Source organism: Natronincola peptidivorans (assembly GCF_900111615.1).
GTDB classification, from domain to species: Bacteria; Bacillota; Clostridia; order Peptostreptococcales; family Natronincolaceae; genus Natronincola_A; species Natronincola_A peptidivorans.
On sequence record NZ_FOHU01000008.1, the window covers coordinates 1 to 115,343 of the forward strand.

Genomic DNA, 115,343 nt, shown 5'->3' on the forward strand with positions numbered 1-115,343 from the left:
CACAAGCTTCATGAGTGGAAGCGTCCTTTAAACGAAGTCGATATGCTGACAAATGCCGATAATATGCCGGGCAAATGGCAGCTACTGATCTACTTAGGGCAACAAACCATCCTCTCACAACAAAACCAACCTTCCCCTTAAATGTGCCTTTGCACTTTTGCTAAACTTCATCGTTTCACCATCAATGCTGTGGGTTCCAGAGCATTATTTGTGGTATCATCAATCTATTTTTTTGATGTTTTCTTCTTTTAAGAAGGTACTCCCCCCACAAATCATGTTGTAAAATTTTGTTTCTTAGTTTTCATAACCTACTTTACACTATCATAGTTTATAGTAATAATATTCTTTTCATAGAGATAATTTGTATTGTATACTACTATAAATATTTCATAAAATAGAAATAGTGCTTTTATCGCAAAAAAATAAGGTAGATTTCTCTACCTGAGATTGTTAGAATCATTACGAAAATCCATTTCAATTCTATTTTTTCTTATACTTATGAACTAAATCTTTTTTACCCATATCAATTAACTGAGTTGTCATGATTCCACCTATAGCTCCACCATAATATCCGGCTATAGGAGATGGTATATCAGACCTATCAATTCCTAATTCCTTTGCAATTTCATAGTTTTCATCAATAATTTTCTTTTCATCTATTTCTGTTTTTTTTCTTTTTTTATGCATAATGAAATCACCTCGTTAATATTGTATGTAAAAAACATCTCTTGATACCAGTTAATATACGAGGATAAATTTACATGACTTTTTAATCTATATATATATATGCTATAATCTCTATAGAGAAGTAAATTTTTGCAAAAATGAAAAAGACTTTTCCCGTCTGCTAAATAAATAGATATATAGATATTGAAAAAAATGTATTATGTATAGGAGGAATCAAAATGAGTGAAGTGCAAATCATTACAGATAGCACTGGTGACCTTTCTTCGGAAATACTAATCAAAAAAAATATTGCTGTTATACCATTGTATGTAGTTTTTGAAGAGAATACCTATAGAGATGGTGTAGACATAAACCCAAAAGAATTATTTAAAAAGGTTGATGAAACCAAAGAGTTGCCCAAAACCTCAGCACCAACGCCAGCTGATTTTCATAACATATTTAGACCCTACATTGAAACAGAAAAAAGTATTGTCTATATTGGATTGTCTTCAAATTTGTCTTCAACAATACAAAATGCCAAAATTGCAGCTGCAGAATTTCCTAAGGATAGAATACATATTGTAGATTCCCTTAACCTATCAGCTGGTATTGGCTTACTAGCTTTACAGGCTGTTGATTATGCGGCGAAGGGGCTTAGTGCTAAGGAAATTGCTGTGGAAATAAAAGAAACAATTCCAAAAATGAAATCCTGGTTTATGATTGATACCATGGATTATTTGAAAAAAGGCGGAAGATGCTCATCTATCCAAAGCTTCATAGGCAATATACTGAAAATTAGACCTTTGTTAAAGGTGATAGATGGAAAAATAATTCTCCATCAAAAAATAAGGGGTAAAAAAGAAAAAACCTTGAAAGCTTTTTGTGAGGAAGTATTATGCCATAAAGATAAGATGAACTTAAATAGAGTCGTTGTTATTCATGCTCTCGCAGAGGAGGATGCACTCTATTTAAAGAATAGTTTGCAGCAAGCACTAGCTATTAAGGAGATTGTCTTTCTAGAGGCTGGATGTGTTATATCCAGCCATTGTGGCCCTAAAACCGTTGGGATTATGTATGCCTTAAAATAATAATTTTGTTTATTGGCTACCATGAATGTCTTTTATCACACTATTTGCATCTAAGAGGATTTCTTGCCCGTAGGCAGCTTTAGAAAACAGTTTTTCTGCTTCTTCTAAAGTTAAGCCCTTTATGGTCATTTTTTTTGGATCTGCTTCTCCTGCTCCTTCTTTATACAATCGATAGATATATTGTACAGCCTGAGGTAAAAAGCCCAATAACCTAGCGCCTACTGCATCAGCAGCTACTGGATCTGTCGCTGCTATAATTAAGCCTTCAGTATTTACCGCTTTACCATCGCTAGGGCCTGTGCCAATCATGGTTTTGTCTAAGCTTATAATAGCTAAATCTATGGGAATCTTTTTGGCCATAGCAACAATAAATCCATGTAAATCCTCATGAATTCCTGTTTTCTTTTTAGGGAATCCATGGACTTCTGCAGGAGGCCACCCTAGTGCTATATTTTTTATGGAGGCACTTACAGTAGCCTCTTCATGCTGCTTCAATTGTGTAAAGCTTATGAGGACATCAGTTTCTTCCAGCAATCTATTTATCTTTGTTTTTCTTATAATCTTATCCTCTAATTCCATCTCTATATAGGGTCCATAATTTAAATCGATAAATTCTACCTTTTCATCCTCTATAATTTTATTATAGCCTACTGTTTGAAATACCTTTTGAGTATCATCTCCACCGGACCCAGTGGCTATAACCACTTTTTGTGGCTTCTTATTTTTTACATATTGTATTAATTTCTTCAGAGTTTCAGGTCCAACAACAGTAGCGGTATAAGGGGGCTTTGCCTTTACCCAGTTGGGGGTTATCACTACCCTGTCTCCCTCTTTTATTATTTCATCAATTGGCAATAGATTGATGGCTTCTATTATTGACTGCTGTTCAGACTGGTTATGGGTTATGGACACAATAGGTTCTTCAATTTTTCTTCTCCTCATCTTTATTACCTCCACCCTGTTTTTCCTTTATTTGTCCCCATTCATTATAATCTTATACACAGGTAAAGATGAATAAACAAAAAAACGTAGCTCCTTAAGCGCTACGTTTTTTTGTTCAATTATAATTATTTAGAGATTACTATCTCTTGTCCTGGTAATATTAAGTTTGGATTACTGATATTGTTTAGTTCTTGTAATACTTCCCATGTTGTGTCATATTTCATTGCAATTGTTGATAACCAATCTCCTGCTTGAACAACATAGATGATTGTTGTTACTTCTTCCACTGGTACTTCAACAACTGGCTCTTCCACTACCTCTTCAACCTCTACTACTTCTTCTACCACTTCTTCTTCAACTATTTCTTCTGCTACTTCTTCAGCTATTTCTTCCTCTTGGATTTCTATAGCAGTGATACGACCTTCTACTACTGGTTCAATTACACCTTTTTCTTGGATGTAGCTAATTAAAGCCTCATCCATTGCCATTAATGTTCTAATTGATGGGGTAGCTTGAATCATGGTATATCCATCACCACCAGCGGCAATAAAGTCATTGGTAGCTAAAGTATATTCTTTATCCATTTCTAATGGCGCGCCATTAATCATAATATCAACAATACGGTCACCTACAGATTTGTTTAAATCTATTTTATAGCTCATACCTGCTACATGAGGGAAAGCTCCCTTTAATTCAGGATAAGCATCAGTGCCCATTTCTAACGCCTCTTTAATAACTGCTCCCGTTACCTCTTTTACTTCTAGAGAATTACCAAATGGGAAAACTGTTATAATATCTTTTCGAGTTATTTCTCCTGCTTCAATGGATGTACGGATTCCTCCACCATTGGTTAGAGCTACATCAGCTCCAGTAGCATGAATAAATACATCAGTAATCAGGTTTCCTAGGTTGGTTTCTCCAGCTCTTACTTGTTCTCTTTCACCGTCAAGAGTGACAACAGTCTCACCAACTACTTCGCTCATTACGGCTTCATTGATTTCATCAATTTCATTAATGATCTCCATAATTGCTGCATCTTCTTCTGTTTCTTCCACTGCATCTTTTGAAATCAAGCTAGCATTTATAGATGCCACACTGCCATTTTCTATAACTAGTTCAACAACCCCTAGATACTTTCCGTATTCTCCAGCACTTACTAATAATGTATCTCCTAGGATGAGTCCTTCTTCAAATAAAGTATGGCTATGTCCATCTACAAATAAATCAATTCCTTGAACTTCTTCTATAACCTTTATGCTGGTATCCACACTTTCTTCATCTATGCCTAAATGTCCAAGGGCAACGATAATGTCTACTTTCTCCTGTAATTCCTCCACCATTTCTGCTGCAGCTTCTACAGGATCACCAAAGGTTAACCCCTCTACCCCTTTAGGGTGTGATTTAAATAGGGTTTCTGGTGTAGCTAAGCCAAATATTCCTATCTTTACTCCATCAATTTCTTTAACTACATAGGCATCCAATAGATTAGTACCATCAGCTTTCTTTACATTGGCTGCAAGGATAGGAAATTCTGCCATCCCGTCTAATTCAACCAATCTTTCCTGTCCATAGTTAAAATCATGATTTCCTGCCGCCATTGCATCATAACCAATGGCATTCATAATAGTTACTATGCTTTCTCCCTCTACACTAGTAGCGATTGGTAATCCATGCAAGGTATCTCCAGCATCTAACAACAATGTGTTAGGATTTGCCTCCCTCATCTCATTTACCAGTGTGGCAATTTTGCCAAAGCCCATACCATCATAGGCACCTTCCAGTACTCTACCATGGATGTCATTCGTATGTAGAATAGTAATGACAACTTCCTCTGTCTCGTTAGCAAAGGCAAATACCATGGAAGATAGCACCATAGCAGTGACTAGTAGACCAACCAATAGTCTGCTAAAAAAAACATTGTTATTTCTTTTCATATAAATCCTCCTTTCTATATTTAAATCACTTCTCTTATGGAAATGATTTATCAGATATATATTTCAATATAATGAAAGATTTTCCTGCTTTTTTGTTATATAAATGTAATGTTTTTTAATAACACTTTAGATATCCGACCTTAATTTCTAATATGCTAAGGGTTACATTTGCAGCCCGCAGTTTTTAGCATCATAATAAATTATATCTAGTAAAATTTAGCCTTAGAAGCACATGTCTATAATTAAGCTACATTCTCATCAGTCGTCCTATGATCTTTGGCCTCTTAATCTTCACTGCTTTTTTAGGACATAGCTCATGACAGCAAAAACACCGGATACATTTTTCTAAATCTGCATACGGCTTTTTCTCCTTCATGGTAATAGCCTTCGGTGGACAGCATATTTCGCAATCCTTGCAGCCTACACAATCATTATGATCAAAGATTGGCTTTGGCTGACAAAGTGATGTTAAGTAATTCTCTAAGAAAACCGGCACTCTACCTTTAAAGAAATTAATACTGGCTATATTGGGAGATTTAAATTTTTCTACTCGACAAGCTTCAATTGTCTCCCCCTTTAATAAATAATCATCAAAAGTATTTTTGACAAGTCCTCTCTCTACACACCTCTTTACAGTAGGAATATCTGAAGGATTGATTCCAATTAACTGAGCTGCAACCACATCTAAATGGTAGGGACTATTGGATGCTATCACTACCCCTACATTTCTTGGTTCCCCAGCTGATGGTCCTTCTCCTTCCATCCCAACAATACCATCCATGATAGATAATACTGGCTTTGCATATAAGCAAACATCCACCAGCATATTTGAAAAATCTTTGATATCCGGCATCTTAAAATGATATTCCACCTTTAGCATCCCAGGGATAATACCAAATAGATTTTTTACAGCTCCCGTAAACAAAGCCATGCCATGAGTCTTCAGCTTAGATACAGATATGACCGCATCAACCTCCTGTAGCACCTTGATGGCATTTATTCTTTTTAACAGCATCCCTTCAGGATGATTGTCTTCATACTCATCTGTGTTGTAATTCAATATAAATCCACTTTCCTCGGCGATTTTTTCTATGCCACAGGCCTTATAAATCCCCTTTAAGGCTCTGGTTGTGAAGGGTCCTCCTGGACTATCACCGATGATTACCTTACAGCCATACTCCATTAATATATCTCCTAAAGCCTTAACAAAAATGGGGTGGGTTGTAACAGCTTCTTCAGGTCTTTTTTTCATCAACAGGTTAAGCTTTAGTAAAACTGTTTGGCCTTTTTCTATGTATTTCTCTAGTCCACCTAAATGCTGAATTCCCACCTCTATTGTTTTTTTCGTTTTATAATAATCATAATCCTTACATTTTGTTAAAGATACAGCATTCATATCATCCTATGCCTCCTGAAATACAATCCTTTTAATACCTTCTGCTACGCCGTCCTCATCATTAGCAGCTGTAATATAATCTGACTGCTGTAGTACATAATCCTCCCCATTGCCCATGGCTACAAAGGTTTCCACATAGTCCTTCATTGATAAGTCGTTATAATTATCTCCAAAGGCAATTATTTCATTTTTCTTTATGCCCAATTTTTTTGCTAAAGCTTCGATGGCCTTACCTTTTGAAACATCTTTATTCATAATTTCTATATTGTTATGCCAAGACTTATCGATTTGTATAGAGTTCATCTGGGCTATGATTTTTTTCACTCTTTCAAGCTTATTTGAATCTTCATCAATTATCAATACTTTCAAAACATCTATATCAGTATTTTTCAAAAATCTTATAGCATCCTGGAGATGTACAATATTGATCCTATCTTCTTCTTTTTGTAATAAATTCCATTGATGATATCTTAATGAACTATGCTTTAATTCCTCTATGTAGAAAACCTCTTGGTCATAAAAATGAAAATATATATCATGAGCTTTACATATTTCTGCTATTGCGATGACATCTTCTTTTGTCATTGGATTATGATAGATGATTTCATTGGTATATAGATCTCTTATTAGGCCGCCATTGCATGCAATTATTGGGGTAGCTATTCCTAATAATTTCCCATAGAATCTTGCAGAGGTATAAATTCTCCCGGTGGCAATGGCGATATAAATGCCTTTATCAATTGCTTCCTTCAAGGTTTTTTTATTTTCCAAGCTTATTTCATGCTTGCTGTTTAATAATGTCCCATCCATATCTACTACAATAAGCTTATACTCCATTTTGAACCCTCCTCTTTTTTTAACTAGGTTCCCGTTGTATCCTTTTTAGTATACTATCTTTTCAAAGAAATTAAAAATCCAGGATATAGTACTTAGTCTCTCCCTTATATAAAACCTTTCATTACAACCACTACATATAGGCCAAATAATATTTTAAATATTTCCTCAAATTAAAGCTAGATTGAATTGACAAAATATTAACACTGGCCTATAATGGAGATATACTACTAAATAATAATATTTTTATATTAAAGGGGGATTGAAGGGTGGACACATTAATAAAGTTATTAAGAGAGAAAAATTGTAAAATCACACCACAAAGGATAGCTATTTATCATGCATTAAATGATTCAAAGGAACATCCTAATGCTGAAGCTATTTATAAGAAATTGGCTCCTGCTTATCCAACCATAAGTTTAGCAACTGTATATAAGTCATTAGAGCTTTTTTCAGAACTAGGATTAGTGCAAGTCATCAATATTGGCGAGAACAGCTTTCGATATGATTCAAATACTACTAGTCATCCCCACGTAGTTTGCAATATATGCCAAAGAGTTGAGGATCTAGATAACGAATTTTTTCAACATCTATCTGAGAGAGTTGAAAGCTTGTGTGATTATAAGATTAAAAATCAACAGCTTTGCTTTTATGGTACCTGTGCCAATTGTATCGTCTAAATCCTTATTGTTTAATCACTTATTTCATTCAATATTTTTTTTAGTGCCTTTAGGAAAACGTTGTTTTGTTCCGGAATCTTAATAGCTACTCTAAAGAATTTATCGTCTAGATTTGTGAAATTACTACAGTCTCTTATTAAAATCTTTTGTTGTAGTAATTTTTCTTTTAGATGATGTGCATTGCTATCTGTTTTTAGTATTTTTATCAAAATAAAATTCACTGAAGGTGGAAAAGCTTTTATCCCTTCTATATTTTGTAACGCTTTAAAAAAACGTCTTTTTTCCTTTCTAAGCCATTGGTGGGTTGCTTCTACATAATTATCTTCTGCTAACAATACCTCTCCAAAATAACCAGCAAATGTATTTAAACACCATGGTAAAGTGTTTTTGTTGATCTCTTCAATCATGGTTTTATCACTACATACACCAAATCCCAATCTTAATCCCGGTACACCATAAAACTTTGTAAAGGCTCTAACAATTACTATGTTCTTGTGCTTTTTATAGTACGGTAGCATACTATATAAGGGCTGGTCCTCGACAAAATCCATAAAAGCTTCGTCAATCATTAAATATACTTGATGCTGTTGGCATTTCAGTAATATCTTTTCTATTTTTTGCATTTCAATCAATCGACTGGTGGGATTGTTAGGATTGCATAAAACAACTAGGTCAATGGTATCATCTATTTTTTCTATCAATGCATCTATATTTAAATCAAAATTATCTTCCTCCTGTAAAGGAACCTCAACAATCGTACTTTCACAGGATTTCAGTGCCTTTTCATATTCGCTAAAGGTTGGAGCTAAAATAATACTTTTTTGAGGCTTAATCCTATGGATTGTATCAAAAATCACTTGAGCAGCACCATTTCCTACAAAAATATCTTCCTTAATTAGAGAATAGTACTGAGAGATGGCTGCCTTTAAATCCTCATAATAAATATCTGGGTAGTATTGAAGATCCTCCATTCTATCCTGTATAATTCTTTTTAGTGATTTAGGAAGCCCTAATGGATTTATATTAGCACTATAATCTAAAAGAGTCTTTCTATCTAGCTTTTCTTTTCTTTCAATTTCAAATATATTACCTCCATGTGTCATTTTAACATTCCACCCATCACTAAATTCAATGCCGAAAAACATATAACAGCTATCGCTGATGACCAATACATTAAATCAATGGTCATAATAATATTTTTTTTGCTCAGTTTTTCAAGGGACTTCCCAATAGTAGGTTTAAAAACCTCTTTACCAAAGTACTTGTTGATGCCTCCCAATTGTATCCTTAATGCACCTGCTACAGCAGCTTCAGGATACCCTGCATTTGGGCTGCTGTGATTCCGTCCATCTGAAATAACAGTTTTTATAGATCCCATATAATCCCTTTTTCTAAAAAAGGCAGCTATAACAATAAAGATAGCTGTTAATCTTGCAGGGATATAGTTAACAATATCATCTAACTTCGCTGAAAATCTGCCAAAGTATAGGTATTTATCATTTTTATATCCTACCATGGAATCCAAGGTGTTTATTGCCTTATAAGCCATGGCTAATGGAACACCTCCAATCACTAAATATAACATTGGAGCAATGACTCCATCAGAAATGTTCTCACCTATTGTTTCAACAGTGGCCCTTACGATTTCCTTTTCCTCCAAGTCCTTGGTTTCCCTGCCTACAATATAGGATAAAGCTGTCCTTGCCTCCTCTATTGTAGATGTTTCTAGCTTTTCATAAACTTTTCTCGTTTCTTTATCTAAACTTTTTGTCGCCAAAACTGTATAACCTAAGATAATAGATAAAGATATTCCTAAATAGTTATTTAGAAAAAATGCACCTTTAATAAGGCTAAGAGTAATCAGGTAGGTTGAAGCTACAACAATAACTGTCAACAGGCCTCCCATAAAAAACTGATGCTTTTTGCTTCTCTCTAAATCTAAAAGCCTTTTCTCTAGACTTATAATTAAGTTCCCTATCCATCTGACGGGATGAGGAAAGCCCTGAGGATCTCCCAGCAGCAAATCTAAAAAATATGCGCCTATTAAGATCTTCAACCTTATCCCTCCAATATTTCATATATTTTTTGCAGGTCTATGTTTTCCCTCACGAGATTTGCAAGCTTTTGGTATTCGTTATCCTTATACTGCTCAAGTGATATTTGCTGTTGTGTAGAGGGTGCTAATCCTTTCTTCTTCAGTATATTTCCAATGATTTTTTCAGTAAAGCTTATTTCATCAAATATACCATGGATGTAGGTTCCAAAAACTCGCCCCTCCCTGTCTACAGCTCCATCCGTATATTCTGTTTCTTTCCCTAGCTTTTCTGTGATTTTAAGAAGGGGTTCTGCATCTTTTCCCAGCTTTGTTCTCCCCATATGTATTTCATAGCCTTTAATGGTACTATTTTTACAGCGGTTTAATATCCCCTTATTCTCAAAGATTACTTCTGCTTGTACCTGGGTTGTAACCTTTTCTCCTTCAAAGATGGTTTCCACATCCAGAAGACCTAGTCCCCTTATCTGTGGCATACTGCTCTCTACTCCTTGGGGGTCTAGTACTTTTCTTCCTAGCATTTGATAACCGCCGCAAATACCAATAATATAGCTTCCATTTTTGTAAGCTTTTATTATCTCCTTTTCTAAACCACTTTCTCTTAAATACTTTAAATCAGAAATTGTATTTTTAGAGCCTGGAATAATAACAATATCAGGATAATCTATAGAATCTCTCTCTGTTATATAGCGAATGTTTACATCCGGTAAAATCTCAAAAACATGGAAATCTGTAAAGTTGGAGATATGAGGCAGTCTAATGACTTCAACAGTAACCTTTCCTTCTTGATTTATATTTTTTTGAAATCGCTGGGTTACACTATCTTCATCTTCTATATTAAAATTGCCGTAGGGTATTACCCCTAATACTGGAATGCCGGTTAAATCCTCTAGCATCTTCAAGCCCGGTGCTAAAATACTTTTATCTCCACGAAATTTATTGATCAGTATTCCTTTTACTCGTTTTCTTTCTTCTTCTCTTAGTAACATAATGGTACCATATAGGGATGCAAAAACTCCACCTCTATCAATATCGCCAATTAATAACACTGGGCTATCAGCTATTTCTGCCATTCCCATATTTACAATGTCCTTATCTCTTAAGTTTATTTCTGCTGGACTCCCTGCTCCTTCAATTACTACAATATCATTGTTGCTGCTTAATTCTTGGTATATTTCTTGGATCATATTCTTTAGCTGTGGTTTAAAGTCATGGTATTCTACTGCCGTCATGTTGTTGTATACCTTACCCTTTATGATTACTTGAGCAAAAGCATCCCCAGTTGGCTTCAGTAGGATTGGGTTCATAGATGCTGAGGGCTTCACCTTTGCAGCTTCTGCTTGAAACACTTGGGCTCTTCCCATCTCTAAGCCTTCTTCAGTAATAAAAGAGTTTAATGCCATATTTTGAGATTTGAAGGGAACTACCTTATACCCGTCCTGCTGAAAGATTCTACAGAATGCCGCTGTTAATAAGCTTTTTCCTACTGACGATGCTGTCCCTTGCAACATAATATTTTTCCCTTTTTTCATTCCCTCACTCCTTATTTTTTTACAGAGATAGGCGTTACCTGTAGATAGCCTGTGTGTATATTTCTATCTACAATCATTTCCATGTTATAGGCTTTTTTTAGGTGATTCACTGTAATAACCTCTTCTGTAGACCCCATGGTAATCATATTTCCTTCATATAATAGCAATACCTCTTTACTATACCTAGCAGCCAGATTCAAATCATGCAATACTGCTACAATAGTAACATCTTTTTCTTGATTTAGCCTTCTTAATAAGTCTAGTATTTCAATTTGGTGATGAATATCTAGGGCTGAAGTGGGTTCATCTAGTAATATTACTTTGGGCTCTTGAGCTAAAGCTCTAGCTATAATGACTCTTTGTCTTTCCCCACCGCTTATTTCATTGATGGGCCTTTCTTTAAGATGCCAAGTATTTGTCAGCTTCATTACTTCCTTGACTATTGCAATGTCTTTAGATCCTTCCCTCTGGAATCGATGCAAGTGTGGATGTCTACCCATCAATACAATATCCTCTACAGTGAAGTTGTAAGCTACTTCCGTTCCTTGATGGACCACTGCCATTTGTTGAGCTAATCCTTTGGCTGTATACTCTCTTAAATCCCTTTCACCTAATATTATATTGCCTTTACATGGTTCTAGATTTCTTGCTATCATTTTTAACAAAGTTGACTTCCCCGAACCATTAGGACCAATAATACTAATAAAGGTTTTTTCCTGAATTTTAAAACCTAATCGCTTCAATATAATTTCTTCACTATACTGAAAGGTTACATCCTTAACTATAATTGATTTTCCCATATGATCACCTTGTCTATAATATCTTTTTAGTTGTTCTTAATAAATAAATAAAAAAAGGCCCTCCTGCTAAAGCAGTAATAATCCCTACAGGTACCTCTGTAGGAGCAATAATCGTTCTTGCAAAGGTATCTACAATAATTAGAAAAATACCCCCAAGGAATCCACTGGCTGGCATTAAGATTCTATGATCTGGTGACACTATCATTCTAGTAATATGTGGGATGATTAATCCTACAAAGCCTATAATCCCACTAACAGAGACAGCAAAAGCAGTAATAAATGCACTGGTTATGAGAATAATTTTTTTTGTTTTTTCTACCTCTACTCCCATGTTTTCAGCAGATTCTTCCCCCATCAGTAAAAGGTTTAAATCCTTTGCAAAAATAAATAAAACAATGCTTCCCAGAATAATTGGAAAAAAAGCTATTTGTACATGTGTCCATCCCCTTGAGGCAAAGCTCCCCATTGTCCAAAATACAATACTGGTAATATCCTTTGAGGAAATCACCATGATAAAGGACATAATAGCAGTGAAAAACTGTCCTGTAGCAATTCCAGCCAGTAATAAAGTGGTAACCGGAACCTTTGTCTTAATTCTTGCTAGGTTATATACAAGGAAGGTAGCCATCAATGCTCCAGTAAATGCAAATATAGCTACAAAGCCGATGCCTAAAAAGGCAGTGTTGAGTTTTAATAAGATAGCAATAGCTGCACCTAATGCAGCTCCTGATGATGTGCCAATAATAAAGGGGTCCGCCATTGGATTTTTCAGCATTCCCTGAAAGGCAGTACCCACAACTGATAACCCATAGCCCACTAAAAATGATAATAGTATTCTTGGTAATCTTATATTAGAAATAATAGTAACATGGCCATCCGGTATCTCCGTTAAATCGATTTTATTTCCTATAAAGGGTATATGGGATAAAATGATTTTAAAGCTGTCCATAACGCTGATGCTGGCAGCTCCTAATACTGAAGCCATCAGCATAACAAATATCAGTAGAACAAACAATCCTAAAAACATATATCGTTTTTTTAGCCTTTTTTTCATGTTCTCCTCCACAAAATCTTTCCCGCCCTATGGGCGGGAACATAGTCATTTACTAAAAAAGCTCTGGATGGATAGCTCTAGCCACTGACTCTAATGCCTCTATAATTCTAACTCCTGGTCTAGAAACAATATTGGGCTCTAATAGTTCAATCCGGTTATTTTTAACAGCAGATATTTCTGTATATCCTGGGCGAATTGTGACTTGATTAATTTTTTCAAGCTTTTCTTCTTCTGTCATATTATAAAAATCTACTACATGATCTGCCGGCATCAAATATACCTCTGGATTTCTTTCTACTAATGCCTCAATACTAAAGATAGGATAGGCGCCTTCAGCATCACCAGCAATGTTTTCTCCCCCTGCTAGAAGGATTAATTCATCCATGAAAGAGCCTGGCCCTGCTGCCATTAAGGGTTCATGCCAAATCTCATAAAAAACCTTAACAGTATCCACAGTCTTTACCTTGGCTAATACTTCATCTCTTCTTTCAGTTAATTCATTTACAATGGCCTTTGCTTCCATTTCCATGCCAGTAATTTCTCCAATGGAAAGGATTGCTTCTAATATATCTTCAATAGATTCAGGCTCATATCTTGCTATAGTAATACCAGAAGCCTTTATTTGTGCTATGGCTTCTTCATCTCCATTACCATAAACCAAAATGATATCAGGAGATAGCTCAATAATTTTTTCAATATTTAAGGTTTTGTATCCACCTATTTCTTCTTTTTCTAAAGCTTCTATAGGGTAATCACAGAATTCTGATACACCAATAATTTTATCTTCTAATCCTAAGGCAAATAATATTTCTGTATGACTTGGTACAGCGGAAATAATTTTTTCGGGTTGTTTCTCTATGACTACCTTATTTCCTAAACCATCTGTTACTTCTCTGGGAAAATCATTTACACCGTCCTCTTGAACTGCAACAGGTTCTTCAACGACAGGGTTCTCTACTGCACATCCAGTCACCATAAAAGTCAATAATAATACCAATGCAATGATTACCTGTATTTTATGCTTCATCTTTGTTGCCCTCCTTAACTTGTACTCGATCCTTTAAATGACAGCTATCATTTAATTTTGTTAACACAGCAAAATTTTCATGTATTTCCAGAACAGTGATACTGCAATGATCTATTTTAAAATTCCAATGATGCTTTATATCTCCTGTAATCAAATGTGCTATAATGCTGCGTATTACCCCAGAATGGGCCACTAAAACAATGTTATTTCCTAAGTTGTTTTGAATAATCCTATCCACAGCATTGGTTACCCTGCCATGCATCTCCTCTAGACTTTCCCCCTCAGGGAATCTAAGCTTTATATAATCCTTCTCCAGTCCTCGAAATACTTCAGGATAGTGTATTTTTATTTCTTGTAAGGTTAAGCCTTCCACCTTGCCAAAATTTAATTCCTTTAAGTCTTCAGTGGCATAGATTGGGACTTCATGATTTATCTTTATATATTCAGCGGTTTCCTTTGTGCGTTTTAAGCCGCTGGTATATATGATATCTATTGTAGTATTTTTTAATAACTGACCTAGTTTCTCTGCCTGCAGCCTTCCTTTTTGATTTAAGGAGACATTTTTCCAGCCACAGAATCTGCTATTTCGATTTTCTTCAGTTTCTCCGTGTCTGATTAAATACAACTTTGTCATAGTTCGCCCCCTGCCTTGATCTTTACATAGTTAGGTTTAATTTTCCTACTAGATATAACAAGTATAAAATCTCATTTAATTCACATAATGCGCCTAAGGTATCTCCTGTCATACCATGAATGATTTTTTTACTATGGCTTTTAAATAGATAAGAAAAAATCCATGCTATTGGTATAAATAGTAAAGTACCTCTATCTATTAACGTTATAGCTATCCCTAGGCCAGTAGCTATCATCAATTGATTGCTAGACACATTATTGATATATATATGTCCTAATCCTGTTTCTCGAGCATAGCTTATTCTGAAGCATCCATAGACAATTCCTAATCTTCCTAGCACTGGCATCAGGATTAATGCCAATAATGCCTTTTCATGAGGCAATGCTGCTAATACAAATACTTTAATAAGTATAGAAAACAAAACTGCTATAACACCATTGGTTCCTAAACGACTATCCTTCATGATTTCCAATATTCTTTCCTTACCTCGGCTACTGTAAAATCCATCAAAGGTATCCCCAAGACCATCTAAATGCAAGCCTCCTGTCAATGCTATATAGGAAGCTATTGTTATCATACTAGTAATGGTTGAATTAAAAAGATACGATAATCCCATATAAATAACGGCTAATATCAACCCTAATACTAAACCCACAAGGGGGAAAAAGATTATTCCTTTATTAAATTTCTCATCATAGGGCAGGTTTTTAGCCACAGTTACCCTTGTGAGAAACTGCAGGGTAAGTATGAATCGTTTCATTAGCTTTCAATACCTTTTCTAGCATAAATCCCTTCTTCAAAAGGATGCTTAATCATTTGCATCTCTGTAACATAATCTGCTAAATCTATTAGCTCCTTTGGAGCATCTCTTCCAGTCAGTATCATCTCAACATGGCTTGGCTTGCTTTTTAGGAGGGTCAAGACTTCATCTAAGTCAATGATTTTATTATATAAGACTGCCATTATTTCATCCATAACGATTAGATTATAGTTCTCCTCTATTAAATGTCTTTTAATGGTTTCTAAACCTTCTTTGATATTATTCTGTATTTCAATTTTTTCTTCTTCATTCAATTGAAAATAAAACTTTTTCATGGCACCAAATCTTATTAATTGTAGGTCAGGAGACATTTTTTCTATGCTATAAAGCTCTCCTGTATCATCTCCTTTTAGAAACTGTATAATCAAAACTTTAAACCCGCCCCCAGCTGTCCTAATGGCTTGCCCCAATGCTGCAGTTGTTTTTCCTTTTCCATCCCCTGTATATACATGTATTAAACCCTTTTCTAATTTATTTGTAATCATCTGTATTCCACCCTTCTATTTAATCTTATTTGGTATACCGCATACTACAAAGTATACACAATTTGCTTCTTTTGCTATATATTGATTTATTCTTCCTGCAATATCTCTAAAGATTCTTGTCATTTTATTTTCAGGAACAATTCCTAGTCCTACCTCATTGGTAATAAGGACAGATGGTATTTCCAAAGCTTTCAATCCTGCTATTAAATCTATCATTACTTCCGTTATCTTCCTTTCAAGACTGTCTATTTGTATTTGTGACGCATGATCCCAATCAATGGATTCCTCCAGCATCAAATTTGTTATCATAATGGTGATGCAATCTAAAAAAACTGCTGATATTTTCTCTTTACTAGATAAAATAACCTGAGGTATGTTTTTATATCCTTCAAGGGTAATCCAATTATCAGCCCTTCCTTTTCTATGCTTTTCTATCCGGTCCTTCATCTCATCGTCAAAAGCTTCAGCTGTTGCAACGTAAAGAACATTTCCTTTGATATCCTTTAAAAGTGATTCTCCGAAACTACTTTTGCCACTTCGAGCACCGCCAGTTACTAATGTTATATCAAAATCCCTCATAATTTCTAATCACCTCAATTGATGTAATAAAATCAAAAACCCCTACTGTTTGTGTAAGGGTTAAAAATCAGATATATATTGATTTAAACCTCCCTTCCCACCGAAGGTTTGTTCTCAGTAATTGGCAGGTCTCCTGACTCGTGATTCTCTTTACTGGCAGCACCTTCCCAGAATAATCCAGTGGTAATTGCTGTTTTCATCCTCACTTACAGTAGCGGGGGCTGTAATGGTTTTTCACCACTTTCCCTTTTAAGCCTATATAGCACCAAAACTTCTATTCATTTATCTTTATTATGTCTATCATATCAAATTGTTGTGAAAGTAGCAACACGCTATTATTCTACTATGTCAACGAAAATCATGCGGTTTGGTCATAAAAGTAGTTTGTAGTTGCTTCAAAATTAGTAGGGCGAATAAAACTTTTGTGTATAATAGGTATTATAGTTTCCGCCAAAATAAACACCAACCCCTAATCTTTCAAAGCTACCCAATATGTTTTCTCTATGGCCAATGGAATTCATCCAGTTCTGATGTGCAAATATTGCTGAGGTTTGACCAGCCGCAATGTTTTCACCTGATGTTCTCCAAGAAATCCCTTCTTTTTCTAATCTATCAGAGGGGCCTTCTCCATTGGGGTTTTTATGATCGAAAAAGTTTCTTTTCGCCATATCCTTGCTTTGTTTTCTAGCAGCCATCATAGCCTGTTGATCCCACTGAAACTGAGGTAAGTTAAAATGTACTCTGGTGGCATTAGCAAGATCAAACACTTGTTTTTCAAAGCTCTCCTTCAGTTCTTCTGTTGGTTTCCCATAAAATCCTTTTAAAGCTTCCTCTGTATTCTTCTCTATCAACTGTATCGCTATTACCTTATTGTTGTTATGAATATCAAAAAAAATGGTTGCATAATAATTGTAAATCAAATAGGTATAGTATTCCTCTGGACTACTTAAATAGTACATGGTATTATCCTTTTTAAGATACTCAAGGGGCTTACCTAATAGCTTCTCAACAGTTACTCGATCAGCTCCTATCTGAGTTTCTCCCTCAGTTTGCAATTGAGGTGAATTCGTATATATACCTACCACTTTATCTTCTTGAATACCTACTTGAAGATATTTAGAGTAGTCCCCATTGTATATATACCATTGAAAACCATATTGGCTCTCATCCTTGCGGTTAGGTTGTCCCAATGTGCTAATTACTTTTTCTACAGAATCACCGATAGCTATCTCCAGTAAAATCACATTTTTTTCTTTCTCTATTTCTTCTAGAGACCTAGAAGGGTTTCCCTTTAAAATATGATTATCTAATGATCCAAGTAAATACCTCATCTTTGACCTTATATTGGCCTCTGCATTTTTTAGTCTACTGTTATTCTCAGGCATTACTTGGAGGTTGTTATTATACCAATCTGTAAGTTTTGTGCTGCTAATCGTCATAATTATTGATTGACTTTTAGGTATGATAAGGGATGGATTTTTATAAACAGCAATTGTTAGTCCTATGACTAAAAACAATATAAGTCTTTTGAAAAGCCTCATATGAGAAACCTCCTCTGCTTATCTATTCTTTCTTTAGTTAATATTTTTCATTGGATTATTCCATAATATAATTAACATGTTTCTTTGGTGTATTATTACCCACTTCAGCGTAAATACATATTTTTTCATGTGTACTTTCAGCAGAAAAATTTTGCAGTTTAAAAATCTTTATCAGTTTTTTTCATTATATATTATTTTTATTACTAAAGATATAATAATTAAGAGAACTATTTTGTAGCTAGCGTCCTTTATTGTTATAAATCCAATCGTTTAGCATCTGTCAAAAATTGTAATTGACCTTTATCTTATGGGTTTAAACCTCTATTTATAAATTTTATCCCTCAATATTCTATAGTCTTGCCATAATATGGGTAAATGTGTACAATAAACAGTAGATTATTTTTTTATAGGAAAGTTGGTTAATATATGAATGATGAAAGTGTTCCTAGATTATATTTAGATGATAAAGAGATTATATTGATTGGTACAGCTCATGTATCAAAACAAAGTGTTGATGAGGTAAAAAATGTAATTGAAAAAGAAAAACCTGATACTGTTTGTGTTGAATTGGACCAACAAAGATATAACTCCATTGTTCATCAAAACCGATGGCAGCAGATGGATATTTTCAAAGTTATAAGAGAAAAGAAATCTACTTTTCTTTTAATAAATCTTATGGTCTCAGCTTTTCAGAAGCGAATTGCAAAACAATTTAATATTAAGCCAGGACAAGAAATGATCCAAGCTATTGAATCTGCTAAAAGCATTGACGCTACACTAATATTAGCTGATAGAAATATACAGGTAACATTTCTACGAATTTGGCATGGTATAGGATTAAAAGGAAAAGTGCAGCTGCTTACAAGTATTCTTTTTGGTTTTTTTGATGAGGAAGAAATAACTGAAGAAACACTAGAAAGCTTGAAAGCTAAAGATACTTTAACTTCTATGCTAGGAGAATTCACAGAAGCATTTCCTAGGTTGAAAGCTTTTTTAGTAGATGAAAGAGACTGTTATTTAGCCCAAAAAATAAAAGAAGCTCCCGGTAAGAAAATAGTGGCTGTCCTAGGTGCTGCTCATGTACCTGGGGTAACGAGAGAAATCTATAAAGAGCATGACTTAAATGCATTAACAAAGCTTCCTAAAAAATCCAATAAGCCCCGCTTTATTTCTTGGCTTATTCCTATCATTATTATTGGCATCATTGCTTCTACCTATTATTTTAGTCGCTCTGCTGCTAAGGACTTAACTTTAAGCTGGATATTGTGGAACAGTATTTTATCAGCTTTAGGAACCATTTTAGCTTTCGGTCATATTCTTACTATTATCACTTCTTTATTGATAGCACCCTTCACCTCTTTGAATCCTTTTTTTGGTGCTGGATGGGTAGCTGGCCTTGTAGAAGCCTTTATTAGACGTCCACATGTAAAGGATTTTGAAGATTTATCAGAGGATATTTTTACCTTAAAGGGATTTTGGAAAAATAAAGTAACCCGCATTCTTTTAGTGGTCATTTTCACGAATATAGGTAGTGTAGTAGGTAGTTTTATTGGTGGAGCAGATGTACTACGTATTTTTTTAAGAACCATCAAAGGGCCTTAGTACTGGCCCTTTCTTTATTAATTGCCATTAACCTCCTCCTGTCATTTGTTACCCTGGAGAAAGTAAAAAGTAGCGAAAGCATCTTTTGCCTAAATCACATTTTTAGTATGCTGAAGATAAAATCTTAAGTAGATTTCTATAAACAGTTTGTCAAAGTTAACCTCAGTACTATTTAATGTATCTTGAATTGGAAAGCATGATTATAGTTAAATGCCTTTATTTCCTGTTGATTATAGGGCTCCTTTAACCCTTCTGCCATTACTAATATCTGTATGTTTTCTGATTCTTCATTATCAACTTGAGCATAGTAAGTACCTTTTGAGATATCCTTTAATACTACCCATTTATATCCCTGTATATTGCCTTCATAAATATAAGGATAAGGTGTATTGATAGATCCTTCCTCTAGTTGTATCACTAGTCTTTCTTCATTTTGAATCTTTATCTTGGGGGCTCCTGAAAAAATAATATGTAAGGTATTGTCCTGCATTTTTGTCTTTTCCTTAGGTTTAACTGAAACCTCTGGAGTATAGATCTTTTTTATATAAGAAAAGCCTTCTTCTACTATATTCCGATGATTTGCTTCCATATAGTATTGTTTATCTGTTTGTATCCCTGCACTTTTCAATGTTACTGTCCCGTCTCCATCTAATGTCTCTACTGAATCTAAGATTACTTCCTCGTAATTATTTGTTAGCTTCTCTTTATCTATCATTAAATACTCTACTGTAGAAAAATTATATCCAACAATATTATAAAACTCCTTTACCCTATACTGCAATAAAGTATGATTTGCGTTTAATTCATCCAGAAAATAATTTCTATACTTCATATAGTATTGGGGGACTGTCTTCCACTTACCGTTGCCATCATCATAGCATAAAACATTTCCATAATCTGCACAAGGTATCAGTTCTCCGATGGAGGGGAGATTCTTATGGATTTCTTCAAGGTTTTCTATTCCGAAGGATAAATTTAATAATTTCAATAAAATCCATATATAGCCTCTATAAACCAAGTTGTAAAAATTACTTTTATTATTCTTTTTTAACAATGTTCCTGTAGACCACAGGTAATAAGCATCAACTGACCCTTTATTGGGGGTTCCTATCATGATTACTTTCTCAAAGTCATATTGATACTCCCTGCTCTGTATATAAGTCCTGGCAACAAGTCCTCCCATGCTATGACAAATGATATCTATTTTATCATGGGGATACTTTTTCTTTACTTCTGCAATCATAGGTTTTAAATATGTCTCAACAATAGTATGGTTCATTTGTCTCCAGTCATAATAGCAAATAAATAAATTATCATTTTCTGCGTAACCTAGTTCTTCTAGTTCTTCTATCAAAGGTTCATAAATCCAGCGGGCTATACCAAAACTCCAATTCCCTGTTCCAGGAATAATATCATTACTCATTGAACACATTAAGCCTGGAATCAATATAATAGGATTTCTATTTATTTTTTCCAAAAGAATCTCCTCCTACCTATAAATTAGTACTTAATACTATACTAATTTATGCTAAGTAGTTGGAGGAAAATACAAAAAAGTGGTAATTATCTATTTACCACTTTTTCTTTCTCTATTTTTATCCCTTCAAAGGCCAATAGTTTTTCTTTGATATCTATCCCACCATTATATCCTACTAGCTTCATGTTCATTCCAATAACTCGATGACAAGGAACAATGATAGGGATGGGATTCCTTTTATTCGCTAATCCTACAGCTCTTACTGCCTTAGGATTTCCGATTTTATTAGCAATGGTTTGGTAGCTAACAACTTCTCCAAAGGGGATCTCCAATAAAGTATTCCATACTTTTTTTTGAAACGGCGTACCTTTTAAATCTAAGGGAATCGTAAATTGCTTTCGAGCACCCTGAAAATACTCAGTTATTTGCTGAAGAAATTGGTGATTTTTGCTTTTATTATAAGTGATATTCTCTAAAGGAGAGAATTTCTTTATATCTTTTATAAAAGATTCTTCTGATTGATTAATACCTATAGCTACTAAACCTTTTTCATTTGAAGCTATATAAAGCTGAAGATCTAACATGTGAAGGCAGCTGAAGAAAATTTTAATCATCTCCCTCATCAGTTTTTATCACTTGATATTCTTCCCGTGCTAATCTCCATTGCTCTCTAGCCATTAATTGAATTTGTCTTTTCTTTTTAATATCAGGATGTTCTAGGGCTTTACTATACCATTTTATAGCTCCTTTTGGATCATGAAATCTTCTATGTAGTTCTCCTACTAAATAAGCTAAGGATACTTCATCTAATCCTGCAATAGGTAGAGGTTCTTGTTGATAGGCATTCTGAAAATGATTCAAAGCATATTTTAAGAACTCTGTTTCTCTTTGATCATTCACATCTCGATATAACCATCCTAGCTTTAAACATAATCCACCTATATATCCCTTAGATTTTTTTAATAGCTGTGCTACTAATAGGGCTAATTTATAGGTTGCTTCTGCTTCTTCATAGGTTCTAGGGCCACCATAATGTCTTTGGTTCCATTTTTTTGATATATTATCCATCAAAAGGCTTTTTTGTTCCTTTGTTAAATCTGTAAATTCGCTTTCTGTAGCACTAAAGCCACAGTTAGGACATACCCAAACATGATAATAAATGGGGTTAACATCTTTATATTTCACATAAAAATCCGTACCTCTCTCTACAACCTTCAGACTTCTAGTTCTTACCTTTTTTGTAGTAAAGCTATTTTTACAGCATGGACAATCCAGTCTTTTATCATATAGTAAATGTTCCATTGTCTACCTCCAAAGAAAATGTATTGTTGTCTTTCATTCTATGATATAACTTTTCTACACAAAATGGAAGAAAACCTCAAGAATTTTATTCTTGAGGCTGAAAAATAGGCTGATTTTCCTGAATTTCATTACTTTCTGTCTCTGGTGACAAGCTTTCTTCTTCTATAGCTCCCTCTACTGGCTCTTCTATTTTAGATACTGGTTTAGGCTTACTTCCCTCTAGGATAATAGCGTTTACTGGTTTATAATAATCTGTTGAGATTCGCTCTCTTTTAATTTCCCTACCCTTTTCATGATATATTTTATAGGTGTTTACTCTATACCCCTTTTTTGATTCCTGCTTTATTTCCTGTTCTCCAATAAACATATTATTATCTTTCTTTATTTCTACCTTTGGCTCAAAAACCTCTAGTACCTGTGAAACAAGGGTAATGACTATGTTATCTTCCTTGGAACCATATATTTTCACAAATACCCTATCCCCCGATACAAAGCTTTCAATGTATATGGGATTTTCATAATTATTGACAAACTTTAAGTCTATTAATGTGCCATATATCGTAGCATCATGTCCTAACGGCACATAAGGAACTGTCAAAGAGTGATTTCGCCTTTCGGTTATCTCTAGGTTTCCTCTAACAACTGCATTATACAAGGTAGTAGATACTTGACAAATACCGCCGCCAATCCCCGGTACTAGCTCACCGTTAACAATAACAGGAGCCTCTTGATACCCCTGTTCTACACCCCTAGGAATTGTTGCATCATTGAAGGAAAACTCTTCCTGAGGCATCATTAAGATGCCATTTATGCTTTTAGCTGCTAAGGCTATATTTGCATTTCTACCCCTCTGTTGAAGATTAAAGGCAGTACTAAATTCTCCAATCACTTCTTTTATGTTTAACAATTTTTCCGCTGTGATTTCGGGAGTAATGGTTTCTATAGGTATATTTATATCCTGCAGACTAAATGTTTGCATTCTCCCTGCAATCAGTTCCTTAAGACGATCTTCTTGCACCTGTAGACCTAATTCCTCTTTGGTGATATGAAATACACCACTTTGCCGTTTAATACTAGCCTCCTGTGCCTCTTTATTAATATCCTCTGCTATGGTTTTTATGAAAGCCTCTAAAGCTTCCTTATCATAGTGTGTAGCTAGTGGGATGGTGATTGGATTGTTTCTTAAATAGTAGATGTTTCTTATTCTGCTAAATGCATTTCCATCTCTGCCAAATCTGTAGGCCTGGTATATTGCATCATCATAGAGGTATGTATAACCTAAATCCTTATAGGCTAAACCTTTGCTATACTCTTCATATACTACATCCACCTTTAAGGATTCTAGCTCTTTTTCATAAATACCTCTAATTCTTTCCTCCGCCTGAAGCTTTGTAAGCCCACTGACTTCTATGGTTTCAATATATACTTTTGGATAGATAGTTTCTCTATTTAATAGTAGCAATGTCAATGTTAAAAAAGCTATTAACCCTGATGCCATAATCATGATAATAACCCATAGCATTATTTTTTTCTTACTTACTTTGAGGACAGTAGGCTCCATAACATCACTCCTTGATGTAATTATACTTTATAGTTAGATCCCACACAATCTAGTGATAAAATAATTTATAAAATCTTTAAAAATAAGTAATATATTTTAATCATATTGCTTTTTGAAGAAAATTATTCAAACTACTTAATCCCAGTAAACCCATACTTCATCTCCATCCTTTAAAGCATCCGTATAGTTTGCGGTGTTGCCATTATGTTTTATGACCAATCTCCCTTGTACCCTTGTCCTGTCAAAATCGATATAGTTAAATATATCTACAAAGATTAGATCTTTTTTTCCAGCGTTAATTTTCAATGGTTCACCATTATAAATAACTTCAATTCCAGGCTCTTCTAGTACAGGGGCTTCCTCTTTTATCTTTTTATCTATTATAATCTGTTTTATACCATCCAATTTAGTGTGTAGATTTCCTTTTTCTCCGTTTAGATAGATATCATGGTCCTGGAAGGAAATGTCTAAAGAATCGCATAGGTCTTGAAGGTTAGTTAATATTGTATACTCCACTTGATCTTCATGCTGCAGCTTATAGTTGGGATTTACCTGGTGTCCATTAACCTTGATATCCTTGTATCTATGAATTGTCTTATCATTTACAGATATTGTATTATTAAGTTCAATGATATCCTTCAAAGAAATATTGGGCTTTTTTCCTTCTGTGGCAGGATTTATTATAATGACATCATTATTTTCTAGCATGGTGTCTAAATGAGCCGTCTTTCCATTGACTAGGATTTTAGCTGGTTCTCCATATTCTCCAAAGAAAAGCTTTTCTTCGCCATTGATATGAACCTTTATTTTTTCGCCTTTTTTAGGTATCAAATCTCTAGGATTAAAGCCTATAGCTACCAATGAATCACTAACTTTAAGTCTTTTTGTTTTAAATATTTTGATTGTCTTTCTATTGACTTCAACTTCAATAAAATCAGTTTGCTTATTTTTAATAGCTTTAACCATAATACCAATTGGGGTAATCCCTTCTGGTCCATTGATGATAGCTGTATCCAACTGAAGGTTCTGAATAATTTCCATACTGCGAATAACTACTCTTTCCTTGGGCAACTGTAAGTAATCAGCTATTAGCTCACTTAATCGTGGACTTTGACTTCCACCTCCTATCAGAAAAACAACACTAGGCGATTTGCCATTTTGTTCAAGAATACTTTCTGCTATATCCTTTGCCACTACCTCTATTGCTGGTTGGATTTTATCTGCTATATCTTTTGATTTCACCTCATGGGAGATACCAACAATGTCGGTGAATTTTTGTTCTTCTTCGCTACAAAGAGTACATTTAATTTTTTCTGCACTATCAAAATCCAATAGATAGGTCTTTGCCAATGCTTCAGTAATTTCATCTCCAGCGGTAGACGTCATACCATAAGCTGTTACTGTGCCATCCCTTGTAATGGCTATATCTGAGGTTCCAGCCCCAATGTCTACTAATGCAATATTCAATAGCCTCATATTTTCTGGGACAGCTACTTCTATAGCAGCAATAGGCTCCAGTGTAAGATATCCTACCTCTAGAGCTGCCTTTTCCATAACAGTATATAGGCTGTCTATCACAATTCTTGGTAAAAATGTAGCCAAAATATCTATTTTAAATTTCCTACCTTTATGACCTATAGGATTTGTAATCAGGCCATCATTTAAATAATAATTTATTACTGTATGCCCTACACAGAAATAATTGGTTGCTTCCTCTTGATGCTTTTCTAGCTCCTTTTGCGCCTGCTGTATTCCTTCTATCTCAATACTACTTATAAAGTGTCTATCAATTTCTTTCAGTTCATCTAGTTCTCTCTCTAAGGAGGTTTGGTAGGTTTTTAAAGCTCTACCAGCGGCAGCAATGGACACTTCCTTTAAAGGAAAACCTATTTTTTCTTCCAGCTTTGCCTTAACTTTTTTAACGACCTCCACTACCCCTTCAATATCATGGATTTGCCCGTCATACATGACTCGCTTTGAATGAAACTCTATAGCTGCATGATGTATCATTATTTTCTCATTTTGTAATGTTCCTAATAATCCTGCAATACTTCTTGTACCAATATCCAAAACAAATATCATCCTATTACATCCTTTCTGCTAACGCTTTTCTTCTATAAGCTTTATTCTCCGTTTATATGACATTTTCCTTTTTAGATAAAAAGAAAGATGTCTAAATTTGTTTTTGACATCTTTCTTGAGCTACTATGATAGACTTTTATAGTACAAGCATATTTTTGTTAAAGGACATTTTTCGCAATGAGGACGCCTTGCCTTGCAGATTCTTCTACCATGAAATATCAGCCAGTGATGGGCCTCCGACCACTTTTTCTTAGGAATATTTTTCATCAACTGTTCTTCTGTTTTAGTAACGTCCTCAGCATTGGCAAGTCCAATTCTATTAGAAACACGAAACACATGAGTATCTACAGCAATGGCATCTTGACCAAAAACATTACTGATCACTACATTGGCTGTTTTTCTACCAACTCCCGGCAGTTTTATTAGCTCTTCACGGGTTTTTGGTACTTCTCCATTATATTTCTCTACAATTATCCTACATGTCTGTAAAATATTTTTACTTTTATTTCTATAAAAACCACAGCTCCTAATCCAAGGCTCTAATTCTTCCTCTGTAAGCTCAATATAATCCTCAGCTGATTTAAATTTTTTAAAGAGCTCTTTTGTAATTTCATTTACTCTTTTATCCGTGCATTGGGCAGCCAGGATAGTTGCAATCAGAAGCTCTAGAGGCGTATGAAAGTTCAGCTCTGTATCGGCATCTGGATAGGTAGCGGCTAAAATCCTTAATGCCTCCTTTACATCTTCCTTCGACAGCATTCTTTTTTTCATAGGATTTTCCTTTCTCTACAGTATTTCTATATGCCACTCTGTAATGTCTAATCTTCCGTCCTTTTCTATAAAATGAATAACATTATTAATCATCTCATCTGCATGTTTTTTGCTATTACTGACACAGCAGAATCCTATTTCTGCAATTTGCCACTTATCTTGATTTCCAACCTCAGCAATAGAAACATTGAACCTTGCCTTAATTCTTTCAATAACACTTTTTAATATTTGTCTCTTTCCCTTTAATGAGCTTACTTCGTACATGATTACTTTTACTGAACAAACTCCTACCAACATTTTTTTCACGTCCCCCATGATTAGTATGGTATTACTTATATATTTTTTTCATATAGATAGTAACTTTATCTATTGAGGCATAAATCAGTGGTAATACGATTAAGGTCAACGGTGTAGATAAGACTAAACCCCCGATAATTACAGTTGCCAATGGTACTTGCACCTCCGAGCCTTCATTAAGTCCTATTGCTAATGGTAACAAGCCTAGAATGGTAGTAAGGGTTGTCATCATAATTGGTCTTAACCTTGTAGCTCCTGCAATAACAATAGCTTCGTTAACATCTTTTTTATCTTCTTTCAAAGTGTTGATATAGTCAATCAAGACAATCCCATTATTTACAACAATACCTGATAGTACAATAGCTCCAATGATTGCAGGTACACTCAAGGGAATTCCTCTAGCCAGTAATCCCAGGGCACCTCCAGCAAAAGCAAGAGGCACAGCCAGCATAATGGTAAAAGGATATAATAAGGATTGGAATTGAGCAGCTAATATCATATATACCAATAATACTGCTAAAATAACAGCTAATAATAAACTGGTATAGGCTTCCTCCAACTGTTCTTTTTGACCTGTAAACTGATAATTATATCCTGCTGGCAGAGGATATGCCTTCAATTGGACTTCAATATCCTTTACGACACTATTCAAATCTCTACCGATAATTGCCGCCTTAACAGTGATAGCTCTCATTTGATCGGAGCGTCGTATTGCATTGGGTCCTTGTGAAAGCTTAAAGTCTGCTATTTGTTCTAAGGGTAAAGTGCCTCCTGCTATTGTAGGTATAGGTATTTGTGCAAAGTTCCCTACTCCTTGTTTTAAAAAGCCCTCTCCCATCAGCATTAAATCATATTCTTCTCCATCCATTCTGATTCTTGTTGCCGTTATTCCCTGAATTAAGTTTCTAACAGTGGTGGCAATCTGTATTGTTTGCAATCCATAGAAAGAAGTAATATCTCGATTCAAAAATAACTCTAATTGCGGTCTCCCTTCAATAAAATTCGATGCAACTTCCCTAGTTCCTTCTATAGATTCGATAATACTTATAAAATCCTGTGATACTTCTTTTAATAATTCTATGCTTTCTCCTTTGATTTGTACCTCAACTGCCTCTCCGGCAAACCCCATCCCCGCAAAAGATAGATTAGTTATGGCTATTTCTGCCCCTGGGATTCCTTGTAGATTTCTACGAAGTTTATCTATGATCTGTATAGTTTCGGATTCTCTTTGATTAAAGGGCTTCAATCTTACATCAATGGATGCGCGATTACTTCTCTTACCATATCCTCCAAAATAGTCTTCTCCTGCTCCTATACTTGTAAAAATGATCTCAACATCCTGATATTTCTTAATAATATTTTCTACTTCATTTACTATTGCTTCTGTCTCTGCTAATAGGCTGCCAGGTGGTAAAGAAATATTAACTGTAAAGGTTCCTTCATCAAATTCTGGAAAATACTCTGCTCCTACCCATAATACTGAAACAACAGATCCTAAGAAAATTGAAAATGTTATCACAAAAACCATTGCTTTATGGGCTAAACTCCATCTCAATAGATTTTTATAATTGTTATTTAATTTATGTAATAATCTTTCTGTTTTATTAAAATTTCTATTAGATTCATGCTGCCTGCCTTTTACTATTTTTGAAGCAAGCATCGGCACAAGGGTTAAAGAAACTCCTAGAGATGCTAGCAAGGAAAATGTTACTGTTAAGGCCAATTCCTTAAATATTTCTCCAGTCATTCCTTCGACAAAAACAATAGGCAAGAAGACTGCAACTGTTGTAAATGTAGATGCTGTCACTGCCGATGCCACTTCTTCAGCACCATGAATTGCCGCATTTATTGGAGAATATTCTTTTTCTCTAAAGCGATAAATATTTTCTAATACTACAATTCCATTGTCCACAAGCATCCCAATACCTAAAGCAAAACCACCTAATGACAATAGATTAAGGGTGATGCCAGTAAAATACATCAAAGTGAAAGTAGCAATTATGGAAATAGGAATTGATATGGCAATTACTAATGTATTCCTTAAATTCTTCATGAAAAAATATAGGATTAAGATTGCTAACAATCCTCCAAAGGCTGCAGTTTTCCCTACATTTTTAATAGCATTTCTGATAAATAATGACTGATCAATAACAGTTTCAATTTCGATGCTTTCCAATTCTTTTTGGATTTTATCTATTTCTTCATATATGGTATTTGTTATCTGAACAGTATTATAGGTAGGTTGTTTTTGGACAGTAATGCGCATACTAGGCGTCCCATTAATTTTGGCGATTTGTTGTATTTCTTCGTGAAAATATATTTCTCCTAGGTCTTCTAATTCTACTGTAGCTCCCGTAGGTAAAGCTACAGGTAAGTTTCTTAATTCTTCAATGCTTTGGAATTCTCCTACAGTACGTACCATTAAATGCTTTTCATCATCTATTATCTCTCCCACAGGGAGGTTGATGTTCTCTCCTCTTAGCAGGTTTGTCATCTGTTGTTGGCTGATACCTTGCATCTGAAGTCTATAGGGATCTATCTCAAAAATAATAGATCCTTGCTTCCCTCCCGTCACCCCTACAGACGCTATCCCCTCTAATCTTTCTAGTCTTGGTTTAATCCTATATTCTACTACTTCCTGCAAATTTCCTAAATCATCTCCAGTCACACCTAAAACTAGAATAGGAAGTGCAGCAGGGTCTATTTTTAGAACAATGGGCTGAAGAATATCTTCTGGAAGAAATCTCTTTATCACATCTATTTTTTCTCGTATCTCTAAAGTTGCAAAATCCATATCTGTTCCCTGATTAAATTCTATTACAACTACCGATACTCCCTCCATAGAGGTTGAGTTTATATGCTTCACATTATGTACAGCAGCCACGGCTTGCTCGATAGGCTTGGTAATCAAATTTTCTATCTCATAGGGTCCAGCACCATTATACTGGGTATTAACAACTGCAACTGGAATACTCATTTTAGGCAATAAGTCCATCGGTAATCTTAGTAAAGACACCCCTCCTAAAAGTAATATAGCAGTCATAAGCATTAGTACAGAAATAGGCTTTTTAACAGCCCAATTAGATATCTTCATCTTCTTCACCTCTCACTACCATGATCAAGGTGTTTTCATCGATATAATGTTGTCCTTTTATAATAATCGTTTCTTTTTCCATTAAACCATTTAGCACCTCAACGAATTCTCCTCCATCGATCCCTAGCTCTATAGGTCTTTTTACAGGTCGCTCCTGGTTTTCTACAAATACTGTTGGAGTATTGCCTTCATAAAAAACAGCACTTTTGGGAATAACCAATGTATTCTCCTTTTTTCCTCTTTCTATCATTATTGTGCAAAATGAACCCGCTAATAATTCTTCTTTTTCATTATCAACAGTAATTTGCACATTGTATAGGTTTGTCCTTAAGTCAGCTACATTGTTAATCATAGTTACTTTTCCTCTTTCTTCCACTCCTTCTGTATAAAATAGTAATTCATCACCTATATTCAGCGCTTTATATGTAGCTTTTGTTACATATAAATCCATTTTTAATTGCTTTATATCACTTATTACCAAAGCTGGTTGTGTATTCATTACCATCTGATTTTTTTGTAGATTATTTGTAGTGATTATTCCATCTATAGGTGCATAATACTCCATTTCATCCAATTGTTCTAGTGTATTGACATAGGTTAATCTTGCCTGATCCAATTGAGCCTCCGCCGTCAGTAATGAGGTATCCAGCATCTCTTTCGTCATAGACTGACTAGAACTTTGAAAGCCCATTCCTGTAGCCGCTATACTGACAGGTAAATTTCTTGCCCTTTCCGCCTGTTCTTGCTGTATTTGATAGTTTCTTTGGGCCTGATGATAGGTTTTTCTAGCTGCTTCTACCTGTCTTCTAATAAGCGTTTTGTCTAGTTCAAATAAAAAATCTCCCTTTTTTACTGCATCTCCAACATTTACAGCTAATTTTGTTACTTCCAAACCGGGAGTTTTAGGAATAATCATCATATTCTTTATAGGTTGCAGTTTTGATGTTATGGTTATTTCTTCCGAAATACTACTTTTCTTTACCTGAGCTATCTCCACAGCAACCCTTACTTCTTCTTCATTTTGTGTGTTATAGTTACATCCCCATATTCCTATGGAAAGCATCACCGCCAGAATAATCATCAATACTTTTCTTTTTTTCATAAAAAAACCTCCAAGCAAAATTGCACATCCATAGTACCAATTTAGGATGTGCAATTTCTTAGAGATTTAAACGAAAAATCATCTTTTAAATAGCGGTTTGATTCAATCATTGAATTTCATATATCAAGAAACTGAATTTAATATAGATTGTCTATAATACTTTCATTTCTTCTCCAACTTTTTTAAATACCTCAATTGCTCTATCTAACTGCTCTTTTGTATGAGCGGCTGTTACCATGCATCGTACTCTACCAGTACCCTTTGGTACGGTTGGAAATACAATTCCTGATACAAATACACCATTTTCTAATAGCTTTTTACTAAATTCCATGGTTTTTCCTTCTTCACCTATGATAACGGGTGTAATTGGTGTAGCACTATTTCCGATATTATAACCTAGCTGGCTGATTTTTTCTTTGAAATATTTAGCATTATTCCAAAGTCTATCGGTATATTCTGTCGTACTCATTAAAAGTTTTACGGCTTCAGTGATAGCACCAACAGCTGCTGGAGGCAGGTAGGTACTAAATAGCAGTGGTCGCCCACGATGACTTAGCCAATCCTTCATTGTATCACTTCCTGCTACATAGCCTCCGATAACGCCAATAGCTTTTGACAGGGTACCTATCGTGAAATCAACTCTTCCATGTAAGCCGAAATGGTCAACGGTTCCTCTGCCACTTTCTCCTAATACTCCAGAACCGTGAGCATCATCAACATAGGTCATGGCATTGTATTTTTCAGCTAAGGTTACAAGCTCTGGTAATGGAGCTATATCTCCATCCATACTAAAAACTCCATCTGTGATAATCAACATATTTCTATATTTATCTCTGTTTTCTTTTAAAACTTCCTCTAAATGATTCATATCTGAGTGCTTATATACTTTTTTATCAGCTCTACTTAATCGAGCACCATCAATAATACTGGCATGGTTTAATTCATCTGAAATGATTAAATCTCCTTTTTCTGTTACTGCCTGTATGGTTCCAGCATTACAGTTGAAACCTGACTGGAACACCATAACAGCTTCCTCTCTTTTAAATTCTGCCAATACCTGTTCCATCTCTTCATGAATATCCATATTTCCAATAATGGTTCTAACGGCTCCAGCACCTACACCATACTTTTCCACTGCTTCTATAGCAGCTTTTTTCAGTCTCGGATGATTTGCAAAGCCTAGATAGTTATTGGAAGAGAGGTTGATGACTTTTTTTCCATTTAAGGTAATCTCTGCTTCATTAGCGCCCTCTAGAATAGGAAGCTTTCTATATACCCCTTCATCCTTTAATGCTTGAATCTTTTCTTTAAGGAAATGTAGTTCATGTACATTGGACATTACCATGACCTCCTAATAATATATTTATCCATTTGTTAAGTACAACATTTTTGTTCCTTTTTCCTGCATAATAAAAAAAGTTATACTATTTACATTTTTCCCTACTTCTAAAGAATTAAAACAATAAAAGGCTGAAAAGATAGAGTATTTAAGGAGATTATATATCAACCTTTCTCTAGCACTTCACTATAATATTTTAGTTTTTTTCTGACTTCTTCATAGATCTTTCCACAGGATTCATCAGTCATTATTTCAAGACCTTCCTTCACATGCTTGATGGCATATATATGAAACTCTTTATTCTTTACTGCTTCTACTACTTCATCACATACCATTAAGTTTTCTATGTTTTGATAGGGAATAATTGCTCCTTGAGTCCCTGTGAAGCCTCTTTTTTTACATAAGCGATAGAATCCTTCTACTTTTTCAGTAATACCGCCCACTGGTTGAATATAGCCCCTTTGATTGACTGAGCCCGTAACTGCAATATATTGTTTTAATGGAATGCCGGATATGGAAGATAGCAAAGCATACAGCTCTGCACTGGAAGCGCTGTCACCTTCTACTCCGCTATAGGTTTGTTCAAAGCAAATACGAGCTGAAATACTTAGACTTGCATCCTGGGCAAAATTTTGCATGATAAACCCAGTTAAAATCATCACACCTTTATCATAAAGATCTCCGCTAAGGTTTGTTTCTCTTTCTATGTTGACAATTCCCTCTTTTCCTATGCTGCTGGTAACTGTAATAACACTGGGTTTACCAAAGCTGTATTCCCCTAGTCCAATTATTGATAAACCATTAATCACTCCTATTTTTTTACCTTCAACATCAATCAATATTTTGTGATTTTCAAACATTTCTTCTACTTTCTTTTGATACTTATTGAATCTATCCCATTTTTTGTGAATTGCTTTATCTACATGCTGACCTGTGACAACAGAGCTGTTACTTTTTTTCGCCCACTGATTGGCTTCTATTATAATTTCTATAACTTTATTAAATTTAGTTGTTAATTTATTTTGATTCCCCGTTAAACGACAGCTATATTCTATTAACCCTGCTACTGCTGTAGTATCTAAGTGTCTCATATTCTGGCATTTCACAAAGTAACTGATAAAAGCTGCCATTTGTTTCTCATTATCCTCTGTCCTTTGCATTTCTTCATCAAAATCAACTAAAACCTTGAAGTATTTTTCAAAATCTTCATCATATTGATATAGTAAATGGTATAGCTTCTCGCTACCTATCAATATAATTTTTAAATCTATAGGAATAGGCTCTAGCTTCAAAGAGCTGACATCCACTCCCCCCAGTTGAAGCCCCATGTTTTCCACTGTTATTTCTTTTGTGTTAAGAATTCTCTTTAAGGTTTCCCATACATGAATATTTTCTAGTAAGTGCTTTACTTCTAGGATTAAATAACCTCCATTTGCTAGATGGACTGCACCAGGTTTTATCTGTAGAAAATCTGTTCTTAGGACACCATTAACATTTTCGTATTCTATCTTTCCACTGAGTCTACTCAATGTAGGGTTAAATTCAGTGACAACAGGTGCTCCTTCTGTTTTACTATTGTTCACTAACAAATTTACTTTATATTTTTTAATAAAGTCTTCTTCCCTATTGTTCCCCTTATCTTCTATCACTTCTTCATGCTGAAGAAATTGATCAATATTTTCTATTAAATCTCTTTCTACTCTTTTTAAAAAATCCACTACTTTATCACATTCACTATATTTTAAAATTAATCCATGAATTAGAGGCTTTACAACAAATAATCCTACCTTCATTTCTAGCTGTACTAGCTTTTTTTTTGCAAGTCTTTCAAAACTTTTTATCTTTACTAATAAATCCATCGCCTTCTCTTGCAGCTTATCTAACTGTATTTCCAGTTTTTTTGCTTCTTCTTCATCCAACTGTTCTAATGCTTCTTCACTGATTTCCTCCCCGTTTTTCAATGGTACAAAAACAAATCCAGTACTAGTATTTTTTATGCTGATTTGCATTTCTTCAGCAAACTCTGTAAGATTGTGTAATAGTCTATTTTTTTGATCCTGATATTGCTTTATTATTTCATTCTTTCTTTTATCATAATCCTCACTGTTAAATGTTTGGGGTACCTGCACAAGTAAATCCTGTATCAATTCCTCCATGTCATTTTGCAGGGCTTTTCCCAGTCCCGCTGGAAGATTTAATGCCATAGCTTTTCCCTTGCCTTCGAGGCTATACACATAACACCAATCATCGGGGACCTTACGACTTTTAGCAACTCTTTCAACGATATCCTTTGTATAGGTAGTTCTCCCCGTTCCTTTGCTGCCACTTATATAAATATTGTAGCTGGGATTATCTATTTCCAACCCAAACTCCATGGCTTCTTCGCCCTTTTTTTGTCCCATGATTCCCCTTAAAGGCTGTATCTCTTCTGTAGTATTAAAGGAAAAATCTTGTCTATTACAGTATTTTTTTATAAGTTTATAGGATAGCCCAGGATATTTTTTCATAGAGAGTCCCTCCTTTACAGTAAATAAAATCTACTATTATACTATTCAGAGGGGACACTATATTCTACTACAATCATAAATTTATAAGCTTTATCCGTTTACTGTTCTTCATCCGTAAGTTTATCTAAATAATATTCTATTATCTTTAAAACCTCTTGATTTTTTTCTTTGGCCTTTGTTTTCATTAAAATTTTGCATGCTTCTTGTGGAGCTAACACAGAGATAGCCCACACAGCATATTTTCTAATCTCTGGTCTTATATCCTGTAGCAATGGTAATAAATGTGGGAGCGCCGTACTTTTTTGTTGATTTACTATAGCAATGATAGCATTTCTTTGTAATACTGTTTTTCCTCTCCAGCCTGCTGAGGTTTTACCATAGGTTTCCTTAAATTCTTTGTTGGATATATTGAGTAGTTCTATTAGATCTGGTTTACAGGAAACATCCTTTGGGTAAAAGTAATTTTCAGATATTCCTTCGATTTCTTTATTATGAGGACAAACACTTTGACAAATGTCACATCCATAAAGACGCTGTCCCAATATACTTCTATCCTCTTCTCCTATATCTCCTTTTTGTTGTAAAATATTTGAAAGACATTTCTGAGCATTAAATTTATAAGGTGCTTCTATAGCTCCCTTAGGACAATGCTTAATGCATAGGTTGCATTGATAACAGGTGGTACATATAGATTCTTTATCTGCTTCAAAAGCTATGTTATTTAACATATAGCCAATAAAAAACCATGAACCATATTTTTTGTTCATCAGAAGAGAGTTATATCCATACCACCCAAGGCCAGCTCTATAAGCAACATGTCTATCTACTAGAGGCCCTGTGTCAACAAAAATCTTGTATTGAAAATCTTTCTCCTCTTTTTTTATAAAGCTAGCAATATTTTCCATTTTTTCCTTTAACACCTGATGGTAGTCTTTACCCCATGCTGTTCGTGCTAGCTCTCCATAAAATTCAGGTAATTTTTCCTGATGCTGCATCTCATCCTTCACGTAGTAGGGAACCCCTATTACAAGAATAGATTTTGCTTCTGACATAGTTTTTTTTGGGTTGACTCTTAGTTCTATATCATTTTCCGCAAAGCCTGATAGATAGCCTGCTTTTTTTCTCATGTTTATTATATCTCTAAGATCTTCAAATGCTTCTGCGCTGGTAAAGCCCATCATATCTATCCCAATAGACCTTCCATAGTCTATAACCTTATTCTTCAGCATCATCATTGAACATCCTTTCCTGCTTATAAGCTCACGATTCTCTATTCAGTATATCTAGTATCCAAGAGATTGATTTTTTGCGCTACACTAGTTATCCCACAAATTAGGAGTTACTATTATTATCTCCTAATTTGTGGGATTCATAAAGACTTTTATTTCATTCAGCGGCCATATTCTTAATAGTACCTTGCCTATGATTTTATCCTTTTTTACACAACAAAATCTTCTGCTGTCGTTGCTATTGTTTCTGTTATCACCTAGTACAAAAACTGTACTCTTTCCTACTACACCTTCGGTATATGGATAATCTTTGCATAAATACTCTTCATCACAGACATAGCATTCTGTTACTTCTTTATTATTTATAAATAGAACACCCTCATCTATAAGGTATTGATCATCTTCTAGGGCAATTACTCTTTTTACAAAGAGTTCATCCCTATTAAGTTCTTCCGGTGCTTCAAAAATAATCATATCCCCTCTTTTGAGATTATTTTTGAAATAGGGCAGCTTAACAAATAGTAGCCTATTGGACGGATTTATTGTTGGATACATTGAATCTCCTTCAACGATAGCCACACTTAATACATAATAATCTACTATGAAAAACAATAGCAGGACAACTATGACGATTTTTAATAATCGATAGTAATTAGAATTAATATTCTTCATCCTATCACTTCCCAAAATGATTTAGGTAGACCAAACTATAATTTAACCTTCATTTTGTATATTCATAGATGTCTTTTTTTGCAGCTTATGCTCTTTAACTGCAGAAGTCATAAAAATATAGAGACCTATCAAGATTAACATGGCGCTAATGCTTTGCCAAAAGGTTGGTACTTCTTTTAAAAGAAGAATAGCTAATACTGTTGCTCCTACTGGTTCCCCCAACATAGCAGTAGATACCTTATTGGCTTCTATATACCGGAGACACCAGTTAAATATAGTATGACCTCCAACTGTGCATACCAGTGCCATAGCTGTAAAGAAAGCATAATCCTGTAAAGTATAACCAAAGAAAGGTGCATTAAGTAAAATGTTAATAATTATAAATAATAAAGCACAGCTACCGTAAACTACAAATCCGTAGGTTAATGTAGATACTCTTTTTCTAATACCTCTTCCCATGATGATGTACAATGCTCCAAAAAACCCACCTAATAATGCCAAGAAATCTCCATATAGATATCCTTCTCCAATTTGAAAATCAGATATCCCCATAATACTGCTTCCAAAAATAGCTATCAATAAACCTACCACGCTTACTTTGTTTAATTTTTCACTATATAAAACATACCCTATTATAGCAGTAAAAATTGGCTGTAATCCTACTAAAACAGTGGAAGAAGCAACAGAGGTATACTGCAGAGAAGTAATCCATGTAAGAAAATGTAAAGCTAAAAAGCCTCCACTTAAACAGCATAAAAAGATATCCTTGACTGTTAGCTTTTTTATTTCTGACTGTCCCTTTGTCAGTGCTACTGGCAAAAACACTAGAAAAGTGATAGCCATACGATACATAGCAATAATACTTGAAGGAGCTGAAGTATTTCTAACAAATATTGCCGAAAAGGAAACACTAATAATACCTATAAACAAGATAAAATACACTTTATTGATCTTTTGTTTTTCCTCCACCATCATGCCCTCCTAATATGTTAGATAGATAAAAATTCCAAGCATAATTCCTGTCATTGCAACTTTTACAATAAGACTAATAAGATACCCTACCACTCCAGCACTTCCAGTTTTTATTGCTTCTATTAATTCTTTTCCCATGAACAGTTCTCCAAGGATTAACCCTATTACCTGCCCTATTAATAGACCAATAATATTAAAAACCATTAGTCCCAAGAACCCTCCTATAATCATTCCTGCCATGCCCCATATAGATGCATTAAATTTCTTAGCGGTGATGAAGGAAGCTAGGTAGTCTACAGTTATTGTAATAAGGGTTAATATGGCAAATAATGTGAGCCAATAAGGAGTAATCACTATGAAATCGGTTCCATAGCTATATAAGGCTATCCCTATTAACACTAGCATCGGACCAGGTAAAATAGGAAAAAAGACACCTGCCACTCCTAAAAGAATCAAGGCAAAACTGATAACAATATATATGTTTTCCATCCATAACACCTACACTTATATATTTCTAAGTTTATCTTTAAAACCCTTTATTTATTATAACTATTTTAGCATTCTTTATTAAGTAAGTTACTTGGATTGATAGATTATTTATATTATAAATCATTCATAAATAGAAATGTAAATAAAATAAGATAGAGTGTTTATACCTCTATCTTATCCTTGGTTTTAATCAGCAGCATGATGAAAAGCGCTTCCCCCTATAAACTCTCTTAGTATAGAAGTTCTAGGAATATCTATTTCCTTTTCTAAAGCTACAAAATAGCTTAAGAATTTAAGCAGACGCTTTGCCTCAGAATAATATATGCTAGTATTATCTACCTGTCTTAGTAGCGGCTCCGCATATTTTTTCAATATACTTAGTTCATAAAATAAAGCTGAATTAAACATTGCATCGGCTTCTTCTTGGAACGGAAAAATATTTTTTTCTTCACCACGTCTTACAGAATACCACATTGCTAAAGTATCTTCAGCATTTTTTGAACGATATTTACTGTCTCTAACAATTCTTCTAATCAATCTACTGTCAGTCGTCGGTATTCTATTGTGTTCATCGATATTTAGCTGTGTTAATGCGCTGATATAAATCTTAAACTTTTTATTTTTAGGAATAGCAGCAGTTAACTCATCATTTAAAGCATGAATGCCTTCCAGTATGATGGGTTGATCAGGTTCTATTCGTATTTTCTTTCCATTATATTCTCTTCTACCCGTATGAAAGTTAAAGGTAGGTATTTCTACTTCCTCTCCTGCTGTAATCCTTTCCAGGTCTTTATTAAACAACTTCAAATCAATTGCATACAGAGATTCAAAATCATATTGTCCTTTTTCATCTAATGGTGTATCCTGCCTATTGACAAAATAATCGTCTAAAGAAATCGAAATAGGTTTAACCCCGTTTACCTTTAACTGAATCATTAATCTTTCTGCAAAGGTAGTTTTTCCTGAGGAGGATGGTCCCGCTATCAAAACCACTTGTTTTTCATCAAGATTTTCAGTGATACTATCTGCCAGCTCAGCTATTTTCTTTTCGTGTAATCCTTCTGCAATTCTTATAAATTCTGCTTCTTTTTGAGTAATAATGAGGTCATTTAATGCTGCTACGTAATCAATCTCTAATATTTCTCCCCATTTCTCAGATTCTCTAAAAACCTTAAAGAGCTTTGGATGTTCGTGAAATACTGGAAGCTTTCCTCCATCCTCTGCTCTAGGAAACTGTAGTACAATTCCTGGGGCATAAAATTGCAATTTAAAATCTTTTAAATATCCTGTAGAAGGTACCATATAACCATAAAAATAATTCTTTAGCCAACCACACTGATAGATGTTCACATAGGGTTTTTCTCTATATTTCAATAAACGAACCTTTCCGATTTGTCCATATTCCCGGAAAATATCCTTTGCTTCATCTACAGGAATTCTACTTTTCTCGAACTGGGTATCCTCAGTAATAATTTCCTGCATTCGTTTTTCAATTCTAGCTGTATCTTCTAATTCTATAGGCCTTTTATAATGGACCTCACAATATAATCCTTTACTAATAGAATGTTCTACCGAAACCTTGCATCCTGAAAAAAGCTCCATACATGCTCTAATAAATACAAAAGACAAGCTTCTTTGATAAATTCTTGATCCAATTGTCGTGCTTATATCTACAAATTTTATTTCGCAATCTTCGTTTAAAGGGTATTTTAACTCTTTTAATTGATTCTCTACAATAGCTGCAACAATAAGATAATTTTCTTTTTTTTGAAAATCCTTCGCTATCTCTTCTAATAAAATACCTTTTTCATACTTGAATGGTCCTTTATCGTTTATGGTAATAGCTATGTAGTTTTTTTCCTTATTATTTCCCATCGTAAAGTCCCCCTATAGATTTTTTCTAATTAGATAGTTTCTACTCCCTTATATTATATACTTTTTTTATAGATAATAACAAGCGAACTCATTTGAGTAAGCTAGAAGATTTACTAGCACATAGAGAATTTTTGAAATGTAAAGAATATTAATCCCTAGCACCTATATGCTAGGGATAAGTGTTTTTAAATGTATTTAACTACATCATTGGACGACTGGGTAAAGAGATATCACTTAAAGCTTTACCTGCATCATCTACATAAATATTTCTCACAGCCAAATCTCCAATGGAAACTACTCCAACTAACTTACCATTTTCGATCACCGGTAGCCTTCTTATCTGATTTTGTGCCATTATTCTTGCTGCTTCATGGACATGACTATCAGGTGAGATTGCAATTAGCTCCTTAGACATCACTTTATCTACCTGGTCAGATGCTTGAAAACCGTCTACTATACCTCTTACTACAATGTCCCTGTCCGTAACAATGCCTACTACATGATTTTGACTATCGCATATAGGGATAGAGCCTACATTTAGCTCCTTCATTTTTCTTGCTATTTCATCAATAGTAGAATTTGCATTGGCAGCTGATACATGGTTCGTCATAATCTCTCTTACTTTCATTATCATTACCTCCTAAATATATTCTCAGTATATGTTTTACTATTAAGGAGGTTTTTATGAGTGGAAAATATTAATTTAGTGCAGTTCTTTCATCAGCATTAACAGGTGAATACTTGGATAGGAAACCTAATCTATTGAGTGGGTACAAACGTAAAAAGGCTTTCCCAATAATGTCATCTTCATCTACTAATCCTAAGACATCATCTCTACTATCTAAACTATTCCTTCTATTATCTCCCATGGTAAATATTTTACCTTCAGGTATTACCATGTGAATATTGCCTTCTGTATAAGGATCTACTAAATAAGGTTCTTGTAGATAATCACCATTTATAAATACTTTTCCATCAGTAATAACGATTTCTTCTCCTGGTAAAGCAATGACTCTTTTTATTAGTAGTTTGTCTTTCCCATTTACGGTTTTAAGTGGAGATCTAAATACGATTATATCTCCTCTTTTGGGTGTTCCTTGCTTATACAGCAATCGATTTACAATTAAAAAATTATTTTCATCTAATGTTGGAATCATAGAATAATTTTTGACAATGGTTGGTTTAATAAAAGTAGTTATCACCAATGCAATTATCAAGGATAGAACTATTGTTTTAACCCATTCCATTATTTCTTTTTTCATCTTCTGTCCCCCAGTCTTTATTTCACAATAAAACGAGACTTATTATAGATAGGTAGCTATTCAAAATCTTTAGTTTTGAGATAGGCACTTATACAGAGTGCAGGTTTGCATTTTAACTTTTGTGGCAGTCATTTCATTTGTTTACCTAGAGGAATTTTTGATTCTACTAAATAGAGTTCATATTATTTCCACAATGTAATACTTGATCTGCCTTTTTTTAAATAAGTATTCATTCTAGTAGTGCATCAATTATAAATCTCTTTTACCATTTTATCACTGTAATATATGTAAAGCAACTATAAGTAACGATGGCTTAGATGAAGATAAACTCGTTGACTACTTCAGTTAAAATGTCGAAGGTAATATTGTTCTGTTGATCATCCCACACAACCTCTTCCTCCATTACCAGCATAAGTTGAGGTGTTTCGTGGTTGATTTCTAAAATTTCTACTATTTCCTCTGACACTTCTATATACTCTCTTACATCAACCATTGCAAACATTAAATCTTCTTGATTTTCATCTATGAACTGAATATATATATGATAGGCCTCTTCACTCTCAGCAATCGTAACGTCATGTTTAAAAATAAAAACGGGTTTCTTATTGGATTTCTTTATTATTTTGTCTAACTCATCTACTGTAGTAATTTTTTTTAATCCTTTAGCCATTTCATTCCCTCCCCTTTAAATCATTCTTTTAGAATTATATATTTATTCATTTTTATTACTTCTATATTATTGTTTTAGTCATATTATAACTGCTTGAATAAATAATATGTAATTTATTTGAATTAATTACAGTACTTTTTTTATAGTTATGTGTTAATATTTACATTCATAACTTTTATTGAAATAGTGATAGAACTTATGGTATGCTTAAGTATATATTAAGAATAAAAGGTGGTAAACAAATGGAAAAGATTAGAGATATACTGCATGACTTTAGCGATGTGTTTATAGCTATTATTATTACTGTTACTATGTTAGTGGTTGTAGCGTGGAATCTAGGTGATTGGTTTGATGATAATAATACAGCCTCTGCAATAGATACAGCATCAACGATTGAAGAAAGCAATAAAGAGATCCAGTCAAAGCTACCGGAGATTGATTCTGAAATAGACGAAGCACCGGAAGAAACGGTAGTGGAAGAAGTACCACCTGTAGAAGAGTCTCAAGAAGAATCAAGTACGCCTATAGAGATAACAGTTGTGGCAAGTAAGCAAATTACTATCCCTAATGGTACTCCCGGTGTAGGTGTTGCAAGAATACTTCAAGAAAATGGATTAATAGAAAATACACAAGACTTTATTAGAGTTGCAGAAGAACTAGATTTATCACTAAAATTAAAATCAGGAACTTTTCAAATACCAACGGATGCAACAATAGAGACGATGGTAAAAATAATTGCTAGATCCAATTAAGGATATAAAACTCCAGTTTCACTTATACTATAGAATGATAAGTGAAACTGGAGTTTTCTTTTATTCTTCATCCTTAATTATGCGATTATAGTTATCTCTACTATATTTGGTATACTTGTTTAATCGAATCAGATTGACTCTCCATAGGTAAATAACATAAGGAATAAATAAAAGCATTAGTAGTGGAATGCCTGCCATTAATATGAAATTAAATAATCCATGAAAAATAGCTGGAACCAAAAGCGATCTTGAAAAATATCTCCGTTTTTCCGCTGGATCTTCACTGAATTTTGCTAAAGAGAGATAATAACCCATAGTAACAGCAAATAGTATATGGGCTGGTACTGACAAAATTCCTCTCATAATACCTACATAATAATTGCTGCTAAATCTAAATACTACATACATAATGTTCTCAACGGTGGCAAATCCTAAAGCTGAAAAAGCACAATACACAATTCCATCTAACTTTTCGTTAAAATGTCGGCTATTATAGGCACTATATAAAACTACTGCTCTTTTGAAATACTCTTCTGTTACACCTGCTATGATAAAGGCTGTAAAAGCAGCTGCTAAGAGTCCAGTGAAAATATTCAATCTCAATAACAATCTTTGTACAATTAGTACAGGAATAACTGATAATGCACCTAACAGAAAAACCTTTGCTAATAAATGTAGCGGTTCTCTATCATATCTATCTGTAAGATAAATAGCCGTGGCAATAGCAATACTGGGTATAACTGCGATAACAAATAGTCTAATCCCCATAATTCTCTCCTTCCTCATTATAATTACGATTTGTTATTATTATTAAATATAATTTCTTATCTATCCAAATATTTTATTCCTTTAATAACAAAATAAGGATGCCAGTAATGGCATCCAGAGGTTGTTGAAAAAGTCAACAACCTCCAGACTGTTCAAAAATCTTCAGATTCAAGGCGCAAGAAAACCCAGCGACTGCAGCGTATACGTAATACGTAAAGGTGCTGGGTTTTTGAAGTAAAGCAGAAGATGGAGGTTTTTCAACAGTCTAAGGATGCCAGTAATGGCATCCAAACCAGTTTATACCCTATCTCTCTCATTTTTAGTCTAAAAGCATTTTAAATAATGTAAATTTTGTAGGCTTTGCAATCCATTTCGATGCCCTTTACAGCATTTTATCTGCTATTTTGCTCTAATGCTTCAGCTCTTTCATGTGCTTTCTTTATCAATGCATTTTGATTTACAATATGACGCTCGAGCTTTCCTGTTGCTATTTCACCTACTTCATCATAGCAAGTAATAGAGAAATGCAGCTTATTTCCTTCAATTTCCTCCAAAACTGCTTTTGCTGTTACCGCCATACCTTGTAAAGTTGGTTTTTGGTGTATTATGTTCATATTTCTTGATATAGTGATATAACCCTCTGGTATGTTTTTTCCCACTAAATTCACCGTTACTTCAATCATCATACCTACTAAAGAAGTAGTAGAAAATAAGGTTTCTATGCCGCTCCTACCAAAGCTCAAAGTTGTGTCTTCATAGGCTACAGTTTTTTGTATCATGTGGGTCATACCCTTCTGAAGTTTTATATCCTTCATCATAGAAATCCCTCCTTTATTAATATATACCTGTTTTTCGTCTCTTTAACACATTATTAAGAAAAAGATCAGGAAATTCTCCTGATCTTAATATACTTTTTTTGTATCCATGTATTCTTGAACAATTCTTAATGCTTCTCCAAACCTTTGGTAATGAACAACTTCTCTTTCTCTTAAAAATCTTAAGGTATCCTTTACTCCAGGGTCATCTGTAAGTTTTATTAAATGCTCATATACTGCCCTAGCTTTTTGTTCCGCCGCCATATCCTCATGTAAATCTGTGATAGGGTCTGCATGGGCCTGTATATAGGTTGCTGTCCACGGCACACCATTGGAATCAGAATAAAACAATGCTCCGTCTCTAATAGCATAGTAAGAACCCATATCTGCTGCTTTAAAGTCTTCAGCAGTTGCATCCTTTGTTAATTGGTAGATTAAAGTGGTGATTATCTCAACATGAGCTAGCTCTTCGGTTCCGATATCTGTTAATAAACCTTTTGCTTCATTGGTTGGTATAGTATATCTTTGATTAAGATATCTTAAAGCCGCTGATAGTTCTCCATCAGGGCCGCCATATTGCGTTAATAGATACTGTGCTAGCTTTAGATCGGTTCCACAGGTTACTCTAACAGGGTATTGTAACTTTTTTTCATAAATCCACATACTACTTTCCTCCTTCAATGCTTAAAATTGTTCTTCCCATGGCCATGGACTATCAAGCCATTTCCATGGATAAGGACTTGGTGAAAAACCGTAGCTTAGTAATGGTCCATAAGCCATCTCATAGCTTTGTTTTAACATTAGTAGCTGTTGACTATAGCAATTGAAATCCATCAATGCTTTTTGGTCAAACGGATGTGTATCCAAGTATAGCTGTAATTCAGTTAAAGCAAATTCTACATCTTGAATTTGTCGCATTAAAACCATTCTTTCCTTCATAATTATTTACCCTCCCAACGTCTATCTTCTTCAATATAGGGTTGATATAATTCGGGGAAAAGCGTCCCTTTCATCATAGCCTCAGTCAAAGGAAATGCTTCCATATAGGTCTGGTATGGCACATATGCATGTGCATATTTTACATACATCGGCATGAAGGGTATAGGGTATATGCCAGGATAAGGTGTATACATCATAATATCTCTCCTCCTCTTTTTTTTAACAAGGATTTTCCTGTAATAACATAATATTCTCATATAGATATTTTTGTGTTTTTATTATCATAAATTTGTTGTAGTGGGTATATATTATTAGTTAAACAAAAAAAACGGAGGCATAGAATTACCTCAGTTTTTTTCTTTGGGTGTAGTGCTAAACTTCCTACTCTTATTGATAACGGGTGACTTCAAAACGATAGATTTTTATTTTTTCTCCGTCCTGTATACCTGCCTTCTTCTTGGCGATGTTTATCTGTTCCTCTACAGTGTTGACACCCTCTAGATTTGGTAATAACAAACCTCTTTTGTAACCTGCTTCAACTATTACACCATATTTTTCTACATCCAGCTCTGCCAATGTATCTACGGTTTCTTTGTCATGAAGTATATCCACTTTTATCTCTAGTGCTTTTAGTTCTTCCTCTCTAATAGGACTAAATCTTGGATCGTCGACAGCTGCTTGAATAGCATTTCTGATAATCTCTTCAGCTATATTTTTTTCCGTAGCTTCAATAGTTCCAATACATCCCCTTAGTTCTCCATTTTTATGTATGGATACAAAAGCTCCAGCCCTCTTTTCTTCGACATCATGTTTCCAGGTACTATCCTCTATTTCTTTTTTATATTGATTAAAATTGAATTTTTTTCCTTTTTCTATCCAGTCCTCAATGGTATTTCTTGCTAAGGCTACATAAGGACTTTCCATCTTTCTTTTCTGATGATACTGTTCTTCAATTTTCTTTTTTTCTTTTTCTAATATACTCTCTCTTGTGTTTTCAGAGGCTTCTATAAAGGCTGTTAAATAGCCCACCCCAAAGGGACCTTCATAGGAAAAAACCTTGGGCTCAATCTCATACCCATCTAAAGCTCCTAAAGCCATCGTTATCGGTTTCAAACCACATTCTCCGGCTGGATCAGCTATACTATCAGACATATTTATAATAGCACCAATATCTCCAGCTTCAACTGCCTGTACTATTTTTTTATCAAAAACCTCTCCCATAGGATGGTATGGATAAGGGCCATCCTCAACTAAACAATGAGAAAGGTCGCCGCTGGCAATGATAATTGTATTATCATTAGTTTTTTCTACAGTATCTCTAATAATTTTTCCAATTTCATAGAGTTCAACTTGGCTTAATATCCCGATGGTTATATGTGCTATTTTATAATCCTTCCAATATCTATCTAAGTAGTACAAAGGAACAAATGCCCCATGATCTAATTCTACTTTTACATCATATTTTATTGCCAAGGATTTGTTTAGAAAAACACTTGGAGCTTGGTTTTTCTCAAATTCCGTTGCTAGAGCCTTGATGAAATCAATATTCATTGATTTTTCAAGTTTTAGGCTTGATACTCCAAATTTACTTAAATCACCTTTTAGTGTTTCTTCCGCAAGAACACTAACCCCATCTTGGAATACAGTGCCATGGGGTGTAATCAAGACAATCAACTCTGGCTGTTTCTCAGCAATGGTTTTTACCATCTTCGTCATACCATCAATTGTTTTCTGCGCTTCTCTTTCTCTTCCTCCTCCTACCTCAAGAATAATGATGGGAGGATGGGGAGAAATGGCAACACCTTGTAATTTCTTCATCTTCTCACCTCCAATTATCACCAACTTCTCATTTCATAGCTAAAAGCTTAGGCTGTTGAAAAAGTATCAGGTTCTTGTCATTCTGAATGTAACGAAGTGCAATGAAGAATCTTTTAAGCCTTTCAAGTGCTAAGATTCTTCGCTAAAACTCAGAATGACAATCTTGGTTTTGTCATGTATTATTTGACTTTTTCAACGGCTCAGCTAAAACTTCTTTTATTAAGCAGGGAATTTCCTTTATAATATCTCCTGCCATTAAGCTGTATTGACCCAGCTTTACAGATCCTCTGTCTCCTGCTTTGCCGTGTAAATATGCGGCTATTATCGTTGCTTTTATAGGGCTAATCCCTTGAGCTAAAAAGCCTGTAATCATACCAGTTAACACATCACCACTGCCTGCAGTGGCCATACCTGGATTTCCAGTTGTATTTATATAAACATTTCCCTCAGGGTCAGCTATTACTGTAGCTGCTCCCTTTAACAGGGTAATCACGCCCCATTTTTCTGAAAAATCCTTCGTGACTTTTATTCTCTCCTTATTGATGACTTCGATAGAAAGCCCAGTTAATCTTGCCATTTCTCCCGGATGAGGTGTAATGATACAAGGAGCCTTTGAATTTTTTAATATATTTAAATTTTTAGCCAATACATTCAATCCATCAGCATCTATCACTATGGGGACAGTTGTATTATTTATCACGGTTCCCAAAGTATCAAAAAATGCATCGCTTTGTCCACATCCAGGACCTATGGCTACTGTATCTTCTGTCTGCAACCTTTCTATAAATTCCTTCTTATTTCCTTGTAAATCCTCTAAAGAAACAGAAATTGCTTCTATCGATTTATTTTCTAAAATATCCATCTGAGCTTGGGGGACTGCCACCTTTACAATTCCCCCTCCGCATCGGAGTGCCGCCTTAGAAGCTAAAATGGCTGCACCTGTCATCCCTGGAGAACCCGCTATAATAAAAGCCTTACCATAGGTTCCTTTATGGGTATCTGGGCGACGTTGGGGAAGTATCCCTGTTATGTCATCCTCAGTAATAAGCTGGATTTTTGTCTGGACTGAGTTTATTGCCTCTTGAGGAATGCCAATATCCTTAATCATCAGTTCACCACAATAAGCTCTCCCAGGATAAAGGATGTTCCCTAGCTTCGGCAACTGAAAGGTTATCGTCTTAGCAGCTTGGATAGCTACCCCATTTATTTTCCCATCATTTCCGTTGACGCCAGATGGTATATCAATAGCGATTACCTCTTTTCCACTGTTGTTTGTAGTTATTATGACTTCTTTTATTATTCCTTCTACCTCTCTGTGCAGGCCAGTCCCGAAAATCCCATCTATAATGATGCTATCGTTTACTAATGCTTTTTCAAAAGCTGTGACATCCTTTTCCTCTTCTATATAAGTAATTGAAACTCCCAGCTTTAAAAGGATATCATAATTGGTCCTTGCATCTCCCTTGATCCTGGCAGGTTCTCCAAGAATAAATACATCTAAAGGAATACCCTTGTTCCGTAAATGCCTTGCTGCAACAAACCCGTCTCCGCCATTATTGCCTACACCGCATAATATGACCACTTTTTTGCTTGGTTTATTATTTAAAACTTTCATTGCCTGTTGGGCTACAGCTATACCAGCATTTTCCATCAGAATAATTCCAGGAATGCTATATACTTCTATTGCAATTCTATCTAGCTCTCTCATCTCTTTATTATTTAGAACCTTCATAGGATATTCCCCCTTCAGTAGTTTATTTCCTTACACATTTCCTAAGTATACATAGGATAAATATTTATCCGCCTCTTTTTTTGCCGCCTTCATAAATTCAATATCTGTAGCCGGTTGATTATATTGGTATCTAGGAAAGTATCTTGATAGATGTAAGGGTATGCTTTGATCCACTGAAGAAAGCCATTGAAATAACTCTTGCAATTGAGAAAGATCGTCATTCATTCCAGTTACCATTAATGTAGTTACCTCCACATGACAGACGGCGGCAGCAATCCTAATGGCATTTTTCACTGGTGTTACATCTCCATCACAAAATTCCTTGTATGTTTTCTTCTCATTGGTCTTTAGATCAATGTTCATGGCGTCAGTAAATTTTAGCAGATGCTTTAGCGGCTCTGTTTCAATAAATCCATTGGTTACGACAATGTTTTTTAATCCCTTTTCTTGTGCAAGCTGTGCTGTATCTATCATATATTCATAATAAATGGTAGGTTCATTGTAGGTGTAGGAAATAGAAGGAAGGTTATATTCTAATGCTAAGTTCACGATTTCTTCTGGTTTCTTATCTATGGTTTTAGGTGCTTCTTTAGAAATAGAATGGTTTTGACAAAAAGAACAACTGAGGTTGCATCCATAGCTTCCAATAGATAAAGTATTGGTATTTTGCATGAATTGATGGATAGGCTTCTTTTCTATGGGGTCCACATGTATGGCTGACAGCTTCCCATAGTTCATACTATAGAGTTTATGGTGGATGTTTTTTCTTACCCCGCACTTTCCGATTTCGTCATTAGAGATTCGGCAGTGATGAGGACATAGCATACAATGGACTTTATTATCTAGTACTTCGTAATACAATGCTTCTCTCATATCTTTCCCTCCATCCTAGGGTTATATGAATATTTTACCAAAGATAGTATCTATAAGCTAGGTTTCATCTTTAGAAAGCTGTTTATCAATAATGCCCCCACCTAAACAGACCTTATCATGATAAAAGACAACAGCTTGTCCTGGTGTCACAGCTTTTTGTGGATCTTCAAAGATCACCTTGCACTGGTTAGTCGCTGTCCTATAAACTTTTACCTTTTGATCCCTTTGTCGATATCGAAACTTTGCTGTAGCATTAAAAACAGCAGGTGGCTCTTTATCACTTACCCAGCTTAAATCACTAGCTACTAATCCATAGGAATATAGGGCAGGATGATTTTCTCCCTGTACTACATACAAAATATTTTTTTTCAAATCTTTACTAACTACAAACCATGGTTCACCAGTGCCACTACCTCCTATACCCAAGCCCTTCCTTTGCCCTAGAGTGTAATACATCAGTCCTTCATGTTTACCCTTTACTCTATCTTTTAAATCCCTTATTTCTCCTGGTTGTGCTGGTAAATATCTACTTAAAAACTCTTTAAAGTCTTTTTCTCCAATGAAACATATCCCAGTACTATCCTTCTTTTTTGCTGTTATTAGTCCTTCTTTTTCTGCTATCTCTCTAACTTCTGCTTTAGATAAATGACCAATAGGAAACATGGCTTTTGACAATTGATATTGTCCTAAGGTATTTAAAAAATAGGTCTGATCTTTATTATCATCAGCACCTCTTAACAATCGATATTCTTCATTGTAATAATCAATTTGTGCATAATGGCCGGTTGCTAGATAATCAGCCCCTAATTTTAAGGCATGCTCAAGAAAAGCTTTGAACTTTATTTCTTTGTTACACATGACATCAGGATTAGGGGTTCTGCCTTTTTTGTACTCCTCTAAAAAGTAGCTGAATACCTTGTCCCAGTATTCCTTTTCAAAGTTTACAGTATAATAAGGAATATCTATTTGATCACAGACTCTTCTTACATCTTCATAATCCTCTGCAGCAGTGCAGAACCCAAACTCATCAGTCTCGTCCCAATTTTTCATGAAAATTCCTATAACATTATAGCCCTCCTGTTTTAGCAATAGTGCTGCTACTGAAGAGTCTACACCTCCAGACATACCTATAACAACCTGTATATTGGCTTTTTCTTTTTCCATTTTTTTACCCACCTCTATTACTATATAATAATACTTATTATATCTATATCCATTATTAGTGTATCTATATACTTATTTAGTATACTTCCAGTCTTTTTAAAAGCCCAATAGAAAAACTGCTATCTTTTTCATTATAGCAGCCTACTATCTATCTTAAATAATGGCTTTCGCAGGGCCTTTCGTATCAAAGCAATCTTGTATCTCTGTGTAAGGAATCTCAAACTCAGGTATTCCAAAATCATAGGGTGTATACTCATAGATTTGGAAAAAAACCACCAAAGCCTCCTCCTTTAAATAGAAATCCTGTTTTTTATCGATGGTTTCAAATTCAATCAGTAGAGGAACCTTTCTTTTCATGATTTGATGATTAATTATTTCATTAATTGTACTTATATAGTTGCTATCTTTCATAAATAAATCCATCAATTGATAGCTCCGTCCAGTGCACAAATCAACATTGATGCCCTTTACAGCTGTTAACCCATGGGCTGCTCCTTTTGAATAGGAGTTGATATAAATAAGTATACTAAAGAGGTTGTTTTTATTGTATTTCACTTTGTAATCTCCCCAGATTTCTTTTGTGTAATCTTCTTCAAAGCCCTGCTCTATTATCATTCTGTATATTTCTTCTTGAATCAGCGCATTAATTTCTTTCTGTGCTTCTTTGTTTTCTAGACCGATAATATCCGGGTAGGTTACACCTATTCTCTGTTTTATTATTCGTCGTTTTATTATTTTGGCCTTGCCCTCTTCCCTAATCATCTAACCATCACCTCTTTAAATAATAGTCCCGACTTCACTAAATATCTCTATACTTAGTATACTATTCAGCCTTAAGGAAGAATGTTACGAAAAATAGCCTCTTGTCCTAAATTTTTTTATGTCATGATGATAAGATGAAGATAAGAAGGAATCTTGTCTCATTCATAGAATTACTATATTATTGTTCCTTTATAAAATATTAAGACGAGGTGATTAAATGTTTAAAAATAGAATGAAAACACTTCTGAAGGAAGGAGGAACTGCCTTTGGCACCTTTGTTACCTGCAACTCTCCTGATTTCATAGAAATCATTGGTTTATCTGGTTTTGATTTTGTGGTAATAGATACTGAGCATGGACCTTTATCCATAGAATCCACTGTTAGCCTAATAAGAGCTGCCGAGGTTAGAGGACTTACACCTATTACAAGAGTCACTAATTCTATGGAGTCAACCATCCTGCGTTCATTAGATGTGGGAGCGCATGGTATCCAGGTTCCTCAAGTAAATCATCCCGCTGCAGCAATGGAAATAGTAAAGGCTGCAAAATATTTCCCTATAGGGAATCGAGGATTAGCCATGCCTAGAAGCTCTAACTATGGAACTGTTCCTCCTTTAGAGTACTTTAAACACTCAAATAGAGAGACCATGATTATTGTTCATTGTGAAAATAAAGAGGGTCTTGATCATCTTGAAGAAATAGCACAGATTCCTGAGGTAGATGTTATTTTCCTTGGGCCCTTTGATATGTCTCAATCTATGGGGATACCTGGAGAGGTAAATCATCCTTTGATTAAAGAGGCTGCTGAAGAAGTAGTTAGGGTATGTAAAGCCTATAACAAGGCGGCAGGTATTTTTGTTACGGATGGCCAGCAGGCAAAAACAAAAATGCAAGAAGGTTTTCAATACATCACTATCGGTATGGATATTACCTTATTCTCTAAAATCTGCAAAAGTCAAATAGAAAAAGTTAAATAGTTAAAGAGAGAGCATCTCTTTTTTCATTGATGCTCTCTCTTCTATTTGACACTTTAACAAAGCTTATTTGTTTACAGCATAAAAACATCTTTTAGGGGAAATAATCTTATCTTCCTTTTTTAATTCCTTGATGGCTTTATCCACTTCTTTTTTGTCTATTCCAGCCAGTTCTGCTATTTCACCAGGCCTTAGTGGTTTGTCTGCATCATTTAAAGCCTTTAGTACTACTTCATTTGCATTCATTTTTCTTCCTCCTTTGTATGACATCAAATTGTTTGCTTCTGTTTACAATACATATATACCATCTACTATGGTACCAAAACATTTTTTCCATATCCAATAACTGCCGCCCCTATAGCGCCAATATACTGAGATAATGGAGAAGAGTGAATTGCAACATCTAGCTTTTTCTCTAAAAAAATCTTTAATAAGGGATTTTTCGATACCCCGCCTGAAAAAAAGACCTTATTTTCTACTCCTACTCTACTGGCCAGTGAATAGGTTTTGTTTGAAACAGATTGTAATAGTCCTGCTGCTATACTTTCCTTTGATGCCCCCTCTGCCATCAAGCTTACTACCTCAGATTCTGCAAAGACTGTACACATGCTATTAATCTTCTGAGGCTCTGCACCTTCAGCAATGGTTGAAAGTTCACTGATATCTATCTCTAAGACATGGGCCATCACCTGCAGAAATCTTCCTGTGCCGGCGGCACATTTATCATTCATTAAAAAGTCCAAGACATTTCCTTTTGCATCCAATTTTACAACTTTACTGTCCTGTCCTCCAATATCAATAACGGTTCTAACCTCATGATCAAAGTAGTGGGCACCAACACCATGACAGGTAATCTCAGTTACTTTTTTATCTAAAAAAGGTAAGGAGATTCGCCCATAGCCGGTACCAACAATGACTTTGATCTGTTGCCTCTCTATTTTTCCTTCCTGCAATAAAGTGGCTAATACCTTTTCACCTGTCTCTCTCGGACTCCACCCAGTAGGTAATATAACCTTGGAAATAATGTCTTCTCCGTTAAATACTACAGCCTTACTGGCTACTGATCCTATATCGATTCCTACGCTATACATTTTCTCACTTCCTTGTTGTTATTGATTGTTGTTTCTTCTCATAAATATATTAAAGGAAAAAAAGAGCTTCTGTAAAAAGAAACTCTTCATGATATTTTTCTATTTTACTGTTTCTAAGAAAGACTCCAGGAAGGCCTCTATCCTTACTTTAATTTGTCCTGCATCCGAATCAGAATAATCTGTTTCAATCTGTATGAAGGGAAGCTTAAGTTGATTCTTTACAAAGTTCTTTACAGTAAAGGATTCAATGTTATAGGTGTGACAGGCTTGCCATGTTAGGTCTACTACTGCATCCACCTGATATGCCTCAACAAGTCTCTGGATTAAATCTAGTCTTCCATTATTTGGTGACATGCATGAACATGGTGTAGATAGATATTTTTCAGCTAAAGCAGTAATGGGATCCTTGTCCTCATCTATCATGCTGTCTAGACCCTTGTAGCCTGTACAGTTTTCCAAAGCTACTACGCTGGCTCCAGATTCTTCAAGTATTTTTAATACTTTTTCAGAACCACTTCCAATAGGTACACCTGTTAATAATACTCTAGGAGCATTTTCATCAAAGGCAAATTTTCCTGCTGCCATTTGCTCCTCCGTTTCTTTAATTAAATCTTCGATTAATTGAATCCCAGCTTCCTTATTTACATTAAATCCTTTTAACCATTGAGCTAACATCATATCCATACCTGTCAATGGTGCTGGCTTATGGGCATTTAACTGATGCAGCTTTTTCATTGCTGCTCTTTCTCTATTTGCTAATTTGATAGCATCCCTTAGTTTTTCCTCAGTGATTTCCACACCAAATTCATTTTCTAAGAAGCCTTTGAACCGCTCCATCTGATGCTTCCAATAAGCCAAGGCTTCTTCTCCTTCACTCGTCTGAGGTAGATTCATAATATGCATCGGTTTGATTTTGCCCATTAACTCATACATTTTTTTCTTTCCATCACATGTGGTCTCTGCTAATAACACATCTGAGAAATAGAAATAAGGACATGTATCTGTGATAGCAAATCCATAGCTGGATTTAATCAATGGACATAGGTTCCTTGGTAACTCTTTTTCTGCCTCTTCAATAGGCTCCTGCTTTGTACCACATAGGGTTACAGGTATAGCACCTGCTGCCATAGCTATTTCCTGTGGTGAAAATACACAGTACATTCCCACAACCTTTTGTCCTGCTTCACTAGCTTCTTTGATTTTAACAGAATTAATCCCTCTCAAGCCTTCTACTTCTTCCATCAGTTTTGGTCTCAATGCTATTCCCCCTCTATTTGATTTATCGCCATACATTGCATTTCGTTAATTCATTCACTTTAAAGTTTATCATAGGGTCAATTCATCTACCAATCGTATTTTTCTATTCTGTTTTTAGTATCGATAAAAAAATCGAATAAAAAAACCGTCTAAAAAGACGGTTTAACCAAATTATTACTGCCTATTAATACTGCTGTTCAAGCAATAAAATATTATTTCCATCAAGATCCTTCAAGTTCATTTCTCTGCCACCCCAGTCAGCAATAATAGGTGGATCTAGCTCAACGCCTTTTGCTTTTAGTTCTTCATAGGTGGTGTCTAGATTATCACAGGAAAAAACAAAGTTTGCTTTTCCTACATGTCCTTTACCCCATTTTTTTTCATCCCAAATAACAATACCTGCTTCTGTCTTATTAAAACCAATTTTTGCTCCATCATAGTTGCCAAAACCTTCAAATACGATTGGAATACCCAGTTTGTCGTTATAAAACTCCACAAGTCTTTTGGTATTCTCCGTATAAATGTTAATACATTCAAATCTTTTAATCATTTGTTATCCCCCTCTTTTTTCTGTCCTTCCAGTTCCACCATTTTAAAAGCTCAGGATCATATTCTTGGTTTTCTGCATAGTATACTGCACATCGAAATACATAAAGAAGGCAAGGATCAAAATGAAATCTCTCCATGTGACATAGCCTCTCATAGAGTTCCTGTGGATCACGTCCCTTTAAATCGGTAACTTTGCTAATGCCCACCTGTTGGAAATAAGCTTCAATTTTTTTACCTACACCAGGTATTTCAATTAGCTGGTCTTTTGGCCTCATCCTATATCCCTCACTTTTTCTCAGTTTATCCCATGGTAGAAATACTGTATTGTAAAAATGCGACATTTTTCTATTTTGCATGTAATAGTGCCTCCAAAGGGCTTCTTCCGGCATATCTCTTGAAACTGTTAATCAAATGAGGCTGATCACTATATCCATATTTATAAACGATTTCTTGAAAATCTTTTTCCCTAGCATAATATAATTCCTGCCATACATTTTGAAATCTCACTAAATCCACTGTTTTTTTGGGGGTAACACCGATATGCTCCATAAAAATTCGCTCCAGCTGTCTTTGGCTTACAGCAGTTTTCCTACTTAAATCAGATATCTGTATTACTCCTTTTTCCTTCAATATGTAGTATATTGCATTCATAACATTATCATTTCTACTATGATTTTTATACAAACGTTCAATTAGATATTTTTCTACAATCATTATTCTTTCTTTAATGCTGGGCTTTTCTATAAGTATAGCCTCAAGCTTCTTTTTAAAATCATGAAAGTACTCTTCAGAGTCTGCACAGCAATTTAAAGCTCTTTTCATACCCATATCAGAAAAAAGAGCTACTGCCCAGAAGTTAAAACGTATACCAAAAGTTGATTTTAAAGTGGTTTTTGCAGATTCCCTGATATAAAATGCTTTATCATTGATACCATAAAAATTACAACTGATATTATTGTTTAAATAATCTACCTGAAAGATAATATCCATACAAGCGTCGGGGATGACTATACTTGATTGAGGAGAATTAGTATCTTCATTAAAGGTTGTTATAGGTTCAGGTGATCCCCAGAAGCATCTAATATATGGTTTTAGAATAGTACAAGGTGGTATTTCTACATAGCTTTCTGTATTTCCAGGCCTAGCAGTGATGGGTCTAAAGTGTTTTGCCATATTATACATTTAAGGATCACCTCCCTTAGTAGATATTTATTCTAACTCAATCTTAATACTTTCCTCTGCTATCCGATTTTCTCTATAGCCTCTGATGACTAAAGCACTGGGGACAATTTCATCTGGTCCTCTAACTTCTAGAGGTAAATTCTCTCTGCCAGGAGAATGCTTTAAAGTAATAAGGCTTTTTGTAGTATATATAGTTGGATTTTTCATATTCATTGTATAGTAAAAATAGTTATCCTGATTTCCCTCTACCTTTGCTCCATCACTATCAACAATATAGTATTCCTGCCAATCCTGTACTGGATAAACAAAGGCATTACCTTCTGTTCGAAAATCTATTTCTAATTCTTCGTAGTTTCTATCCTCCATAGACTCTTTAATGATAATTTCTGTTGTATCCTCTCCTATATTAATGCTTTCTATGATGATACTGCTGCCCATATATTCAAATTCCTGTGGAAAGCCTTGGTCCATATGGATGTCAAAGCTTTTGTAGGCATTGGCTTTAACATGCACGCCATAGCCTCCTACTTTTACTTCTATTTCTTCAGGCTTATCTAGATACATGGCATCAAACTCTCTAATAACCATTGTTCTTTGCTTTCTATTGTTTGCATATTGGCTTTGAGAGCTTCCCACACCTCCGAAGAATCTCTCTACATATTCCTTTCCATTGCTAAAAAGCTGTACATTATTAAAGTGCTCTAAGGTGTATTCCCAGGTTTGATTATGTTGAAAATTGTAGGTTAGTAGAGTGGATGTAGGACCTATGGTTAATGTCTCTAAGGTTAAGATATTGCCCTCTACCTCTAGTTCTTTATTGATATCATAGGTTGCTACATCATAGACTGAAACAGGTATTTCGAAGCTCCAGTTACCTTCCACTACTTTATCTGAGTCTACGAGATTGCTTTCCAATTCTTTGATGTTTAAAAACAAGGTTGATTCTTTTTCTGTTAATGGCTGTAGGTTGATAAGGAGCCTTCGTCGAAAAGGGTCCTCCGAATGCAGTGTTAATAGGGAGTAATTTGCACCATGGAGTTCCTCTGGTATATCTGCATCATACTCTAAACTCCCTTCAAACTCTATACCATCTCTGGTGGTACCATAAAGATCCTTTTGCTTCAAATCCTCTATCTCAAGTAGAATCACGGTTTTTATATCATCTGCCAATATGCTCTCTACTGTAATCTTTATATCCTCATCAATAGCTGTGAGATTTAACTTATCACCATACCCCTCCTCCAGCAACTCATAAACAGGGCGGCTCTCTCTGACACTTAATTCTTGCCACCAGCTGAAAACACCAAAGGCATCAGTAGCTACTACAGTTACTATAAATAACACCATGATGATGGTCATAATAGTTATAGTGCGCAGCTTTTTCTTATAAATCACTTCAAATAATTTCTTACTAATACTTTTAAAGTCCAAATTTCTTCACCGCCTTTTCATCCATTTGAATCATAAATAATAGCTCTTACTAGATTTAATCCTATCTTTTAATAAGAAAGACATCTAAAATACAGATGCCTATTCCTCATAAATCATTTTTTTCGTCATGCCGCCATCCACTACAAGATTTTCTCCATTGATGAAGTCATTTTCATCATCAGTTAAGAATAAACAAGCTCTAGCAATATCCTCTGGCTTTCCTACCCTTTGGGCTGGGTGCTGAGCATGGTCCACCTCTCTTAAGCCCTTATAGTCTCCAGTTTCTATCCAACCTGGACTAATGGCATTTACTTTTATATTGTCTTTGCTTAAGGATACCGCCAATGCATGGGTCAAGGATACAATGCCCCCCTTTGATGCTGCATAGGCTTCAGCATTGGGCTCTGACATTAGATGCCTAGTGGAGGCAATGTTAATGATTTTTCCTCCTCCTATGTCCTTCATATGCTTAGCAAATTCCTTGGCTGTAACAAAGTGGCTTCTTAAATTCACATTGATAATTTCATCCCATTCGTCTATCGTTAAATCATATAAGGATTTAAATTTACTAATGCCTGCGTTGTTTATTAATATATCCAGTCTACCGTAGTGATTGATAATGTAATCCATCATCTCTGTGATTTCTATTGTATTTGCCAGGTTTATTCTGTAAAATCTCGCATCATATTTCAGGCCTTGATATTGTTTCTCTAGATTTCGTCCGTTCTCCTCATCTATATCTGCCATCACTACCCTTGCCCCTGCTTTTCCATAGGCAGCGGCTATGATTTTACCAATACCATTGGCAGCCCCGGTTACTAATACTACCTTCTTTTCAAATCTCATAGTTTGTTATCCTCCTATAAGTCCATGTCGTTCAATAGGTCCCTTAACTTCTTCAATTCTTCCTTTGTTAAGGTAATACCTTTCCCCATTTTTGCATATTCTGGAGCCCAATCCCGGATATCATATTTAGCCTCTCTAGCGTTCCAGCTAATATAGTTCAATTCCTTCTTCCATCCTTTTGGGGATTCTGATAAAGCGCCAAAGTTTTTAATAATATCAAATTTTATCTCTGCCATTTCATTGTCCTCCTTTATTTTAATTCAATATATATCCTAATTACTTCTCTTGTGTTTCATTATATCATCTTCTTGAGAGGATATAAAATTATAAAGGCAACTAATGTATTTCCTAGGTAATAAAATAGCATGTAATATTAAAGGCCATGTAGATTTTTTTAATCTAATCCATGGCCCTTATAAAATATATTAAACATTCTTTCTAACCCTGCTATATTCTTCAAATGTCAAGGATTGATGGCCATCGCTTAAGGCACATGGGGGATCAGGATGGACCTCTATCATTAATCCATCTGCTCCACAGGCTAAGGCAGCTCTCGACATAGGGGCTACCAGCTCTTTGATACCTGTACCATGACTGGGGTCTACAATTACTGGCAGTCCTGTTTCCTTCTGCATGATAGGAACTGCAGCTAAATCTAAAGTGTTTCTAGTATAGTTATCAAAGCTTCTGATTCCTCTTTCACAAAGTATAATTCTTTTATTTCCATGAAGGGCCAGATATTCAGCCGCCATAATCCACTCCTGTATAGTGGCACACATTCCTCTTTTTAAAAGAATTGGTTTATTTAAACCTCCTAATGTTTTCAATAGGGAATAATTAAACATATTTCTTGAGCCAACTTGGATGATATCAGCATACTCCATCACTACATCCATATGCCCTTCATCCATCAGCTCAGTTACTATAGGTAGACCTGCCGCCTCCCCTGCTTCCTTTAGGTATTCAAGGGCTTGTATCCCCAGTCCTTGAAAAGCATAAGGACTGGTCCTGGGTTTAAAGGCCCCTCCCCTTAACACATCTACCCCTATCTCCTTTAGGGCAAAGGCTGCTTCCATGATTTGCTCTTTTGATTCTACTGAGCACGGTCCAGCTATATAAATAGGCGGATGATCTCCTCCTACCCTAATCTTTCCAATATTGACGCTGATTGTTTCCCCGGTTAAGATTCTTTTATCCTTCATTCTCTACCTTCCTAATTCCTTCAGTATCAAGGTTTTCTAATATATGCCTTATGTTTTTATCATGAATGATAATATCTTTTGCAAGCTCATATAATGGTACCATAACAAAAGCTCTTTCCACCATGCGGGGGTGAGGTATTGTTAATTTTTCATCCTCCGTGGTATAGTTTTCAAATAGTAAAATGTCTACATCAATAGTTCTAGGTCCCCACCTTATGATTCGCTTTCTTTTTAATGTTTCCTCAATATGATTACAATATGCCAATAAATTATAAGGCTCTAGGGTTGTAGTAATCTCCACCACTGCATTTAGAAAAATATCCTGGTGGATATACCCTACTGGATCCGTTTCATAATAGGAAGAGGTGTTTATTACGTTTATAGCTTCATGCTGCTGCAGCAGATCTATAGCATTATCAATGTGTTCCTTTTTATCATCTATATTGCTGCCTAAACCCAGGTATACTCTAGCCATTATTTTTTCTCCTTATTTCTATGGCAAAATAATCATAGATCCCGTTTACTGGAGCTTCTGGTTTCTTTATATTTACTACAATCTCTTTTACTATTGGGAAAGCTCCCAGGATTTTTTCGGCAATCTTCTCTGCCAGTGCCTCTATTAATTTAAAACGTTGATTTTCAACAATGTCCTTGACGATGCTATAAGCTTCTGCATAATTAACAGTATCTGTAACATGATCACTGCCTCCAGCAGTTTTTAAGTCCACATACAATTCTATATCCAAAAAAAATTTTTGCCCCAAAACATTTTCCTCTGGCAAAACACCATGGTATCCATAAAACCCTAAATTTTTCATCATAATTTTATCCATTATAACTCAACCTCACAATCGCATCCGTCACCTTAGCGGTTCTTAGGTTTTCTACAATATCATGTACCCGGAGTACATCAACCCCTTGTATTATTCCCATCACAGATGTGGCTAGAGTTCCTTCAACTCTTTCTTCCGGTGGTAAATCTAATATTTTTCCAATCATAGATTTCCTTGATGTTCCTAATAGGAGTGGATAACCTAGGGTATTGAGCTCACTCAATCTAGCCATCACCTTCATATTTTGCTCAGGATTTTTACCGAAGCCTATACCTGGATCTAGTATAATCTTGTCCTCATTTATCCCTGCCTTCAAGGCTATATCAATGGACTTCTCTAAAAAATCTTTTATAGTTTCTATAATATCCTTGTGGTACTCCGTACCTATTTGGTTGTGCATCATAACGATAGGTACATCATATTTAGCTATAACAGCTGCTAAATTTGGGTCCCTCTGTAGTCCCCAAACATCATTGATCATATGTGCCCCTGCATCTAAAACTTTTTCTGCTACTTCTGCCTTATATGTATCTACGGAGATGGGGATTTTTATTTCCTTTACCAATCTCTCAACCACTGGTAGCACTCTGGACATTTCTATCTCAGCTGTCACCTCTGCTGCCCCAGGTCTGGTGGATTCTCCACCTATATCGATGATGTCTGCTCCGTCCTCTACCATTTGTTTCCCATGAGCTACAGCCTTTTCTATATCTATATAGCTGCCTCCATCAGAAAAGGAATCAGGGGTAACATTTAGAATACCCATAATATATGTTCTTTTACCAAAGTATATGGTGTCTTCACCACATTTCATCTCTAGATTGCCTTTAGGATAATAATGAATATTGTTCATATGATCAACCCTCCGATTAACTGCCAAATTGTATTAAGGACATGGCCTCTGACCTAGCCTTTGCATCTTTTTGGAATATTCCCCTTACAACTGAGGTAACAGTCTTAGAACCAGGCTTTTTAACACCTCTCATGGTCATACACATATGCTCTGCCTCCACCACCACAATAACACCATGTGGCTGCAGCTTTTTAACCATTGTATCTGCTATGGTAGCTGTAAGGCGTTCTTGTAGCTGAGGTCGTCTAGCTACAGTATCTACTACCCTAGCTAACTTACTTAGGCCTGTTAGCTTTCCATTCTTAGGTATATAACCTACATGAACTTTTCCAAAAAAGGGTACTAGATGATGCTCGCACATAGAATGAAAAGAAATGTCCTTCACTAGTACTAATTCCTCATGCTTCTCTTCCTGAAAATATATATCAAGATGCTCCTCAGGGTCAACCTCTAAGCCTGAGAATATTTCTTCATACATTTTAGCAATCCTTTTAGGGGTGTCCTTTAAACCTTCTCTATCAGGATTTTCACCTACCGCCTCTAAAATATCTCGGACAGCTTTTTCTATTTTTTCTTTATCCATTTATATCCCTCTTCCTTTGCTATTGTATCCTAGCCTTATCATCACCATACTGCTTTATCAACTCTTGAGTAATAGTATTTGCATTTAAATCTAGTTTTTTACCATCTATTTCAGCAACTGGCATAATCTCCAGTAAAGAATTGGTTACAAAGACTTCCTCTGCCATCATTAGATCCTGCTTTGTGTATTCTCCAATCTCGATATTTAACTTTAATGCTTTGATCAACTCTATTATTCTTTGTCGCATAATTCCAGGTAATAACCCACAGCTGATAGAAGGTGTAAAAATAGTGTCTCCCTTTACAAAAAAGATATTGGATAGGCTTCCTTCACATAGTTTATCATAAATATTGACATATACTGCCTCTTGGTATCCTTGTGCCAAGGCCTGCTGCCGAACAAGATGGTTTTCCATATAATTATTGGATTTTATATAGGTTAATAATGCATAAGGATTTCGTTTAGCATCAGTAAAAGTAATTCTAAATCCTCTTTGGGAGTCTTCTTTTTTATAATGATTCTCCCTTGTGGAAACAATTAATCTAGTTTTTTCTTTCTCTTTAACACATGTTATCCTTAGCACACCGGAGGAAAGCTGATTTGCTTTAATTAACTCTTGACAATACTGCTCTACAACAGGATCCTCTATCTCTAAAGACATATTTATCTTTTTCAAAGATATCTTCATTCTTTCCAAATGCTCTTGAAAATAATGAATTCTATTTTCTTGGAATTTAATTGTCTCAAATAATCCATAACCATAGATGAAGCCTTCACTGTCAAGGTTTATAGAGGCTTGTTTTAACGGTATCAGCTGACCGTTGATGGAAATATACATATTTCATCACCTTCATTTTTATATAGTACCTACAAACTAACTGTTTAAGGCTTGTATTAATGCCCTGGCTTTGTGAAGTGTTTCCTCATATTCTTCCTCTGCATCAGAATCCCACACAATTCCTCCACCAACTTGAAAATAAGCCTGATTATTCTTACATAGAATGGTGCGTATAACGATATTTAAGTCCATATCTCCATTCAATCCTATATATCCAATAGAGCCCGTATAAACATTTCTTTGGGTAGGCTCTAACTCATCTATGATTTCCATTGCACGTATTTTAGGTGCTCCGGTTATAGACCCTCCAGGGAAAGTAGCTTTAATGGCATCTATCACATCGCAATCCTTTCGTAGCTCTCCCTCTATAGTAGCCACTAAATGATAGACCGTTGGATACTTTTCCAAATGAAAAAGCTCTGTCACCTTTACTGTACCCGTCTCTGCTACTCTGCCTAAATCATTCCTCTCTAAATCTACAATCATCAATAATTCTGCTTTATCCTTCTCACTGTTTAGCAGCTGATTTTTATTTGAATTATCCTCTTCAATGGTTTTTCCTCTAGGTCTAGTCCCTTTAATAGGTCGAGTTTCCATGATACCATCCTTTATTCGAATAAACCGTTCTGGCGAACTGCTAACAATATGACCTTCTCCAAAATTAATAAAACTGGCAAAGGGGGCAGGATTAATCCTCCTAAGCTTTCCATACAATTCATAGGGGGAATCCTTCATAGTACACTGAAACCTTTGGGTTAGGTTAGCTTGATAGATATCCCCTGCTTTTATATAGTTCTTTATCTTATTTACTGACTTTATATAAGCTTCCTTCGTGAAGTTTGATTTCATTTCTACTGATTTGTCTGATGCAAAATCTATATTTATGGACACACCTTTTTTCTCTTCTTCATCTATATGGCGGGCTATTCTATCAACGAGAGATTTAGCCTCCTCTCTTATGCCCAAAGCTACAACATAGGTGGTATCTTCTTTATGATCAATAACAACAATTCCATCATAGAGTCCCAAGAAGCTGTCAGGAATCTCTATATCATCAACAGCGGTTCTAGGAAGTTTTTCAATATGATGACATAAATCATAGCCAAGATATCCTACAAAACCACCAACAAAAGGAATGTCACTTTTATAATCTAGACTATATCTTGAATAAATCTTTCTGAGGATATCTAAAGGGTTACCAGAATAACTAGTTCTTTTGCCATTTTCTACAACCTGTATTTTATTATTTTTACTTTTAAAAACTACAGCAGGATCAAATCCGATAAAAGAATACCTTCCTAGTTTTTCATGATCCATACCGCTATCTAAAATAAAGCTATAAGGTTTTTCTTTAAAAATGGAAAATAGCTGAAAGCAGCTTAATCCTGTATTTATTTTTTGAATATACATATATTCCTCCACTTTTGCTATTTTTTAGCTGAAATTAGAAAATTGTTTAATAGCTCCATTCCCATCTCTGTAAGAATTGCTTCAGGATGGAACTGAACCCCTTCTAAATTATACGCTTTATGTTTTATACCCATAATTTCTCCCTGAAAAGTCTCTGCAGTAATCTCAAAGCACTCCGGCAGCGAAGCTTTATCTAACACTAAAGAATGGTATCTAGTAACCTTTAGTGGATTTCTCAAATCTTTGAAAATCCCTTCATTTGTATGCTTTATTGGATGAACCTTCCCATGAACAGGCTCTATGGCTTTGATTACTTTCCCTCCAAAGGCTTGTCCTATGGTTTGATGCCCTAAACAAATTCCAAGTATTGGTATTAACCCTTTAAACCTGTTCACTATATCTAAGCAAATACCTGCTTCATTTGGTGTGCAGGGGCCGGGAGATAATACAATCATCTGGGGATTTAAACTTTCTACTTCCTCCAGTGTAATACAATCATTTCTATAAACCAATACTTCTCCTTTTAGAGAAGCTAAGTATTGCGTCAAATTATAAGTAAAGGAATCGTAGTTATCAATCATTAATATCAAATGTCTCACTCCTTATGAAGACAAACATAGTTTCTATTCCAAGTAAATTATACACGTTAATAAGCTTTATCGTCAAACTTAAATCCTTTAGCTTTTTAATAGATTACTTCCAATAAAAAAACACCTCTTTGACAGAGGCTGAATCTGGTCAAGCAATAGAAGCATGTAGTATTTTTACTGCCTATCATTTTTATAGCTTATAAGATCACTCTATTTTATGTTCTTTAATCAATACTGAATTTGTGGTTTTTTACCTTCCTTATACTTTTTACAGTCTGAAAGCTTATGACACTTTACACATAAACGTGATTTTTTATCACCTTCATATAGGCTGATATCAAGTTCAGTTTCAAGATCTTTACCCTTGCGATGTTTTTTTATAGCATCTGAAATAGTTTTAGTTTCCTCTGGAGAAAAGCCGCATTCCTCTAGTAGATCCTCCGCTACCTTTGCACTTGCTATTGCATGATTTACTCCTTCTAAATATTGTTTCCATTTAGCTATATCATGCAGTAAAGCAGCTGCATAAATCATTTCCTTTGATACCTTATATCTTCTTTCCAGCGCTATGATATAACCTACCCGTGCTACAGCTAAAAAATGCTGTAAATCATGTCGACAGAAGCCTCTTTTTTCTTCGGCTCTACTATTGTTTTCAAGATGATGATTATATTCATCATGGTTTAGTATTCTTTTGATTCTCTCCATATTGCTACCTCCTGATTCTTCCCTTTATACTACTATATCATTATTGAATAGAGTTTTGAAAGTAATCTTTCAGCACATCCTGTAGACTGTTCAAAAATTTTCAGCTTGGAGACGCAAAAACCCCAGCGACTGTAGCGTATACGCAATACGTAAAGGCGCTGGGGTTTTGAAGCAACGAAAAAGATGGAGGCTTTTCAATAGTCTAAAGCCAGTCAAAATATGAACTGGCTTTAGTAAATGACTTTTTTCTTAAATATTGATACCATAGAATATCTCTGTCATCTCTTTATTTAATTTTTCAAAGATCTCTCTCTTTTCCTCTTCAGATAAATCTTCTTCTCTAATCTCAAAAAGATAATTATCAAGATCTATATCCTTTATCTTCATTTTAGTATGAAAAATATTTGATTGATAAATATTCATATCAATAAGGCTATACTTTTTTATTGTATTATCTTCAACAAAATCCTGTATAGAGCTGATTTCATGGTCAATAAAATATTTTTCTCCTTCAATATCTCGAGTATATCCCCTAACTCTATAATCTATCGTAATGATATCGGAATCAAAGCAGCTTATTAGATAGTTTAGGGCATTTAGTGGAGAAATAGTACCGCATGTGGAGACATCAATATCCACTCTGAAGGTACTTATATTATTTTCAGGATGACTTTCAGGATACGTATGCACAGTTACATGGCTCTTATCTAAATGTCCTACTATATTTTCTCGGGTAGGTGTTAGCTCGCCACGATTGCAGGATGGATCTAGCACATATACAGGGACCTCTTCTTCAGAAATTAATAGAGTTACACTTGCTCCCTGGGGGTCATAGTCCTGTTTTGCAATATTTAACACACTGGCTCCTATACCTTCTGTAACATCCTTCAAGATCTTTGTAAGCCTTTCAGAATTATATTGCTCATCAATATATTCAATATACTTTTTTCGATCTTCTTTTGTTTTGGTATAACAAATGTCGTAAATATTGAAACTTAAAGATTTAGTTAGATTATTGAACCCATAGAGTTTTAATTTGTTATTCGTTAATTTTGCCAACCGTATTCCCCATTTCTAACTATATTCTCTATGTATTATACATCTTCTATTTATAAAGTCAAGTCTTGTCATTATTTTTCCAATGATTATATTGATTTTTTATAGCCATCATTATTTATCCTTTGCAATTGTGAAATATCTATTCTATAAATATTGCTCTCCTTTTTTTATATGTATAATCTCTAATTTTACATTGTTATGCATTTTATAGCATAATATCTTATTTAACCTGATTTTCCTACATTTTTCTTTGACTTTTCTGTAAAATGATGATAGCACAGCAGGCTAAATGTAAATCTATTATTCAATTACTAGTTTTAGGAAAGGAGGTGAATAAGTATGATACATCAGACAAAAGACCATCGATTACCATTTGAAGAAATTGAAAAAACCCGTAGACAGCTCCATCGATTGATTCAAACAAAAAAAGGCAATTTGTTAGACCCAGAAGTAATCACTTTAAGTAAGCATCTAGATAGCTTACTAACTGTAGCCCATAGAAAGAAAAAATAGTAGTTAAATAATACCATTGTTTAGCCTGCTGTGCTTAATCATCTATAGGTCAAATCCATAAAAAAACAAGCAAAGCATCTGCTTTTTTAGCAGATGCTTTTAGACTGTTGAAAAACCTCCATCTTCTTCGTTGCTTCAAAAACCCAGCACCTTTACGTATTACGTATACGCTGCAGTCGCTGGGTTTTCTTGCGCCTTGAATCTGAAGATTTTTGAACAGTCTAGAGGTTGTTGACCTTTTCAACAACCTCAAAGCATCTGCTTTTTTAGCAGATGCTTTGAGGTTGTGTTGATTATTATTTTATTGTCTATAGAAATATCCTCATAATTAATTGTTCTATTTATTTAGAAAACCAAATTTTTATTTCTCTCTCAGCTGTATCTACAGCATCAGAAGCATGAATTATATTTTTTGTCATGGTATTGGCAAAATCACCTCTTATTGTTCCTGGCATGGCTTTTCTAGGGTCTTTATCTCCTACCATTAACCTGATTACTTCTATAACGTTTTCACCTTCTACTACCATAGCCATGACAGGCCCTTCTAAGATAAAATCTACTAACTCTTGAAAATAAGGTCTTCCTTTATGCTCTGCATAATGCTCTTCTACAGTAGCTCTACTAGGTGTAGCCAGCTTTGCTTCTAAAAGAATAAAGCCTTTTTTTTCAAATCTGCTGATGATTTCACCCACTAAACCTCGCTGAACTCCATCACTCTTAATCATTACAAAAGACTGTTGCATACATAATCTCCCCCTGTTTTGTTAAATTATAAACATTAAAATAATAACGAATATTATATCAAATTTGCTTGCAATTTACAAAACAAAGATGTTGATTCAATAAAAAAGAACCGGTTTCTAGTTTTTAAAAACCGATTCTTAGCATATAGTTTTTACATTTTATGCAGATGTTATTATATCCAACTGTCTATAGTCATTTATTACTCTAATATAGTTAACTTCCGGATCATCTGTCCCTTGGACATAGAGGCCAGCCTTTTTTAGAGTCTCTATATATTCTATGATTTCGTCTGTAATAATCTCCCCTGGACAAAGGACTGGAATCCCTGGAGGATATGCTAATAAAAATTCTCCACTGATTTCTCCTACACTATCTTCTAACAAGATGGAAACTGTGCCACCATTGAAGGCATCTCTTGGAGATAAGACTCTCAATGGAATCTTGGGAATATCTACAATCTCAAGTTTTGTTCTATCGCTATTGCTATAAATTTTGCTTATTTCCTTTAAGGCTGCTATTAAAGTATCTACTTTTTCTTTCGTATCTCCTATGGAAAACACACAAAGCACATTATATAAATCCGACATTTCAGGCTGAACAAAGTATTTTTCAGCAAGAATTTTTTCCATCTCATGTCCGGTAATTCCAAGCTCTTTACAAGTGATGGTTATCTTCGTTGGGTCAAAATCATAAGCCCCTTCTTTCCCTACAATCTCTTCCCCAAAACAAAACAGCCCATTAATACTGTTGATTTCAGTCCTTGCGTATTTGGCTAAGGCTATTGCTTCACTTAAAATCTCTTGTCCCTCCGTTGCCATTTGCATCCTTGCAGCATCTAAGGAGGCTAAGAGAATATAGGATGGACTTGTGGTTTGCAGGAGGTTCATCATGGTTTTTACTCGATTTACATCAATCAATCCCTCTTTTATCTGCAGCATAGAGCTCTGGGTAAGGGAACCAATAATCTTATGGGTGCTCTGGGCACACATATCTGCACCAGCCTCCATAGCTGATATAGGGAGCTTATCATGAAAATGCAAATGAGGTCCATGGGCTTCATCTACAATCAGAGGTATGCCATAGCTATGGACAATATCTGCGATTCTTTCGATATCTGTGGAAACTCCATAGTAGGTTGGATTTATTATCAAAACCGCCTTTGCATCACTGTTCTGTTCTAGTGTTGTCTTTACTGTTTCAGGAGTAACATTAAGGGCAACTCCTATATTGTTATCAATTTCAGGCTGCATATAAACTGGCATAGCACCACTAAGTATGATACCAGCAGTAACTGATTTATGCACATTTCTTGGGAGGATAATTTTATCTCCAGCACCCACTACACTCATGATCATGGCTTGAATGGCTCCTGAGGTGCCATGAACACAAAACAAGGTATGATCCGCATTATTGGCATCAGCTGCTAAGGTCTGGGCTTCTTTAATGACTCCAGTTGGCTTATGCAAGCTATCTACCTGCTGGAACACTGTAACATCAATAGCCATCACATTTGTTCCTATAAAATCCTTGAATTTACTTACCATTCCCTGCCCTTTTTTGTGACCAGGTACATGAAAGGGAACCGTATCATTTTTTACATAATCCAACAGAGCATCCAATAACGGGGTTTGTGTTTGATCAAGTTTGTACATAAATCGACACCAGCCTTTCCTCATTTTGTTCAAGAAAAAAAACCCTTACTTCGTTGCATTAGTTTTGGGCTTTTGCAGAGCGCTAGACAGGCTTTTTATTTTTTAAATTCCATAAACAATTATAAGACAAATCCATCTAAAATACAATGTTTTTTCAAAGGTTTTGCATGGTATTCATTTCCCAATCATTCTTTTTAGCTGCTGAATAACTTCAGTAGCATCTTTTTCTGATTCTATCAATGTCGATATCCAACGATCTGTGGCACTTACTATATCTTCTTCTAGATCTGGTGTGTTAATTATATCTTTGGGATTATCTTTATTTCCTTGATCGATATTCCTTAGCATTCGAAGTATTGACATCATACTATAGTTTGCATTTCTTAAAATAGCAATAATTTTTAATCGTTTCATTTCATTGATACCATAGATTCTATACCTATTTTTTATATTCCTTGGAATTTCAATCAAACCATTTCTTTCCCAATTTCTAAGGACATCTATAGAAACCCCTAACTGTTTGGCGGCATCTAATCTATTCATATATGTACATGAATCCTCATCAAGCTCACCCTGAATCCATTGATTCACCAGAGTCAGTGCCTCCTCAGCTTTTTCCCTTTCATTTTGGATATGAGATAAATATGCATATGCTTTATTTAAAGCTTTCTTCAAATCTCCTTTTACCGCAGTTTTAATTATAGCAGTAGCCTTTTCCCTTATTTGACCTTCAACAAATTCACATCTTAACGCAGTTCTTGCAAGCCGCATCTGTTCTAGGTGCTCTTTGTTATATAATCGATAGCCATTTTTATCTCTTGGAACTGGCTGTAACAGTCCCCATTCTTCATATAGCCTTACTGTATTTGGATGAACACCTACTGCCTTTGCGATTTCTGAGGTTTTATAATGTTTCACTGGCTTACCTCCTAATATATGCACGATCAATCTCTTATCTACATAAATATTTGTATATTTATTTCATCATAATTCTAGAATTTCCTGCTATTCTTTCCCAATTTTTTTGACTTTGTTACAATGTATTCCCCAAACGAAAAGTTCCCTCAAATTTTCTCTGAGGGAACATAAAATCTACTACTCTTCTTATTAATAACCCATTATATCTTGATACATTCAATAAGGCCCTTCGTATACACCTCTGGAGCTGTAAACAAGCCCTCGTGATCGCAGTCTACTTCTACGATAGGATAATCTCCTAAGGACTTAAACATTCCAACAAATGCACCCGGAGGTACAGATACATCCTTGGTACAATATAGTAGGACTTTCGGTATATCTAAAGCTTGAAAATCTTTGGCATCAATAGGTGTTTCCATGATCACTAAAGGCTGAGTAACCAGCATGGCCATTAAAGCTTTAAAGCTTTCTTCACTAGCTTCAGTGGCAAGCATCCCCCGCACAAAGTTAGGATCAATAGGTATAGCACCAGTACCACTTTTTTTAGCTTCCTCCCTCATGACTGCCTTGATTTCCTCTGGAACAAAATCAAATTGAGCTTTGCCATCAGGTAAAATCCAAGCATTGTTGAAAATAACTTTTTCAACTTTATCCTTAGCTTTTGGAATGGCCATCTGCATTACATGTCCAGCACTTGAATGAGCCACCACAATTACTTTTTCCTCCTGCTGATTTAAGGTTTTTACTACATACTCTACATAGTCTCCATAGGTTACATCCTTGCTGTCATTTTCTCCATTTCCTGGAAGTGTTAGAGCTTCTACCTCATACCCCTCTTTTTCAAGTAGCTGTGAAACCTGATCCCAGCACTTGCCATTATGCCAAGCTCCGTGAATTAATACAATTTTACTCATTTACATTCCTCCCTTAAATAAATTGATCATGAATAAATAGATATCCTTCCCTCATGAGATTGCACATGACAGCTGCACTTTTTTCTTTCTTATGAAAATATTTCTCTGCTAATGCTGCTGTTGTTTTGGCTAGGTTACGGATAAATTCTTTTTCATTAGCCTCTGAAACCCATAAGGTAATAATGATAAAATCAGTGTTTCTGCCTATAAATACATCCGTTTTCTCATAATAATCTACGATAACATTCATTCTTTCAATGGGAATATCCATCTTCTGAGATAGCTGATAAGAAAAATCTTCTATATTTACCCGATGTTCTACCTTCCCTGTTCGAATATGAATACAAGGCATAAAATCCCCTCCTACCTTTTATGAAAGCAAGTTTCTTGCCAACTTAATCTTTAAATACTGCTAGCATTATCAACTGTTTCAGCTATCCTTCAAAACAAAGAAAAAGGAAAGGCTGTAAGAATTATTTACAGCCTTTCCTTTTGTAAAATTTATTTACGATTCGATCCCTTAGATTTTTCAATTTTTTTATACAAAGTAGGACGAGATATTCCTAGCCTTGCTGCAGTGCTGGACATATTATAGCCTTCCTCCTTTAGCACCCTATCGATAATCACCTCTTCTGCTATTTGTAATATATTTTTCTCCTTTGGAAGTGCTTGATTAAAAACTTCATTTAAATCTTTTTTTAACTTGGCTATTGTATAAGATTCTTTAATGCTAGAGGATAAAACTGATTCATCCATCATGCCATCTTCTGATAGCACCAAGGATCGCTCAATAATATTTATCAGTTCTCTCACATTTCCTGGCCAATGGTAAGCTTGAAGGTACTTGTAAAACTCATCTTCTATCTTTCTCACTTTGATACTGTTTTTTTGAGAAAAGGTTTTTATATAATAATCTATTATTGCTTTAATATCTTGCTTTCTATCTCTTAGGGGGGGAATCTTTAATTGAATAACATTGATTCTATAATACAAATCCTCTCTAAAATAACCTTTCTTTATTTCTACCTCTAGGTCCTTTTTTGATGCTGAAATCAACCTTATATCTATAGGCATCGGCTGGAATCCTCCAATTCTTGTGATGGAGGATGAAGACAATGCTCTTAGAATTTTTACTTGAAGTGACAAAGGCATACTTTCAACTTCATCTAAAAATAATGTACCCCCTGAAGCATATTCTAATAGTCCTTGTTTTCCACTTTTTGCAGCCCCCGTAAATGCCCCTGTCTCATAACCAAACAACTCACTTTCAATTAAATCTGTAGGAATAGCGCCACAGTTAATAGCTACAAAGGTCTGGTTTTTTCTCCTGCTTTTACTATGAATTGCTTGTGCAAAGACCTCTTTCCCACTGCCACTTTCACCATAGATCAGCACAGAAGAATCCACTGTGGCTGCTCTTTCTGCCATTCTTATTGTATTTTGAATAGCTTCCGATTCTCCTATAATATCACTGAAGGTAAAATAGATATCTTTTGGTTTCTTCTCTTTTCCTTCATTATTTTGAAGATTTTCTTTTTTCTTGGATGATACTCTTTTTAATATCAATGTTTCATAGAGCCTTGCTAGGCTATAAATAATATTTAGTGTATCATTGTTGACTGATGTGTGAAGAAAGGATGCATTCACTGTTCCCCCAATATGATTCTCTTCACAATAAAATGGTGCTGCTACACAGCTGAATTGATGAAAAATATATTTATAATGATCTTGTCCCACCACCATGAAGGGTTTGTTTTCTAGAATGGCTAAGCAAGTAGAATTAGTCCCAAGCTTTTCCTCTGAAGCATCTAAAAAATATCCTACCTGTGGATACAAATCATCAAAGGAATCATCATAATTAATGATATATTTTAGCTTAGCATTTTCATCATAGATGCTTATATTTAGCTTAAGATTTTCTACAATATTGCAAAACTCCCGATAAGGCATCTCATTGTACTCTGGAAGATATTTAAGGACATATTGATACTTTTTCTGAGGCTTCATGAGAAGATTTTGATCAAAATCATAAAGGGATACATTGGTTTTTTTACAGCGTTGCCAGGAGCTTAGGATATCCTTTTTTATAAGCTTTTGATCAAAATCTATCCCTTGCACAAAGGATTTCCACAGATTTTCATATGCCTCCATTGGATCACCTCCATTTTATTCCATATAAATCCATTATACTCATAAAGCTACTAATTGTAAAATTGTTTTACATCTGTCTGGTTGTTTTCATCACTATTATTCAGAAACAGCTACAAACCCGTAAAAAGTAACAGTAGCAAAATACAAAAAATTTATGTACAATAGAAGCAGACTTTTTTATGGGAATAGTGTTTCTCAAAAGAGAGTTTGATAATACCAGAAATGAGGATAACAAATGATTTCAACAATAAAGAAAGATAAGGAATTTAATAAAACCCTTTTTGCCGTTGCTATTCCCATCACCCTACAAAATCTAATTTCTTCCTCCCTTAATCTTGTGGATACTGTAATGATTGGTAGGATTGGAGAGATTGAGATTGCAGCGGTGGGACTGGCAAACCAGTTCTTTTTTGTGTTTATTCTTCTTCTATTTGGCCTTAACAGTGGGGCTTCTATTTTTATTGCTCAATTTTGGGGTAAAAAAGATGTAGCCAATATCCGAAGAGTATTGGGCATCGCTTTAGTTATTGGGGGAATTATTAGTAGTTTATTTGCAGGCTTTGCTTTATTTGCACCTCAAGGAGTCTTGAGATTGTTTACAAAAGATGTAGAGACAATAAAGCTAGGGAGTACTTATTTATCTTTGGTGGCAATAAGCTATTTAGCTACTGCCATAAGCTTTTCCTATTCCTTTGGCGCCAGAAGTATTGGTCAGGCTAAGCTTCCCATGATAATCAGTAGTATTTCCTTGGTGATGAATACCCTCCTAAACTATCTTTTTATCTTTGGTATAGGATTTATTCCATCTATGGGAATTAAGGGGGCAGCCTTAGCTACTTTATTGTCTAGAATCGCAGAGATGCTTCTCCTATTATGGATCATCTATTCTAAGGAGCATCCATTAGCAGGTAGGATAAATGAATTGCTGGATATATCGCAGAGTTTTCTGAAGAACTTTTTTAGAACTGCAACTCCAGTTATTTTGAATGAAGGACTTTGGGCTCTAGGCATGACTATGTATTTAGCTGCATATGCAAGAATAAGCACTGAGGCTGTTGCAGCAATTCACATTGCAAATACTATACAAAATCTTTTTATGGTGATTGCCTTTGGTATAGCTAATGCTTGTACTATAATGATTGGCAATGAGATTGGTGCTAATCAGCAGGATAATGCTGTATCCTATGCCAAAAGATTTTCTATAATAGGGGTAGTCATTGGAATTGTTATCGGAATTACTTTGCTGACACTGACTCCATTGGTGGTTTCCTTCTTCAATGTTTCAGAAGTTGTACGCCAGAGTGCTGCGAAAATATTGATGGTATTTTCTGTGGTAATGAGTGCTAAAGTCTTTAATACTATACTGATTGTTGGGATTCTAAGAGGTGGAGGAGACACTAAATATTCTTTGTTTTTAGAAATGGGAAGTGTTTGGCTGCTAGGTGTTCCTTTAGCCTTTATAGGTGCACTCATCTGGAAGATGCCCGTTTATTGGGTAGTAGCTCTAGTGTCCTTAGAGGAAATTCTTAAGGCCCTCATAGGTATTCCAAGGGTAATTTCTAAAAAATGGGTTCGTAATATTATTGAAGAAATGTAAAAAGCAAGCAAATAGGATGCTTGCTTTTTATACTCTAAAAAAATGAAAGCTGCTTGCTTCCATATCCTTCTTTATAACCCTTGATGATATCCTTCATTCTATAAAGGATACCTAGCCTTTGACATTCTCTTTCAAATAATGTCCACAAAGCTCTAGCTTTTTTAGAAGTGCATTGATAGGAGTTGCCATATTGCTTTATGTACTGATTTTTTATCCCTGGGAAAAGCTGATCTAGTTTTTGAAAATACCATTCTCTTTGATTTTGTCGCAGGGTTACACCAAAGGCAGGATATATGAACCTTGCGCCACTTTCATGGGCTAGACGAATAATTCCACTTATATTTTTTTCATTATCCTGCAAAAAGGGCAAAACTGGCATCAGTAATATTCCAGTAAAAATATCTTGCTGGGATAATTCTTTTACAGCTAAAAACCGTTCTGAAGAAATGGAAACATTCGGCTCTATCTTTTTACAAAGCTGGTCATCACAGGTAGTAATGGTGATTTTCACTAAAACTGGTGAATGCTGTTTGATTCTTGACAAAACATCTTTATCCCTGATAATTAGATGACTTTTTGTAGCGATGGAGACTCCAAACCCAAAGGTGTTGATATGCTCTAGGGCCTGTCTTGTCAGTTGCAGCTGCTTCTCAAAGGGATTGTATGGATCACTCATGGCACCTGTTGCAATTACGCCCTTTTTCCTTTTTGATTGAAGCTCTCGTCTAATGATTTCAATCGCTTTTTCCTTAGCCCTCACCTGGTCAAAGTTATCAATACGATAACATTCACTACGACTGTCACAATAAATACAACCATGACAGCAACCCTTATATATATTCATATTGTAATCTGAACCAAACCATTGAGAATTTTTGGTCTTTGTCACGATGGTTTTTGCTGGAATATACTCCATATTATAAACCCTTTGCCTCAAGTATTTTTATAAACTTCTTTTCTGATAATACCTCATGGGTAACTAATTCTCCATCATAAAAAAGACTGTAAGTGGTAAAGGGTGATGGTGCATTTTGTGCTTCTTCTTTTGATTGATATTTCATCTTAATAAAATCGATATCTCTTGCCTTGGCGATATCCTCAATCAAAGCAGCATATTTCTCAGTATGAGGACATTGATTTGAATAATAAAGTACCATAACCTTCTCTTGTATCTGTCCTTTTCGAACACATGCTTTAAATTTAGGTTTATCTGCATTTTTATCAAAGGGCAAATATAATAGCTCAAAATATGGGTTTGCTGCATCACAAACCTCAAAACCTTTTTTCTTTAGATAAGCTGCCTCCGATAAATAAGGCATTTTCTTTTTAGAAGATAGTACAACTAGACCTTTTTTCCTTTGACTTTTTGCATCCTCAATACATACTTCCAATAGTCTAGACCCATAACCTTTTCCCTTAAAGCTGCCAGAAACCCAAAAACAATTGATGAAGATATAATTATCTGCATCAATAGGACACCATGCATTCTCCGCAGGAGTATATTCGATAAACACTTTTCCCCGAGCATTAAGCTTTCTGAAAACAAGTCCCTCTTCAAACCTTTCCTTAAGCCACAATTTTTTTGAAGAAATACAGGATTCACCCTTTTTCTCAGTAATTGCACAGCAAATATGCTCAGCATCAATATTTGTATGATCAACCTTAATAATCTCCATATGCTTCCTCCTTCCTAAATAGCTTCTATAGAAAATCTTAGTACAGTTTTTAGTTTTTCAACGGCTGTCTTTCTTGGATCCGATAGGTATATTTCCCGATGGGTCTTGGATTTTCTTCTATAGCCGTTATCTTGACAATATTCTTCCATCTTGGCAAAGCTGGCTGGTTCATCATCATAGCTTCCAATATGCATCATTTGACAGCTAAGGCCATCTGTCACTTCCCCCAATATTATTCTCTCTAGAAATCCATTAGGCTTTTTCTTTTTACATATCTCCAAGAATTTTGTGAAAAACTCTTGGGTTAAAAAATCCGGCTGCCGTATCATAATGGTGTACTTATAGTTGCCTTTATCGTTGATGGACTTTGTCTTGTCAACCAAATCCCATATCCCCTCTAATGGAAAGACTGTATATTCATAATAATCCTTAGGAATTTCTTTTCCTTTATAGGACATTTTAACAGCATAGCTTAAGGAATACAGTGCAGCTGTAGCCTCTGCAAAATCCTCCCCATTAGGATCACCGGTGCCATGAATCATAGCATAGGACATAGCAGGTACATCAATGATTGTAGGTGCTTTTTTAGGTAGATATAATGCTTTATAATCCTTTTTATAATCTACTTTTTTATACATACCACTATTCTCTCCCTCTTCTCTTTTCTCTGATCATATCATAAATAACCTGACAGCTGTGTGTCATGTTTAGAAATATTTGACAAGAAAGCTGAGAAAGTAGAATAAGTATTATTATGAGGTGTAAATAAAATAGAAAAAGCAGGTGAATTATGAAAAAATACATCATTATCCCGATACTGTTTCTATTAGGAGCTCTCTCCATCAAAGGAATATTCTTTTTTAGGGAGACCACTATCGAAGAAACAATAACATACCAGAAGGAGTATGAAATAACCCTAAGACAAGATCTTTTTTCTCTAATGATGGCCTATCCAGAGTATATCATAGATATAGAAGTAGAAGAGGATCATCAGGTATATCTTGTACTGAAATCTGGTAATAGGATATTGTATGATGACAAGAAGGAGAAGACGCCCCTAGAGAAGATAGCAAATCCAGATCTTCAGGATATGATGGAGCAACAATATCTTCTAGGTCCTATTGATGAATTAATGCCCGAAGACTACAATCCTGGTAGAATAAGAGTTTATCCTCTATTGAAAGAGGTTTATGGGGGCAATCCAAGAGAAATCGAGGGCAACCTCATTGGGATACAGATTCATGCTGGCTACCATCGTTTCAATAGCAATAATGCTGCTGCCACATTCCTTAAAAAAGCTTTCACAGAGTTAAATTATCAGTCAAAAAACAATCCTGAGATTTGGTCCTATCTACATCCGATAGGAGGAACCTATAATTACCGCTATATTGCTAGAACCAATCGTTTAAGCTCCCATTCCTTTGGTATATCCATAGATTTAGCTATTCATCCAGCTGATTACTGGCAATGGGCTACAAAAACTCAGGCAGAGAAGCGTCTGGAAAACTATCCTCAAATCATCGTGGATATTATGGAGAGCAACTACTTTATCTGGGGTGGAAAATGGGGTCAGTTTGATATCATGCATTATGAGTATCGACCGGAGCTCATCAAAAAAGCAAAATATTTCTCTGAAAAACACAAAGACCTCTGGTACGAAAATCTTCCTGTAGAGGATTCTTTTGTATCAGAGGTAGTATGCTTGATAGAGGAAAGACTCTAGCTTTTTTGCCTTCAAGTATGTCTAGTAGATTTATAAATCTACTAGACATATTATAGATAAGCCCTTCTATGTTATATTATCATTTTGTTAAGGGGATAATCATCTCACCATTAGGCACTCTAATTCCATTCTCAATTCTATCTCCTCCTCCTTTAGGCATAGGAGACCCCTGTATGTCTCGGAAGAAGAGTGGCAATCCCTCTGCTAAAAGTAGTGTTTGATTAGGATTTTGTCTTTGATGATGTATATGCAAGTGAGGCTCACTGGTCATTCCTGAATTGCCGACTTGAGCTATTGGTGTCCCTTCTTCAATGAATTGGCCTTCCTGCACCAGGAGAGATTTATGTTTAAGATGTGCTAATATAAGATATGTGTCTGTATCTTCTACATGAATGAATATGTAATTACCAAGCAATGATTGAAATTTTTCTGATCCAGGTTCAATGTCTTCTTCATTATCATATGCCCCCACAACTGTTCCAGAAATAGGTGCCACCACTTCAACACCGTAAATACCATAATCCTCTAACCTTTTACTTTCTATCACTGCTGGCATAGCAAATAAATCATATGCCCATCTTTGAAAAGGCATCCAAGCATGATAATTGTCTTCTAATGTGTCTCCTCCCCATCCAACAATTACTGGTATATTAAATGGAGAACGAATACTAATCGATGGTTCAACTGAATATACATTATTAGGATAAGCAATCTGACCAATCCCAAAGAACCATCCGCTAGGCCATGCTGAGAATAATGAAATGATTAATAGTACAATCATCCATGCCCCAATAACACCTTTCCTAAATACTCTTATGAATACAATTATAATGCAAATTAAAGATGTAATACCTCCAACTACACCGAAGACCATTAACCCCCACCAACCAAATGGACCTATAACACCTCCATAGATCAGAACAATACTCCATAAAACTATAAGTATCCCTCCATAAAAAGCTGCTACATATTTACTACTGAGCTTCTTTAACACTTTCATTCCTCCTTTATTATAGATACTATAATTATAAAAGAGAAAACTTACAAAAAATAAAAGAAAGCCCTACAAATCACATAAGATTTCATTAGTATTTATCCTAAGTGAATTTTCATTGTAAGAAGCTTTCTTATTATTCTGTATGAAGGGTTTATTCGTGTTAATGTAAGACTATGTATGATATAGCTCCCTTTACGCTAATTAAATCATTCTCCACATTCAGCATGATACTGATGCTCATGACAGACGGATTCAGTGGATATAAGCTGACCTTGTAGGTATAGCTCAGCAGCATTTTTCGCTGAACCTTCAGCTCCAGTGATTACCTGTATCCCTTTTTCATTAAATATATCAATTGCACTACTTCCCATACCACCTGAAATAATGACATTCACTCCCTTATCCTTCAAGAAGTTGGGTAAAAAGCCAGGCTTATGTCCTGGGTTTAATATAGCCTCTTCCTTTATAATGCTATTGTTTTCTACTTCAAAAATATTAAAGCTTTCACAATGTCCGAAATGCTGGGCAACCGTTTCCTTTTCACTGGCTACTGCAATCTTCATTTTTTTCTCTACATCTTCTTCTAAGATTTTCACCATATTGTCAAACCAATCGCCTTCATAGAATTCAATCATTCCTCTATCACAGGCCACCGCAAGCTTAGGATCGATTGGTAGTTTAGCAAGCACATCAACATTATACTTCTGCGCAATTTGTTCGATATGACTCTCTCCAAAAATTTTATATTCCTTGTCACAATCAGGGCACTTAAAATAACCCATATTTTCTACTAACCCAATGATTGGAATATTCATCTTCTTCGCCATATTCACTGCCTTGGACACAATCATAGAAACTAGCTCTTGAGGAGAGGTGACGATAACAATTCCATCAACAGCGATGGACTGAAATACCGTTAGTGGTACATCCCCTGTTCCAGGAGGCATATCAATAAACATAAAATCTACATCACTCCAGATGACATCTGTCCAGAATTGCTTCACTGTACCAGCAATAAGAGGCCCCCTCCAAACTACAGGATCAGTATCATTTTCTAATAAGAGATTAATAGACATGATATCAATACCAGTTTGACTTCTAGCAGGATATATACCTAAGTCAGTTACTTCAGCTTTTTCATTTAACCCAAAAGCCTTCGGTATAGAAGGTCCTGTTACATCTGCATCGAGAATTGCAGTATGATATCCTCTTTTTCTTGTGGCAACAGCCAGCATAGAAGTAACCAATGATTTGCCTACTCCCCCTTTACCACTGACAATCCCTATTACTTTTTTTATTCTGCTGAGTTCATGGGGTTTTTCAGAAAAATCTACTTTTTGTTCTTTTTTTTCACTGTAGTCATCACTACAGCTGCTACAGGTTTGATTACAATTTTCACTCATTGTTTTTTTCTCTCCTTCATAATTATTCTGTTTTTTATGGAACTACTGTATTTTCAGTAGCTACAACACCTCTTCATATACCCTTCAAACTACTATTCATCTTTATTCATTAATATTTTTATGGTATTGTGATATACTTCTTCTGCAGCTTGTCCTGAAGGACAATCAGTATCAACAATACTTTTACCATTATTGATTGCCTTAACAGCATCAGGATCAAAGGGAATCCTACCAATGAAGGGCAGATTACTTTGATTGCAAAAGAGTTCTATTCTTTCTGTGTTTTTTATGTTGGTATCATACTTATTGACACATATTGCTATCTTTGTTTGAAATTGCTCAGCAGTTTTAATAATGCGCTCCATATCACTGATCCCTGATATCGATGGCTCAGCAACAATAAGGACCATATCTACACCGCTGAGGGATGCAATCACTGGACATCCAATACCAGGGGATCCATCAATGATGGCTAGTTCTGCATCTTGAGCGGCTAGTTTCATTTGTTTCTTTACTTCTGACACCAACATCCCAGAGGTGCCGCTTCCCATTTTAAGTTGAGCAGTAGAAAAGACTGTATCATTTATATATAACATTAATTCTCCTGCTTTTGCCGGCTGTAGAGTGACAGCATTTACTGGACAAATCCGCACACACACACCACAGCCCTCACAGCTATAATAATCAATTTTATAGTTTGCTTCCTTATTGATTGCATCAAAACGACAATTTTGTCTGCATAAATCACATTCTATACATAGATCTGTATTGATTTCTGCTTTTGGTAATCCATAATAATCAGACTTTTTTGCTTCCGATGGTTGATTCATAATTAAATGTAAATTAGGTGCATCTACATCACAATCTGCATATGCTTTTACCTTCGATAGTTTAATGAAGGCACTAGCAATGGTTGTTTTTCCTGTTCCACCCTTGCCGCTAAGGATTAATAGCTGTCGCATGCTGCAGCACCTCCTTAACTACAGTATCAAGGAGTGAGACGAAGAAAGCCTTATATTTTTCATCTTTTCTAGCTGCTATAAGTGCATTTGTATTGAGCATACCAAGTTGGTTGTCAAAGGGAATCTTACCCAAAACCTTTATGTCCCTTTCTATAGAGAATCTTTCAGCAGGATTTTTTCCCTCCAAGCACTTGTTCAGCACCACACCATGGGGTTTATCAAACAGCTTTACTAGCTCATACACCATATCAAGATTATGAACACCAAATACAGTAGGCTCAGCAACCAAAATACAGTAATCTGCATCCTGAATACTTTCCATGACAATACAGGCGCTACCAGGAGGACAATCAATAAAGGTAAAGCTTTTTAGTGGAAGGCTGCTGTCATGTAAAAGATTTTTTATTATTGGAACACCTGAAGCTTCACCAGTATTTAAGATCCCTGTGATAATTGTAACATCTTCCGAAATACCTTTTTGGATTTCGCCGATGACCTTTCTCTTTTCCTGCAAAGCCTTTTCAGGACAAAACAATACACAACCACCACAGGAATGACAAACTTCATCAAAGACTACCAGCTTATTGTTAATATAAGCCAATGCATTAAATTTACAAAACTCAACACATTCACGACATCCACTGCAAAGATTTTCACTAACAAAAGGAATCTTAATACTTACTTGCTTTGATATAACGTCAACAGGCTTAAAGAAAAGATACCCATTGGGCTCTTCAACATCGCAGTCAATATAGATAGCATCTTTTGCTGCTGCAGCTAGATTTACTGAAATCAGTGTCTTACCTGTACCTCCTTTGCCGCTTAGGACGGCAATCTTCATATTATCTACCTCCAACACCATGGAATCCCGCATGGATATCTTCCAATAAAGCTAGTTTTCCATCATTGAATGCATTAATATTATCCATGATAGAATTATTCATGGTCTTATACATTTTGATTTCAGCTGCTGATATTACCTCTGCAGCATTTTTTCCACACCGAGGAGCAAGCAAAGCATCGACCTTCTGATCTACGATTGCTTGTGCAGCTTTAATACCTGCACCACCTTGACTATTTGCTGCATGATTGGCTAAGAAAGTGCTTTCCTTTGATTCAGTATCAAAAATAAGAAAATATGGTGTACGACCAAAGGATATGCAAACATCGGTCTCCATGTTTTTGTCATCAACAGGTAGTACAATTTTCATTGGAATTCCTCCTTATATAATTTTTGTTGCTTTATCAATATTGGTTATCTACTTTTGCTCTCATTCTCCAAGTGGCCTTGTCTCATCCTATGTCTGACACATCTGCCACATCCATACATGGGCTCACCTTCTTCACAAAGCTTATAATCTCCCCCTTGTATTTTAAGGATCTTTCCATTTACCAAGGCCTCTGCAAGCTTTTTCCGAGCATCATTGTAAATCCTCTGCACAGTTGTACGAGCAACACTCATTCTTTCAGCACATTCTTCTTGTGTTAATCCCTCTAAGTCTATAAGACGTATGGCTTCATATTCTTCAACCGTCATGATTATTTCACCATCTAAATTAGACACATTGAGGGGTCCAAACATGTTACTCCCCGGCAAGCAACATACTCTTCTCCATTTCCTAGGTCTCGGCATAATTTATTCACCCCATATTAGTAATCTACGCATCAAGAGCTATGTCCTTATTCCTTTTCATCCCTTGATAAGCAATCCAGCTGTATGCTTATATCCTCTAGTCTTCTTTTCATCAATTCTTTTTGTTGTTCAAGCAATTCTTTTGATGTGGTGGGTGTAATAAAATTTCCAGCTAAGCCTCTTCTCATGCCTCCTCTACAACCAAAACCTAATCCATAGTCAGCTCTGGTACTATTCATTCCATAACAAATTCCTAGGCCTCTTCCAATCCCTCTTCCCCATGTCACTGGGCCAGTTCCATCTCTTCCAGGCATCTATATCACCTCCTTATCAGTTTTGGGCATATGTTCTTTATATTTTTATCATACCATGTTTTGAACATATGTCAATAATATTTTTAACAAATTTTGTATTTTTTATGAATTCAATAGTTGGCAAAAACCTGTTAATTATTTTATCTGCATTTTGGTAATTCTTAACAACTATGCAAGCCATTGTTGACAATTAAATCCAATAAATGTAGGCTATAAATAACAACATTTGGTATCCATATATTTATAAGAGGAGGATGAAAAATCGTGGGGAAGCATAAAAGAATCATTAGTCTTATATTCATAGCTATGTTTATATGTACAAGTGCATCATTTGTAAATGGAAACACAGTAACACGATTTAATGACGTCCCTAATGATCATTGGGCAAATGAGGCTGTTCATGAACTGCGTTTGTTAGGGATTACCAACGGCATTGGCGAGAACCAGTTTGGTATGGGTTATACAATCAGTAGGAATGAATTTGTTACCTTTTTAGTAAAGCTTATGGGATGGGAATTAGTTAAGCCAGAGGAAGGCAGCTTTGCTGATAATAGGGATGCAACCAAGTGGTATTATGCACCAGTAGAAACAGCTGTTAAGCATGGTGCTATCTCCCTTGATTCAAACCTCTTCAGAGGGGAAGAGCCTATCACCCGGGAGGAAATGGCGGTAATGATTGTACGGGCTTTAGGCTACGAAACTCTGGCAAATCAGTTGGATTATCTAGGAAGTCCTTTTAATGATGTTTCTCAAAACACAGGATACATAACCGTGGCCAGAGACTTCGGCATTATTTCTGGAGTAGGGAACAATTTATTTGCCCCTCGTAACACCGCTAGGAGAGAAGAAGCAGCAGTCATGATGATGCGGATGCATGAAAAGCTCAATGGTTCTATTGATGAGTTACATGCTTTTTATGCTATACAGTCCTCCCATCAATCCTATATGATGCCCTCTCTTGACTCTGTAAGCTTTGGCTGGAGCCGTTTGGAGTATGATGCTACAGACAATAAGGTTGTGCTGAATACTACAAGAAGCAATGACAATGAGTACGGAATACCTGCTGGGTTCTCACAGCCCTTAAACCTAGCTAAGGAGAATAATGTTTCTACACAGCTAATGGTCTTTGCAGAAAATAACACCTTGATTAACACTGATACAAAAACCAATATGCCTTTGGTTGAATACATAATAACCAATCCCGAAATACGTAGAGAAGTAATTGCTGCCATAATATCTCAGATTACTTCTACAACAGTAGATGGAGCCCAAGCTTCCTTTAATGGTGTTGTGATTGATTTTGAAAATATGAGGGGCAATCTATTAAAGCAGTCCTTTAATGTCTTCTTATCAGAGTTAAGACAGGAGCTTACTAAGACAAATAAATCACTTTATGTTGCTGTCCACCCTGCAAGACGCTCTGGTCAAGCCTACTATGATGGTTATGACTTTAGAGCTATCGGAGAGCTGGCTGATAAGGTGATTTTAATGGCTCATGATTACAATGCAAAACAATTGACTGACACAGAAATGCAAAGTGGATATGCTACAACTCCTCTGGCGCCTATTGATGAAATCTACTATGCTTTAAGAACAATTACTGACAAGACAACTGGGGTGCAAGACCTAAATAGAATATGGCTACAGCTTTCCTTTGATTCAGCACAATGGAAGCTTAAGGACGGAAGGGTTATCAATAAATATCCCTTTACCCCCAGCTATGAAGCCATACAACAAAGGCTTCTCATGGATGGCGTTACAATAAACTATTCCAACAGAAGTCATAGCCCCTACGCAACCTTTTTTGACAGCAGGGATGAAACCAATAATGTTCTATGGTATGAGGATGCAAGAAGCATCCAAGCAAAAATAGACCTAGCAAAAATGTTTGGCCTACAAGGTATTTCTCTATGGCGATTGGGAAACATACCTGATTATAAAGAAACTTCATCAACAGAAGTATATCTTGATATTTGGCATCAGATACTAAATAACACTAAATAATTAGGGATAAATTTAGCGTAAAGCCAGCAAGCTATTGTTGATGATTCCCTATGTAGGAAAGGAGTGAGTTGATGAGAAATATCAGGTTAATCATAGAGTATGACGGCAGTAGATATAGTGGTTGGCAGAGACTAAAAAACTCTAGTGAGACTATTCAGGGTAAATTAGAAAATGTTCTCAGTGAGATGGTAGCCACACCTATAGAGATTATTGGATCTGGACGAACTGATGCAGGTGTTCATGCTAGAGGCCAAGTAGCTAATTTTCATACAAAGTCTCCTATGTCCATTAGAGAAATCCACAAATATATGAATCATTATCTGCCACAGGATATTGTGGTAAAGGAAGTGAAAGAGGTATCTGAGAGATTCCATAGCCGTTATAATGTCAAAAGTAAAAGATATGTATATTATATCTGGAATCATTGGATACCATCAGCCTTCCAACGTAAATATAGCTACCACCTTGTAGAAAAACTAGACATTGGAATCATGAAGGAGGCAGCAGCAAAGCTGGTAGGTACCCATGATTTTATTGGCTTTTCTTCTGTAAAAAAGACAAACAAATCTACTACTCGGCATATTGAGGAAATCACCATCAATAAAGAAGGCAATATGCTAGTATTCACCTTCACTGGAGATGGTTTTCTGTACAATATGGTTCGTATCATGATGGGCACCTTAGTTAAAATAGGTTTAAAACAGATGGATGTTTCTTATATAGATGAAATTTTCGAAAGCAAAACTAGAGCGAATGCTGGTGAGACTCTCCCACCACAGGGTTTGTTTTTAGAAGAGGTATATTACTAAGAGATCTCTTTATAGTATTTTTGTAAACATCCTCTATTTATAGTTAAGATAGAGGATGTTCACTTGAAAAATAACTTAAAACAACTTTAGGTCAATGGCGGTAACAACTATTGATTAAATTAAGTTATATGACTTTAGCAATAATTGGTTATGTCTTTTCCCATGTTTTTTTTCATATAAACTATGTAGAAATAGCCCCTCTGTTAAGCATTTCTTTAACAGCCTTTACATCTAGGTTTGTAGTTTTCAATTTGATTTTTTCTATATTTGTAGTAATTACCATAGTGCTTTTACCATCTTTATAGGATTCATCCAAATAACCAGAATCACTGGTTATTTTTACTTTCTGTATGCTTTGGTTTTCGATATAAAAATTCCCTCGTGTTTCATGGAGAATCTCTTCTGGCTTCATAGACCTATATACCTCCATGATTCTACGACGGGACATCATAGCCTCCATGCTACGGTGGAAGTATCCCTTCCCTTCAGCTTTAGCCTGCTGTATAGCTTGCTGAGCTACCTCCTTAGCCCTAGCAGGTGCCAGCTGTACAAATAGTATTCTTGTATTTGTCACTACCAAGGTATATATAGTTGAAGAAAATAATCCAGTTTTTTTCTTCATTTCAGGAATAAATCCTATTATCCGCTCCTCTTCATTAACTATATTCTCCATAAAGCCGTTCTTATGATCCAACATCATGATCCTCCCTTGCCTCATTTTTCATATACTGAGTTCAGACAGCTGCTGTCATGTTACCCATTGCCTTGATACTATTATAGTCCTATTCCTTACTTTCTAAATCACACAAAAAGGGTGGTTTTTGTAAAAAGCTTATCCCACCCAAAAAGGGTAGTTGTCCAATACAAGACTAAAAGCTCCTTTTATGAAGCTTTGTCCCTCTGATTCTATGGAGTTTTTACTTTTTTTAGTAGTCAGAAAAAAAGCGTACGTATTAAAGTAATAGATTAGCATTTTAAAAACCATGCCACTACAGCATGGTCTATTTTTGAGGGTAAAGAAAAACCCCCAGTTCCTTAAGAGCTTGATTGTTCTTAAGCTTTGCTGGGGGATTCTTTCAATAAGTTAATAAGTTAAGTGCCTGGCACCGGTTTAATCATTTACCGTCACAGTGACCTCATCAATCTTGGTTGTATCTGCAATGGATGTGACTTTAATATCTGTTGTACCTGCTGCTACTGCTGTTATTAAACCATTTGTATCTACTGTCGCTACAGTTTCGTTACTGGACTCCCAAGTCACCATTTGATTAGTGGCATTGGCTGGGAAAAACACCTCCAGCATTTGTAGTGTATCTCCAACTGATATCGTATCTTGGCCACCTTCCCCTGATAGGGATATGTCTTGAACTGGAATTGTTACTCCAGGTTCGATAGAAAAGGCTCTTATGGCTCGAGCATTAATATCTTTATTTTTATCATAGTTTATAGAATTTGCTGTGTTTGTCATTCCTAGCATTCCTGCCATATTGTCTGCCCAAAATCCACTACCCTCAGAAGAACTCCAGTAATTATTACCTGTGTTAAAACCATAATCTTGATATAATTCGTCATAAATCGCTATTAGCTCATCTATTGAAGGAAGAAACCAGTCTTTATATCCTCCCCACTCTAGATAATAAGATAATTGTGCTGCTTTATTTGTTTCCCCATCAATATTTAGCCAGCTTGTAACAATGCTAGTATTCATAGCACCTGTGCCTATAGCGGAGTCTGTTCCTCCAATTGTATTTCCATATGCACCCCATTCAACTTGCCATTGGGTGGATGCAGGAGCGGCCTCTAAATATCTCCATCCATCGGCATCGTTACCTTTATCATAGAATATGATACCGCCTGCTGGTCCAGTCTCACCAATCTCATATGCTGCCCTTTTCCAAAGCCCATCCTGTGTTGCCGCATAGTATTTTGCAGCTCCATGAGAGTTATAGCAGTCACGGAAGTTGTTATCAGACCCTAGCATATTGTCTTGAATATTAATATCTGATCCTACAATTATATCAGTGATGTTATTATCTGCAAAAGCATTGTTTTCTATATTTTCTACACTATTTGGAATTATTATTTTTGTAAGGTCTTTGTCTTTAAAGGCTTCTGCACCGATATTCTTCACATAAACCCCATTAATAGCATGTGGTATCACCACTTCTGAACCACCATTCTTATCATAATCTGTGATGGTACCGGTAGAACTATCAAATGTGAAATATACATCTGGTGTTGCTTTATACCATTTTTTTAATGAGCCACTGGTAATGTACTTCCCAGCTCCTTCTGTCTCATAAACATCTCTAAAGTTATTAGTGCCATCTAATAAAGAGTTCCCTATAGTTACACCTGAACCTATTGTAATACCATAAATATTATTATCCCTTAAGGCACTAGCACTAATGCTTTCTAAACTATTTGGTAATTTTATACTGGTTAATTGGTTTTCTCTAAAAGCGCTCATCCAAATCGCTTCGATGGTATCAGGAAGCACAACACTAGTAAGTGATTTATAACTAAATGCATCTCCTCCAATAATAGTTACATCATACCCATTTATTGTAGATGGGATCATAACATCCAGTCCGCCTGCATTATCATAGCCTGTGATTCTGCCTGTTGAGCTGATAAATGTGAAATATTGTTCAGGTGTTGTTTCTGCATATAGACCTTGTTGTTTTGCATTATTAAATGCTGTTGTTGCTGTTGCTAAAGCAGTTAATGCATCATCAACTTCTTGTTGGGTTGCACTGGCATCATTGGCTACACCTTCAGCTGTGGCAATGGCTGTTTCGTATGCTGTCATTACTTCCTGTGTAACCCACTGGTCAGTTGTTGGTACATCTGAGCCATCTGTGCTTACTGTTACTGTTCCTTTATTTGTTTCTGCATCTGCTATGGCTCCAACTAATGCTGTTTTATTTACTGGGGAACCAGGATCTACCACTGCAACATCTGCTGTTAGCTGCTGCGTGCTTATTACTAAAGCATCTGCATCTAAGGTAATTGTTCCTACTCCTGGATTCGCTAGATTTCCATATACTTCTGCTGTTACTGTGGTACTATTGGTTCTAGCTACTGTACCTATGTTCATTCCTTGGAATACACCACCTAGTGAAACATCATTTGCATAAACTGTATTTACAACCGTATCATTTGCTATTGTTAATGTGAAGGTTTCATCAAAGTTATTATCTATAGTTACTTGTGATGGCGATACAGTCATTTTTGGTTTTGTTGTTTCATCCACTGTATAAGAAAATGTTGCAACTGAACTATTGTTCATACCACTCTTAGCACCAATAGCTTTTATCGTTGTGGCTGCGTTTATGGTAATAGGGTTGGTATATTGGTTGCTACTGGTTGTTGGGGTGCTGCCATCTAAGGTGTAATAGATTGTTGCACCTGTTGTTGCTGTGCTTAAAGTAACGCTTGTTCCCATCGCCGCTTTACCTGCTGATGGTGTAGCAGTAATCCCACTTACAGAAGCTGTTGAGCTGCCAGATGAACCACCAGAGCCACCTGAGCTTCTAGGCTGTAGGTTCTCTGGCAGGTTCACCTTGTATTCTGAATCCTCCGCTCCTGCCCCTAAAGCTCTAATTATTCTTCCTTCATTGGTGACATTTGTTGTTGTATTAACATCTAGTAAATCTATTACCGTTTCTTTTGAAGTGGTGACTTTGGTGTCTTTTATTTCCTTGTATACGATTAGCTTTTTAATGGTAGTATCTTCTTGTGTGGTAAGACTGATACTATCTGACATAATAGTAACTTCTTCATAATCACCCTGTAAAATCACTTCATTACCTGCTGTTTCTGGGTAGATCATTAGGGATGTAATCCCTGTACCGACTGCAAGAATTCGTATTCCACTTCTGGCTTTTTGGATAATGATTCGATTGTATCTCCCATCGTTGATATAAATACTATCCATACCTCCACCTCTGATGTATGTGTCTCCTTCTACGGTAACATTGTTTAAGTATACTTCTCCATCCCCTACTTCCTCTGCTATGATGAGGTCTCCCTTGATGACTATGTTTTGCAGGGTAACTCCATCTGCCTTGATATAAACATCTCCATCAAATGCTTCTGTGTCTGTTTCAGGACCATAGATTCCAGCTTTGTCTATGATTCCCGTGAATTCTTCTTTTTCTTCAGATATTTTTTTTCTATCCATCATGGCCTTATTTAGCACTACTAAGGCCTCTGCCCTTGTTATGGGATTAGCTGCTTTAAAGCTGCCATCTGGATAACCCCTCATATAGCCTGCCTCTACAGCAGCACCTACATAACCTCTACTCCAGCTAGGTATACTGGATGTATCAGTGAAGTCCTCTGCTGCATTGGGGTCTCGGATTAAATCCATGAGCTTTGTTAAGACAACTGCTGTCTCCTGTCGACTGATTTGGTTGCCAGGCCCCATTCTGCCATCTGGGTATCCACTGATATAGCCTGCTGCTATGGCTCTCTTTATTGATGCAGCAAACCAGTCTCCTTCCTTTACATCATTAAAGGATATGGTTGTTTCTTCAGTAAATTCAAAGGCTTTATTGGTCAATGCAATAAATTCAGCCCTTGTTATGGGGTTATTGGGTCGAAAGCTGCCATCGGGATAGCCACTGGCTAAGCCTTCCTCTATCCATTTGTTAATAACCGCTCCGGCCCAGTGCCCCTCTAGATCATTTGTTTCACCAAAGACTGCTAGAGGCATCATGGTGATTAGCATCAATAAACTAATCAGCAGGGCTGTTTTTTTCTTCCATTGAATCTTTCCTCGCATCTTATTTCCTCCCTATCCTATATTTCAATCCTACAGTATGATTTTTTATGTAAGTCTGGAGTCTCCCCTAAAAAACATGGCATCGGTTTAATTCCTAGTATCCTGCTAGTAATATTGCTGGGAAAAGTTGATAAATACTTGTTATAACTCATCACTTTATCATCATATAGTTTGTAGTAGCTCTTAACTTTTTGATTTAGCTCCTTCAATTGATTTTGTAGTTGAGTAAAATCCTTCTTAATACTACATTCTTCATGGTTTCCGCTGTTTTGCAAAAGCCTTTCTAATCCACAACTGATTTCTAGGGAGGATTTCATCACTTCCTCGGTTGTTGTCGCATTGATAAAATCATGTTCTGCCTCCATGATTTGACTAAGCAATTCTTTTTCTTGCATATCATAGCTAGAAATTGTTTTTACATACTTCAGCATTAAATCAGTTCTAATTTTTAGCTGTAAATAGATTAATTGTAGATAAATAATTCTCCAACTGTTCTCTACCTCAGTTTTTTTGTTAATGATATTGTTATAAAAGTATAGAGTCCAGCTGGCTATGATAATAATGCTGATAAAAATTCCTCCAATCATTGTCTGGTACATAGTCTAACCACCTTACTTATGGCTTGGGGTACCTAGTTGAAAAACTCTGTATTTGATTAAATCAGCTACTCATAAGTCTCTCATGATTTTCACCCCCTCTTTGCATGAATTATCTTGTGATGTCATATCATTATAGCTTTATTTCCTCTATCAAAAATCACACAAAAGGGGTGGTTTTTGACAAAAAACGACCCCACACAAAAAGGGTAGGTAGGTATTTTTCAAAAAAGTAAAAAGCCCAAGGCTTCATACCTGGGCATTTAGACTGGTTTCTCTTCTTCCTCTGAAAAGATTTTGATTAATTCCATCTTGCTATTGATATTTAATTTTTGATAGATATTTTTCACATGATATTTCATGGTATTTTCACTTATGTAAAGATTTTCTGCTATACCTTTATAGGTGTAACCCTTAAGTAGAAAATCTACAATTTCTATTTCTCGATCTGTTAGCTGTTTTTTTATCTTGAAGTCTGTCATGGCTATTTCTTGCTGGTTATCCTCCATATTTACAAACTGAAAGAGGAATTCATGTCCTTTAAGGAGCTTTGTAAGCTGCATATGCAGTATAGGCAGGAGGGTCATAATAGCAAAAATAATAATTAAAGCAATAAGAGAGGCTGTAAAATATCCTTTTTCTATGTAAACCAAATTGCTTCCGATAAAACCTCCAATGCTAATACCTAATACATTCATGGATAGTCCTATTCCCAGTACCTTTGCCGGATTTTCACTATAGTCAAAAAATTCTCCCAAAATGCTCCACCAAAATAGGTCAAATACCCCTAAGGCCGACATCATTAAGGTATTGATAATAAGATAGCTTAAAACAGACTTATCTAACACCATAAAGGATATATAGGATAGTCCTATCATAGTGAGGGCAATGTATAAAATATAAGCTTGATTTATTTGATTTTTAAAATGCTTAAGAAGGAATAGTATGATGATATAGGGTACTGCCCAATAATAACTGGTCAATAATTGGTGATGGGCAAAGGCTGGTATAACTACCTGATACATTAGCCCCGAAGTTATGGTGATAACTAATATAAATAAACATAGGGTTGCTAATGGTCTTGTGCTGTTGGGTATCCTTTGAGGTGTTTTTTCTAAATGTGCTTTATGAAAGAGTCTATCTTCTGAGTAAGCCTCAAGTCTAAAGGTTAAGAATAATCCTACTGCCAAAGCCATGATGGCTATCGTTAATCCCCAGAATGCTGAAACATTTACAGCAATGCCATTGATAAAAATCATCAATACATTTGAGTAGATCAAAACATCTGCTGCTGTTTTAAATCTTTGTTCTTTTTTTGAATAGGCTTTAAAGTAGAACCCCCAGCTGGCCACAAAGATACCCGCAAAAAAAGATATGGCAGTAATAGAGATATACCACAGTATAGACAAAGGCAGAAAGAAAATAAGACTTCCTAATATACATACAACAGTAGATGTAATCATTGCCATTTTGGCAGTAACTTGCTTTTTAATAAAATACCAACTGGTGATTAATCCAATAAAATGTGCCAAAATAGCTATGGTATTATGATGGATCCCTACTCTATCTGTATTTTCCATAAGGTTGTAAAGAACTTGCCCCTCAAAAGGAACAGACAATAACCACCCAGATACAAGTGAAAAGCTTATGATGGACAGTTTTCGCTGATCCTTTTCTAATTCTGCCATAAATACACCCATTATTAATAGTCCTCCATACTAGTATTAAAGCTCTCAAAAGAATTCTATGATAATAAATATCAATCATAAAAAAGAAGCTGTGAAAAATATTACACTTTGTGGTTATATTTTACAGTATTCTCTTGTACTTGTCTAGTGCTAAAGGCCTATGCAAAATAAGCTGTTGTGCTAGTTAAACTCTTTAAATATAAGAATCCTGTTATCAACTAACAGAACAGCTTAGCAGTAGTAATTGTATCTCTTTCAAGCTCTTCTAGATATTGATAAGCCTCTTTTGCAGTTTTCCCACACATTTCTTCAGAAGGCTTTAAGTTAATACATACAGCTGGTCTTTCTTGTTTCCCAAACAGCTTACATTTATTATCATTTGTTAACTGGATACACCTAACTCCTGCCGGCTTACCATTGGGCATGCCCGGTATGGGAGAGGATATCGACGGTGCAATACAACAGGCTGCACATCCTAATCTGCATTTCATATATATTTCTCCTCCTATTCTACATAATAATATCATATATAGAATGATGTTATAAGGTGATTTAAATAGCTTTAAATGATATCAAAAAGAGAGGAATCTTTTCTTTTAAAAGATTCCTCTTGTGTTCTTCCTCTACTCTTCAGTATTCATGAGTATTAAAAACAGTTTCAACTATTACTATATTCCTTCATTAAAGATAGGAATAAAATCAAAGGAAATTATATGTTTAAGGTTTTTATCCATTCTAGAGCTTGTTCTTCAGAACTAAAGTGGTTAGTAACCAATTCATTTACATTAGCCTCATTTTGATGACGCTGAGCCTGAGCTTTAATAGCAACAGCTTTTTCTACAATAAATGCAATTGCAACGCCCCCTGCCTTTTCAACCTCCTCATGAAACTTAGACAGTACTTCAGATACCTCAGGATCAAGAACAGGGGCCATCTTTGTAATATCTGGCATAAAAGCCCACTTGCCGTTAAAAGTTTTCCCTTTACTAACTACATCCTTAATATTGTTTAGTACATCCGTTTTAGTAAAACTGCCATTAGCAACAGATTTGACAACCTTTCTACCTGGAACAACTGAAATAACATACTTCGCTTTATTATCCATTCTTTCTACCTCCTCATTTCTTATTTTTTAAGCTGATTGTTAGGTCAACTAAAGCGTGTTCAATATCATTTTTAATTCTTCTGATGAGCTTATGAGGTTAGCTGTTAGGTCACTCATATCTTTATCATCAGCATTTTGTTGTTTAATTAATTTAGAAACCTTATGGGTACTTGAAAGAGTTTCATCTGCAATCATAACAAGGGAGTATCCAGTTTCACTTACTTTTTCACTAGAAATACAGGCTTTTTGGACTAGATCATTACTATCATTTAGTTGTGTTTTTACTTTTTGGTTATCCTCTACAATTGTGTTAAAAGTATCTCTAGTGTTTTGGATGCTGTCAATGCTTTTTTCAATCAACTCTTTGCTATGCCCCATAGAATTAACTGCTTCCTGAGAGTTGTTTTGAATTTCTTTAATTAAAGAAGATATCTCCTCTGTAGCCTTCTTGGATTCAATTGCAAGTTTTCCTACTTCGTCAGCAACCACTGCAAATCCACGCCCAGACTCCCCTGCTCTTGCAGCTTCAATTGCTGCATTTAAAGCTAGTAAATTTGTTTGACCTGCAATACTATCTATTGATTTAGTTATGTTATTAATTTCCAGTATTTTTTCATTCAAGTTTAAAATAATTACATCCGTATCAGCTATTTTGTTTAAAATGAATTTAATTTCATTTACACTGTTTTCAATCATAGTATTTCCATGCTGAGCAGACTCAAGAGTATCTGATGCAAGTTTAGCAACCATATGTTGACTCTCCATTACTTTGTTTATGTCTTCCGACATTTCAGTAGCAGTTCCATTTATGCTGTCTATTTCTAAGAACTGATTATTAATTCTCTGAGTCATATCCTGCATATAATCTGTTGTGTTTTGAATAGTTTCTGCTTTTTTATCCATCAGTGACTTTAACTGCAGACTAAGGTCATTGATCTGTTGAATATTATTTGAATAACGGGTGAATACTTCATTACTATTTTCCTCTAAGAGATTTAATGATTGATGATTGGAATTATCCGAAGAAGCTGCTAACTCACCTATACTAGTACCACCATTCTTTTTATCATTTAGCTGGGACGATGACGGACTATTCTGTAATAATTTCTTAACAAAAATAACCGTCAGAATTAAAGAAAGCATAGCAACACCTGAAGTCATTCTTAACCGTTTATCCATATCTGCTAAGAAAAATATTATTACATTTGAAAATAAAGTGATTCCATAGAATGACACCAATAAATGATTTGTAATAGATATTTTTGTATTGGAGTTTGAGGAATTCATAAAAACACCCTCCTTCATTTAGATTTAACTACTATAATACTTACTTATTGCAAATAAAGTAGTGCTTCTTTTTTTATAGCTATAGCAATATGAATATATTTGATATAATTCGACATGAGAACGTAAATTCCTTCAATTAATTCTATTTATTGGAAATATTTATTATAATGAGACCATGACACTATTTAGAAAAACCCAACTTGATTTTCCTAGATAGTTCCATGTTTTCACTATATTTTTCTCACTGAAATAATTGTATTAAAAGGCTAGCTGCATGAGAATAATTTGCAAGCTCTACTCTCAATAAAAAAAGAATGGATATAGAGGCTTAAATAGCCAATAATCTATCCATTCTTTCTCTATTTTGAAATTTTTAAACTGAGATACCTGGAAATTATTCTCCCAATACCAGTCTTTGCAGCTCTAAAGGCTCTATATATCTTCCATCCTTATAGGCACGCATATTTCCACCTGAGATTTCATCGATTAGAATAATTTCTCCAGTCTCTTTTCCTCTACCAAACTCAAATTTTATATCATACAGTTCTATTTCTTTTGCAGCTAATTCTTCCTTCACTATGTTTCCAATTCTTTTCGTAAGCTCTTTTAATTCCTTGTATTCTTTACTCGACAGGATTCCCAACATATCAAGGGCATCCTCTGTAATAGGAGGATCTTGACGAGTATCATCCTTAAGAGTCACTTCCACAAATGCTTCTAATGGTTGTCCCTCAACAGCATATTGGCCATAACGACGAAGAAAACTCCCAACTGCTCTATATCGACAAATAACCTCCAGACCATTTCCAAATACACTAGCTGGTCTTACCTTCATACTTGTTTCTTCAATACTTGCATCAATGTAATGAGTAGGTATATCTTTTGCTTTAAGCACTTCAAAAAAATATTTTGTTAGTTTTAGCCCTGCCATTCCAGCACCTTCTATAGATAGTCCAACTGTATTGGCACCTGGATCAAATTTACCGTCTTCACCAGTTACATCATCTTTGAATTTAAGCAGATAGTTTCCATCCTCTAGTGCATATACGTCCTTTGTTTTTCCCATATAAATTCTTTTCATCCTTCTCAACTCCCTTATCGATATATAAAATCTTGTCTTTACTAATATCTATTATACACTATTTTGATCAAATTCCAAACGTTATTAGTGATTGATTAGTTATAGTTTGTAATAGCATATACATTTATGTAAATGTTTATATTTTAGTTCGGCATTATAACTTCAACTCATTTTTATAAACACTCCCTGACAGAAGGATGTTATAGTTTTTTATGCATCCTTTTCTGTGTTCTTTTTAGGTTAATTCTCTAATTACAAACAAAAAACTGGAATTACTATTTTAAAAATAGTAATTCCAGTTGCCTTCAAACTTCAATTCTTTAATCTAGAGGGACTACATTTTCGTAATGTACTTGGAAATACTCTCCCTCTTGTAGCTGAAAATGACCAGATTCATAAAGTGATCCGTCAAGGGTAATGACTACTTTTTCAACGCTAAAATTAAAACCTACAGTATTTACAATGCTTTGAATAGCTAATGATTCATATCCGGCACCCAAATTCATTTCAGTAACAAAGTTATCTGATAAATCCACCACAACCAACTCTTCCTCAGGATTATAGGAAAAAGACTGCAATGTAATATTTTCTGTAAATACTGGCAGTATAGACCCATTAGGAGCCCTTTGTAGATGTTCTATATAGGTAGGTCTAATTTCATCATTGGTTTGAAAAGGGATGTCAAAATCTTTATAAACCAATTGCTCATTTTCAAAATCAGGATAATAACAACGAAGTACATAGGTAACATCGGTATCCTCTTGAATGTTCTCTAGTGTTGTAATTACTTCATCTTCCTGGGTTTGAAAAATAGAAAGTACCATACCTAAACCTTCGACATAATAAGTTTTTGTCTGGGTTTCTTCGTTACCTTCTGTTGTCACTTCTAAAGCTTCATAATTGCCAGAGGGGGTTTCAATGGCAACATTGATTCCTGTTATTTCCCTTCTTCTCCCATCAGGCAGCTGCCAATTTGTGCCTACCTCTATAGGTTCCATTAAAAGGATTTCTCCTTCTTTAGCAAAGTTTGCATTGGTATAATCTGATAAGTTATAGACTTCTCCTCGGCTGAACAATAGCTTTAAAGTCCCGTCCTGATATTCCAGTATTTGTACCACAGTTGTTCCAGTGGAATGATTGCGAACTTGGGCTCTCCTATTACGAATAAAATCAAAATAGGTTTCCCTCTCTGCAAACTCCATCCCAATTCCTTCATAGGTTAAATAGGTGTTTTCTAAGAAGGGATAATAATCCTCAATGGTGATTGTGACTTCATCAGGCTCATCTGCTGGAGGAGCTTCGGGCTGTGGAGCTTCAACTTGACATGCTACAAGGAAACTTAAAGCCAATAGTAAGATACCTAGTTTTTTCACATCTTTACCTCCTACTCTTTTTAGAAATTACTATATCTCCATCTTAGCAACTTGTATATTTGTTAAAACGCCCAATTGTTGTTAGACTCTATACTTATATAGCTGGGTGCTACATATTATATGGAATTACCGATTAATTATGCTTATCAATCTATTTATCCTTCAAAAGTCCTCCCTTTTACAACAGCATCTTCTAAAGACATACCTGTAAAACACTGGGCAGGTAGAAGCCTTCCACTCTTTTTGTCATCTAAAAAAGCCCCAACAACGATTCCTGGAATACTACTTTCTATTGAATTAGGTGCATTAGGCCCCCCTAAGTCGGTTCTACACCAGCCTGGATCCGTTAAATTGATCATAACGTCAGTCCCCTCCAGCTTTGTCCCCAAATCCTTTGTAAATTTATCAAGGGCTGCTTTACTGGCTGAATAGCCTGCCTGCTCTGGTTCATCCTTGATTCCGCTGGTGGTATTGATAACTCGCCCAAAACCTCTTTGGATCATTTTGGGAATCAAACGATAACAAATGGTGGCGACAGCAATAAAGTTGATACGAAAGCTCAAATCAAAATCTTCCATTGGAGTTTTCCAATAATCTGTTCTATAAGCGATTTGTACCGCAGCATTATTAAAAATAATGTCTATAGGAATTCTCATAGCTTCAATTTCATCCAGCATAGCCACTACCTCCTGATGATTGGCAAGCTCTGCTTGTACACAATAAGCCTCAACACCTAATGCTTTTACCTCTTCTTCTACCTTTTTTGTGTGTTCTAGCTTTCTACTATGTAAAATAAGGTTGCAACCATGCCTTGCCATAAAAACTGCTGTCTCATAGCCTAGCCCCCTACTTGCACCCGTAATCAATGCCCATCTCCCTCTTACATCTACCATAATCAACTCTCCTCCTACCTTTTTTTATAATAATACCATAAATATAAGACTTTCTCTCAGTTATGATAAAACAGACAGTAAAGTTTATTATTTCTATTAAACCCTTCTGTCTGTTTAGATTTATAGTTTAGAGGAAAGTAAATTTCCTAGTTTCTCAATGCCAATTCTGATTCTATCTGGAGTAACACCCCCAAAGCTAATTCTCATACAGTTATTTCCCTTTCCTCCTCCTTCAGCAAAAAAGCTCTCACCTGCTACATAGGATACCTTCACCTCTGGATTTGTACTGGATTCAATCAGCAATTCAGTTGTATTAATACCTCCTGGTAACTCTGCCCATGTGAAGAGCCCACCATCCGGGAAAATTCTTTTGGTTTCCTTTGGGAAAAACTCATCAATGCATTCTATCATAGTATCTCTTCTCTCCCGGTATAAGTCACAGATTTTTTTAAGATGAGCTGGATAATATCCCCGTTTAAAGAATTCTGCGCAGATTACTTGTACTAATGTAGATGTGTGAGAGTTGGTTGCTGTCTTTGCATCAAACAGCTTAGCCGTCACTTCATCATTGGCTAAAACGTAACCAAGTCTGCTGCCTGGTGAAAAAATCTTAGAGAAGCTATTTGCCATAATGGTATGTCCAGTTTTGTCGAAGGCTTTAATAGGCAACAAATCTTTCCCGCTGTAACGGATATCTCGATATGGATCATCCTCTAAAATAATGATATCGTAATTGCTCCCTAGTTCAGCGATTTTTTGTCTTCTATCTAATGATAGGGTCCTGCCGGTAGGATTCTGAAAGGTAGGGATGACATAAATCATTTTGGGTTTATATTTCAAAATTTTTGCTTCTAAATCCTCAGGAACCATACCATTGTCATCCATATCTACAGCAATACATTTTGCTTGAAACATCTCAAATATTTCTACAGCCTGAACAAAGGTAGGTGATTCCACCAAAATCACATCACCAGGATCAACATATAGCTGACATGTCAAGTTAATGGGCTCCAAACCACCATTAGTAATCAAAATATTATCAACCTTTCCTTTTACACCCTTAGGTGCCAGCAGCTCATGCAGGATAGCCTCTCTAAGATCCATTAAACCCATAACGTTTCCGTATTGCAGAGCTTCTACTCCCCTTTTGTCCGTCCTCATAACTTCATTTGTTATTTCACGAATAATATCAATAGGCAAAGCTTCTTTTGCAGGAGCGCCCCCACCAAAAGATATAATTTCAGGATCATTCATCGCACCAAATAAATTTCGAATAGCTAATGCAGATTTCTCCATTGTCTTCATACGCTGTGCAAATTTCGCCATCATAAGCCCCCATTTCTTTTCATGTTTTCAGTAAACAGAATAACTCATAAAAAATATTTAAACCACAATTATTTCTATACATACATTATACACAAAATCATCTTATTGTGGTGTCAAGATTTTTGTCTATTGTTTCTTCTTCTGAAATTGTTCATTTTAATGTCAAAAACGAAGTTCATGTTGAAGGGCAAGATACTATAGAAGGATAAGAGGAACTGGTTCTTATCCCAGTTCCTCTATATTTCTTTATTATGATTTTTTACCTTTAGTGTAAATAACAATAGCATCCCTTAGAAACTCTGCTGCACCTGTTTGTTCTGCATCATAATAGGCTGCAAACCTCTCATCTGCCACATACATTTCAGCTAAGCTTCTATGAGCCTCCGCATTGTAATAGCCCCAGCACATACTAATCCAATCCTTATGGAGTCTGGCTGTTTCTTGAGCTAAGTCACTTGCAGGATTACCATCTTTATAAGCTTCTGCTAGCTTAGACTTGATTTGTTTTTCAAGCTCCACCATTTTTTCATACTCTTCCTTTGACAGGTTTCTGAAGGCTTCCTTTGACCTATTCACCGCTTCTTCTCCATATTTTTCTCTAACCTCTTTACCATATTTCTTTTCATTGTCATCTATTAGCTTTTTCTTAAAGCCTTCAAATTTTTCTTTGTCATTCATGACTATACTCCTTTCTCTTGAAGCAATTGTCCTTTCAACATTTTTAATCAAAAGATCTAGCTGCATCCTTTTTTCAAGAAGCTTTTTCTGATGTTCAGCCAGTGCTGCTAAAGCGTCAAAGTTAGGATCTGTTATGATATCCTTGATTCCTTCTAAACTTACGCCCAACTCTCTGTAAAAAAGTATTTGCTGCAGTCTATCCACTTCTGTTTTGCCATAAATACGATAGCCTGATGAATTGATTCTTGCCGGCTTAAGAAGTTCAATTTCATCATAGTACCTTAATGTTCGTGAACTGACACCTGCTATCTGGGCTAACTGCTGCACTGTATATTCCATCATTCCACCTCCTGATAAATTAAGAGTACACCTTTACCCTACGTTAATGTCAAGGAGTATTTTTAAAAAAAGTAAATTTTTTTATCTTGTTTAATGCCTTTCACTATAAGGCTTTGCAAAACGGTCCTGATAAACCTTGTTCTTTTTCAATTGACTGTTCCAATAATAATTGGTGATACCAGTTTTTGAAAGTATACTAAAACATTGGGCTGCAAAATTGCTCATCTTTTCTCTACCTGCAATTTTTTTTACGATCTCTACATTAAATTGATTTTCAAGCAGTAAACTATTGCCCAACTGGTTGAAAAGCTTTCTTTTCTTCTTTGTCATGGAAGAAGACATTGAGCGAATTCCTTCACTACTGCCCATAATCACAGTCCCCATATATTTTGCATCCAGCTCCTCCGCCAACCATTGGAGGTATTTTTCAACAAATCTTGATTGATGTGCTTCTGGGAAACCCGAATGTACCACAAACCCTAGCTTTAATCCTGACAAGGATTTTCTTAAGGGTTCAAGTGCTTCAAAAAAAGCCATGACAATCCCCGGCATGCAATCAGTATACAAGGGAAAAACTATCAGTGCAGTATCGGATGCTTGGATTCTGCTGATATAACTTTGATGATTCTGAGTTTTGTTTAGATAGAGTAAATCTATAGGGTTATCTGCCTCTTGCTGCAATCCTTCAATCAGCCATTGAATGATGACTTCAGAATTACTGTTCTTTCCTCTTGGTGAACCATTAAAGATGACTAATTGCATAATCTACCTCCTCCATATTTCCATCAGATAAAATAGAAAAAGCAAGTTCTGTCTTCATATTAATTGCCAGTCGTTGATAGATACTGGTAATCATATCATAGCTATCCTTTCCATAGGATATTCTGTCTACAAGAATCAATCCCAATTTAGGATATTGATCATATCTTTTGATGTGGTGACACTCTCCATTAAAAATTCCGATGTAAGGGTGAAGAAGAGGTATCATCTTGTCATTCACCTTTTTTATATTTGCACTTACAAATCCCATATGGACAGGGGAAACAAAAACAGTAAGATGGGAGTTAATCATACTCTTAAGCAGTCTAGGCATTTCATCCTCCTGTATACATCTCCCTGGTGTCTTTACCCAACAGCTCCAACACCCGCAGCAATAATTTATGTCCATATTTCTAAGGTCAAAGCATTCAAATTCAATATTAGCTTTATTCTTGTTTAGTATTACTTCTAACTCATGCTCCAATGTCAAATAACTGTTATCAGACATCCCATTTATGATGGTGATTCTTTTCACTATAATCCCTCCCTTTTTCTGTGGCACTTTAGATATTCTTGAAGCTTTCCTCTTCTAAGGGCAGTTCCTCCTATAATATCCCCTCCAATATTCCCCAGGGCTTTGATAAAGTAATCCTGAGATGTATCCTCCAGCATGTCAGCACAAATGAAGGATGCCAGACCATGGGTATATACTGTCAGCTTCTCTAGTATTTCTTTAAGGTCTTCTTCTAGGATTTTAAGGCTTGCTTCTTTCTTCATTTGTATTAGATTTTTTCTGGTAAACTCCTCTAGAATGTTTTGATATGTATTACTTTCAATGAAAAGAGTCCTATAGATGAACCTGTATTCCTTTGCAAACTCCAGCATACCTACGCCAATATTTAAAAAATAGTCTTGCGTGTACTCCTTCTCGGTATATTTCAAAAGCAGCTGCAATGACTTTTCTAAAAGGATATCTTTCAACTCATCTATACTGTTAAAGCTAGTATAGACGGGTGCAGTGGAACACTTTAGCTTGGCTGCAATTTTTCTGGCTGAGACTCCTGCCATACCCTCCTCTTTAAATACTTTGAAGGCTGCTTCGATAATATCATCTTTTGTAAAAACGATTTGTTTTGGCATAGCTCCTCCTTTTAAAGTAACATGCGTTTTATTACACGTGTTATTTTATAGTGTAATAGTATTATTGTCAATATTTTCTAGTAAAAAAATAACAATAACTTTTCTTTTTGTAATCCAACAGCTGCAAATTTACGCCTATTATCAAAAAAAACTTGATATCGAAGATAAATATATGCTATATTTAAATAAAAAAGGGCGAGTGGTCTTTTATGCAAGTGTTAAAGGATGAAATTAGAAGTAGAATAATTGAAGCAGCTACCGAGGAATTTTTAGCATTTGGATTTCAGCTTACATCTACAAGGAAAATCATATCCAAGGCTAAAATCAGTAAAGGAAATCTTTATAACTATTTTAATAGTAAAGAGGAGCTTTTCTATACCATCACCTCTCCAGTGTATGATTACTTAAACTCAACTATGGAGAAAACCTTTGATCATGGTGAAACAGAGAAATTTAACCCTATTGCAATACACACATTAGCTGTTACTCTTGGAGAAATGCTGTCTCATTACCAGAAGCAATTTATCATTCTTATGACTAAAAGCGAAGGTACTAAGTATGCTAACTTTAAGGATCAGCTTATAGATAAGCTCTCAGAACACTTTCTTAATAGTAATAGGAGCAGTAATAATAATGAAGAATTAGATTTGTTAATGAAAATTGTTGCTGCTAATTTTATTGGTGCCCTGATTGAAATTGCTAAAGAATATAAGGATAGAGAATGGGCCATGAATAATGTAGAATTATATTTTAAATATCATTTTAATGGGATTCAGCAGTTTTTTTAATTTTTTTTATTCAATAAAGACCAATCGCTCGCTAATCCTATGGAAGGAGGCTATGATGATATAAGCTCTTTAGAATACATACTTATCATCCGTTTTTCCCATTTTATTTTTTATTTTAATAACGGGCGTTAGTTCGTTTATCGTTTGGGAGGAGATTTTATGAAAATTGTAATTGTAGTTTTTAGTCCAGGAGGACACACAAAGAAAGTGGCAGAGATCATTAAAGAAAGCATGGAGAAAAAAAGTGTTGCCGTTGAAATCATTGACACAACCGGCAAGGCTATTTTTGATAATTCTCGTAGTATTCAAGCTTATTTAAAAAGTGTAATACCGCCCCATGATATATTGATGGTCGGTGCTCCTGTCTATGCCCACCACTTTCACTATAATGTCTTAAGCATTATAGATGCACTTCCTTCTCCAGGAAATGGATGGGGAAAATTCTCAATACCATTTGTAACCTATGGTACCATTAATTCAGGTATTTCCTTATATGAGGCAGGTAATCATTTGAATAAAACCGGAAGAAAAAACATATTTGCTTTAAAAATTGATTCTTTTCATGTAATGTCAAGATTTCTATCGACTACTATTAATGAAGGTAAACCTGGAAAGGAAATTGAACCTTTGATGAATGAATTAGCAGATAAAATAATAAGCCTAGATATTTCACAAGCTGATAAGATAATTGACATATTGCCTAAGCTTAACTATCAAAAACTAACATGCAAAATAAAAGCAAATACGATTTTTAGAGAAAAATTTTTTCAAGATAGGATATATCCACAGCTTTCATTCAACAAAGAAAAGTGTGTTTGTTGCCAAAAATGCATTAAGAAATGCCCTGTGCAGAGACTTTTACTAGCTGAAGATGGATTAGACATATTGAAAGGCAATCCAGCTTGTATTCATTGTGGGGAATGTATTCATGCATGTGAATTTTCAGCACTTGACTTTAAGACAGATGAGGCTAGCAAAGCTAAATGGAATAAAGTATTTAATCAAGCTATTAAAGGTAAAGGAATATTGCCATCAAATGAGTTCCCAAAAACTGTATTATATTATTAAGGTCTGCAAGTATTTTCATCAGATGCTACGCTTGTAACTTTGATAGATTATGGAAGGGAGAAGGAGTATATGAGCATTAAAAAATTAATCTTTAACGAAGAATCGAAAAGTGCAAATAAATTCTTTATGAAGATGTTAAAGTGGTTAGATCACCCCAAAAGAACAAAATATAATAATCCTGAGAAGCTGGCGAAAGCTTCTGGAATACAACCTGGTCAAACTGTTCTAGAAATTGGCTGTGGATCAGGTTTTTTTACTTCCCATGCGTCAAAACTGCTAGGTAGCGAAGGTAAACTTTATTCCACAGATATTCATTCCCTAGCTGTTGAAGAAACCCAAAAGAAAGTTAATGAATTGGGACTAAAAAATGTTGTCGTCAAAATAGATGATGCAATGAGTTCCTCTTTTGAAGATTCCACATTTGATCTTGTATTGCTTTATGGTGTTGTACCAGCCCCTGTGATTTCTATGACAGATATCTCTTGTGAAATCTACAGAGTATTAAAACCAGGAGGTGTCTATGCTATCTGGACCATGGTGCCATTTTGGTCACCCAATGCTGCACTAAAGAGTGCTTCTTTTGAAAAAATGAAAAGGGTTAATGGGGTTTATCGTTTTCGCAAATTGTAAAATAGGTGGTTGTTTAAAAGCCTGTATCTATAGCAAGTAAAGCTTTACTCTAAAAAACTAGACAAGGCAGCAAAATGATTGATTTGATTTTGCTCCTTGTCTAGTTTTATTTTTCTACTTATTTCATATCAGATAGTTTTTATATTATTACTAAACAATTTCACAGATCAAAAATTTACCCCATCTAAATCCCATGAATTTTTAAAAATATGTAGACTAAGGTTGTAATATCTTATTCCACTTCTCTAGCTCTGCTGAATCATTACTGACATCTTTGATAATGACAGTGTTCTTGAATTCTTTCATTTTTTCTCTCGCTATTCTTGCTGTTTTTAGGACAGCTTTATTTTTTGATGTTGACGTTCCTCTTATTTGTTCATTTAATGCTGCATCATTAATCATAATAGTTATCTCACGATCCACATATTTCTCTAATTCCTCAAACAATGTCATTAATGCAATTAGACTTACAATGGCTGGTTTCTGATACTCCTTCAAAACGGTTTTTTTGCAGACCAGTTCTTCTTTATCATAGATGCTATATCTAATCTCTATATCCTCCCCCTCATAATACCCTGTAATCCCTGCCATATATGCTGTAATCATTGTAATCCTCCATTTTCTTTTATTATTATTTTTTAATAGTAGTGGATTAGTATTATCCCCATTGGCTGTAATTTATTCCTATCAAAATGTCCCTTGGCTTACTTAGAAAAATACTCCTTATATTTTCTATCACTACTTAATATATGCTCAATTAACCAAGCATTCAAAAACTCTGAGACATTAGCTGGGAAAATATAATTCTTCTCTTTGTTCAAATCCAGCACTGTCTTCATCAGCTTCTGGTGTTCAAGAATATGCGTCTCCAATTCAGGAAAGTTATTATTTCTCAACAGTTGTTCTTCGTTCTTAAAGTGCTGCAATGAATAATCAATTAATTGATCGAAAGTATTTACTAGAATCGTTTTTGATTCACCCTTTCTAATGGCTTCATTTACATTATTGATTAGATTAATTAATCTCAAGTGTTCTTCATCAATAGAGGCAATGCCTACACTGTACTCCTCAGACCACTCCAGCTTCGTTTGTACATCATCTTCTTTCCTTTCTTTCTCACCCTTAATGTTGTCATTAAGCAATATGATAACACCATCATCTTTATTGACTTGTATATCAACAGAGGGGTTATCGATGATTTCAAAGGATTTAGGCTTGTATCCAATTGCTCTTAACCCTTTTTCCTTAGCTAATATTTCCTGGATGGTTAAGGGTTCATTTGAAAAATGGCGATACATTTTTATATAATACCCATCTATTGGTTGAAAATTCCAATGAGCTGTTTCCTTCTCTTGTCCATAATTACCAGCAATGATTTCAGATATTTGCTCTCCTCCTAAAGCTAAGGGATAAACAACAACATCTGCACCCGCTCTTGTAATTCTAGGTTCAAGGGATCTGTCATCGCCCTGTGCAATAACTTCAATATTAGGGTTCAATTCTTTAGCTGCAAGAGAAAGCGTTAAGTTAATGGTAATGTCAGGAATACAAATAACCATTGTTTTTGCTCGTTTAATCCCTGCATTCAGCAAGGTAGCATCAGAAGTGCTTGATCCCTGAACAGATACAAACCCAAGCTGACGAGTTTTTTGGATTTCTTCCTCATTTTCATCTATAACCACGAAGGGGATATTCTTTTCTTGAAGCTTTAAAGCAATAATACCTCCTATCTGTCCAAAACCGCTCAGTATAACATGATCTTTCATTTTCTTTAGTTGTGAATTCATGGCTCTTCTCCCCATAAAATAGTTTAGTTTGTTTTCTAGTAAAATTGTTGCAAAGCTATTTAATACTGAAGCTGCCGACCCCAGACCAAAGATAATCAAAAAAATTGTAAATGTCCTTCCAGCATTGGTCAACTGATGGGTTTCTCCATATCCAACTGTAGAGAGGGTGATTATGGTCATATAGGCTGCGTCTATTATATTCCAACCTTCAATGATTATAAATCCACAGATGCCAAATATAATGACAGCTAGAAAAAGTGAGATACTCTTAATTATTTTTATTTTGTTGACTTTATCCATTATGACTCCACCTATTCTTTTTTATTCTTACCTATTATGTTTTCGTGAGTTGTTATTACTGATTTATTTTTTCATTTTGCTTTTTACCTTTATTGCACTTTTGAGGAAAGACACCTACAACCCTTCCTCAGTAATAATAAAAATGCTGCTCTATTGTTAAGATAATCTACCAGCTTTATTTAATTATCTATTTATCATTTCGATAAAAGATTCTAAACTCCTTCTGATAATACCTCAACAGCTCTAATACTATCACTGTATGACTATTGGTGTTTCATTCATCATCAATGGTGGATGTAAAACTGCTGAAAAGTGCCACAAATAGTGATTAAGAATTACAGGTCACAAGACAAAGACCCCCTAAGTTCTGCCCTAGGGGATCTTTGATTATTTGCAAATGCTTATCTAAAGCCTTCTATCACTTGATTATAAACTGTCTCTTATCTACAATAGAAAAGCCTTTCTTAAACTATTCTCTATAATACATCTGAAGAATGTATATAGACATGCTCCTCTAAGTTTTACTATAGTAAGGGCTACATTTGCAGTCTCCAGTTTTTAAAGACGCCGTGAAGAATGCTTTATCTGGCAAGGCCATCATCTGGATTTACTTAGTAATGCTAATCTCCCTTGTTTCATGATTATACTCCACTGTAGCACCCAGTATCTCACTGACAAATCGCAGGGGGACAAAAGTCCTGCCGGGAGGTATAATCCTTGGTTCTGTATCCATCAGAATCATTTCACCATTCACCAGTACCTCCTTAGACCCGATGGTTAGCAGGATTTCTGTATCTTCTTCTGTAATCAGCACCTGTCTTGTCTCCGGTAGCCATTTCACCTCTGCTCCCAGTGTTTGGCTGATGAATCGCAGTGGTACTAGGGTTCTGTTGGATTCTCCATCAATAAAGGGGAATGCATCTAGATAATAGGCTGCTTCGTCTATCGTAGTCTCTAGTTTTCCTATGGTTAGTTTTATCTGTTTTTTCGGTGTACTTTCTCCCTCAATAGTTTCTTGTTTAGACTCTTCTATTTCTCCTTCTTCTATAATCTGGGTAAAGCTATGTCTGGAGATTCTACCATTTCTATCGGTAACTGTGATGGTGTATTGATAGGTACCTGCCTTGGTGGGGGTGCCACTGATGACCCCATCCTTGGAAATGGTGAGTCCCTCAGGTAATTTCCCGCTGGTGACTTCAAAGCTATAAGCACCGCTGCCTCCTGAGGCTCTTAAGCTATAAGTATAATCCCTGTCTAGTGTTCCTTGAGTAGGATTAGTTCTGTTAATACTTAGACTGCTGGAGCTTCCTCCACCACCTGAACTGCCACCGCTAGGTTTATTCGGACTTGATATGTTTACTGTGCTGACTGTTGATTCGTTGCTGGTATCTGAATAATCTCTTGCTAATACTCTATAGGTCCCTACGCCTAGTCCCTTAAACACATTGGAATCCTGCCATGTTAATCCATTATCTTTACTATATTCATAGGTACCACTTCCACCATAGGCTGTTACAGTTATGCTTCCATTGCTTCCACCATAGGTGGTTACATTGGTTTTTCCTATGCTTATGGTTACATTTGGTGGAGTTGGTGGCTGAAGCTGTAGAACTATAAGGTTAAAATCTCTTGTGTCGCTGGCTCCATTATGATACACAAAAGCCGTCACCGTTACATCTGTGTCACCGCTGCCAAGGGTTGGACGTGTTGTTATACCTGAGTTTCCTGTGGCGTTTATTTTAATAATGCCTTCGTTATCTGAACTCCAGGTGATATCAGACCCGTATACAGCTCCTACACTTGTGAGGCTTATATCTTGGGTTACTGAATTTACACTATCACCAGCTGCAAAGCCTATATTTAAGGCAGCTTTATCCACTGACACCTTTTCTTGATCCGTTATAGTAGGTACATCTTCTATATATTGTGCTGTTACTGTCAAATGGGAAGTTATATTATTAAAAACCTTATCCCATCCTGTAAAGATGTAGCCTGGTCTTGAAGGATTGTCAGGCGGTGTGGCTCCGTTCCCTTCCTCTACTGTTTCAGTTTTCAAATTATATCCATCCCAATCTTCAAAGGTTACTGTATAAGTTGTTGGTATGGCATGAACTGTAAGGTTATTTGTCTCTACTGTTTTTCCACTGCTGGTATGGGCGATGGTTATTGTACTCCCATTATCAGTAGTTGCTAATGTTGTCCCATCTATCTTATCAACGGTTAATCCCTTTGCTATAAAATCAGCAAACTCTACTTCTTCCTCTGTACCATTACTCCAGTGAAGTTTTACTTTAAGTCCACTCAGATCCAGTGCTTCACCTTCGGTATATTCTAGCTTCGGTTGAGTTTCTATGCTTACGCTTTCAACTTCTGTTACACTGAAATTAACTTCATAGTTTAATTCCGTAGTATTATCCTCAGCCGTAACTTTCACCCTAGCTGTTCCTGGAATTCCAACAGCCTGAGTAATTTCTAAGGTTGCGTCGATATGATTGGCTATAGCCGCTATGGATGGTGCATTCATTGTTCCATAGGGCAATTGTACATCATAACTGTATATCGCCGAATCAAACCCGTTGACTGTAGTTCCTTCAATTGTCAGGTCTTTTAAGGTAGCATCGTTAGCTGAGTCTTTCTCTTTGATCGTAACCGTCGCTGTGGCGGGCAAACCATCAGCCAACCCAGACGTTATAGTGAGGGTGATAGTAAAGGTTTGATCCCCTGTGTAGATGCCGTTATCGAGAATATTGAATTTCGCTTCAATCGTTTTTTCATCTCCACTGGATAAAATCCATCCGTCTCCCCAAAAACCTGCTTTTTCATAATCTCTAAGTAGCACTGCTGTCCCGTTCAAAGTATACCCCAGCCCGACGTTTCCTTTACTGCCACCGCTGCGGGAAAACCTCAAGATCAGTTCACCACTGCCTTCATCAACTTCAATTGTATCTTCTTCCCAAGCGATTGTTCCATAGCTATAGATTTGGTAAGGACTTTCATATATTTCTGCTCCCCCGTCCAAATCAATCCTGACTAGATAGTTTCCATAGGGTAGATTATCTGGTATGTTTAGTTGAAGTATGGCTTCGTTATTGATGACTGAACCGACAGCTTCTATACTTGGTGATATCAGTTCTCCTTCACTGGTAAGGAAATCAGCCCGGATATTGGTACCATCCCCTATGCCATTTGTGGTTACAGTGAGTTGGATGCTTTTTGCCGACCCAGCCAAATGTTCGATAGAGGAAAGCACTACATTAGAAATCTTGTCCAACCGAGTATTGCGCATAATACCTATCCTATTTCTTAGGTCTTCCCCAAAAGCTAAATCATAGGCGCCGTCGCCGTCAAAATCTCCATAAGCAATGGGGGTGGGCTGGCTGCTGTCCTGTACGTAGAAAACTTTTGCCGCCTGTAAAGTTCCATCCCCGTTACCTGCCATGACTCTAATTTGATTTGTCTCTGCAGTCATGGCAATATCAAGCTTGTTATTGCCATTAAAATCCGCTATTGCCAAATCCCGTCCTCCAGAAGTTGAATGAGATACATCAAAATTACCATCCCCCTGTCCCAATAAAACTTTGAGGACGTTCGATGATGAGCATATCAAATCAATATGAGCATCGGCATTCATATGGGCCGCAGCTATTGTACTCACAGAACTAAGACCAGTATCGATAGTGCTACCCACCTCAAATCCACCACTTTCATCATTAAACAAAACATAGATTTTTCCGTCTGTATAACTACCAGCTGCAATATCTAAATAACCATTACCATTAAAATCGGCGGTGACCGTTTGATAGATTCTGTGGCCAGGCAGGTATTCGACAAAATTACCCAGGATCCTTCCGTCACCCTCATCCTCTTTACCCATTAATATTCCTACACCGTTATCAGTTGTGTATTGACTGATAACGACATCTAGTTTTCCATCGTTGTTCAAGTCTACCACTTCAATTTTTTGTGGTGAAGTTCCAACAGGATAGTTAAAAGTAGGCATGTTAAATGTTCCATCCCCCTCTCCATATAAAATGCGCAACCATTTGCCGTTCTGATTGCTAATGATGATATCCACCTTTCCATCCCCATTGAAGTCGGCCATAGCAAGCCCAGTTATAGCCGCATATTGGCCAAAATCATATACATCCGGGTTTTGAAAGGTTCCATCTTCGTTGCCCAGCATTATCAATACTTTTCCCGGAAGACCTGTACCTAACACCAAGTCCTCATTCCCATTATTGTTTACGTCCTCGGTTAACATAATCAACACTTTTTCAGAAGGATAATAAGATGGTGCTGCAAAAACCATGTCACTGGAAGTAGCATGAACTGAAATTGGCATACACAATGATAAGCCCAGCGTCAGCAACAGTATGATAGCAATTATTTGTCTATCCTTCAAACTACTTGATAAATTATTCATTATTCATCACTCTCTTTCTTATACTTTAAAAAATTTTTAATAACACAAAATTCTTATGATGGAGATACAACATGGTTTTATGCTTCACCTCTCCTACCCTTTCCCATCATCTACCCGGGTAATACGTTATGAAGTATTTAGTTTCACCAAAATCCTGATAACTGTTGATTGACAAATAGCTTGCTATCATTGTCGACACTTTATTGTAGCCTAACAATAATGTTGATTACCCAACAATGAATTTTTTCTATTTCGTCATTGCAATAGACACCTCCTTAAACTTTTTTCATTTCTATAGCATTATTTCAATATATGCACTGTCTGTCATTTATCACGAGTGCTGTAGTGAAAGCTTTTGTCTCTTTAGAAAAGTACCCATGTTATTCATATCCACCTATGATTCTTTTATCATAACAAAACCCGCTGACAGGATTCTGACAAATGATGCCTATAAATTGACAAAATATTTGTTTTTACTTTATAATAAATTTTCTTTGTTAAGGTATCTATTTTATAATAACTGCCTTTACTGTATTAATTTATCAACATTTTTATAGTGTTTTCCTTCATCCACCTATGCAAGTTAAGCTTTGAAAATAAAAATAGAACCTCTGAAAATAGTTCTGAGGTCCTAATAGTGCGTTACCGGACCACCACAGATGGCCTCTGCATCTTTAATAGATTATCTAATGATGGTAATCTCTCTTGTCTCACTATCATACTCCACTGTAGCTCCCAACACCTCACTGACAAATCGCAGGGGTACAAAGGTTCTGCCCGGTGGGATTATTCTTGGTTCTGTTTCTATCAAGATGATTTCTCCATTCACCAGTACCTCTTTAGAGCCGATGGTTAGGAGGATTTCTGTGTCTCCTTCTGTAATCAACACCTGTCTTGTCTCTGGTAGCCATTTCACCTCTGCCCCCAGTGTTTGGCTGATGAATCTCACTGGTACTAGAGTCCTGTTGGATTCGCTATCTATAAAAGGCATGGCATCCAGCTGTTGGGTTTCATCATCTAGCGTGATATCGGGTTTTCCTATGGTAATCCTTATTTTCTTTTTAGGAGGACTTGTTTCTTGAGTTTCTTCTGTCCCTACTATTTCTTCAGTTTCTTCTATTTCCTCTGTCTCCTCTTGTTCTTCTTGACTATCTCCTGATGTAGGTCTGCTGGAGCCTCCACCGCCTCCACCGCCGCCTGAACTTGTTGCTGTCCAGCGGGCATTTAGGGTGATATCGCCGGTAATGGTGAAGCTGTCGCCGGGGGCATAGTTTGTACTTCCGTCCCTCCAGCCTGCAAAGCTATGTCCTATTCTTGTCAGATTGCCGGTATTATCCATAACGGTGACGGTGGAGCCGCTGGTATAGGAGCTGGAATCCACTGGAACAGTGCCGCTAGTATTGTTGTTGCCATGATAGGTTACTGTGTAAGTCGGCAGTGCCGCAGGCAGCACTGTAACTGGAATCGTCAATTGCAGATTGCCATTACCTATCTGACTGGTCAGCAGCAGGTTATATGAACCATCTGCTTCGGGACTCATAGTGACTACATTACCATCATTGTTTAGTTGCGCATTTAACTCGTCTGATGTTCCAGGGTCAAGTACAAAGCCTACACCAGGGTCAACACCCTCAATGGTTATGTCATAGCTCTCAGTGGCCACCATTGATATAGCTTCAGGGAGTGTGGTAAGAAATGCTTTATCTATAGATTCAAATCCATTCACACCGTTGGTAATGTCGGGTCTTAAGGATGAAGCTATGGTGATGCTAGCTGTGCCGTTTACAACATAAACGCCATTCCGGGTTCCGCTGATTTGTACATTGCCGCTGATTTCTGCTCTACTGTTTTCAGTTACATAAACGCCATAGTCATTGCTGCTGATTT

General features: G+C 35.6%; 112 protein-coding genes and 1 riboswitch (1 of these 113 running past the window's edge). Of the genes, 13 read left to right on the plus strand and 99 right to left on the minus strand.

What is annotated here, in order from left to right:
• Window positions 1-480 precede the first annotated feature (480 nt).
• Window positions 481-687, minus strand: coding sequence for a small, acid-soluble spore protein, alpha/beta type (locus BMX10_RS09760; RefSeq protein ID WP_090443142.1), 207 nt, complete (start codon window positions 685-687; stop codon window positions 481-483).
• Between the two features lie 218 nt (window positions 688-905).
• Here BMX10_RS09760 and BMX10_RS09765 point away from each other — a divergent pair, with 218 nt between their 5' ends.
• The gene (locus tag BMX10_RS09765; RefSeq protein WP_090443145.1) at window positions 906-1,754 is read left to right on the plus strand and encodes a DegV family protein; all 849 of its coding nucleotides are present in this window, start codon (window positions 906-908) and stop codon (window positions 1,752-1,754) included.
• A gap of 9 nt (window positions 1,755-1,763) precedes the next feature.
• Here the strand turns inward: BMX10_RS09765 and BMX10_RS09770 are convergent, their stop codons facing one another.
• From BMX10_RS09770 to BMX10_RS09785, 4 genes are all read right to left on the minus strand, one after another.
• Window positions 1,764-2,696 (minus strand): DUF362 domain-containing protein, encoded by a 933-nt coding sequence (locus BMX10_RS09770; RefSeq protein ID WP_090443147.1) that lies wholly within the window; start codon window positions 2,694-2,696, stop codon window positions 1,764-1,766.
• A 125-nt stretch (window positions 2,697-2,821) separates the two neighbouring features.
• Entirely contained in the window at window positions 2,822-4,630 is a 1,809-nt protein-coding gene (locus tag BMX10_RS09775) for a 5'-nucleotidase C-terminal domain-containing protein (protein WP_090443149.1), read from the minus strand.
• Between the two features lie 247 nt (window positions 4,631-4,877).
• A complete protein-coding gene (locus BMX10_RS09780) occupies window positions 4,878-6,026 on the minus strand; it encodes a DUF362 domain-containing protein (protein ID WP_090443152.1) in 1,149 nt (382 codons plus the stop codon).
• 6 nt (window positions 6,027-6,032) lie between these two features.
• A complete protein-coding gene (locus BMX10_RS09785) occupies window positions 6,033-6,863 on the minus strand; it encodes a Cof-type HAD-IIB family hydrolase (RefSeq protein WP_090443156.1) in 831 nt (276 codons plus the stop codon).
• A 266-nt stretch (window positions 6,864-7,129) separates the two neighbouring features.
• Here BMX10_RS09785 and BMX10_RS09790 point away from each other — a divergent pair, with 266 nt between their 5' ends.
• Entirely contained in the window at window positions 7,130-7,540 is a 411-nt protein-coding gene (locus BMX10_RS09790; protein WP_090443159.1) for a transcriptional regulator PerR, read from the plus strand.
• 11 nt (window positions 7,541-7,551) lie between these two features.
• Here BMX10_RS09790 and cobD read toward each other — a convergent pair whose 3' ends face one another.
• The 11 genes from cobD to BMX10_RS09845 all read right to left on the minus strand — a co-directional run bounded on the left by cobD (window position 7,552) and on the right by BMX10_RS09845 (window position 18,065).
• Window positions 7,552-8,643, minus strand: a complete 1,092-nt coding sequence (gene cobD, locus BMX10_RS09795) for a threonine-phosphate decarboxylase CobD (RefSeq protein ID WP_170834767.1) — start codon at window positions 8,641-8,643, stop codon at window positions 7,552-7,554.
• Window positions 8,640-9,596 carry an adenosylcobinamide-phosphate synthase CbiB gene (gene cbiB, locus BMX10_RS09800; RefSeq protein ID WP_090443164.1) on the minus strand — a complete coding sequence of 319 codons (957 nt, stop codon included), beginning with the start codon at window positions 9,594-9,596 and terminating at the stop codon, window positions 8,640-8,642. Before cbiB ends, cobD begins: the two co-directional genes overlap by 4 nt.
• Window positions 9,597-9,598: 2 nt before the next feature.
• On the minus strand, window positions 9,599-11,125 hold the full coding sequence (locus tag BMX10_RS09805; protein ID WP_244272690.1) for a cobyric acid synthase: 1,527 nt from the start codon (window positions 11,123-11,125) through the stop codon (window positions 9,599-9,601).
• 11 nt (window positions 11,126-11,136) lie between these two features.
• Window positions 11,137-11,925 (minus strand): ABC transporter ATP-binding protein, encoded by a 789-nt coding sequence (locus BMX10_RS09810; RefSeq protein ID WP_090443168.1) that lies wholly within the window; start codon window positions 11,923-11,925, stop codon window positions 11,137-11,139.
• A gap of 13 nt (window positions 11,926-11,938) precedes the next feature.
• Window positions 11,939-12,979: a FecCD family ABC transporter permease gene (locus BMX10_RS09815; protein ID WP_090443171.1), complete on the minus strand. Its 1,041-nt coding sequence runs from the start codon at window positions 12,977-12,979 to the stop codon at window positions 11,939-11,941.
• A 52-nt stretch (window positions 12,980-13,031) separates the two neighbouring features.
• Window positions 13,032-14,006 carry an ABC transporter substrate-binding protein gene (locus tag BMX10_RS09820; protein ID WP_090443174.1) on the minus strand — a complete coding sequence of 325 codons (975 nt, stop codon included), beginning with the start codon at window positions 14,004-14,006 and terminating at the stop codon, window positions 13,032-13,034.
• Complete coding sequence (locus tag BMX10_RS09825; protein WP_090443177.1) at window positions 13,996-14,640, minus strand: histidine phosphatase family protein; 645 nt, start codon at window positions 14,638-14,640, stop codon at window positions 13,996-13,998. Before BMX10_RS09825 ends, BMX10_RS09820 begins: the two co-directional genes overlap by 11 nt.
• Before the next feature lie 22 nt (window positions 14,641-14,662).
• Window positions 14,663-15,400: an adenosylcobinamide-GDP ribazoletransferase gene (gene cobS, locus BMX10_RS09830; RefSeq protein ID WP_090443180.1), complete on the minus strand. Its 738-nt coding sequence runs from the start codon at window positions 15,398-15,400 to the stop codon at window positions 14,663-14,665.
• Window positions 15,400-15,945, minus strand: coding sequence for a cob(I)yrinic acid a,c-diamide adenosyltransferase (locus BMX10_RS09835; RefSeq protein ID WP_090443183.1), 546 nt, complete (start codon window positions 15,943-15,945; stop codon window positions 15,400-15,402). The genes cobS and BMX10_RS09835 overlap by 1 nt, the downstream gene beginning before the upstream one ends.
• Window positions 15,946-15,960: 15 nt before the next feature.
• On the minus strand, window positions 15,961-16,524 hold the full coding sequence (cobU, locus tag BMX10_RS09840) for a bifunctional adenosylcobinamide kinase/adenosylcobinamide-phosphate guanylyltransferase (protein WP_090443186.1): 564 nt from the start codon (window positions 16,522-16,524) through the stop codon (window positions 15,961-15,963).
• A 106-nt stretch (window positions 16,525-16,630) separates the two neighbouring features.
• Window positions 16,631-16,809: riboswitch (cobalamin riboswitch) on the minus strand.
• A gap of 116 nt (window positions 16,810-16,925) precedes the next feature.
• On the minus strand, window positions 16,926-18,065 hold the full coding sequence (locus tag BMX10_RS09845; protein ID WP_090443188.1) for a CAP domain-containing protein: 1,140 nt from the start codon (window positions 18,063-18,065) through the stop codon (window positions 16,926-16,928).
• A 426-nt stretch (window positions 18,066-18,491) separates the two neighbouring features.
• Here BMX10_RS09845 and BMX10_RS09850 point away from each other — a divergent pair, with 426 nt between their 5' ends.
• The gene (locus BMX10_RS09850) at window positions 18,492-19,667 is read left to right on the plus strand and encodes a TraB/GumN family protein (RefSeq protein WP_090443191.1); all 1,176 of its coding nucleotides are present in this window, start codon (window positions 18,492-18,494) and stop codon (window positions 19,665-19,667) included.
• Window positions 19,668-19,839: 172 nt separating this feature from the next.
• Here the strand turns inward: BMX10_RS09850 and BMX10_RS09855 are convergent, their stop codons facing one another.
• From BMX10_RS09855 to ytxJ, 19 genes are all read right to left on the minus strand, one after another.
• The gene (locus BMX10_RS09855; RefSeq protein ID WP_090443192.1) at window positions 19,840-21,144 is read right to left on the minus strand and encodes a lipase family alpha/beta hydrolase; all 1,305 of its coding nucleotides are present in this window, start codon (window positions 21,142-21,144) and stop codon (window positions 19,840-19,842) included.
• Window positions 21,145-21,230: 86 nt separating this feature from the next.
• A complete protein-coding gene (locus BMX10_RS18455) occupies window positions 21,231-21,758 on the minus strand; it encodes a methylated-DNA--[protein]-cysteine S-methyltransferase (protein WP_280140765.1) in 528 nt (175 codons plus the stop codon).
• The gene (locus BMX10_RS09865) at window positions 21,751-22,446 is read right to left on the minus strand and encodes a DUF2225 domain-containing protein (protein ID WP_090443198.1); all 696 of its coding nucleotides are present in this window, start codon (window positions 22,444-22,446) and stop codon (window positions 21,751-21,753) included. Before BMX10_RS09865 ends, BMX10_RS18455 begins: the two co-directional genes overlap by 8 nt.
• An 85-nt stretch (window positions 22,447-22,531) precedes the next feature.
• Window positions 22,532-24,007, minus strand: a complete 1,476-nt coding sequence (locus tag BMX10_RS09870) for a VanW family protein (protein ID WP_090443201.1) — start codon at window positions 24,005-24,007, stop codon at window positions 22,532-22,534.
• A 135-nt stretch (window positions 24,008-24,142) separates the two neighbouring features.
• Window positions 24,143-26,089 carry a cell division protein FtsA gene (locus BMX10_RS09875; RefSeq protein ID WP_090443204.1) on the minus strand — a complete coding sequence of 649 codons (1,947 nt, stop codon included), beginning with the start codon at window positions 26,087-26,089 and terminating at the stop codon, window positions 24,143-24,145.
• Between the two features lie 123 nt (window positions 26,090-26,212).
• Window positions 26,213-26,860, minus strand: coding sequence for an endonuclease III (gene nth, locus BMX10_RS09880; protein ID WP_090443206.1), 648 nt, complete (start codon window positions 26,858-26,860; stop codon window positions 26,213-26,215).
• A 15-nt stretch (window positions 26,861-26,875) separates the two neighbouring features.
• Window positions 26,876-27,157 (minus strand): DUF503 domain-containing protein, encoded by a 282-nt coding sequence (locus BMX10_RS09885; RefSeq protein ID WP_090443208.1) that lies wholly within the window; start codon window positions 27,155-27,157, stop codon window positions 26,876-26,878.
• A 31-nt stretch (window positions 27,158-27,188) separates the two neighbouring features.
• A complete protein-coding gene (locus tag BMX10_RS09890) occupies window positions 27,189-30,251 on the minus strand; it encodes an efflux RND transporter permease subunit (RefSeq protein ID WP_090443211.1) in 3,063 nt (1,020 codons plus the stop codon).
• A complete protein-coding gene (locus BMX10_RS09895) occupies window positions 30,238-31,353 on the minus strand; it encodes an efflux RND transporter periplasmic adaptor subunit (protein WP_090443214.1) in 1,116 nt (371 codons plus the stop codon). The genes BMX10_RS09890 and BMX10_RS09895 overlap by 14 nt, the downstream gene beginning before the upstream one ends.
• A gap of 151 nt (window positions 31,354-31,504) precedes the next feature.
• Window positions 31,505-32,692, minus strand: coding sequence for a glycine C-acetyltransferase (locus BMX10_RS09900; protein ID WP_090443217.1), 1,188 nt, complete (start codon window positions 32,690-32,692; stop codon window positions 31,505-31,507).
• A 164-nt stretch (window positions 32,693-32,856) separates the two neighbouring features.
• Complete coding sequence (locus tag BMX10_RS09905) at window positions 32,857-35,199, minus strand: Lon protease family protein (protein ID WP_090443220.1); 2,343 nt, start codon at window positions 35,197-35,199, stop codon at window positions 32,857-32,859.
• A gap of 98 nt (window positions 35,200-35,297) precedes the next feature.
• A complete protein-coding gene (gene queG / locus BMX10_RS09910; protein ID WP_090443223.1) occupies window positions 35,298-36,431 on the minus strand; it encodes a tRNA epoxyqueuosine(34) reductase QueG in 1,134 nt (377 codons plus the stop codon).
• A gap of 123 nt (window positions 36,432-36,554) precedes the next feature.
• Window positions 36,555-37,100 carry a signal peptidase I gene (gene lepB / locus BMX10_RS09915; RefSeq protein WP_090443226.1) on the minus strand — a complete coding sequence of 182 codons (546 nt, stop codon included), beginning with the start codon at window positions 37,098-37,100 and terminating at the stop codon, window positions 36,555-36,557.
• Window positions 37,101-37,142: 42 nt separating this feature from the next.
• Window positions 37,143-38,069, minus strand: coding sequence for a DMT family transporter (locus tag BMX10_RS09920; protein WP_170834768.1), 927 nt, complete (start codon window positions 38,067-38,069; stop codon window positions 37,143-37,145).
• 12 nt (window positions 38,070-38,081) lie between these two features.
• Window positions 38,082-38,561: a DUF456 domain-containing protein gene (locus tag BMX10_RS09925; RefSeq protein WP_090443232.1), complete on the minus strand. Its 480-nt coding sequence runs from the start codon at window positions 38,559-38,561 to the stop codon at window positions 38,082-38,084.
• 186 nt (window positions 38,562-38,747) lie between these two features.
• Window positions 38,748-40,436, minus strand: coding sequence for a nucleoside kinase (locus BMX10_RS09930; protein WP_090443235.1), 1,689 nt, complete (start codon window positions 40,434-40,436; stop codon window positions 38,748-38,750).
• Window positions 40,437-40,635: 199 nt separating this feature from the next.
• Window positions 40,636-41,064, minus strand: a complete 429-nt coding sequence (locus tag BMX10_RS09935) for a CBS domain-containing protein (RefSeq protein WP_170834769.1) — start codon at window positions 41,062-41,064, stop codon at window positions 40,636-40,638.
• A 70-nt stretch (window positions 41,065-41,134) separates the two neighbouring features.
• Window positions 41,135-41,698, minus strand: coding sequence for a signal peptidase I (gene lepB, locus BMX10_RS09940; protein WP_090443238.1), 564 nt, complete (start codon window positions 41,696-41,698; stop codon window positions 41,135-41,137).
• Window positions 41,699-42,011: 313 nt separating this feature from the next.
• Window positions 42,012-42,368, minus strand: coding sequence for a bacillithiol system redox-active protein YtxJ (ytxJ, locus tag BMX10_RS09945; protein ID WP_090443242.1), 357 nt, complete (start codon window positions 42,366-42,368; stop codon window positions 42,012-42,014).
• Between the two features lie 242 nt (window positions 42,369-42,610).
• Between ytxJ and BMX10_RS09950 the strand changes: the two genes are divergently transcribed.
• On the plus strand, window positions 42,611-43,120 hold the full coding sequence (locus BMX10_RS09950; protein ID WP_090443245.1) for an MltG/YceG/YrrL family protein: 510 nt from the start codon (window positions 42,611-42,613) through the stop codon (window positions 43,118-43,120).
• 60 nt (window positions 43,121-43,180) lie between these two features.
• Here the strand turns inward: BMX10_RS09950 and BMX10_RS09955 are convergent, their stop codons facing one another.
• The 10 genes from BMX10_RS09955 to BMX10_RS10000 all read right to left on the minus strand — a co-directional run bounded on the left by BMX10_RS09955 (window position 43,181) and on the right by BMX10_RS10000 (window position 51,991).
• Complete coding sequence (locus tag BMX10_RS09955; protein WP_090443248.1) at window positions 43,181-43,888, minus strand: PrsW family intramembrane metalloprotease; 708 nt, start codon at window positions 43,886-43,888, stop codon at window positions 43,181-43,183.
• A 392-nt stretch (window positions 43,889-44,280) separates the two neighbouring features.
• Window positions 44,281-44,706 carry a thioesterase family protein gene (locus BMX10_RS09960; RefSeq protein WP_090443251.1) on the minus strand — a complete coding sequence of 142 codons (426 nt, stop codon included), beginning with the start codon at window positions 44,704-44,706 and terminating at the stop codon, window positions 44,281-44,283.
• Window positions 44,707-44,790: 84 nt separating this feature from the next.
• Window positions 44,791-45,366: a manganese catalase family protein gene (locus tag BMX10_RS09965; protein WP_090443254.1), complete on the minus strand. Its 576-nt coding sequence runs from the start codon at window positions 45,364-45,366 to the stop codon at window positions 44,791-44,793.
• 21 nt (window positions 45,367-45,387) lie between these two features.
• Window positions 45,388-45,642, minus strand: a complete 255-nt coding sequence (locus tag BMX10_RS09970; protein WP_208976135.1) for a spore coat protein CotJB — start codon at window positions 45,640-45,642, stop codon at window positions 45,388-45,390.
• 2 nt (window positions 45,643-45,644) lie between these two features.
• Window positions 45,645-45,839 carry a spore coat associated protein CotJA gene (locus tag BMX10_RS09975; protein ID WP_208976136.1) on the minus strand — a complete coding sequence of 65 codons (195 nt, stop codon included), beginning with the start codon at window positions 45,837-45,839 and terminating at the stop codon, window positions 45,645-45,647.
• 190 nt (window positions 45,840-46,029) lie between these two features.
• Window positions 46,030-47,460 carry an AmmeMemoRadiSam system protein A gene (gene amrA, locus BMX10_RS09980; protein ID WP_090443261.1) on the minus strand — a complete coding sequence of 477 codons (1,431 nt, stop codon included), beginning with the start codon at window positions 47,458-47,460 and terminating at the stop codon, window positions 46,030-46,032.
• Between the two features lie 172 nt (window positions 47,461-47,632).
• Window positions 47,633-49,192, minus strand: a complete 1,560-nt coding sequence (locus tag BMX10_RS09985; protein WP_090443264.1) for an NAD(P)H-hydrate dehydratase — start codon at window positions 49,190-49,192, stop codon at window positions 47,633-47,635.
• A gap of 30 nt (window positions 49,193-49,222) precedes the next feature.
• Window positions 49,223-50,065, minus strand: coding sequence for an AmmeMemoRadiSam system radical SAM enzyme (gene amrS / locus BMX10_RS09990; protein ID WP_090443267.1), 843 nt, complete (start codon window positions 50,063-50,065; stop codon window positions 49,223-49,225).
• Between the two features lie 57 nt (window positions 50,066-50,122).
• Complete coding sequence (mnmA, locus tag BMX10_RS09995; protein ID WP_090443270.1) at window positions 50,123-51,229, minus strand: tRNA 2-thiouridine(34) synthase MnmA; 1,107 nt, start codon at window positions 51,227-51,229, stop codon at window positions 50,123-50,125.
• Window positions 51,230-51,382: 153 nt separating this feature from the next.
• Window positions 51,383-51,991 (minus strand): DUF3298 and DUF4163 domain-containing protein, encoded by a 609-nt coding sequence (locus BMX10_RS10000; RefSeq protein ID WP_090443274.1) that lies wholly within the window; start codon window positions 51,989-51,991, stop codon window positions 51,383-51,385.
• Between the two features lie 217 nt (window positions 51,992-52,208).
• Here BMX10_RS10000 and BMX10_RS10005 point away from each other — a divergent pair, with 217 nt between their 5' ends.
• Window positions 52,209-52,967: an HpcH/HpaI aldolase family protein gene (locus BMX10_RS10005; RefSeq protein ID WP_090443277.1), complete on the plus strand. Its 759-nt coding sequence runs from the start codon at window positions 52,209-52,211 to the stop codon at window positions 52,965-52,967.
• A gap of 63 nt (window positions 52,968-53,030) precedes the next feature.
• On the opposite strand, the gene BMX10_RS10010 is transcribed toward BMX10_RS10005, so the two are convergent.
• The 19 genes from BMX10_RS10010 to speD form a co-directional block, all read right to left on the minus strand.
• Window positions 53,031-53,210, minus strand: coding sequence for a MarR family transcriptional regulator (locus tag BMX10_RS10010; RefSeq protein WP_090443280.1), 180 nt, complete (start codon window positions 53,208-53,210; stop codon window positions 53,031-53,033).
• A 65-nt stretch (window positions 53,211-53,275) separates the two neighbouring features.
• Window positions 53,276-54,055 carry an acyl-CoA dehydratase activase gene (locus tag BMX10_RS10015; protein WP_090443283.1) on the minus strand — a complete coding sequence of 260 codons (780 nt, stop codon included), beginning with the start codon at window positions 54,053-54,055 and terminating at the stop codon, window positions 53,276-53,278.
• Window positions 54,056-54,154: 99 nt separating this feature from the next.
• Window positions 54,155-55,312 (minus strand): double-cubane-cluster-containing anaerobic reductase, encoded by a 1,158-nt coding sequence (locus BMX10_RS10020; RefSeq protein WP_090443286.1) that lies wholly within the window; start codon window positions 55,310-55,312, stop codon window positions 54,155-54,157.
• 184 nt (window positions 55,313-55,496) lie between these two features.
• A complete protein-coding gene (locus tag BMX10_RS10025; protein ID WP_090443289.1) occupies window positions 55,497-55,862 on the minus strand; it encodes a VOC family protein in 366 nt (121 codons plus the stop codon).
• On the minus strand, window positions 55,855-56,217 hold the full coding sequence (locus BMX10_RS10030; protein ID WP_244272691.1) for a helix-hairpin-helix domain-containing protein: 363 nt from the start codon (window positions 56,215-56,217) through the stop codon (window positions 55,855-55,857). Before BMX10_RS10030 ends, BMX10_RS10025 begins: the two co-directional genes overlap by 8 nt.
• On the minus strand, window positions 56,207-57,043 hold the full coding sequence (locus tag BMX10_RS10035) for a helix-turn-helix domain-containing protein (protein WP_090443292.1): 837 nt from the start codon (window positions 57,041-57,043) through the stop codon (window positions 56,207-56,209). The genes BMX10_RS10030 and BMX10_RS10035 overlap by 11 nt, the downstream gene beginning before the upstream one ends.
• Before the next feature lie 27 nt (window positions 57,044-57,070).
• On the minus strand, window positions 57,071-58,474 hold the full coding sequence (locus BMX10_RS10040) for a DUF4179 domain-containing protein (RefSeq protein ID WP_090443294.1): 1,404 nt from the start codon (window positions 58,472-58,474) through the stop codon (window positions 57,071-57,073).
• A 99-nt stretch (window positions 58,475-58,573) separates the two neighbouring features.
• Window positions 58,574-59,320: a glucose 1-dehydrogenase gene (locus BMX10_RS10045; protein ID WP_090443297.1), complete on the minus strand. Its 747-nt coding sequence runs from the start codon at window positions 59,318-59,320 to the stop codon at window positions 58,574-58,576.
• 14 nt (window positions 59,321-59,334) lie between these two features.
• Window positions 59,335-59,556, minus strand: a complete 222-nt coding sequence (locus BMX10_RS10050; RefSeq protein ID WP_090443301.1) for a YdbC family protein — start codon at window positions 59,554-59,556, stop codon at window positions 59,335-59,337.
• Window positions 59,557-59,745: 189 nt separating this feature from the next.
• Window positions 59,746-60,522, minus strand: a complete 777-nt coding sequence (gene aroF, locus BMX10_RS10055; protein ID WP_090443304.1) for a 3-deoxy-7-phosphoheptulonate synthase — start codon at window positions 60,520-60,522, stop codon at window positions 59,746-59,748.
• The gene (folK, locus tag BMX10_RS10060) at window positions 60,512-60,997 is read right to left on the minus strand and encodes a 2-amino-4-hydroxy-6-hydroxymethyldihydropteridine diphosphokinase (RefSeq protein ID WP_090443307.1); all 486 of its coding nucleotides are present in this window, start codon (window positions 60,995-60,997) and stop codon (window positions 60,512-60,514) included. Before folK ends, aroF begins: the two co-directional genes overlap by 11 nt.
• Window positions 60,990-61,355 (minus strand): dihydroneopterin aldolase, encoded by a 366-nt coding sequence (gene folB / locus BMX10_RS10065; protein ID WP_090443310.1) that lies wholly within the window; start codon window positions 61,353-61,355, stop codon window positions 60,990-60,992. Before folB ends, folK begins: the two co-directional genes overlap by 8 nt.
• Entirely contained in the window at window positions 61,348-62,169 is an 822-nt protein-coding gene (gene folP, locus BMX10_RS10070; RefSeq protein WP_244272695.1) for a dihydropteroate synthase, read from the minus strand. The genes folB and folP overlap by 8 nt, the downstream gene beginning before the upstream one ends.
• Window positions 62,170-62,224: 55 nt before the next feature.
• On the minus strand, window positions 62,225-62,791 hold the full coding sequence (gene folE / locus BMX10_RS10075; RefSeq protein WP_090443316.1) for a GTP cyclohydrolase I FolE: 567 nt from the start codon (window positions 62,789-62,791) through the stop codon (window positions 62,225-62,227).
• A 19-nt stretch (window positions 62,792-62,810) separates the two neighbouring features.
• Window positions 62,811-63,629: an aminotransferase class IV gene (locus BMX10_RS10080; RefSeq protein WP_090443319.1), complete on the minus strand. Its 819-nt coding sequence runs from the start codon at window positions 63,627-63,629 to the stop codon at window positions 62,811-62,813.
• A gap of 36 nt (window positions 63,630-63,665) precedes the next feature.
• Complete coding sequence (gene pabB / locus BMX10_RS10085; RefSeq protein WP_090443322.1) at window positions 63,666-65,039, minus strand: aminodeoxychorismate synthase component I; 1,374 nt, start codon at window positions 65,037-65,039, stop codon at window positions 63,666-63,668.
• A 17-nt stretch (window positions 65,040-65,056) separates the two neighbouring features.
• On the minus strand, window positions 65,057-65,629 hold the full coding sequence (locus BMX10_RS10090) for an anthranilate synthase component II (RefSeq protein WP_170834770.1): 573 nt from the start codon (window positions 65,627-65,629) through the stop codon (window positions 65,057-65,059).
• Between the two features lie 228 nt (window positions 65,630-65,857).
• A complete protein-coding gene (locus BMX10_RS10095) occupies window positions 65,858-66,337 on the minus strand; it encodes an HD domain-containing protein (protein ID WP_090443324.1) in 480 nt (159 codons plus the stop codon).
• Window positions 66,338-66,586: 249 nt separating this feature from the next.
• The gene (speD, locus tag BMX10_RS10100; protein ID WP_090443327.1) at window positions 66,587-67,396 is read right to left on the minus strand and encodes an adenosylmethionine decarboxylase; all 810 of its coding nucleotides are present in this window, start codon (window positions 67,394-67,396) and stop codon (window positions 66,587-66,589) included.
• 339 nt (window positions 67,397-67,735) lie between these two features.
• Between speD and BMX10_RS10105 the strand changes: the two genes are divergently transcribed.
• Window positions 67,736-67,909 (plus strand): aspartyl-phosphate phosphatase Spo0E family protein, encoded by a 174-nt coding sequence (locus BMX10_RS10105; protein ID WP_090443330.1) that lies wholly within the window; start codon window positions 67,736-67,738, stop codon window positions 67,907-67,909.
• Window positions 67,910-68,250: 341 nt separating this feature from the next.
• On the opposite strand, the gene ndk is transcribed toward BMX10_RS10105, so the two are convergent.
• The 6 genes from ndk to BMX10_RS10135 all read right to left on the minus strand — a co-directional run bounded on the left by ndk (window position 68,251) and on the right by BMX10_RS10135 (window position 74,288).
• Window positions 68,251-68,652: a nucleoside-diphosphate kinase gene (ndk, locus tag BMX10_RS10110; RefSeq protein ID WP_090443333.1), complete on the minus strand. Its 402-nt coding sequence runs from the start codon at window positions 68,650-68,652 to the stop codon at window positions 68,251-68,253.
• A 159-nt stretch (window positions 68,653-68,811) separates the two neighbouring features.
• Window positions 68,812-70,305 (minus strand): aminotransferase class I/II-fold pyridoxal phosphate-dependent enzyme, encoded by a 1,494-nt coding sequence (locus BMX10_RS10115; RefSeq protein WP_090443337.1) that lies wholly within the window; start codon window positions 70,303-70,305, stop codon window positions 68,812-68,814.
• A 174-nt stretch (window positions 70,306-70,479) separates the two neighbouring features.
• Window positions 70,480-71,223 (minus strand): MerR family transcriptional regulator, encoded by a 744-nt coding sequence (locus tag BMX10_RS10120; protein ID WP_139176415.1) that lies wholly within the window; start codon window positions 71,221-71,223, stop codon window positions 70,480-70,482.
• A gap of 200 nt (window positions 71,224-71,423) precedes the next feature.
• A complete protein-coding gene (locus tag BMX10_RS10125) occupies window positions 71,424-72,137 on the minus strand; it encodes an alpha/beta fold hydrolase (protein ID WP_090443343.1) in 714 nt (237 codons plus the stop codon).
• Window positions 72,138-72,150: 13 nt separating this feature from the next.
• Window positions 72,151-72,489 carry a hypothetical protein gene (locus BMX10_RS10130; RefSeq protein ID WP_090443346.1) on the minus strand — a complete coding sequence of 113 codons (339 nt, stop codon included), beginning with the start codon at window positions 72,487-72,489 and terminating at the stop codon, window positions 72,151-72,153.
• 149 nt (window positions 72,490-72,638) lie between these two features.
• Window positions 72,639-74,288 (minus strand): sigma-54 interaction domain-containing protein, encoded by a 1,650-nt coding sequence (locus BMX10_RS10135; RefSeq protein WP_090443349.1) that lies wholly within the window; start codon window positions 74,286-74,288, stop codon window positions 72,639-72,641.
• A gap of 235 nt (window positions 74,289-74,523) precedes the next feature.
• Between BMX10_RS10135 and BMX10_RS10140 the strand changes: the two genes are divergently transcribed.
• Complete coding sequence (locus BMX10_RS10140; RefSeq protein ID WP_090443352.1) at window positions 74,524-75,885, plus strand: MATE family efflux transporter; 1,362 nt, start codon at window positions 74,524-74,526, stop codon at window positions 75,883-75,885.
• Window positions 75,886-75,919: 34 nt separating this feature from the next.
• Here BMX10_RS10140 and BMX10_RS10145 read toward each other — a convergent pair whose 3' ends face one another.
• Genes BMX10_RS10145 through BMX10_RS10155 form a run of 3 tightly spaced genes read right to left on the minus strand, consistent with a single transcriptional unit; the run spans window position 75,920 to window position 78,199 of the window.
• Window positions 75,920-76,801, minus strand: coding sequence for an SPL family radical SAM protein (locus tag BMX10_RS10145; protein WP_090443355.1), 882 nt, complete (start codon window positions 76,799-76,801; stop codon window positions 75,920-75,922).
• Window position 76,802: 1 nt separating this feature from the next.
• Window positions 76,803-77,561 carry an N-acetyltransferase gene (locus tag BMX10_RS10150; RefSeq protein ID WP_090443358.1) on the minus strand — a complete coding sequence of 253 codons (759 nt, stop codon included), beginning with the start codon at window positions 77,559-77,561 and terminating at the stop codon, window positions 76,803-76,805.
• 14 nt (window positions 77,562-77,575) lie between these two features.
• On the minus strand, window positions 77,576-78,199 hold the full coding sequence (locus tag BMX10_RS10155; protein ID WP_090443361.1) for a GyrI-like domain-containing protein: 624 nt from the start codon (window positions 78,197-78,199) through the stop codon (window positions 77,576-77,578).
• Window positions 78,200-78,351: 152 nt separating this feature from the next.
• On the opposite strand from BMX10_RS10155, the gene BMX10_RS10160 reads away from it, so the two are divergent.
• Complete coding sequence (locus BMX10_RS10160) at window positions 78,352-79,284, plus strand: M15 family metallopeptidase (protein WP_090443364.1); 933 nt, start codon at window positions 78,352-78,354, stop codon at window positions 79,282-79,284.
• Between the two features lie 79 nt (window positions 79,285-79,363).
• On the opposite strand, the gene BMX10_RS10165 is transcribed toward BMX10_RS10160, so the two are convergent.
• From BMX10_RS10165 to BMX10_RS10195, 7 genes are all read right to left on the minus strand, one after another.
• The gene (locus BMX10_RS10165; RefSeq protein WP_208976137.1) at window positions 79,364-80,278 is read right to left on the minus strand and encodes a M23 family metallopeptidase; all 915 of its coding nucleotides are present in this window, start codon (window positions 80,276-80,278) and stop codon (window positions 79,364-79,366) included.
• A 209-nt stretch (window positions 80,279-80,487) separates the two neighbouring features.
• Window positions 80,488-81,684: an iron-sulfur cluster carrier protein MrpORP gene (locus BMX10_RS10170; protein WP_090443370.1), complete on the minus strand. Its 1,197-nt coding sequence runs from the start codon at window positions 81,682-81,684 to the stop codon at window positions 80,488-80,490.
• Window positions 81,685-81,776: 92 nt separating this feature from the next.
• Complete coding sequence (locus BMX10_RS10175) at window positions 81,777-82,646, minus strand: ATP-binding protein (RefSeq protein ID WP_090443374.1); 870 nt, start codon at window positions 82,644-82,646, stop codon at window positions 81,777-81,779.
• Window positions 82,624-83,487, minus strand: coding sequence for a nucleotide-binding protein (locus BMX10_RS10180; protein WP_090443378.1), 864 nt, complete (start codon window positions 83,485-83,487; stop codon window positions 82,624-82,626). Before BMX10_RS10180 ends, BMX10_RS10175 begins: the two co-directional genes overlap by 23 nt.
• A gap of 1 nt (window position 83,488) precedes the next feature.
• Window positions 83,489-83,857 (minus strand): NifB/NifX family molybdenum-iron cluster-binding protein, encoded by a 369-nt coding sequence (locus tag BMX10_RS10185; protein WP_090443382.1) that lies wholly within the window; start codon window positions 83,855-83,857, stop codon window positions 83,489-83,491.
• A 44-nt stretch (window positions 83,858-83,901) separates the two neighbouring features.
• Window positions 83,902-84,279 (minus strand): DUF134 domain-containing protein, encoded by a 378-nt coding sequence (locus BMX10_RS10190; RefSeq protein WP_090443385.1) that lies wholly within the window; start codon window positions 84,277-84,279, stop codon window positions 83,902-83,904.
• 47 nt (window positions 84,280-84,326) lie between these two features.
• Window positions 84,327-84,593 carry a DUF5320 domain-containing protein gene (locus BMX10_RS10195; protein ID WP_090443388.1) on the minus strand — a complete coding sequence of 89 codons (267 nt, stop codon included), beginning with the start codon at window positions 84,591-84,593 and terminating at the stop codon, window positions 84,327-84,329.
• Between the two features lie 264 nt (window positions 84,594-84,857).
• Here BMX10_RS10195 and BMX10_RS10200 point away from each other — a divergent pair, with 264 nt between their 5' ends.
• On the plus strand, window positions 84,858-86,597 hold the full coding sequence (locus BMX10_RS10200) for a glycosyl hydrolase family 18 protein (protein WP_090443391.1): 1,740 nt from the start codon (window positions 84,858-84,860) through the stop codon (window positions 86,595-86,597).
• A gap of 71 nt (window positions 86,598-86,668) precedes the next feature.
• A complete protein-coding gene (gene truA / locus BMX10_RS10205) occupies window positions 86,669-87,406 on the plus strand; it encodes a tRNA pseudouridine(38-40) synthase TruA (RefSeq protein WP_090443392.1) in 738 nt (245 codons plus the stop codon).
• Window positions 87,407-87,587: 181 nt separating this feature from the next.
• Here truA and BMX10_RS10210 read toward each other — a convergent pair whose 3' ends face one another.
• The 15 genes from BMX10_RS10210 to BMX10_RS10280 all read right to left on the minus strand — a co-directional run bounded on the left by BMX10_RS10210 (window position 87,588) and on the right by BMX10_RS10280 (window position 104,460).
• Window positions 87,588-88,103: a hypothetical protein gene (locus BMX10_RS10210; protein ID WP_090443395.1), complete on the minus strand. Its 516-nt coding sequence runs from the start codon at window positions 88,101-88,103 to the stop codon at window positions 87,588-87,590.
• Between the two features lie 414 nt (window positions 88,104-88,517).
• Window positions 88,518-92,195, minus strand: coding sequence for an S-layer homology domain-containing protein (locus BMX10_RS10215; RefSeq protein WP_090443397.1), 3,678 nt, complete (start codon window positions 92,193-92,195; stop codon window positions 88,518-88,520).
• 17 nt (window positions 92,196-92,212) lie between these two features.
• Window positions 92,213-92,794, minus strand: a complete 582-nt coding sequence (locus tag BMX10_RS10220) for a LemA family protein (RefSeq protein ID WP_090443400.1) — start codon at window positions 92,792-92,794, stop codon at window positions 92,213-92,215.
• A 260-nt stretch (window positions 92,795-93,054) separates the two neighbouring features.
• Window positions 93,055-94,491 carry a helix-turn-helix domain-containing protein gene (locus BMX10_RS10225; protein ID WP_090443403.1) on the minus strand — a complete coding sequence of 479 codons (1,437 nt, stop codon included), beginning with the start codon at window positions 94,489-94,491 and terminating at the stop codon, window positions 93,055-93,057.
• A gap of 206 nt (window positions 94,492-94,697) precedes the next feature.
• Window positions 94,698-94,970, minus strand: coding sequence for a YkgJ family cysteine cluster protein (locus tag BMX10_RS10230; RefSeq protein WP_090443408.1), 273 nt, complete (start codon window positions 94,968-94,970; stop codon window positions 94,698-94,700).
• A gap of 218 nt (window positions 94,971-95,188) precedes the next feature.
• A complete protein-coding gene (locus tag BMX10_RS10235; RefSeq protein ID WP_090443411.1) occupies window positions 95,189-95,584 on the minus strand; it encodes a hypothetical protein in 396 nt (131 codons plus the stop codon).
• A gap of 48 nt (window positions 95,585-95,632) precedes the next feature.
• Window positions 95,633-96,871: a methyl-accepting chemotaxis protein gene (locus BMX10_RS10240; RefSeq protein WP_170834771.1), complete on the minus strand. Its 1,239-nt coding sequence runs from the start codon at window positions 96,869-96,871 to the stop codon at window positions 95,633-95,635.
• Between the two features lie 394 nt (window positions 96,872-97,265).
• A complete protein-coding gene (locus BMX10_RS10245; RefSeq protein WP_090443417.1) occupies window positions 97,266-97,952 on the minus strand; it encodes a phosphoribosylaminoimidazolesuccinocarboxamide synthase in 687 nt (228 codons plus the stop codon).
• A 320-nt stretch (window positions 97,953-98,272) separates the two neighbouring features.
• Window positions 98,273-99,325, minus strand: a complete 1,053-nt coding sequence (locus tag BMX10_RS10250) for a GerMN domain-containing protein (protein ID WP_090443420.1) — start codon at window positions 99,323-99,325, stop codon at window positions 98,273-98,275.
• Window positions 99,326-99,480: 155 nt separating this feature from the next.
• The gene (locus BMX10_RS10255) at window positions 99,481-100,218 is read right to left on the minus strand and encodes an SDR family NAD(P)-dependent oxidoreductase (protein ID WP_090443422.1); all 738 of its coding nucleotides are present in this window, start codon (window positions 100,216-100,218) and stop codon (window positions 99,481-99,483) included.
• Between the two features lie 120 nt (window positions 100,219-100,338).
• A complete protein-coding gene (locus BMX10_RS10260; RefSeq protein WP_090443425.1) occupies window positions 100,339-101,544 on the minus strand; it encodes an aminotransferase-like domain-containing protein in 1,206 nt (401 codons plus the stop codon).
• Window positions 101,545-101,793: 249 nt separating this feature from the next.
• Window positions 101,794-102,561, minus strand: coding sequence for a MerR family transcriptional regulator (locus BMX10_RS10265; protein WP_090443428.1), 768 nt, complete (start codon window positions 102,559-102,561; stop codon window positions 101,794-101,796).
• A gap of 90 nt (window positions 102,562-102,651) precedes the next feature.
• Window positions 102,652-103,323: an NAD(P)H-dependent oxidoreductase gene (locus BMX10_RS10270; RefSeq protein WP_090443431.1), complete on the minus strand. Its 672-nt coding sequence runs from the start codon at window positions 103,321-103,323 to the stop codon at window positions 102,652-102,654.
• Complete coding sequence (locus tag BMX10_RS10275) at window positions 103,304-103,855, minus strand: flavodoxin family protein (protein WP_090443434.1); 552 nt, start codon at window positions 103,853-103,855, stop codon at window positions 103,304-103,306. Before BMX10_RS10275 ends, BMX10_RS10270 begins: the two co-directional genes overlap by 20 nt.
• A complete protein-coding gene (locus BMX10_RS10280; RefSeq protein ID WP_090443438.1) occupies window positions 103,855-104,460 on the minus strand; it encodes a TetR/AcrR family transcriptional regulator in 606 nt (201 codons plus the stop codon). Before BMX10_RS10280 ends, BMX10_RS10275 begins: the two co-directional genes overlap by 1 nt.
• A 209-nt stretch (window positions 104,461-104,669) precedes the next feature.
• Between BMX10_RS10280 and BMX10_RS10285 the strand changes: the two genes are divergently transcribed.
• The 3 genes from BMX10_RS10285 to BMX10_RS10295 all read left to right on the plus strand — a co-directional run bounded on the left by BMX10_RS10285 (window position 104,670) and on the right by BMX10_RS10295 (window position 106,946).
• Entirely contained in the window at window positions 104,670-105,248 is a 579-nt protein-coding gene (locus tag BMX10_RS10285) for a TetR/AcrR family transcriptional regulator (protein ID WP_090443441.1), read from the plus strand.
• Window positions 105,249-105,407: 159 nt separating this feature from the next.
• Window positions 105,408-106,316 (plus strand): 4Fe-4S dicluster domain-containing protein, encoded by a 909-nt coding sequence (locus BMX10_RS10290; protein ID WP_090443444.1) that lies wholly within the window; start codon window positions 105,408-105,410, stop codon window positions 106,314-106,316.
• Window positions 106,317-106,385: 69 nt separating this feature from the next.
• Window positions 106,386-106,946 carry a class I SAM-dependent methyltransferase gene (locus BMX10_RS10295; RefSeq protein ID WP_090443447.1) on the plus strand — a complete coding sequence of 187 codons (561 nt, stop codon included), beginning with the start codon at window positions 106,386-106,388 and terminating at the stop codon, window positions 106,944-106,946.
• A 216-nt stretch (window positions 106,947-107,162) separates the two neighbouring features.
• Here BMX10_RS10295 and BMX10_RS10300 read toward each other — a convergent pair whose 3' ends face one another.
• The 4 genes from BMX10_RS10300 to BMX10_RS10315 all read right to left on the minus strand — a co-directional run.
• On the minus strand, window positions 107,163-107,552 hold the full coding sequence (locus BMX10_RS10300) for a hypothetical protein (protein WP_090443450.1): 390 nt from the start codon (window positions 107,550-107,552) through the stop codon (window positions 107,163-107,165).
• 98 nt (window positions 107,553-107,650) lie between these two features.
• Window positions 107,651-109,033, minus strand: a complete 1,383-nt coding sequence (locus BMX10_RS10305) for a bacteriohemerythrin (protein ID WP_090443453.1) — start codon at window positions 109,031-109,033, stop codon at window positions 107,651-107,653.
• 607 nt (window positions 109,034-109,640) lie between these two features.
• Window positions 109,641-113,456, minus strand: a complete 3,816-nt coding sequence (locus tag BMX10_RS10310; protein WP_090443456.1) for an FG-GAP-like repeat-containing protein — start codon at window positions 113,454-113,456, stop codon at window positions 109,641-109,643.
• 682 nt (window positions 113,457-114,138) lie between these two features.
• Window positions 114,139-115,343, minus strand: partial view of a copper amine oxidase N-terminal domain-containing protein gene (locus BMX10_RS10315; protein WP_090443459.1) — the 3' portion only. It continues 925 nt past the right edge of the window; the window shows 1,205 of its 2,130 coding nt (coding positions 926-2,130); its start codon lies off the right edge, out of view — the gene reads right to left on this strand; it ends in the stop codon at window positions 114,139-114,141.

Excerpts from the sequence above, each read along its gene's own strand:
- BMX10_RS09760 (WP_090443142.1), bottom strand. The coding sequence starts at position 687 with ATGCATAAAAAAAGAAAAAAAACAGAAATAGATGAAAAGAAAATTATT.
- BMX10_RS09765 (WP_090443145.1), top strand. The coding sequence starts at position 906 with ATGAGTGAAGTGCAAATCATTACAGATAGCACTGGTGACCTTTCTTCG.
- BMX10_RS09770 (WP_090443147.1), bottom strand. The coding sequence starts at position 2,696 with ATGAGGAGAAGAAAAATTGAAGAACCTATTGTGTCCATAACCCATAAC.
- BMX10_RS09775 (WP_090443149.1), bottom strand. The coding sequence starts at position 4,630 with ATGAAAAGAAATAACAATGTTTTTTTTAGCAGACTATTGGTTGGTCTA.
- BMX10_RS09780 (WP_090443152.1), bottom strand. The coding sequence starts at position 6,026 with ATGAATGCTGTATCTTTAACAAAATGTAAGGATTATGATTATTATAAA.
- BMX10_RS09785 (WP_090443156.1), bottom strand. The coding sequence starts at position 6,863 with ATGGAGTATAAGCTTATTGTAGTAGATATGGATGGGACATTATTAAAC.
- cobD (WP_170834767.1), bottom strand. The coding sequence starts at position 8,643 with ATGACACATGGAGGTAATATATTTGAAATTGAAAGAAAAGAAAAGCTA.
- BMX10_RS09805 (WP_244272690.1), bottom strand. The coding sequence starts at position 11,125 with ATGAAAAAAGGGAAAAATATTATGTTGCAAGGGACAGCATCGTCAGTA.
- BMX10_RS09810 (WP_090443168.1), bottom strand. The coding sequence starts at position 11,925 with ATGGGAAAATCAATTATAGTTAAGGATGTAACCTTTCAGTATAGTGAA.
- BMX10_RS09815 (WP_090443171.1), bottom strand. The coding sequence starts at position 12,979 with ATGAAAAAAAGGCTAAAAAAACGATATATGTTTTTAGGATTGTTTGTT.
- BMX10_RS09820 (WP_090443174.1), bottom strand. The coding sequence starts at position 14,006 with ATGAAGCATAAAATACAGGTAATCATTGCATTGGTATTATTATTGACT.
- BMX10_RS09825 (WP_090443177.1), bottom strand. The coding sequence starts at position 14,640 with ATGACAAAGTTGTATTTAATCAGACACGGAGAAACTGAAGAAAATCGA.
- cobS (WP_090443180.1), bottom strand. The coding sequence starts at position 15,400 with ATGAAACGATTCATACTTACCCTGCAGTTTCTCACAAGGGTAACTGTG.
- BMX10_RS09835 (WP_090443183.1), bottom strand. The coding sequence starts at position 15,945 with ATGATTACAAATAAATTAGAAAAGGGTTTAATACATGTATATACAGGG.
- cobU (WP_090443186.1), bottom strand. The coding sequence starts at position 16,524 with ATGAGGGATTTTGATATAACATTAGTAACTGGCGGTGCTCGAAGTGGC.
- BMX10_RS09845 (WP_090443188.1), bottom strand. The coding sequence starts at position 18,065 with ATGAGGCTTTTCAAAAGACTTATATTGTTTTTAGTCATAGGACTAACA.
- BMX10_RS09850 (WP_090443191.1), top strand. The coding sequence starts at position 18,492 with ATGAATGATGAAAGTGTTCCTAGATTATATTTAGATGATAAAGAGATT.
- BMX10_RS18455 (WP_280140765.1), bottom strand. The coding sequence starts at position 21,758 with ATGATTAAAATTTTCTTCAGCTGCCTTCACATGTTAGATCTTCAGCTT.
- BMX10_RS09865 (WP_090443198.1), bottom strand. The coding sequence starts at position 22,446 with ATGGAACATTTACTATATGATAAAAGACTGGATTGTCCATGCTGTAAA.
- BMX10_RS09870 (WP_090443201.1), bottom strand. The coding sequence starts at position 24,007 with ATGGAGCCTACTGTCCTCAAAGTAAGTAAGAAAAAAATAATGCTATGG.
- BMX10_RS09875 (WP_090443204.1), bottom strand. The coding sequence starts at position 26,089 with ATGATATTTGTTTTGGATATTGGTACAAGAAGTATTGCAGGATTATTA.
- nth (WP_090443206.1), bottom strand. The coding sequence starts at position 26,860 with ATGAAAAAAAGAATGCTGTCGAAGGAAGATGTAAAGGAGGCATTAAGG.
- BMX10_RS09885 (WP_090443208.1), bottom strand. The coding sequence starts at position 27,157 with ATGTTGGTAGGAGTTTGTTCAGTAAAAGTAATCATGTACGAAGTAAGC.
- BMX10_RS09890 (WP_090443211.1), bottom strand. The coding sequence starts at position 30,251 with ATGAAGATATCTAATTGGGCTGTTAAAAAGCCTATTTCTGTACTAATG.
- BMX10_RS09895 (WP_090443214.1), bottom strand. The coding sequence starts at position 31,353 with ATGAAAAAAAGAAAAGTATTGATGATTATTCTGGCGGTGATGCTTTCC.
- BMX10_RS09900 (WP_090443217.1), bottom strand. The coding sequence starts at position 32,692 with ATGTCCAATGTACATGAACTACATTTCCTTAAAGAAAAGATTCAAGCA.
- BMX10_RS09905 (WP_090443220.1), bottom strand. The coding sequence starts at position 35,199 with ATGAAAAAATATCCTGGGCTATCCTATAAACTTATAAAAAAATACTGT.
- queG (WP_090443223.1), bottom strand. The coding sequence starts at position 36,431 with ATGATGCTGAAGAATAAGGTTATAGACTATGGAAGGTCTATTGGGATA.
- lepB (WP_090443226.1), bottom strand. The coding sequence starts at position 37,100 with ATGAAGAATATTAATTCTAATTACTATCGATTATTAAAAATCGTCATA.
- BMX10_RS09925 (WP_090443232.1), bottom strand. The coding sequence starts at position 38,561 with ATGGAAAACATATATATTGTTATCAGTTTTGCCTTGATTCTTTTAGGA.
- BMX10_RS09930 (WP_090443235.1), bottom strand. The coding sequence starts at position 40,436 with ATGGGAAATAATAAGGAAAAAAACTACATAGCTATTACCATAAACGAT.
- BMX10_RS09935 (WP_170834769.1), bottom strand. The coding sequence starts at position 41,064 with ATGAAAGTAAGAGAGATTATGACGAACCATGTATCAGCTGCCAATGCA.
- lepB (WP_090443238.1), bottom strand. The coding sequence starts at position 41,698 with ATGAAAAAAGAAATAATGGAATGGGTTAAAACAATAGTTCTATCCTTG.
- ytxJ (WP_090443242.1), bottom strand. The coding sequence starts at position 42,368 with ATGGCTAAAGGATTAAAAAAAATTACTACAGTAGATGAGTTAGACAAA.
- BMX10_RS09950 (WP_090443245.1), top strand. The coding sequence starts at position 42,611 with ATGGAAAAGATTAGAGATATACTGCATGACTTTAGCGATGTGTTTATA.
- BMX10_RS09955 (WP_090443248.1), bottom strand. The coding sequence starts at position 43,888 with ATGGGGATTAGACTATTTGTTATCGCAGTTATACCCAGTATTGCTATT.
- BMX10_RS09960 (WP_090443251.1), bottom strand. The coding sequence starts at position 44,706 with ATGATGAAGGATATAAAACTTCAGAAGGGTATGACCCACATGATACAA.
- BMX10_RS09965 (WP_090443254.1), bottom strand. The coding sequence starts at position 45,366 with ATGTGGATTTATGAAAAAAAGTTACAATACCCTGTTAGAGTAACCTGT.
- BMX10_RS09970 (WP_208976135.1), bottom strand. The coding sequence starts at position 45,642 with ATGAAGGAAAGAATGGTTTTAATGCGACAAATTCAAGATGTAGAATTT.
- BMX10_RS09975 (WP_208976136.1), bottom strand. The coding sequence starts at position 45,839 with ATGATGTATACACCTTATCCTGGCATATACCCTATACCCTTCATGCCG.
- amrA (WP_090443261.1), bottom strand. The coding sequence starts at position 47,460 with ATGAAGAAATTACAAGGTGTTGCCATTTCTCCCCATCCTCCCATCATT.
- BMX10_RS09985 (WP_090443264.1), bottom strand. The coding sequence starts at position 49,192 with ATGAAGGTTCTAAATAATAAAGAGATGAGAGAGCTAGATAGAATTGCA.
- amrS (WP_090443267.1), bottom strand. The coding sequence starts at position 50,065 with ATGAGAGAAGCATTGTATTACGAAGTACTAGATAATAAAGTCCATTGT.
- mnmA (WP_090443270.1), bottom strand. The coding sequence starts at position 51,229 with ATGGAAAAAGAAAAAGCCAATATACAGGTTGTTATAGGTATGTCTGGA.
- BMX10_RS10000 (WP_090443274.1), bottom strand. The coding sequence starts at position 51,991 with ATGATTAGGGAAGAGGGCAAGGCCAAAATAATAAAACGACGAATAATA.
- BMX10_RS10005 (WP_090443277.1), top strand. The coding sequence starts at position 52,209 with ATGTTTAAAAATAGAATGAAAACACTTCTGAAGGAAGGAGGAACTGCC.
- BMX10_RS10010 (WP_090443280.1), bottom strand. The coding sequence starts at position 53,210 with ATGAATGCAAATGAAGTAGTACTAAAGGCTTTAAATGATGCAGACAAA.
- BMX10_RS10015 (WP_090443283.1), bottom strand. The coding sequence starts at position 54,055 with ATGTATAGCGTAGGAATCGATATAGGATCAGTAGCCAGTAAGGCTGTA.
- BMX10_RS10025 (WP_090443289.1), bottom strand. The coding sequence starts at position 55,862 with ATGATTAAAAGATTTGAATGTATTAACATTTATACGGAGAATACCAAA.
- BMX10_RS10030 (WP_244272691.1), bottom strand. The coding sequence starts at position 56,217 with ATGCAAAATAGAAAAATGTCGCATTTTTACAATACAGTATTTCTACCA.
- BMX10_RS10035 (WP_090443292.1), bottom strand. The coding sequence starts at position 57,043 with ATGTATAATATGGCAAAACACTTTAGACCCATCACTGCTAGGCCTGGA.
- BMX10_RS10045 (WP_090443297.1), bottom strand. The coding sequence starts at position 59,320 with ATGAGATTTGAAAAGAAGGTAGTATTAGTAACCGGGGCTGCCAATGGT.
- BMX10_RS10050 (WP_090443301.1), bottom strand. The coding sequence starts at position 59,556 with ATGGCAGAGATAAAATTTGATATTATTAAAAACTTTGGCGCTTTATCA.
- aroF (WP_090443304.1), bottom strand. The coding sequence starts at position 60,522 with ATGAAGGATAAAAGAATCTTAACCGGGGAAACAATCAGCGTCAATATT.
- folK (WP_090443307.1), bottom strand. The coding sequence starts at position 60,997 with ATGGCTAGAGTATACCTGGGTTTAGGCAGCAATATAGATGATAAAAAG.
- folB (WP_090443310.1), bottom strand. The coding sequence starts at position 61,355 with ATGGATAAAATTATGATGAAAAATTTAGGGTTTTATGGATACCATGGT.
- folP (WP_244272695.1), bottom strand. The coding sequence starts at position 62,169 with ATGAAATGTGGTGAAGACACCATATACTTTGGTAAAAGAACATATATT.
- folE (WP_090443316.1), bottom strand. The coding sequence starts at position 62,791 with ATGGATAAAGAAAAAATAGAAAAAGCTGTCCGAGATATTTTAGAGGCG.
- BMX10_RS10080 (WP_090443319.1), bottom strand. The coding sequence starts at position 63,629 with ATGTATATTTCCATCAACGGTCAGCTGATACCGTTAAAACAAGCCTCT.
- pabB (WP_090443322.1), bottom strand. The coding sequence starts at position 65,039 with ATGTATATTCAAAAAATAAATACAGGATTAAGCTGCTTTCAGCTATTT.
- BMX10_RS10095 (WP_090443324.1), bottom strand. The coding sequence starts at position 66,337 with ATGGAGAGAATCAAAAGAATACTAAACCATGATGAATATAATCATCAT.
- BMX10_RS10105 (WP_090443330.1), top strand. The coding sequence starts at position 67,736 with ATGATACATCAGACAAAAGACCATCGATTACCATTTGAAGAAATTGAA.
- ndk (WP_090443333.1), bottom strand. The coding sequence starts at position 68,652 with ATGCAACAGTCTTTTGTAATGATTAAGAGTGATGGAGTTCAGCGAGGT.
- BMX10_RS10115 (WP_090443337.1), bottom strand. The coding sequence starts at position 70,305 with ATGTACAAACTTGATCAAACACAAACCCCGTTATTGGATGCTCTGTTG.
- BMX10_RS10125 (WP_090443343.1), bottom strand. The coding sequence starts at position 72,137 with ATGAGTAAAATTGTATTAATTCACGGAGCTTGGCATAATGGCAAGTGC.
- BMX10_RS10130 (WP_090443346.1), bottom strand. The coding sequence starts at position 72,489 with ATGCCTTGTATTCATATTCGAACAGGGAAGGTAGAACATCGGGTAAAT.
- BMX10_RS10135 (WP_090443349.1), bottom strand. The coding sequence starts at position 74,288 with ATGGAGGCATATGAAAATCTGTGGAAATCCTTTGTGCAAGGGATAGAT.
- BMX10_RS10140 (WP_090443352.1), top strand. The coding sequence starts at position 74,524 with ATGATTTCAACAATAAAGAAAGATAAGGAATTTAATAAAACCCTTTTT.
- BMX10_RS10145 (WP_090443355.1), bottom strand. The coding sequence starts at position 76,801 with ATGGAGTATATTCCAGCAAAAACCATCGTGACAAAGACCAAAAATTCT.
- BMX10_RS10150 (WP_090443358.1), bottom strand. The coding sequence starts at position 77,561 with ATGGAGATTATTAAGGTTGATCATACAAATATTGATGCTGAGCATATT.
- BMX10_RS10155 (WP_090443361.1), bottom strand. The coding sequence starts at position 78,199 with ATGTATAAAAAAGTAGATTATAAAAAGGATTATAAAGCATTATATCTA.
- BMX10_RS10160 (WP_090443364.1), top strand. The coding sequence starts at position 78,352 with ATGAAAAAATACATCATTATCCCGATACTGTTTCTATTAGGAGCTCTC.
- BMX10_RS10170 (WP_090443370.1), bottom strand. The coding sequence starts at position 81,684 with ATGAGTGAAAATTGTAATCAAACCTGTAGCAGCTGTAGTGATGACTAC.
- BMX10_RS10175 (WP_090443374.1), bottom strand. The coding sequence starts at position 82,646 with ATGCGACAGCTATTAATCCTTAGCGGCAAGGGTGGAACAGGAAAAACA.
- BMX10_RS10180 (WP_090443378.1), bottom strand. The coding sequence starts at position 83,487 with ATGAAGATTGCCGTCCTAAGCGGCAAAGGAGGTACAGGTAAGACACTG.
- BMX10_RS10185 (WP_090443382.1), bottom strand. The coding sequence starts at position 83,857 with ATGAAAATTGTACTACCTGTTGATGACAAAAACATGGAGACCGATGTT.
- BMX10_RS10190 (WP_090443385.1), bottom strand. The coding sequence starts at position 84,279 with ATGCCGAGACCTAGGAAATGGAGAAGAGTATGTTGCTTGCCGGGGAGT.
- BMX10_RS10195 (WP_090443388.1), bottom strand. The coding sequence starts at position 84,593 with ATGCCTGGAAGAGATGGAACTGGCCCAGTGACATGGGGAAGAGGGATT.
- truA (WP_090443392.1), top strand. The coding sequence starts at position 86,669 with ATGAGAAATATCAGGTTAATCATAGAGTATGACGGCAGTAGATATAGT.
- BMX10_RS10210 (WP_090443395.1), bottom strand. The coding sequence starts at position 88,103 with ATGTTGGATCATAAGAACGGCTTTATGGAGAATATAGTTAATGAAGAG.
- BMX10_RS10215 (WP_090443397.1), bottom strand. The coding sequence starts at position 92,195 with ATGCGAGGAAAGATTCAATGGAAGAAAAAAACAGCCCTGCTGATTAGT.
- BMX10_RS10220 (WP_090443400.1), bottom strand. The coding sequence starts at position 92,794 with ATGTACCAGACAATGATTGGAGGAATTTTTATCAGCATTATTATCATA.
- BMX10_RS10225 (WP_090443403.1), bottom strand. The coding sequence starts at position 94,491 with ATGGGTGTATTTATGGCAGAATTAGAAAAGGATCAGCGAAAACTGTCC.
- BMX10_RS10230 (WP_090443408.1), bottom strand. The coding sequence starts at position 94,970 with ATGAAATGCAGATTAGGATGTGCAGCCTGTTGTATTGCACCGTCGATA.
- BMX10_RS10235 (WP_090443411.1), bottom strand. The coding sequence starts at position 95,584 with ATGGATAATAAAGCGAAGTATGTTATTTCAGTTGTTCCAGGTAGAAAG.
- BMX10_RS10240 (WP_170834771.1), bottom strand. The coding sequence starts at position 96,871 with ATGAATTCCTCAAACTCCAATACAAAAATATCTATTACAAATCATTTA.
- BMX10_RS10245 (WP_090443417.1), bottom strand. The coding sequence starts at position 97,952 with ATGAAAAGAATTTATATGGGAAAAACAAAGGACGTATATGCACTAGAG.
- BMX10_RS10255 (WP_090443422.1), bottom strand. The coding sequence starts at position 100,218 with ATGGTAGATGTAAGAGGGAGATGGGCATTGATTACGGGTGCAAGTAGG.
- BMX10_RS10260 (WP_090443425.1), bottom strand. The coding sequence starts at position 101,544 with ATGGCGAAATTTGCACAGCGTATGAAGACAATGGAGAAATCTGCATTA.
- BMX10_RS10265 (WP_090443428.1), bottom strand. The coding sequence starts at position 102,561 with ATGGAATATACAGTGCAGCAGTTAGCCCAGATAGCAGGTGTCAGTTCA.
- BMX10_RS10270 (WP_090443431.1), bottom strand. The coding sequence starts at position 103,323 with ATGCAATTAGTCATCTTTAATGGTTCACCAAGAGGAAAGAACAGTAAT.
- BMX10_RS10280 (WP_090443438.1), bottom strand. The coding sequence starts at position 104,460 with ATGCCAAAACAAATCGTTTTTACAAAAGATGATATTATCGAAGCAGCC.
- BMX10_RS10285 (WP_090443441.1), top strand. The coding sequence starts at position 104,670 with ATGCAAGTGTTAAAGGATGAAATTAGAAGTAGAATAATTGAAGCAGCT.
- BMX10_RS10290 (WP_090443444.1), top strand. The coding sequence starts at position 105,408 with ATGAAAATTGTAATTGTAGTTTTTAGTCCAGGAGGACACACAAAGAAA.
- BMX10_RS10295 (WP_090443447.1), top strand. The coding sequence starts at position 106,386 with ATGAGCATTAAAAAATTAATCTTTAACGAAGAATCGAAAAGTGCAAAT.
- BMX10_RS10300 (WP_090443450.1), bottom strand. The coding sequence starts at position 107,552 with ATGATTACAGCATATATGGCAGGGATTACAGGGTATTATGAGGGGGAG.
- BMX10_RS10305 (WP_090443453.1), bottom strand. The coding sequence starts at position 109,033 with ATGGATAAAGTCAACAAAATAAAAATAATTAAGAGTATCTCACTTTTT.
- BMX10_RS10310 (WP_090443456.1), bottom strand. The coding sequence starts at position 113,456 with ATGAATAATTTATCAAGTAGTTTGAAGGATAGACAAATAATTGCTATC.